The following is a 111,882-nucleotide window of genomic DNA, read 5'->3' as shown; positions in this document are numbered from 1 at the left end:
TGGCGCAGGTCGGCCAGGGTCAGCTGGCCGGGTTTCAGATGCAGGCTCATCGAAGGCTCCTTGTTCGGTTCGGCGGGCTCGGCAGCGCCGTCCGCCGGCGGCGTTTCATGGGATTGAAGGCGGCCGCGCCGCCCTGGAAACTCGTCTCAGGCCCCGTGCGCGGGACGTTCGAAGGCGCCGGGATCGGCCGGCAGGATCATTCGCGCCGGGGCCTGGCGCGTGGCCTTGCGCCGCGCCACCAGGTAGTAGAGGACCGCCGGCACCAGCAAGCCGATGATCCAGGAGATATCCACGCCGCCGAGGTGCTCGACCATCGGTCCGGTGTACAGCGTGGTCGCCAGGAACGGCATCTGCACCAGCACGCCGAGGGTATAGACGGCGATTCCCGGCAGGTTCCAGCGACCGTAGCGGCCGTCGGGGTCGGCCAGCGCGGGCACGTCATAGCGCTCGCGGGTGATGAAGTAGTAGTCGATCAGGTTCACCGCGCTCCACGGGGTGAAGAAGGTCAGCAGGAACAGGATGAAGGACTTGAACGCAGCGAGGAACGAGTGCTGGCCGAGCAGCGCGATGAGCGTCGAGGCGCCGACGATCGCGAGGACGAAGAACAGGCGTTGCACGCGGGTGATCTCCAGTTGGCCGCGTACGCTGCTGATGATGGTCGCGATGCACATGAAGCTTCCGTAGGAGTTCAGCGTGGAAATGGTCACCTTGCCGAAGGCGATGCTGAAGTAGAGCAGCGCGGCGACGGTCCCGCTGCTGCCCAGGCCGACGATGTAGGCCACCTCGCGGCCGGCGAACTGACCGTTGGCCAGGGCTGCGGAGAACACCCCGAGGACCATCGAGGCCTGGGCGCCGAGCACCGAGCCGAGGCCGACGGCGAGGAAGGTCTTCCACGACGAGGTGGACGCCGGCAGGTAGCGTGAATAGTCGGCCACGTAGGGGCCGAAGGCGATCTGCCAGGACGCCGCCAGGGACACCGCGAGGAGGAACGAGGCCCAGCTGAAGTGGCGGATGGCGAGCAGGTCGCCGATATCGCTGAGCAGCATCAGGCGGCTGAACAGGTAGACGAAGGCGATGATGCCAAGGACGCTGGCGATCCGCCCGATGATGTGGATGACGCGATAGCCGAGCACCGTCACCAGGACGATGAAGGCGGCGAAGATGAAGATCCCGGCGCTGTCGCTGAGCCCGGTGAGCTGACCGATGGCCTGGCCGGAAAGCACCGTGCCGGTGGCGGTGAAGCCCAGGTACATCAGGCACACCAGGGCGATCGGGATGCAGGCGCCGTAGACGCCGAACTGCACCCGGCTGGAAATCATCTGCGGCAGCCCCAGGCGCGGCCCCTGCGCGGCGTGCAGGGCCATCACCGCGCCGCCGAGGAGCTGGCCGATGAGCAGGCCGACCAGCGACCAGAACACGTCGCCGCCGAGGACCACGGCGAGGGCGCCGGTGACGATGGCGGTGATTTGTAGGTTAGCCCCCAGCCAGAGGGTGAACTGGCTGTAGAGGCGGCCGTGGCGCTCGTTCGCCGGGATGTAGTCGATCGAGCGCCGTTCGATCAGTGGCTTGCTGTCGCTGCCCTGGGTCATGCTGCTGTACTCCGCTGCGGCTCGCGCGCCGCCATTCTTGTTGTGGCCTGGTCGGGACAGTGGGCGACCGCCCCCACGCCCCGCCGGCGTGGAGGCGGTTTCCGAGGTCAGCGCTGGGCGGTGATCATCGGCAGGTTCAGGCCCTGCTCCTTCGCGCAATCGATGGCGACCTGGTAGCCGGCGTCGGCGTGCCGCATCACCCCGGTCCCCGGGTCGTTGGTCAGCACGCGGGCGATGCGTTCGGCGGCCTCGTCGCTACCGTCGCAGACGATCACCATCCCGGAGTGCTGGGAGAAGCCCATGCCCACGCCGCCGCCGTGGTGCAGCGAGACCCAGGTGGCGCCGCTGGCGGTATTCAGCAGGGCGTTCAGCAGCGGCCAGTCGGACACCGCGTCGGAGCCGTCCTGCATGGCCTCGGTCTCGCGGTTGGGGCTGGCCACCGAGCCGGAGTCGAGGTGGTCGCGGCCGATGACGATCGGCGCGGACAGCTCGCCGCTGCGCACCATCTCGTTGAAGGCCAGGCCGAGCTTGGCGCGCAGCCCCAGGCCAACCCAGCAGATGCGCGCCGGCAGGCCCTGGAAGCTGATGCGCTCGCGGGCCATGTCCAGCCAACGGTGCAGGTGGGCATCGTCGGGGATCAGTTGCTTGACCTTGGCGTCGGTCTTGTAGATGTCCTGCGGGTCGCCCGACAGCGCGGCCCAGCGGAACGGACCGATGCCGCGACAGAACAGCGGGCGGATGTAGGCCGGGACGAAGCCGGGGAAATCGAAGGCATTGGCCACCCCCTCTTCCTTGGCCATCTGGCGGATGTTGTTGCCATAGTCGAAGGTCGGCACGCCCTGCTGCTGGAACGCCAGCATGGCCCGCACGTGTACCGCCATGGACTGCTTGGCGGCCTTGACCACGGCGGCCGGGTCGGTCTGCGCGCGGTCGCGGTACTCTTCCCAGCTCCAGCCGGCCGGCAGGTAGCCGTTGAGCGGATCGTGGGCGCTGGTCTGGTCGGTGACCATGTCCGGGCGTACGCCGCGGTGAACCAGTTCCGGAAGGATCTCGGCGGCATTGCCCAGCAGGGCGATGGAGATGGCCTTGCCTTCGGCGGTGTAGCGCTGGATCCGCGCCAGGGCGTCGTCCAGGTCCTTGGCCTGCTCGTCGACGTAGCGACTGCGCAGGCGGAAGTCGATGCGGCTCTGCTGGCACTCGATGTTCAGCGAACAGGCGCCGGCCAGGGTCGCCGCCAGCGGCTGGGCGCCGCCCATGCCGCCAAGGCCGGCGGTAAGCACCCAGCGGCCCTTGAGGTTGCCGTCGTAATGCTGGCGGCCAGCCTCGACGAAGGTTTCGTAGGTGCCCTGGACGATGCCCTGGCTGCCGATGTAGATCCACGAACCGGCGGTCATCTGGCCGTACATCGCCAGGCCCTTGGCGTCCAGTTCGTTGAAGTGTTCCCAGGTCGCCCAGTGCGGCACCAGGTTGGAGTTGGCGATCAGCACCCGCGGCGCGTTGGCGTGGGTCTTGAACACGCCGACCGGCTTGCCGGACTGTACCAGCAGGGTCTCGTCGTCATTCAGTTGCTTGAGGGTCTCGACGATCCTGTCGTAGCACTCCCAGTTGCGCGCGGCGCGGCCGATGCCGCCGTAAACCACCAGTTCCCTGGGGTTCTCCGCGACCTCCGGGTCGAGGTTGTTCATCAGCATGCGCAGCGGCGCTTCGGTCAGCCAGCTCTTGGCGGTCAGCGTAGTGCCGCGCGGGGCGCGGATTTCGATATCGCGGAATTTGCTCGGGGTGGTCACGGCAGGCTCCTGGGCGTGGCGTTCAACGGGCGGCGCCCCGCGAGGGTGCGCCTGAATTCTGGGACGAAGCAGAGGTCGGGCTGGGTCTACCGAACACATCTATGCTTGTACATACAAGTATAAGCAAAGGAAGGGCCAATTCTGCCGCCACGCCCTCCGGCGATATCTCTACATCCCCGTGAATCTCATTCAACCCGTTGATTTTTCTGGAGTTAAGAATTAGAGAAGGCGGCCTCTCCCCCGGGGGAAGGAGCCTGCCGGAACGGCCCTGGATGCACGTGTTCGAAGCGTGCGCGCACCGGTTTGGGGCCTTCGGTAACACCGTTCAGCGCAATTGCGGGTAACCCCAGCCCTGCGCCTGACGCTCGTAGTCGAGGAGAATCCGGTAATGCTCCTCGCCGGCCGGGAGGAAGCTTTTCAGCGCCAGTGTCGCGGCCAGGTGCGGGCACTCGATCAGCGTCAGGTTCAGCGCTTCGAACAGCTCGCGGCGTTGCGCCGCACTCCAGTGCAGCGAGGTGATCAGCGGCAAGGCCGGGCTCGGCGCGCTGCGCCCGAGCACGCGCAGGCCGGCCAGGCGCTCCGGTGCGTGGCGTTGCAGGTAGCCGAAGGTCACTGCATCCACCGAGGTCAGCTCGACCTCACCCGCCGCCACCATCGCCAGACTGCGCAGGTGGCCGCCGCTGATGCGCACTTCGGCGAAGAACGCCGAGTCTCGCCCCAGCGGCGCCAGCGCATGGCGCAGCAGGTTCATGCCGCTGTTGGAGTCGTGGTCGTTGAGCGCCAGGCGGGTATTGCGGAAGTCGCCGAGGCGCTGGCGCGCCTGTCCTTCGGCGGCGACGAACAGACTGCAATGCTCGCCGGGAGCGCAATCGGGCAAGTCGTAGCTGGGCACCGCGAGCACCGCCACCTGGCCGCGCAACTGGGTCATCAGCGGATAGCCGCAGGTCTGCGCGAACAGCAGGTTAGGCTGTCGCCACTGCACCGCCAGATCGGCGGCGGCCGGCGCGTAACGGCGCACGCCCAGGCGCCGGCAGACCTCGCCGATGAAGGTTGCGCCGGCCTGCCTGACGCAGTCCGGCTCGACATACATGTCCAGCGCCGCCACCACCGGGGTATCGATCATGCTCTCGTCCGCCTGCCTTCAATGCTCGGGATGCACCGGCGCATCCACCGGCCGCCAACCGTGGCGCCGCCATAGACGACCATAGCCGGGCAGGTGGAAATCGCCACTGCGTCGCCGGTAGGCACGGCGGCTTGCGCTATACACGCGCGGCAGCAGGTACCAGGGCAGGCCCGGCAGATCGTGGTGGACCAGATGCAGGTTGTTGTTGAGGAACAGCAGCCGCCACGGCCACCCCGCCTCGACCAGCACGCTGCGCTGCGCCGGCTCGCGGGCCGGACGGTGCTCGTAGAAAGAGCGCAGCATGCTCAGGCCGAGGGCCGGATAGGCCACCGCCGGCAGGTACAACCAGGGCGGGATACCCGCCCAGCGCCAAAGCCCGGCCAGCAACCCGCCCAGCAGCACGGCATGCAGGCCCCACAGGCGCCAGGCGGCGCCCTCTCCCTGGCGCAACCGCGAACCCTCCAGGCGCGCCATCGCCGCCAGGGCCAGCAGCGGGCCGAGGGTAGCGCGACCGAGCAGGGTCTTGTCCAGGCAGAGCCAGCGCCGCCGCCAGGAGCCCAGGCGCGGCCACTCGGACAGACTGACGTAGCGACTCTCGGGGTCCAGCCCCGGGTAGGTCAGTTGCTCGTCGAGGTGGTGCCGCAAGTGGCTGTCACGGTACAGCGGATAGGGATACCAGACGGCCAGTGGCAGGTAGCCGAGCATGGCGTTGAACCTCGGCCAGCGGGTCGGGTGGCCATGGATCAGCTCATGCTGCAACGACATGTAGAGGGAGGCGAACGGCACCAGCCCCGCCAGCACCGGCCAGCCCCAATGCCGATACTGGCTGGCGAGCAGTGCCCAACCACCGTACAGGCAGGCGACCAGCAGCCAGGTCGGCCATTCGCTGCGCGCCTGGAAGGTATCCTGGAGCCGCCGCACCAGGGTGCGCTGACGCCCGCTCAGGTAGTGCGCCATGAAGGCTGGCGAGGTTTACTTCAGGGAGGTATCGAGGCGCGCGGCGACTTCGGCCGGCACCCAGTGGCTCCAGATTTCGCGATGCTGGCGAAGGAACTGCGCACGCACCTCGCCGACCTCGCGATGATTCTGCGCCATGTCGGCGAGCAGCTCGTTGAACAGCGGCAAGGGGATCTCGACCTTGCGGAACAGCTCGACCAACGCCGGCGCCTTGTCATGGAAATCGCGGGAAACGCCAATGGTGATCTTCGCCGGCAACGAGCGGGAACCGATGGGGTCGGGGTTCTTCGGATCGGACAGGGTGGCCCAGGCCTTCTCGCTGAACGGCGGCTCTTCCAGTTGCACCAGCTTGAAACGGCCCATCAACGGAGTCGGCGACCAATAGTAGAAAAGCACCGGCTCACCGCGCCGGAAGGCCGCACTGATCGCCGCATCCAGCGCCGGGCCGGTGCCGGTGCGGAAGTTCGTGTAGCTGTCCTGCAACCTGTAGGCCTTGAGCTTCTGGCTGTTGACGATCTCGCAGGTCCAACCGGTCGGGCAGTTGTAGAAACGCCCCTTGGCGGGCTCCTCGGGATCGCGGAACAGCGCCTTGTAGCGCGGCAGGTCGGCGACCGACCTCAACTCCGGCGCCTTCGCCTCGATGCCTCGTTGCGGGTCGCCCTTGACCAGGTACTCCGGCACCCACCAGCCCTCGGTGGCGCCCTTCACCGTCTCGCCGACGGAGAACACCTCGCCCGCCTCCTCCGCCGCGCGCCACACCGGGCTACGCCCAGCCCATTGCTCCCCGGTGACCTGGATATCGTTCTGGCGCAGGGCGTTTTCCATGGTCACGGTATTGCCCGGCAGCGCGTCGGTCTCGCAGCCGTAGCCTTTTTCCAGTACGTAGCGCAACAGGTCGGTGGTGAACATGCCGCTTTCCCAGTTCAGCCCGGCGAACACCACTTTGCCCGGGTACGGGCATTCCGCCGCGACGGCGGTCTGGCTGGCGAGGCTGGCGCCCAGGGCGAGGACGGCGAGGATCTGGCGAAGCGGGGGCATGCGGGTCTCCCGGTTGGAGTCGGACGGCATGCGGAACTATATAGGCATTAAAAATATTGGATTAATAACGTTTGATTCTTTTGATAGACAAAAGCGCCTACCCTTTCGGTGTAGACGCTTTTTCCTGGCGGCGCCGGCGAATCACAGCGAATCGAGTTCCACCGCACAGACCCACGCCGGCTCGTGTGCCGTCAGGCGCCAATGCTGCAAGCCCTGCAGTCCCTCGGCGCACAGGCAGTCGTGGGCAGCCAGTTGCCCGCGAGGTTGCCCTTGCAAGGAAATCGCTACCCCGCCCTGCTGGGCGAACAGCAGCAGCGTGCTCGCCGTGCCGTGCCAGTCCAGCTCGCCCTCGACCCGCAGCCATTGCAGGCGCGCGCGATGGCGCCGGGGCGCATAGATCAGGTTGAAGTCGCGGATAGCTCCATCGAGCAGGGTGCAGTGCACCTCGCTGTCGCCGGAAAAGGCGAAGGCCTGCCGCGCGCGTAGCGGCGCGGATTCCGCGCCATCCACCCGCAGGCGCATGCCGCCGCCCTCCAGCACGCTGATGATCCGCTGGTAACCGGCGAAGCGGGAGAAGCCGCCGGACTCGCCGACATCGGCGATCGACAGGCGCCAGCCGAAGCCGTCCAGGCCGTCGCCGCCGTCGCGGGCGATCTCCTCGGTGGAGCCGGCGCCGTTCTTCCACGGCATTCTCGGGTAGTCGACGGCGCGCAGGATGCGGAATTCGCTCATGAGCTGAAGCGTCCTTCCAGACGGTGGCGGGAACCCGGGTGCAGCAGCCGCGCGGCGGTCACCGCGACACGCCCGGACCAGGTGCGGCGGCGGATCAGCAGGCACGGCTCGCCGCGTTCGATCTGCAACAGCTTGCACTCGGCCGGCTCGGCGAGGATCGCCTCGACCACATGCTCGCCCTCGGTGAGCGGCGCCACCTGGGTCAGGTAGGCATAGGGCGTTTGCCGGGTGAAATCCTGCTTGAGGTAGTCCGGCGCCACCGCGGCGTTCACGTAGCGGTCCTCGATCTGCACCGGGATATCGTTCTCGTAGTGCACGATCAGCGAGTGGAACACCCGCTGGCCTTCGCGCACGTCCAGTGCCAGGGCGCGCTCGGGGCCGGCGACCTCCTCGCCGAGGGTGATCACCTGGCAACGATGGCGATGCCCGCGGGCCGCGATCTCGTCGGCGATATTGTGCACCTCGAACAGTGCCGACTGGCCCTTGGGCTCGGCGACGAAGGTACCGACCCCCTGCATGCGCACCAGCAGGCCGTCGCTGGTCAGTTCGCGCAGGGCGCGATTGATGGTCATGCGACTGAAGCCGAGCTGGCTGACCAGTTCGCTCTCGGAGGGCACCCGGTGGTGCGGCGGCCAGGCGCCCGACTGGATCTGGCTGACGATCATCTGCTTGACCCGCGCGTAGAGCGGCGCCGGTACCTCGCCGAGTTGCGAGGCCAGCGGGGAACGATCGGAAGAAGAGGACGTCACGGAGAGACTCCTTGTCGAGGCGTCGATGAAGTGAGTTTACGCACCGCTTAATCGTCTGTATATGTATATACAAATAAAACAGACTGCGTGTGAGCTGATTATGTCCGCAATTTTCGCTGAACGTGCGTTGCTGCCGGAAGGCTGGGCGCGAAATGTCCGTTTCGAGATTTCCGCGGACGGAGTCCTCACCGAGATTCGTCCCGACGCCAACGCCAACGGCGCCGAACGCCTCGGCGGCGCCGTGCTGCCGGGGATGCCCAACCTCCATTCGCACGCGTTCCAGCGCGCCATGGCCGGGCTCGCCGAAGTCGCCGGCAATCCCAACGACAGTTTCTGGACCTGGCGCGAGCTGATGTACCGGATGGTCGCTCGGCTGTCGCCGGAACAGATCGAGGTCATCGCCCGCCAGCTCTATATCGAGATGCTCAAGGCCGGCTACACGGCGGTGGCGGAATTCCACTACGTCCATCACGACCTCGACGGCCGCTCCTACGCCGACCCCGCCGAACTTTCCCTGCGCATCTCCCGCGCCGCCAGCGCCGCCGGCATCGGCCTGACCCTGCTTCCCGTGCTTTACAGCCACGCAGGCTTCGGCGGCCAGCCGGCCAGCGAGGGCCAGCGGCGCTTCATCAATGGCAGCGAGGCCTACCTGGAACTGCTCCAGCGCCTGCGCGCGCCGCTGGACGCGGCAGGCCACTCCTTGGGCCTGTGCTTCCACTCCCTGCGCGCGGTGACTCCGCAGCAGATCGCCACGGTCCTCGCCGCCGGCCACGACGACCTGCCGGTCCACATCCATATCGCCGAACAGCAGAAGGAAGTCGATGACTGCCTGGCCTGGAGCGGACGCCGGCCGTTGCAATGGCTGTACGAGAACGTCGCGGTCGACCAGCGCTGGTGCCTGGTCCATGCGACCCACGCCGACCCCGGCGAGGTGGCGGCGATGGCGCGTAGCGGCGCGGTGGCCGGCCTGTGCCTGAGCACCGAGGCCAACCTCGGCGACGGCATCTTCCCGGCGACGGACTTCCTCGCCCAGGGCGGGCGCCTGGGCATCGGCTCGGACAGCCACGTCTCGCTCAGCGTGGTCGAGGAACTCCGCTGGCTGGAATACGGCCAGCGCCTGCGCGACCGGAAACGCAACCGGCTGTACCGCGACGACCAGCCGATGATCGGCCGCACGCTCTACGACGCTGCGCTGGCTGGCGGCGCCCAGGCCCTTGGGCAGCCGATCGGTAGCCTCGCCGTGGGCCGCCGCGCCGACCTGCTGGTGCTCGACGGCAACGACCCCTACCTGGCCAGCGCCGAGGGCGACGCCCTGCTCAACCGCTGGCTGTTCGCCGGCGGCGACCGCCAGGTGCGCGACGTGATGGTGGCCGGCAGATGGGTGGTGCGCGACGGCCGGCATGCCGGGGAAGAACGCAGCGCACGGGCGTTCGTCCAGGTGCTGGGGGAACTGCTCGACTGACCCTGCGCAGCGGCGGACAACCGCGTTGCGCTTATCCGCCCCACTCGTTCGAGCCGTCGGGCGCTAAACGCCGATACTTCCCACGCCAGCTGCCAGGCGTGAACGGCGCTGGAAAGAAAAAACGCCCCGGCGGGGCGTTCCTTCACTGGCTCCGCTTCAACTGGCCGTCGGGTACCCGCCAGATCAGTTCGTCCACCGCGTAACCGCGGCTGCGCGCTTCTTCCAGCAGACGCTCGCGGGTCTGCTGCGAAACCTGCGGGGTACGCGACAGCAGCCACAGGTATTCACGGTTCGGATTGCCCACCAGCGCGGTGCGGTAGTCGTCGTCCACCGCCAGCACCCAATAGTCGCCGCGCGCCACGTTGGGGAAGAGATTGGCGAACCAGTTGTCGAAGCGCACCCACAACTTGTCGGTGCGTCCCGGCTGCTGGGCGACCGCCCGCCCCTCCACCTGCTCCCACTCGCCATCCAGGGTCAGGCAGCGATTGATCACCTGGATGCTCTGGTCTTCCTGCAAGCGGTAATGCGCTTCCGATTGCGCGCAGTTGCGCTGGAAGAACATCGGCAAGCGCGCCAGTTCATACCAGGTGCCCTGGTAGCGCTGGAGGTCGACCTGCTCGGTGGCCGGCGGATTCTTCGGCGAGCCCGCGCAACCGACCAGCAGCAAGCCCAGCCACAGGGTGCAGAGCACCCGGATCGGCAGACCGATCACTTGAGCCCCTGGCCGGAGAAGAGCAGCGCCTTGTCGGCCGCGTACTGCACGCTGATGAAAGCCTTCTCGTCGCCCCAGGTGCAGCTGGACATGCCCAGCGCGCCGGAACACTCGGTGGGCTTGCCGAGGATCGCCTCGACCTCGGCCTTGCTCATGCCGGCCTTGAGCTTGGAATAGTTTTCCTGGTTGATCTTGCTGCAGGCAGCCAGGACGACGCAGAAAGCGACCACGGCCAGGGTACGGAACGACGCCATGAGGAACTCCTTGTTCGGGGGAAGCGCTGCCCTACAGCTTGGCATACGCGGGGGAAATCCGAAGCCTTGGAGTCAGAAACGCGAACCGGGTTCCCTGAGGAACGCCGTCTCCTCCTCGCTGGAAGGGCGGCCGAGAATGGCGTTGCGATGGGGGAAGCGGCCGAAACGGGCGACTACCGCATGATGCCGCTCGGCATAGTCGTAGAAGTCATCGAAGGGCTGGCGCGCACTGCCGCCGACCTGATCGCGCAGGTCGCGGAAGCAGGCTACCGCCCGCTCCTGGCTGGGCAGGTCCTCGGCGTGCTCCAGGACCAGGTAGGCGAACACCCGGCGCACCGGCGGCAACTGGCGGTCGAAGCCTTTCTCCAGGCCCTCGCGCACCACCCGTTGCGCCCGGGCGTCGCCGGCGTAGGCGCGCGGCGTGTCGCGGTAGATCATCCGCGGCAACTGGTCGAGCAACAGGATCAACGCCAGCCAGCCATCGGCCTCGGCCGTCCACTCCTGCAAGCCGCCGTCCAGCGCCTGGTTCACCAGGTCGCCGAAACGGCCGCCGGCATCGGCGTCCTGGCAGACGTTCTTGCCGAACCACAGGCCGTTGCGCTGGGCAACCACCTCGGCGGCATCGCTGGAGGTGCCGAACCACCAGTCGAGCAGGGTCTCCCAGGGCGCGCTCATCGGCCTACTCCTCGTGGTAGCCGGTGATGCGCTCGACTTCCTGCTTCGAGCCGAGGAACACCGCGACACGCTGGTGCAGGTTCTCCGGCTTGATGTCGAGGATGCGCTGGGTGCCGTTGGTGGCGGCGCCGCCGGCCTGCTCGATGATGAACGACATCGGGTTGGCTTCGTACATCAGGCGCAGCTTGCCGGGCTTCTCCGGCTCGCGGGCGTCGCGCGGGTACATGAAGACGCCGCCGCGGGTCAGGATGCGGTGGACGTCGGCGACCATCGAGGCGATCCAGCGCATGTTGTAGTTCTTGCCCAGCGGACCTTCCTTGCCGGCCAGCAGTTCTTCCACGTAGCGTTTCACCGGCGCTTCCCAGTGGCGCTGGTTGGACATGTTGATGGCGAACTCGGCGGTGCTTTCCGGCACGCTGATGTTGTCGTGGGTGAGGACGAAGCTGCCCAGCTCGCGGTCCAGGGTGAAGCCCTTGACGCCGTTGCCGAGGGTCAGCATCAGCATGGTCTGCGGGCCGTAGATGGCGTAGCCGGCGGCGACCTGGGTGGTGCCCGGCTGGAGGAAGGCCTCCTCGCGCAGGGTATCGTTCTGGTTCAGGTACTCGCTGGGGCAGCGCAGCACCGAGAAGATGGTGCCGACCGAGACGTTGACGTCGATGTTGCTGGAGCCGTCCAGCGGGTCGAAGACCAGCAGGTAGGCGCCTTTCGGGTAGCGCCCCGGAATCTGGTAGGGGTGGTCCATCTCCTCGGAGGCCATGCCGGCCAGGTTGCCGGCCCATTCGTTGGCTTCCAGCAGGATCTCGTTGGACATCACGTCCAGCTTCTTCTGCACCTCGCCCTGCACGTTCTCGGTGCCCATGCTGCCGAGTACGCCGCCCAGCGCGCCCTTGGACACCGCATGGCTGATTTCCTTGCAGGCACGCGCCACGACCTCGATGAGGAAGCGCAGGTCGGCCGGGGTGTTGTGGCTGCGGGTCTGCTCGATCAGATAGCGGCTCAGGGTAACGCGGGACATGGATGGCTCCGGAGAGAGGAAAAAACCCGCGCAGTTTAACGCGGAATTGGCGGTCACGCTTGACTCCGCGCAACCGCCGGTTGGAGATCGGCGGCGGTGGCGCGGTTCATTTCCGCGGCGCGCAACCGATCGACGGTCGTCAGCCGCGTCCCATCTCGCCGTTCAGGCTGGCCTGGACGATTTCCACCCAGTAGCCGTCGGGATCGCTGATGAAGGCCACGTTCTTCATGCCTCGGTCCAGCGGCTTGACGAAGTTCACCCCGAGCGTCTCGAAACGCTCGCAGGCCGCCACCAGGTCGGGCACCGAGAAGCAGATGTGGCCGAACCCGCGCGGGTCCTGGTTGCCGTTGTGGTACTGGCTGTCGTCGCTCTCGCTGCCCCAGTTGTGGGTCAGCTCGAGGACCGACTGGCGTCCGAAGGTGTAGCGCTGGCGTTCGTCGAGCGCGTCGGGCACCTCTTCGCCACGGGTCATGGCGAGGAAATACAGGGAGAAGCGGCCTTCCTCGAAATCCAGGCGACGCAGCAGGCGCATGCCGAGCACCCGCGAGTAGAAGTCGAGCGAGCGCTTCGGATCCTTGACCCGCAGCATGGTGTGGTTGAACACGTATTCCTGGGTGATGGCGTCCGGCTCCATGCAGATGCCGGGCTGTACTTCGGTGTTGAAACTCATCGGGCGATTCCCTCGAACGAAACGGATCGGCAGTGTATGGCGGTCGACCGGGCAGCGAGTAACAGCGGGGTACTACTCTCTTGATGCCGGCGCGCGCCGATCGTTCCGTCGACGGGAAACGCGACCGGCGCCGCCCGGGCGCCGGCCACCGTTTCAGAAGTCCAGGCTCAGCGCCAGGCTGACGCTCTGCTGGGTATCGTCCTCGCCCTTGCGCCAGTTGTAGCCGCCGCGCAGCGACAGCTCCGGCGCCAGCTTCTGGCTGAAGCCGAGGGAGACGCGGTTGAGGTGGTCCTGCGGGGTGTAGCCTTCGAGGGTGAAGCGATTGCCCGGCAGGCTGTTGAGGGACATGGTCAGGTCCTGGGTGTCGTCCTCGTACTCACGCTCGTGGGCGTACTCGGCGAACAGCTGGGTATCGCTGCCGAACGCGTACTTGCCTTGCAGGCCGGCGCCCAGGCGCTTCGAGCTGCGCTTCTGGTCGTCGTAGTCGAGCGCGGTGGCGCTGGCGCCCTTCTCGGAATAGCCGTCGACCTCGACCCGCGCGTAGTCGGCGCTGACGAACGGCGACAGGTGCCAGGGACTGTCGGCCTGCTGGGCGATGTCGTAGCCCAGGCGCGCGCTGAACGCCCACAGGTGGCCGTTGGTGTCGCCTTTCTCGCTGCGCTCGCCGCCGCCCAGGGCGAACTTGCGCTTCAGGTCGTCGTAGTCGAGGTAGCCGCCGGTCAGCGCCGCGTCAGCCCACCAGCGGTTTTCCTGGTACTGCACGAAGGCGCTGGCCATGTAGCTGTTCATCCGGTAGTCGGAATCCTTGGCGCCGGCTTCCAGCTTCTGCCGGTAGAAGCCGGCGGCGACCCCGGCGCGCCAGGCCTCGTCGATGCGGTAGCTGCCGCCAAGGGTCAGGTTGTAGCCGTTGCCGTCGCCGCTGGCGGCGCTGTCCTGGGAGTCGAAGTCCAGGCGCTGGCCACCGCCGCCGACGAAGCCGCGCCACTGGCCGACGTTCTGCCAGTTCTCCCAGTCCGCCTGCCACTGGCTGCGCAGTTCGTCCTGGTAGGCACGCAGGGTGCCGTGGGCCATTTCCGGCAGCAGGGTCAGCTCCCAGGGCGCCGACAGCAGCGAATAGGTGTAGTCGGCGATCAGGCGCTGGCCGGTGATGGTCGGGTGCACGCTGTCGTTGAACAGCAATTTGCTCGGGTCGGGCGTGCTGCCGTTGATCCCGTAGGTCGGGTTCATGGTGCAGCCGTTGCCGCTGAAACAGGTGCCGATCAGGTTCTGGTCGGCGGCCAGGCCGAAGGAAGCCGGGTTGGCCATGCCTTCCTTGAGCAGCAGCGGGATGTTCAACGGAATGACGTTGGCGCCGGCCTGGCTCAACTGGGCGGTCAGCTCGGCGTTGAACGTGCCGCTGAGTTGGCTGGCGAAAGGCTGCAAGGGACCACCGAAGGTAGCCGGGGTCAGGCCCAGGTCGGGCAACAGCCAGACCACGATGTAGCGCGCGCCGGCCTGCTGCAGGGCCTGCACGCTATCCACCAGGCGACCGGCGGCCTGTTGTGCCTGGACGTCGTTGAGGATGCGCCCCTGGAGGAAGTCGTTGCCGCCGCCGGTGATGTAGTACAACGCGTTCGGATCGGCACCCAGGCCCTGGCGGGCACGGTCCACCAGGTAGCCATCGCGGCTGCGCAGGAGGGTATTGTCGCGCTCGATCAGCGAGCCGTTGGCCGCGGTGATCGAGTCGTAGATCTGATCGGTCCGGTAGCCGCCCACCGCCCAGTTGTTGCCGTCGGCGACGCCCTGCTGGGCGTTGACCGGCGAGGTCGAGGCAGCCAGGTCGCCCGGGGCGATGCCGAGCTGATTGCCGAGCAGCATGGGCGCGGTCGGTCCGAAGATCTCGCCGCTGCCGTTCTGGTAGGTCGGGCCGACCCGGTTGGTGAAACGCGAGGTGCTTCCGGCGGGGCCGGCAGGATCGGGGAACTGCCCGGCATCGCTGAGGCTGTCGCCGAACACCACCAGCGTCGAATAGGGCGAAGGAGCAGCCTGCGGGGCGGTGGACAGCGAAGCCAGCAGGCAGGCCGCTACCAGTGGCTTGAGCGCCATTCTGATCATTCTCTTACTCCGTGATTTGTTTTTATTGTTGGGCCGCCGCGTCGTCGGCATGCGCCCCGGGGCCCGTCGTAAAGCCTCCTCAGCCGAACAGCATAGCGCGGAACCGGCTCATGGCTTGTTCGGCGAGGAACGCAGCAGGCTCATTGCCATTATTACCAGCAGAGCGACCCCCAGCAGAAGTACCGCCCACAGGCCGATCTTCTTCCAGTCGCTACCCGGTGCCGGCGCCGCGGCCGCCATGGCCACCTCCAGCGGTTCGCCCAGGCTGGCGCTACCCAGGGTGGCGCGCTTGCTCTCGGTATAGCCGGGAATCAGTACGCCGAGCGGCAGCGCCGCCGACTGCGCGCCGGGCTTGCCGAACGCCAGCCGGTACGGCGGGCTGCCGCGCACCAGGAACACCAGTTCGCTGGCCGGCAGGCCGACACTCAGGGACGGGACCTCCGGGCCCAGGCCGGTACCTCGTTGGTCCACCTGCAGACGCAGCTCGCGCACCGCCCAGCCCGGCAGTTCCAGCTCGTTCTGCTGTACGTTGCGGCCGTCGATCGGCAGCCGGTAGAGGACCCCGCGTGCCAGGCTGCTCCAGGCGGCCTCCCGGCGCGGCGAAGCGTTCTCCGTACGATCACGGCCGGACAGTTCCACCGGGACGATGGTGTGGGTCAGCGCCTGCTCCAGGGACACCCGCACCCGCTGCAACGGCAACGCCAGCGGCAACTGCCAGCGGTACTCGCCGTCCCCCGCCTGGCGCCCGGCCAGCGGCTCGGACCAGATCATCGGCGCCGGCTCGGTGCTCCGCGTGCTGCCTTGCAGGCGGGCGCCATGAAGGTCTGCCGCGGTTGCCCCGGCCGGCCAGGCCAGACGCAGGTAGCGGGCCTGGCGGCCGGGAAGCTTGACCTCGCTGACGTCGATGCGTTCGCCGTTGAAGGTCAAGCGGGCGATCTGTCCGTCACCCCAGGCCTGCCAATGCTCGAGGTCGTCGCTGGCTTCCACGGAGAAGCGCTGGAAGCCCTCCTCCGGGCTGCTCCAGTCCAGCCGCAGGCGCTCCAGGGGAAACGTCACCGCGCTCGCGTCGATCAGCCAGCCGCGCAGGGTCTCGGCAGCCGGCCCGGCGTTGCCCGGCAGCACCTCGACTATGGTGCCGCTGGTGTTGCGCTGCACCCGCAGGTTCGGCTGCGTCGCGTCGGCGGCGGACGTGCCTCGCAACGGGAACAGCCGCACCTCGGCCTCATGCGGCGTGCTGGCCTGGCGTTCGCTGCCGGCCACCAGGGCGTAGGGCAAGGCCTCGCCCTCGGCATCGAAGACCCGCAGGTCGCGCAGGTCGGCATGGGCAGCCGACAACTGCACGCTCATCGGGATGCTCAGGCGATACCAGGGTCCTTCGCCCTGCAGCGACAGCGCCACCTGGCGGCTGAAACCTTCGGCAGACTCCTCCGCCGACAGCGGCAGGGACAGGCAGGCGCCCAGCAGGAGCAGGCCGGCGGTTCTGAACGAAAAGGAGCGCGTCATGGCTGCTCGGCCTCCGATGCGACCTCGGCGCGACGCGGAGGCAAGGGTGAGAAGTAGCCGACGACCAGCAACAGGACGCCGACCCCGATGAAGGAGATGATTCGCTCCAGGCTGCCGCTGTTGCCCAGCTCGACGAAGAACAGCTTGACCACCACGACGCCGACCAGCGCCGCGCCGACCATCCACAGGTCGCGCCGGCCGAGACGGGTACCGGCGATGGTCAGGCCCAGCGCGCAGAGCGTCCAGACCAGCGACAGCCCCGCCTGCACCAGCATCGACGCGGCCAGCGCCTCGGCCTGGAACGGCACGCCGGCCAGGTGGTGCGCGGCGCGGCACACCGCCAGGGTCAGCAGGGCGAACAGCGAGGCGCCGGCCAACGCCTGGCGCCCCAGGCGCGCGCTGGCATTGCCATCGACGAGCGAGGCCAGGCTGGCGTCGCTCCAGCGGTAGAGGGCGAACAGCACGATCAGCAGCCCCAGTTCCAGCGGGTTGGCCAGCGGCAGGTAAGGCAGCGGCTCGGCGGCGCCGTCGCTGAGCAGGTTGGCGCTCCAGAACCAGCCGAGCAGCAACAGCGCCACCGGCGCAGCGGCGAGCAGCCGATACTCCCGCGGGAAGTCGCGCAGCGGCCAGGGCAGGCTCCGCCCGCCAGCCACCAGCAGCAGGTAGGCGCTCGGGACCAGCGCCCAGCCCAGCCAACGCCAGGCGTTGTACTGTTCGGCGAGCAGGGCGAACAGGTAGCGCAGCTCCAGCGCCAGCACCCCGAGCAACAGCCAGCAACCGAGCACATGGGCGACGCTCAGGGCCTTCGCCGGCAGCAACGGGGCAAGGCGTCGCAGCGACAGCAGGTGCGTGGCGAACAGCAGCGGCCAGGCCAGCCAGCCGAATTCGCCGAACGGCTGGTAATCGAAACGCCAGGCACTGGCCAGGGCCAACAGCGCCGCCGGGACCAGCGCCAGGCACAGCAGGGCCAGTTCGCGCCAGCGCTCGCGCAGCGCCAGCAGCATCCACGACGCCACTGTCGCCGCGGCCACCAGCAGCAACGCATGCTCGCGCAGGCCATAAGGCACGAAGCGGACGGTTTCGCACAGCGCGGTCAGCGCCCACCAGCCGGCTCCCCAGAGCAGCAGCAAGTGCGACAGCTCGGGCAGGCCGAGGGTACCGATACCCAGCGTCCGCTCGCGCTCGCCGGCGCGGCGCAGCCGCCAGGCGCCGACCAGCGCCGCCAGGGCCAGCACTGCCGGCGTCCAGAACCCGGAATGGGCCAGGGGCCGCAGGCCTTCGCCGCTCAGCGAGCCGAACAGCGACGGCCCGGCGAGGAGGAACGCCAGGCCGCCCACTACCTGCAAGGCGAGGCCGAAGTAGAAGCTCAGGCGCTGGCGCAGCACCAGGCTCAGCCAGACGATCAGCAGCCCGCTGCCGGCCCATACCGCGCTGGCGCTGCGCCAAGGCAGGACGAACAGCACTGCCAGGTTGACGAACGCCAGACCGGCCAGCAGCACCAGGCTCAAGCCCATGAGCAGCCGACTGTCGTCCTTCACCAACGGGTCGCGCGCCGCCAGCAGCATGCCGCCGATCAGCGCCAGGCCGATCAGCGAGGCGGTCATCAAGCCACGCCAGCCCGAGTCGAATACCCCACCCTGGCCATCGCCGCCCTGCAAATGCAGGAGGAACAGCGCACCGCCCAGCAGTTGCACGGCGAAGGCGCAGAACAGGAAGGTACGCGAGCCCAGGCGCAAGCCGGCGAACAAGCTCGCCAGGCCGGCCACGGCCCAGGCGATGGCGGTGCCGTCGACGGCCAGGCAGAGCGGTGCGACCAGGTAGAGGAAGGCCAGGCCGGCGGCCGCCAGCAACGGCCGGCAGGCCGGCTCCCAGTCGGCCAGCGCTTTCGCCGGCGCGCGACGCAGCTGCCAGAAGCTGAACAGCGCCGCCGCACCGAGCATCAGCGCGCCCAGCGGCGAACCCTCCAGCAACGTCGTCTCACCCGGCCGCACGCCATTCAGATAGGCCAACGCCGCACCGCCCTGCAGCAGCAGAGCGAAGATCCGCGCCAGGCGGCGTTGCTGGTGCAGGCCGAGCCAGTAGATGCCGGCGCCCTCGACCGCCCAGGCGGCCGAGGTCCAGCGCGCGTCCAGGCCGAGCGGAATGGCCAGGGTGCCGAAGACCACCCCCAGCGCCAGGCAGATTTCCACCAGCAGGCTGGTGCGTCCGGCCGAAGCATGGCCGCGCAGCACCCGCGCCAGGACCATGTAGAAGAGCCCCAGGGCCAGGGCGCTGAAGGCCATGCCGAAGTCGATGTGGCCGATCACCGCGCATTGCAGGCCGAACCCCACCAGCGGCGGACCGAACAGCACGGTGGCGTCGATGTAGTCGGCCTGTCGCGCCGACCAGCGCAGCAGTTCACCGCGCTCGGCAGGCGCCTGCGCGGCCTCCAGCAGCTTGCGGCGGGCGAAGAGCAGGCCGATCCCGACGTACATCAGGAAGAACAGGGCCAGGAACGGCTCGGTGCTGGCGAACAGCTCCGGTGTATAGGAGCGCAGTCCCCAGGCGAAGCCGATGCCGAAGGTGCCGACGAAGCCGACCAGGTTGAGCGGCCGCCAGGCGCGGAACCAGGCGATGGCGAAGATGCCGGCGTTGAGCAGGGCGAAGTAGCTGAACAGCGCTACATGGTTGCCGCTGCCGGTGGAGGTCAGGATCGGCGCGGCGAAGCCGCCGAGCGCCGCCACCACCGCCAGGCCCATGGCGTTCTGCAGCACGGCGAGGATCGCCGAGCAGATCGTCACCACCACCAGCAGCGCCAGCGCCGCGCCGGGAGAGATCAGCGGATGCAGGCGCATGGCGGCGAAGATGGTCAGGTACAGCACCGCGATACCGGTGCCTTGCAGGATCAGGCCGTAGGCGGCGCGCCGCTCGCGCAGCCACCAGCCGACGCCGAGCAGCGCCATTGCTGCCAGCGCCACCCCGGCGTAACGGTACTCCACCGGCACCGCCACCCGTTCCGAGGCATAGCGCAGGAGGAAGGCCAGGCCGATGAACAGCAGCACCACGCCGATGCGCAATACCGTGTTGCCGCCGAATAGCCAGCCCTTGGCCGCGGCGAAGCCACGCTCGACCAGCGAGGGTTCGCGTGGAGGCGCTGGAGGGGCGGCACGGCGCGGCGCTGGCTGGGCGTCAGGCTGGAACGCCGGCTGACGCTCGATGGGCTGGACGGGCTCGGGGGGACGAGGCGGAGGCGGCGCAGCCTCGACGGCCGGCAGCTCGATGTCCCAGTCCAGCGGCGGGGCAACCTCGGCGGGAGGCGTGTCTGCGAGCGGCTGGTCGATGCCGGCGGCCGGCTCGGGAACGCTTTCGGGAACGTCCTGCGCCTGGCGCTCCACGCGCAGCAGGCGCTGGTGGATGACCTCGGTGCCGCGCTCGAAGCGTTCGGCGAATTCGCTCATCTGCTTGCGCAGGCGCTCGTTCTGTTGCGCCAGGTTCTGCAGCGAGACGGCCTGTCCCAGGGCCAGGCCGGAGAGGCCGCCGAGGAGTGCGCCGACCAGCGATTCCCCGGCGAAGCCGCCGAGGATCAGGCCCACCAGCATGAAAATCCATTGCATGCGTCGAATCCTTGATCAAGAGGTACCACGATCCACTGATACCTGCCCTGGCCATCCTGCCAGAGCGGAACCCGCGCCGGGAGTATACAGCCCGCATTCCCGAGATTCGACGCATTCCGACGCCCGCCCCGTGGCGAGCTACCTCTTCCTGGCGATGAACTGGACCACGCAGGCCGCGCCGGTGTGGAAACGGCCCTCGACCACCTCGCGCTCGATTTCCCGCGCCAGCAGCACTTCGCAATCCGGCAGCTCCGCCTCCAGCGCCGCGCGGCTCACCAGCATGTCGACGTCCGCCGGGCCGCCGGTGCCGCGGCCGAGCTGTTCCGGCCGATAGGCCTCCAGCAGGAAGAGACCGCCCGGTCGCAGCGAACGCTCCAGCAGGCGGTTGAGTCTGCCGCGCACGCGACTGGGCAGGTGCGCGAAGATCGACACCACCGCGCCGAACGCCGCTGCCGGCGGTTCGTAGTCCGCCAGGTCGACCACCAGGGTGTCGATCGACACGCCTTTCGCCTCGGCCAGCCGGCGCGCCTTGGCCAGGCCGACGGCGGAGCCGTCCACGCCAAGCACCTCCAGCCCCAGCGAAGCGAGGAACACCGCGTTGCGCCCCTCGCCCTCGGCGACGCTCAACACCGGCCCGGCCAGCCGCTGCGCATGTTCCTTCAGGAAAGCGTTGGGTTCGGTCCCGTAGACATACTCTTCGGCGGCATAGCGTTCGTCCCACATGAGGTTCACCTCGTCTGTATTTCGTCACGGCCCAGGTGCCGAAACGCTAGTCTTCCACTTCAAGTCGACTTGAGGTCAAGGGCATGCGGCAACTGGACATAGGCGAGGTCGCGCGACGATCCGGGGTACCGGCCTCGACCCTGCGCTACTACGAGGAAAAGGGACTGATCGCCTCCAGCGGCCGGCACGGCCTGCGCCGGCTGTTCGATGCAGGCGTGCTGGAGCGGCTGGCGCTGATCGGGCTGGGCCGCGCCGCCGGGTTGTCGCTGGACGAGATTGCCGGCATGGGCGCAGCCGACGGCGCGCTGCGGATCGACCGCGCGGCGCTGGCGGCCAAGGCCGACGAACTGGACCGGACGATCCGCCGCCTCGCCGCCATGCGCGACGGCCTGCGGCATGCCGCGGCCTGTCCGGCGCGCGAACACATGGACTGCCCGACGTTCCGCCGCCTGCTGCGGGCCGCTGCCGCGGGGGCCATCAAGCCACGCCGGAAAGCGCCCGGCGCATAGCAAAACGGCCGGCAGGCCGGGCACCCCTGCCCTGCCTGCCGGCCGCGAGGCACGCCGTTGCGGCGCGCCGGTAGGGCAAAGGTTTAGACCTTGCTGCGCTCGTAGCGCTTGCGGTCGTTCTCGTTGAGCATCTTCTTGCGCAGGCGGATCGACTTCGGCGTCACTTCCACCAGCTCGTCGTCGGCGATGAACTCCAGCGCCTGCTCGAGGGTGAAGCGGATCGGCGGAACCAGGGCGATGACTTCGTCCTTGCCGGAAGCGCGCATGTTGTCGAGCTTCTTGCCCTTGGTCGGGTTGATCACCAAGTCGTTGTCACGGCTGTTGATGCCGGCCAACTGGCCTTCGTAGATTTCGTCGCCCGGGCCGAGGAACAGCTTGCCGCGGCTCTGCAGGGTCTCCAGCGAGTAGGTCAGCGCGGTGCCGGTGGCCATGGAGACCAGTACGCCGTTCTGGCGGTTGCTGACTTCGCCGGCCTTGATCGGACCGTAGTGGCTGAAGGTCGAGGTCAGGATACCGGTGCCCGAGGTCAGGGTCAGGAAGTTGTTGCGGAAGCCGATCAGGCCGCGCGCCGGAATGGTGTACTCCAGGCGCACGCGGCCCTTGCCGTCGGGAATCATGTTGCTCAGGTCGCCCTTGCGCAGGCCCATCTGCTCCATCACCGAGCCCTGGTGCTGCTCCTCGATGTCGATGGTGACGTTCTCGTAGGGCTCCTGCTTCTCGCCGTCCTTCTCGATGATCACCACTTCCGGGCGGCCCACGGCCAGCTCGAAGCCTTCGCGGCGCATGGTCTCGATCAGTACCGACAGGTGCAGTTCGCCACGGCCGGAAACCTTGAACTTCTCCGGGCTGTCGCCCGGCTCGACGCGCAGCGCCACGTTATGCAGCAGTTCCTTCTCCAGGCGCTCCTTGATGTTGCGGCTGGTGACGAACTTGCCTTCGCGGCCGGCGAACGGCGAATCGTTGACCTGGAAGGTCATGCTCACGGTCGGCTGGTCGACGGTCAGCGGCGGCAGCGCCTCGACGTTCTGCGGGTCGCACAGGGTATCGGAGATGAACAGCTCCTCCATGCCGCTGACGCAGACGATGTCGCCGGCTTCCGCCTCGGCCACCTCGACGCGCTGCAGGCCGTGGTGGCCCATGATCTTCAGGATGCGGCCGTTGCGCTTGCTGCCGTCGTCGCTGATGGCCACCACCGGGGTGTTGGACTTGACCTTGCCGCGGGTGATGCGGCCGATACCGATCACGCCGAGGAAGCTGTTGTAGTCCAGCTGCGAGATCTGCATCTGGAACGGACCCTCGGTGTCCACCACCGGGGCCGGGACGTGGTCGATGATCGCCTGGAACAGCGCGTCCATGTTGTCGTCCATCTTCTCGTGGTCGAGGCCGGCGATGCCGTTCAGGGCGCTGGCGTAGACGATCGGGAAGTCGAGTTGCTCGTCGGTGGCGCCGAGGTTGTCGAACAGGTCGAAGATCTGGTCGATGACCCAGTCCGGACGCGCGCCCGGACGGTCGATCTTGTTCACCACCACGATCGGACGCAGGCCGGCCTTGAAGGCCTTCTGGGTCACGAAGCGGGTCTGCGGCATGGGGCCGTCCTGGGCGTCGACCACCAGCAGCACGGAGTCGACCATCGACATCACGCGCTCCACCTCGCCGCCGAAGTCGGCGTGACCGGGGGTGTCGACGATGTTGATGTTGTAGCCGTTCCACTTGATCGCGGTGTTCTTCGCCAGGATGGTGATGCCACGCTCTTTTTCCTGGTCGTTGGAGTCCATCACCCGCTCGCTTTCCGCTTCTTTGCGGTCGAGGGTGCCGGACAGCTTCAGCAGCTTGTCCACCAGGGTGGTCTTGCCATGGTCGACGTGGGCGATGATGGCGATGTTGCGCAGATTTTCGATCACAAGTCTTGTCTCGTTTAACGCCCGAAGCGCGGCTTCGCGGCGGTGGTGGGGTCGGACAGGGCGGCGCCCGACACGACAGGCTTCTTCAATTAAGGGGCGGGCAGCAGGCGGACGCTGCCCCGGTCCGGCCGGCACGCCGAAGGGCGGGCATCGGCCTAGGCGGCGGACGTGTCGGGAGGACGGTGGCGGATGCTGCCGCCGAACAAGCCCGGCTGCTTAAGCCGGACGATAAACACGCACATTGGTGTGCCCCTCGTTGAGCAGGTGATGGGCATGCAGGCGGCTCATCACCCCTTTGTCGCAATACAGGAGGTACTGGCGGTTGGCGTCCAGTTCCTTGAAGCGGCTGTTGATCGCGTAGAACGGCAGCGCCTGGACTTCGACGCCTTCCAGGGCCAGGGGTTCGTCTTCCTGGGCATCAGGATGGCGGATATCGATGACAATCTGACCGGGCAGCACCTCGCCGACCTCTTCCACCTGCAGGTCCTGGCCGAGTTCGTCGATCACCCGGTCGACGGTGCGCTGGGTGGCGCGCTCCAGGGCGCGCTCGAGCACCGCCATGTCGAATTTCGACTCTTCGTGTTCGACGCGGTAGGGCTTGGCCTGGGTGGTCGGGTTCACCGAGATCACCCCGCAGTATTCCGGCATGTGCCGGGCGAACTCGGCGGTGCCGATCTGCCGGGCGGTGTCGATGATGTCCTGCTTGTGGCTGACGATCAGCGGGCGCAGCACCAGGGTGTCGGTAACCCGGTCGATCACCGAGAGGTTCGGCAGGGTCTGGCTGGACACCTGGGAGATCGCCTCGCCGGTCACCAGCGCGTCCAGCTCCAGGCGCTCGGCCACGCGGCTGGCGGCGCGCAGCATCATGCGCTTGAGGGTCACGCCCATATAGCTGTCGTCGACCTTGGTGAGGATCTCGCCGACCACTTCCTCGAACGGCACGCTGACGAACAGCACGCGCTGCGAGCGGCCGTACTTCTCCCACAGGTAGTGGGCGACTTCCATCACCCCCAGTTCGTGGGCGCGCCCGCCGAGGTTGAAGAACACGAAGTGGCTGATCATCCCGCGGCGCATCATCTGGTAGGCCGCCACGGTCGAGTCGAAGCCGCCGGACATCAGCACCAGCACCTGCTCCAGCGCGCCCAGCGGATAGCCGCCCAGGCCCGGATGCTGGCGATGGATGACGAACAGGCGGTCGAGGCGGATTTCCATCCGCACCTCGACTTCCGGCTGCTTCAGGTCGATCCCGGCAGCCCCGCATTCGCGGCGCAGGCCGCTGCCGACGTAACGCTCCACCTCCATCGAGGTGAACGCGTGCTTGCCGGCGCGCTTGCAGCGCACGGCGAAGGTCTTGCCGGCCAACTGGTCGCCGAAATGCGCCTTGCACTTGGCGAGGATGTCGTCGAAATCGCCCAGCGGATACTCGTGGACCTCGAGGAAATGACCGATGCCCGGGGTGCAGGTCAGGCGCTCGATCATCTCGCGCCTGGCCTTGGCGTCGACCACGGCGGTCTCTACCTCCAGGTTGTCCCACTCGCCCTCGACCTTCAGCTCCGGGTCCAGGTCGCGCAGCACCGCGCGGATGTTCTTCGCCAACTGCCGGATGAAGCGCTTGCGCACCGGCCGGCTCTTGATGGTGATTTCCTGGAAGGTCTTGACGATGAGTTTCATGCGAGGGACGCGAACGCGCGGGGCGACGGAAAAAAAGGGGCGGAATTATATCTGAAATTGCTCACGTATTGAGCAGAAATATGCACAGTTATTTTTGCTGCACCAAAATGGAATGATGCACCAACATGGAGCACCATAACGGTGCACCCGAAGGCCGCCCAGCTACCCTGAAGAAGACCTGGCCCCGCCAAACATGGGGCCCTGCCCGATTCCGGGCACTGGCACGCAACTTGCTCACTTGTGAGGCAGGTTGCCCTGGCGGAGTATTCCGGCCGGCATCACCCGATACTGGGGCACAGAAAAAGCTCCCAGCTCTAATCCCTCCTGGAGGACAGCATGTCGTACAAGTCGCACCAACTGATCAAAGACCATGACGTGAAGTGGGTAGACCTGCGCTTCACCGATACCAAGGGCAAGCAGCAACACGTCACCATGCCGGCTCGCGACGCGCTGGACGATGAGTTCTTCGAAGCCGGCAAGATGTTCGACGGCTCCTCCATCGCCGGCTGGAAAGGCATCGAAGCCTCCGACATGATCCTGATGCCGGACGACAGCACCGCCGTCCTCGATCCGTTCACCGAAGAGCCGACCCTGATCCTGGTCTGCGACATCATCGAGCCGAGCACCATGCAAGGCTACGAGCGCGACCCGCGCAACATCGCCAAGCGCGCCGAGGAGTACCTGAAGTCCACCGGCATCGGCGACACCGTGTTCGTCGGCCCGGAACCGGAGTTCTTCATCTTCGACGAAGTGAAGTTCAAGTCCGACATCTCCGGCTCGATGTTCAAGATCTTCTCCGAGCAGGCTTCCTGGAACACCGACGCCGACATCGAGTCCGGCAACAAGGGCCATCGCCCGGGCGTGAAGGGCGGCTACTTCCCGGTACCGCCGGTCGACCACGACCATGAAATCCGCACCGCCATGTGCAACGCCCTGGAAGAAATGGGCCTGGTGGTCGAAGTCCACCACCACGAAGTGGCAACCGCCGGCCAGAACGAGATCGGCGTGAAGTTCAACACCCTGGTCGCCAAGGCCGACGAAGTGCAGACCCTGAAGTACTGCGTGCACAACGTCGCCGACGCCTACGGCAAGACCGTGACCTTCATGCCGAAGCCGCTGTACGGCGACAACGGCTCGGGCATGCACGTGCACATGTCGATCTCCAAGGACGGCAAGAACACCTTCGCCGGCGAAGGCTATGCCGGCCTGTCCGAGACCGCCCTGTACTTCATCGGCGGCATCATCAAGCACGGCAAGGCCCTGAACGGCTTCACCAACCCCTCGACCAACTCCTACAAGCGCCTGGTCCCGGGCTTCGAAGCTCCGGTGATGCTGGCCTACTCGGCGCGCAACCGTTCCGCCTCGATCCGTATCCCCTACGTATCCAGCCCGAAGGCCCGCCGTATCGAAGCGCGCTTCCCGGACCCGGCAGCCAACCCCTACCTGGCCTTCGCCGCGCTGCTGATGGCCGGCCTGGACGGCATCCAGAACAAGATCCACCCCGGCGATGCCGCCGACAAGAACCTGTACGACCTGCCGCCGGAAGAGGCGAAGGAAATCCCGCAGGTTTGCGGCAGCCTGAAAGAGGCGCTGGAAGAACTCGACAAGGGCCGCGCGTTCCTGACCAAGGGCGGCGTGTTCACCGACGAGTTCATCGATGCCTACATCGAGCTGAAGAGCGAAGAAGAGATCAAGGTGCGCACCTTCGTGCACCCGCTGGAATACGACCTGTACTACAGCGTCTGATCCAACGTTTCCTATAACAACGAGTCACCCTCTTGAGGCCTCCTTCGGGAGGCCTTTTTTATGGGCCGGCCCATGGAGAAAAGCAAAGTTCGCCGCGCCGTTCGGTTAGACTTGCCGCGCTCCCCGCCCCAAGGATAAGGACCGTCCATGCGTCACTCTCTCTGGCTCCTGCTCGCCGTCGTCCTCAGCCTGCCCGCCCAGGCCGGCACCGAATGCCGCGATATCCACGACCGCGACCTGCGGCGCATGTGCAACGCCCTGGAGCGCGGCGACAGCGGGGATTGCGGCGACATCGACAGCCGCGACCTGCGGCGTTACTGCGGCGCGCTGCTGGCGCCGGGACAGCGCTACGACTGCGACGACATCCGCGACGGCGACACGCGCCGCCAGTGCCGCGCCATCGTCCGCGGCGACCGCAAGCGCTGCGACGACATCGACAGCCGCGACATGCGCCGCCAGTGCCGGGCCGTGGTATCGCGTGCGCCGTGGCAGTGCGACGGCATCGACGACCGCGACATGCGCCGCATCTGTCGGGTCATCCTGTCGCGCTAGATGCCACCGTCCGCCGGCGTGCCCTGCTCGTCCGGTTCCGCGGATTTCGCCTTGGGCGCCCGGCTCAACTGTACGTTGAGACGCGGCATGGACAGTTCGAGGCCGGCCTGGTCGAGGCGCCGACGCAGGCGCAGGTTGAACGCCCGCTGGACCTCCCACTGCTTGATCGGCGCGGTCTTGAAGCGGAAGCGCAGGATCGCCTGGCCGTTGTCGAAACTCTCCACGCCCTGCAATTCCATCGGCGACCACAGGTTGCGGTAGACCGCCGGGTCGCTGCGCAGCTCCATCGCGACCTCGCGCACCAGCGCCACCGCGTCGTCGATCGGCATGCTCGCCGGCACCGGCCAGCGGAACATCGCGTAGCCGAACTGGCGCGAGTAGTTCTTGATGCTCTTGATCTCGCTGAACGGGATGGTATGCACCACGCCGTCCAGGTCGCGCAGGCGCACGGTACGGATGGTCAGGCCCTCGACCGTGCCAAGGTGGCCGCCGACGTCGACGTAGTCGTCGATCGACAGCGAGTCCTCGATGATGATGAACAGGCCGGTGATCAGGTCCGCCACCAGCGACTGCGCGCCGAAGCCGATGGCCAGGCCGATCACGCCGGCACCGGCCAGCAACGGGGTGACGTTCATGCCCATGTTGGCCAGGGCGACGATCAGGGCGATCACCGCGATGGTGGCGAACAGTACGTTGCGGATCAGCGGCAGCATGGTCAGCGCGCGGGTGTTCGGCCGGCTCTTGCCGCCCAGGCCGAGGCTGTGCTGGATCGCGGTATCGGTGAGGATCCAGATCAGCCAGGCGACCAGCAGGGTGGTGCCGAAGCTGACCACCTTCATGCTGATCTGCTCGCCCTCGCCTTCCGCATAGCGAATCAGCGACATGCCCCAGACGCGCAAGGCGACCTCGATGAAGAACAGCACCACGAAGATGTGCAGCAGGGTGTAGCCGAAGCTTTGCAACTGCTCGATGTACGGCGCGCTGCGGCGCGGGCCGGCGCCGACCCGACTGGAACGGCGGCGGATCAGCCCGATCACGGTCATCGCCACCACCGCCAGCACCGCGCAGACCAGCGCCCGGCGCAACGCCGAACTGCTGTCGCCGGCGGAAACGAAGGTGGCGAACAGGGAAATCCCCACCAGCACCAGCACCGGCACGAACCACAGCGAGCCGACCAGTTGCACCAGGTCGTGCAGGCTACGGCGCTTGAGGCGGCGCTCCAGCGGCTGGTTGCGGATCAGGTGGGCGATCGGCCGGCGGAAACGCATCACGAACAAGGCGGTGAACAGCGCGGCGCTGGCGTTGGCCAGGGTACTCAGGCAGATCGAGGTGTGCTCGCCGAGGCCGGCGATCAGCCGCGGATCGTGGGCGACCTCGCCCAGCGCGGCGAGGCTGCCGATCAGCCACAACGGGCGGAACGCCTGGCGCCGCAGGATATCCAGGGCGCGCTGGCGGTGCGGGCCGCTGAGCAGCGAGAGGGAAATCACGCACAGCGCGGAGAACAGCGTGCCGCAGACCAGCACATAGGCCATGACCATCGCCAGGGTCTTGCTCAGGGAGTCCGGCAGCACCACCGACAGGTACAGGGTAATGAGGAAGGCCACCAGCCAGGGGCCCAGCTTGCGCAGGGAGAACAGCAGCAGGTCGCGGGTCTTCGGATGCTGCGGCAACTCCGCCGACAGGCCGAAGCGCTCGCGCATACGCCGGCTGAGCCAGAGCAGCGCGCTGGCCAGGCAAGCCCAGAGGAGGATCACCACCGAAAAATCGAAGACCATCGCCGGCAGGTCGCGCCAGCTGGGAAAGCGCTCCTCGAGTTCGGCACGCGCCAGCTGGAACTGGTTGCCCCATAACGCGACCGGGCTGTTCGCGCCCTGGAACTGCTTTTCCAGGCTGGTCAGGGTATCGCCGATCAGCCCCAGCACCCCACCCTCGCTTTCCTTGCCTTTCTTGGTCACGTCGCGCAGCTGTTTCAGCTTTTTCAGCAGGTCGGCGCGCTGCCTGTCGTTCTCCAGGGTCTGGATGACCTGGTTCAGCGATTGTTCCAACTGCGCATCGCTGACCTTCTCGCCACCGGAGGAACTCCCCGCCAACGGGTTCGGCAGCGCCGCGGCGCCCGGCGGCGAGTAGAACAGGGCGGCGCAGAGGCACAGCAGCAGGGCCGCCAGGACGCGGGAGCGAAGGGTGAAGCGGGCGATGATCGGCACGAGAAAGGCAGTCCCCAAGGTGAGAAACCGAAACAGCCGCATCATACAAGCCGGACACCCGCCGTTTCGAACGGGGCCGCCGGCCGGCGGCGCAAGCACAGACACTCTGGCGCAACGAGGGTTCGCCCCGCCAGTGCCGGCTGAGACGAACGCAGCCGCGCGGCGGGGCACAGCGACCGCCAACGTGCCCCAGCGCACACCTTCGAATACCCGCATGCCGCACAATGCACGGCTTGCCAGCGCGCCGATGCGGTGCAACGCTTGGCAGGTTCACCCGGAGACCGTCCATGCGCCTGATCACCAGCTGCCTGCTCCTGGCCGCCGCCCTGCCGGCCATGGCGCAGATCTACCAATACACCGACGCCAACGGCAACAAGGTATTCACCAACCAGCCGCCAGACGGGGTGCAGGCGCAGACCGTCGAACTGCAGCCGACCAATACCGTAGGAATCGACACGCCGGAAAAGTCCTCCGCGGGCAATGCCCCGGCCGCCGATAGCGAGGCTGCCGCCTACCAGATCCTTGCCCTCAGCGACCTCCCCACGGAAGAGGCGCTGCGCGCCAACAACGGCACCTTCAACGTCAGCGTCAGCATCCGCCCGGCCCTGCACAGCGGCCACCAGTTGCAACTGGTGCTGGACGGCAAACCCTACGGCACGCCCAGCAGCGGCACCCGCTTCACCCTGCACGAGATCGACCGCGGCGACCACAGCCTCGCGGTACAGGTACTCAATGGCGAACGGGTGCTGCAATCCAGCCCGCCGGTGACCTTCACCGTGCAGCGCGTGCACCTCGGGAAGAAGCGATGATCCCGCGCGTTCTCGGCGCCCTCCTGTTGTGCCTGGCCTGCGCCGCGCAAGCGGGGGTCTACACCTACATCGACGCCGAGGGCAACCGCGTCTACACCGACCAGCCGCCCAGCGGGCGCAAGGCCCAACGCGTCGAACTGGCGCCGGGCAACAGCGTGGCGCCGCCGGGCATACGCTATCGTCCGCCCGCCGCGCCGCTGGAGGTGAAGCCGCCGGCCTACCAGCTACTGCGCATCCTCTTCCCCGAACCGGACGCAACCCTGCGCGCCAACAGCGGCGACGTCATCGTCACCGTCACCAGCGAGCCGGCGCTGCTGCCCGGCCATCGCTATCGTCTGCTGCTCGACGGCAAGCCTGCCGGAGCGCCGGGACGCAGCCCGGTGTTCCCGTTGAAGAACCTCGATCGCGGCACCCACCAGGTCGCAGTGGAAATCATCGATGGCGACGGCATGACCGTCGAAAGCACCCCGAGCCAGCCCTTCCACCTGCATCGAGTGAGCATCGCCGGGCAACCCCTGCCGGAGGTCGATACGCCGCTGGTCAGCGCGGTACAGCCGAGCGAGCGCTAGCCGAACTTCCCCTGCCCACTCCGCCGTGGGCGGGATTTTCCGGTTTTTTTCCCGACTCTCCTGGCGAAAACGCCGCCGGCCACGTCAACGCACCAGATTGGTGCGATTACCCGCACCACTTTCTATACTGTCCCCATTTCGGGTCACCGCTCGTCGCCGAAAACCTTCCCGGCGCACCTCTAGCCAGCGCCTCGGCAGAAAAAACGCGCCTTTTCGGCGCCTGGTTTGCTTTTTGCATTTTCCTGCCCAACCTTGGAACAGCTGCCCGCCATGCCGACCGATACCCTGCACCGACTGTTGCTCGACAACCTGACCACCGCGGTGATCCTACTCAACGGCGAACTGCGCCTGGAGTACATGAACCCGGCGGCGGAGATGCTCCTGGCCGTGAGCGGCCAGCGCAGCCACGGGCAATTCATCAGCGAGCTGTTCACCGAATCGCCGGAAGCCTTGAACTCGCTGCGCCAGGCGGTGGAGCAGGCGCATCCGTTCACCAAGCGCGAAGCGACCCTGACCTCTATCACCGGCGTCAGCATCACGGTCGACTATGCGGTGACGCCCATCCTCAACCGCAACGAGACGCTGCTGCTGCTCGAGGTCCATCCGCGCGACCGGCTGATGCGGATCACCCGCGAAGAAGCGCAGTTGTCCAAGCAGGAGACCACCAAGCTGCTGGTGCGCGGGCTCGCCCACGAGATCAAGAACCCGCTCGGCGGCATCCGCGGCGCAGCGCAACTGCTATCCCGCGAGTTGCCGGAAGAGTCGCTGAAGGACTACACCAACGTCATCATCGAAGAAGCCGACCGGTTGCGGAACCTGGTGGACCGCATGCTCGGCTCGAACAAACTGCCGAACCTGGCGCCGACCAACATCCATGAAGTGCTGGAGCGGGTCAGCAGCCTGGTGGAAGCGGAGAGCCAGGGCAGCATCACCCTGGTCCGCGACTACGACCCGAGCATCCCCGACCTGCTGCTCGACCGCGAGCAAATGATCCAGGCCGTGCTCAACATGGTACGCAACGCCATGCAGGCGATCGCCGGGCAGAACGACCTGCGCCTCGGTCGCATCACCCTGCGCAGCCGTACCCTGCGCCAGTTCACCATCGGCCACACGCGTCACCGCCTGGTGTGCAAGGTGGAGATCATCGACAACGGCCCGGGCATTCCGGCCGAGCTCCAGGAAACCATCTTCTACCCCATGGTCAGCGGCCGTCCGGACGGTACCGGACTCGGCCTGGCCATCGCCCAGAACATCATCAGCCAGCACCAGGGGCTGATTGAATGCGAGAGCCACCCCGGCCATACCGTGTTCAGTCTGTTCCTGCCCCTGGAACAAGGAGTGCATTGACCATGAGCCGATCAGAGACCGTCTGGATCGTCGACGACGACCGCTCCATCCGCTGGGTACTGGAAAAAGCCCTGCAACAGGAAGGCATGACCACGGTGAGCTTCGACAGCGCCGACAGCGTGATCGGCCGCCTCGGCCGGCAGCAGCCGGACGTGATCATCTCCGATATCCGCATGCCCGGCGCCAGCGGCCTCGACCTGCTGGCGCAGATCCGCGAACTGCATCCGCGCCTGCCGGTGATCATCATGACCGCGCATTCCGACCTCGACAGCGCGGTGGCCTCCTACCAGGGCGGCGCCTTCGAATACCTGCCCAAGCCGTTCGACGTCGACGAGGCGGTCTCCCTGGTCAAGCGCGCCAACCAGCACGCCCAGGAGCAGCAGGGCCTGGAGCTGCCGGCGAACCAGGCGCGCACGCCGGAGATCATCGGCGAGGCGCCGGCGATGCAGGAGGTATTCCGCGCCATCGGCCGCCTCAGCCATTCCAACATCACCGTGCTGATCAACGGCGAATCGGGTACCGGCAAGGAGCTGGTCGCCCATGCCCTGCATCGCCACAGCCCGCGCGCAGCCTCGCCATTCATCGCGCTGAACATGGCGGCGATCCCCAAGGACCTGATGGAATCCGAGCTGTTCGGCCATGAGAAGGGCGCCTTCACCGGAGCCGCCGCCCAGCGCCGCGGACGCTTCGAGCAAGCCGATGGCGGCACCCTGTTCCTCGACGAGATCGGCGACATGCCGGCCGACACCCAGACCCGCCTGCTGCGCGTCCTGGCCGACGGCGAGTTCTACCGGGTCGGCGGGCACACGCCGGTGAAGGTCGACGTGCGGATCATCGCCGCCACCCACCAGAACCTGGAAAGCCTGGTGCGCGACGGCAAGTTCCGCGAGGACCTGTTCCATCGCCTGAACGTGATCCGCATCCACATCCCACGGCTGGCCGACCGCCGCGAGGACATCCCGGCGCTGGCCCGGCACTTCCTCAGCCGCGCCGCCCAGGAGCTGGCGGTGGAACCCAAGCTGCTGAAGGCGGAAACCGAAGAGTACCTGAAGAACCTCGGCTGGCCGGGCAACGTCCGCCAACTGGAGAACACCTGCCGCTGGATCACCGTGATGGCCTCCGGCCGCGAGGTGCACATCGACGACCTGCCGCCGGAACTGCTGACCCAGCCGCAGGACAGCGCGCCGGCGGCGAACTGGGAACAGGCCCTGCGCCAGTGGGCCGACCAGGCGCTGGGCCGCGGCCAGTCGAACCTGCTGGACAGCGCCGTGCCGGCCTTCGAACGGATCATGATAGAAACCGCCCTCAAGCATACCGCCGGCCGCCGCCGCGATGCCGCCGTGCTGCTCGGCTGGGGCCGCAATACCCTGACCCGCAAGATCAAGGAGCTGGGGATGAACGTCGATGGAGCCGACGACGAAGGCGACGACTGAAGCGCCACTGCTCCCATGAGCGACCCAACGGGGCCTTCGGGCCCCGTTTTTCATGGTCCGTCGCGCGCCCCTGCCAAGCGAGACGCCGCCCCGGCCTCGGCAGAGCGCCCGCCCGATACCGTCGGTCAAACCGTGGCGTAGAGCGAATAACCGCATCGCGGTTATCCGCCGGTTGTGCAGGGCCGCGGCGGATAACGCCGCTGGCGTTATTCGCCCTACCGTCCGCAGCACAGCCCCAGCCTCGGCAGAGCGCCCGCCCAGTACCGTCGATCAAACCGTGGCGTAGGGCGAATAACCGCATCGCGGTTATCCGCCGGTTGTGCAGAGCCGCGGCGGATAACGCCGCTGGCGTTATTCGCCCTACCGTCCGCAGCACAGCTCCAGCCTCGGCAGAGCGCCCGCCCGGCACCGTCGATCAAACCATGGCGTAGGGCGGATAACCGCATCGCGGTTATCCGCCGGTTCGGCGGGGCAGCGGCCCTTGCCCGGATTTTGGGCAGCGTGCACCAGCAGGCGACAAATCGGCATCAATCGCTGGCGGAAAAGCCCGCTCCGTCATTTTTCCGCAATCGACTTCCCACAAACCCCTGGGATGCCGCCAAGCCCTTGATCCACGGGCTTCCAGAGGCATTCATCACCAGCTCGCCCACAGACTTATCCACAACCCTTCAGGAAAGCGAGCGCGCCGCCAGCGTCTCATGAGAATTGGCACAGCCCCTGCATTGGAGCAGATAACGAAGATTTCGGGGGCCTCGGTACAGGCAGGCTGGGGAATCCCCTCTTTTACACCCGGCGGCAGACGCAGCATCCGCGCGCAACCGCCACACCCGTTTCGGGGACCTCGGTACAGGCAGGCTGAGAACTCCCCTCTTTTATGCCCGGCGGCAGCGCAGCGATCCGCGCCTCCGCCCTCCCGTTTGGGGACCTCGGTACAGGCAGGCTGAGAATTCCCCCTTTTATTCCCGGCCGTCGCGCTCCTGCAGTTCGACGACCAGGCGCCAGCCCTCGCCGTCCTCCGACCACTGCCAGCGCCCCTGCAAGGGGCGGGTCGAGACCAGGCTCAACAGCAGCGCCTTTCCCTCCTCGCGGACGTGCCAGCGCAACGGCTGGCCCAGCCATCGCCCGTCTCCCTGCTGCGCCGCGCCCCGGGCGACGATGCGCAACGTCAGGGCACCCTCCACCCGTGCCGCCGTAACCGCAGCCTGGCGATCGAAGCGCAGGACCAGGCCCTGCTCGCTCTCCCCGACCGCCAGCAGTTGCGGCGCAGACGTCGGCAGCGAAGCGGGACCGAACAACCTGCCGAGCATCAGCCCGAACAACAACCCGGCAAGCACCAGCGCACCCCAGACTTTCCAGCGCTGGCGCCGCAGATCGTCGATGGCGGAGGTAGAATGCCGCCCGTTATCTGCTCCGGAGCCCTGCATGTTCCACGTCATCCTGTTTCAACCGGAGATTCCTCCGAATACCGGCAACATTATCAGGCTCTGCGCCAACGCCGGATGCAGTCTGCACCTGATCGAGCCGCTCGGTTTCGAACTGGACGACAAGCGCTTGCGCCGTGCCGGCCTCGACTACCACGAATACGCCAGCGTACGCCGCTACCCGGATCTGCAGAGCTGCCTCGAGGCCCTCGGCCAGCCACGCCTGTTCGCCTTCACCACCAAGGGGTCGCGGGCCTTCCACGAAGTGGCCTACCAGCGCGGCGATGCCTTCCTCTTCGGCCCGGAAAGCCGCGGACTGCCGGAGGACGTGCGCAACGCCCTGCCAACCGATCGGCGCCTGCGCCTGCCGATGCGCGAAGGCTGCCGTAGCCTGAACCTGTCCAACACGGTGGCGGTGACCGTCTACGAAGCCTGGCGCCAGCTCGGCTTCGCCATGGACTGAGCCGGCCGGCAGGCATGAAAAAGCCCGCGCAAGGCGGGCTTTTTCGCAAGCGCTGGGCTTACTGGACCGACGGCGTCGGGATTTCGCCGGAGGCCTGCATGCGGGCGATTTCCTGGGCGTAGAGAGCGTCGAAGTTCACCGGCGACAGCATCAGCGCCGGGAACGAACCGCGTACCACCAGGTTGTCCAGGGCTTCGCGAGCGTACGGGAAGAGGATGTTCGGGCAGAACGCGCCGAGGGTATGGCTCATGCTCGACGGATCGAGGTTCTTGATCAGGAAGATGCCGGCCTGCTGCACTTCGGCGATGAAGGCAGTGGTGTCCTCGCCGTTCTTCACGGTCACCGATACGGTCAGGACCACTTCGTAGAAGTCGCCGTCCAGCTGCTTCTGGCGGGTGTTCAGGTCCAGGCTGATGGACGGGTTCCATTCCTGGCGGAAGATTTCCGGGGACTTCGGCGACTCGAACGACAGGTCGCGCAGGTAGATGCGCTGCAGGGAGAACTGGGGTTGCTGCTCGTCGGCAGCGCCGTTGGTAGCTTGCTCGGTCATTTTCGGGCCTTCCCTTGGGTCAATTCATGAATGGTTTCAGGCAGACAGCAGCGCGTCCAGCTTGCCGGCGCGCTCCAGTGCATGAAGGTCGTCGCAGCCGCCGACATGGGTCTCGCCGATCCAGATCTGCGGCACGGTGGTCGATCCCGCCTTGCGTGCCAGCTCGGCGCGCAGTTCGGGCTTGCCGTCGCAGGCGATCTCCTGGAAGTCCACGCCCTTGCGTTGCAGCAGCTGCTTGGCGCGGATGCAGTACGGACACCAGGCGGTGGTGTAGATCACGACGGGCGGCATGTCACTTCACCAGCGGCAGGTTGTCGCCGCGCCAGCTGCCGATCCCGCCGGACAGCTTGGCGGCGTTGAAGCCGGCCTTCTTCAGGACGCCGCCCCAGGTACCGGAATGCTGGCCCATGGCGTCGACCAGGATGATGGTCTTGCCCTTGTACTTTTCCAGCTCGGTCATGCGGCTGTTCAGCTTGTCGGCCGGGATGTTCAGCGCGTCGACGATGTGCCCGCTGGCGAACTCCTTGGCCGGACGGATATCCAGGACCACCGCCTGGTCGGCATTGACCAGCGCGGTCAGCTCGCGGGTCGACAGGCTCTTGCCGCCCTTGCGCAGCTCGTGCAGCAACAGCAGGACCAGCAGGACCAGCAGCGCCGCGACCAGCAGGTAGTGGTTGGTGGCGAACTCGATCAGACGGGAAACGAATTGCATGGTGACGGATATCCAGGGCGTAAAAATGCCGGCCAGTATACAGACCGCGCCGGCCAGGGGGGAACCCGCCGGGCGGCGCCCCGCTCGGCTCCAGGAAATGGCGTCGCGGGAAACTTCACGGTTAGAATGCCGGTCCTTTTCTGTGAAGCTGGCCAGTTCCGGCCCGGGCACGGCTCGGGCAGGACAGAGGGAGCGAGGATAGCGGCATTCGGTTGCGGATCGGCGTCATCGGTTTAATCAATCAGCCTCTTCCTACGTCTTGAACGACAATGTTCCCACTAAATTTGGTCAGTTTCTGAACCCCGCGGAAATAGAGCCGGACATATGACTGCCACGCCCAAACCCCTGGTCCTGATCATCCTGGACGGCTTCGGCCACAGCGAAAGCCCTGACTACAACGCCATCTACGCCGCGAAGAAGCCGGTCTGGGATCGCCTCCTGGCAACCCAGCCGCACGGCCTGATCTCCGGCTCCGGCATGGACGTCGGCCTGCCCGACGGCCAGATGGGCAATTCCGAGGTCGGCCACATGAACCTCGGCGCAGGCCGCGTGGTGTACCAGGACTTCACCCGCGTCACCAAGGCCATCCGCGACGGCGAATTCTTCGAAAACCCGGTGATCGCCGGGGCGGTCGACAAGGCCGTCGCCGCCGACAAGGCGGTGCACATCCTCGGCCTGCTCTCTCCGGGCGGCGTACACAGCCATGAAGACCACCTGGTGGCGATGGCGCAGATGGCCGCCAGGCGCGGCGCCGGCAAGATCTACCTGCATGCCTTCCTGGATGGCCGCGATACCCCGCCGAAAAGCGCGCAACCGTCGCTGGAGCGTCTCGACGCCACCTTCGCCGGGCTCGGCAAGGGCCGCATCGCCTCGATCATCGGCCGCTATTTCGCGATGGACCGCGACAACCGCTGGGACCGCGTCCAGGCCGCCTATGAACTGATCGTCGACGGCAAGGCCGAGTTCACCGCCGACTCCTCGGTGGCAGCCCTCGAGGCCGCCTACGCCCGCGGCGAGAGCGACGAATTCGTCAAGGCCACCGCGGTGGTCCCGGCCGGCGCCGAAGCGGTGCGGGTCGAGGATGGCGACGCGGTGATCTTCATGAACTTCCGCGCCGACCGCGCCCGCGAACTGAGCCGCGCCTTCGTCGAGCCGGCGTTCAAGGAATTCCCCCGCGAGCAGGCCCCGCAGCTGGCAGGCTTCGTCATGCTGACCCAATACGCGGCGAGCATCCCGGCGCCCTGCGCCTTCCCGCCGGAGCCGCTGACCAACGTCCTCGGCGAATACCTGGCCAAGCATGGCAAGACCCAGCTGCGCATCGCCGAGACCGAGAAGTACGCCCACGTGACCTTCTTCTTCTCCGGCGGCCGCGAGGAACCCTACGAGGGCGAGGAGCGCATCCTGATCCCCTCGCCGAAGGTCGCCACCTACGACCTGCAACCCGAGATGAGCGCGCCGGAAGTCACCGACCGTATCGTCGAGGCCATCGAGCAACAACGCTACGACGTGATCGTGGTCAACTACGCCAACGGCGACATGGTCGGCCACACCGGCGTGTTCGAGGCCGCGGTCAAGGCCGTGGAATGCCTGGACACCTGTATGGGGCGCATCGTCGAGGCGCTGGACAAGGTCGGCGGCGAAGCCCTGATCACCGCCGACCACGGCAATGTCGAGCAGATGGAAGACGAGTCCACCGGCCAGGCGCACACCGCGCACACCTGCGAGCCGGTGCCGTTCGTCTACGTCGGCAAGCGCAAGCTGAGCATCCGCGAAGGCGGCGTGCTGGCCGACGTGGCGCCGACCATGCTGACCCTCATGGGGCTGGAGCAGCCGGCGGAAATGACCGGTCGCAGCATCGTCACCCTCGGCTGATCCGCGAACGACGAACTCCCGCGCAGGGTGGATAACCGCGTCGCGGTTATCCGCCGCTTCTGCAGGCCATCGACGGATAACGCCTGCGACGTTATCCGCCGTAGCGGGCCGGGCGCCGCGCCCCGTTTCCACGACGTCACCTTCCCCGCTTTAACGCTGCCGATCGGCCGACAGGCCTGGCCACGCAACCTCGAGACGTGTGCCGCGGTTTTCATTTTCCGCGTCTTCCCCCCTGCCTCCCGCTACGTCGCCGAGGCCCGTGCTAGCCTTGCCCGCGCTGTCTTTTCCATCTGCCCTACAAGGATTTCCGCCGATGTGGTTCCTCCTCGCCACCTCGCTCCTCGCCCTGTCCTTCCAGCGCCTGCTGGCTCTCGCCTTGCTGCTCGCGACCTGCTGCCTCGCCTTCTACGACGGAGTTCTCGCTCCGCCTGCGGTCGCCGCCCTGGCTGTACTGGGCGTCCTCGCCCTGTTGCGCCGGCGCCTGGCGGCACGCCGCGCCTGGGCCCTGGGCCTGGAGCCGCTGCTGGTCGCCGGCGCGGTGGGCCTGTTCCTGCACCTGCTACCCGGCTTCGCCAACCCCAGGGTCCTGGACAAGGCGGTGGTCGGCCCGCAGAGCCTGCCGTTCACCATGTACTTCAACTTCGACAAGGCACTGGTGCCGTTCCTGCTACTGGCCTGCCTGCCGAGCCTGTTCCGCGACGAAGCCCGCGCTCCCGGCCGCCCCTGGCACTGGCTGCTGCTCGTGGCGGCGGTGCCGGCGCTGCTTCTGCTGGCTGTCGGCGTCGGCCTGCTGCGGCCGGAACTCCACGCGCCGGCCTGGCTCTGGCAGTTCGTCCTGGCCAACCTGTTCTTCGTTTCCCTTGCCGAGGAAGCGCTGTTCCGCGGCTACCTGCAGCAACGCCTGGGCCAATGGCTGGGCCCCTGGCCCGCCCTGGCGCTGGCCTCGGCGCTGTTCGGCCTGGCGCACTTCGCCGGCGGCCCGCTGCTGATGCTGTTCGCCGGCCTCGCCGGGCTGATCTACGGGTTGGCCTGGCTGTGGAGCGGCCGCCTGTGGGTGGCGACGCTGTTCCACTTCGGGCTGAACCTGACGCATCTGCTGCTGTTCACCTACCCGCTCTACAGACCCGCCTGATGCCCGTGGCCTTCGTCGTCGACGACATCCGCCGCTGCCATCCGGCTGAAATACGTGGAAGCGCCCCACAGCGCGCGGTGCGGGGCGTTTTTTTTAACGGCGGCCACGGGCATACTAGGCCGGTCCAATTCCCAGGTGCCCGCCACCCCATGCTCCGCCTCCTTCCTCTCCTGCTATCCCTCGCCTGTCTCGCTCCGGCCTTCGCCGACGAGCGCGCCGACACCCAACGCCAGCTGGAACAGACGCAGAAGGACATCGGCGAGCTGAAGAAGCTGCTGGACGGCATCCAGCAGGAAAAGAGCGGCGTGCAGAAGCAGCTGAAGTCCACCGAGACCGAGATGGGCGACCTGGAAAAACAGATCAAGGCCCTGCAGGACGAGCTGGACAAGAGCGAAGCCGAGCTGAAACGGCTGGATGGGGAGAAAAAAAAACTCCAGGACGCGCGCATTGAGCAACAGCGCCTCCTCGCCATCCAGGCCCGCGCTGCCTACCAGAGCGGACGCGAGGAATACCTGAAGCTGCTGCTGAACCAGGAACACCCGGAAAAATTCAGCCGCACCCTCACCTACTACGACTACATCAACAAAGCCCGTCTCGAACAGCTCGCCAGCTTCAACGAGACCCTCCGCCAGTTGGCCAACGTCGAGCAGGACATCTCTGCGCAGAAAGCCGAACAACTGAGCAAGCAGGGCGAGCTGGACAGCCGCCGCGAGGCGCTGGCAGCGACCCGCAAGGAGCGCCAGCAAGCCCTGGCCAAGCTGAACAGCGACTACCGCGAACGCGACCAGAAGCTCAAGTCCCGCCAACAGGACCAGGCCGAGCTGGCCAAGGTGCTGCGGACCATCGAGGAAACCCTGGCCCGCCAGGCCCGCGAAGCCGCCGCCGCGGCGGAGCGCGAGCGCCAGCGCGCGCTGGCCGCCGAACGCGAGCGTGCGCGCCAGCAGCAGGCCTCCCCCGGACGAGTCACCAGCCCGCCGCGCGAACCTGCGCCGGGCCCGCTGGTCTCAAGCACTGGCGCGGTCTACGGCGGCGCGTTCGGCTCGGCCCGCGGCAAACTGCCGTGGCCGGTGAATGGCCGCGTCGTGGCGCGCTTCGGCAGCCAGCGCGGCGACGATCCGCGGGCGAAATGGGACGGCGTACTGATTTCGGCGAGCGCCGGCAGCACCGTCCGCGCGGTGCACGGCGGACGCGTGGTATTCGCCGACTGGTTGCGCGGAGCCGGCCTGTTGGTCATCCTCGACCACGGTGGCGGCTACCTCAGCCTTTATGGCCATAATCAAAGCCTGCTGAAAGACGCCGGCGACACCGTGAAGGCCGGAGACCCGATCGCCACCGTTGGAACCAGCGGCGGCCAGAGTAGCCCGGCCGTGTACTTCGCCATTCGCCATCAGGGCCGCCCGGCGGACCCTACTACCTGGTGCCGCGCGCAGGGATAGGCGCCGAACTCGTGATTAGGAGCTGAACATGCTGCATTGCTTCCGTCCCACCACCCTGGCGCTGGCCCTGCTGCTCGGCGCGGGCGCGGCCCAGGCTGCCGACGCCCCGGCCGACGCCGCGCCACTGGCCAACGGTAGCAGTGCCCCGCTGCCCCTCGACGAGCTGCGTACCTTCGCCGAGGTTCTCGACCGGGTGAAGGCCGCCTATGTCGAGCCAGTGGACGACAAGACCCTGCTGGAGAACGCCATCAAGGGCATGCTCAGCAACCTCGACCCGCACTCCGCCTACCTCGGCCCGGAGGACTTCGCCGAGCTGCAGGAAAGCACCAGCGGCGAGTTCGGCGGCCTGGGCATCGAGGTCGGCAGCGAAGACGGCTTCATCAAGGTGGTCTCGCCGATCGACGACACCCCCGCGGCCCGCGCCGGCATCCAGCCCGGCGACCTGATCGTGCAGATCGACGGCAAGCCGACCAAGGGCCAGTCGATGACCGAAGCGGTCGACAGCATGCGCGGCAAGGCCGGCTCCCCGATCACCCTGACCATCGTCCGCGATGGCGGCAGACCGTTCGACGTCGAACTCAAGCGCGCCATCATCAAGGTCAAGAGCGTCAAGAGCCAGGTCCTCGAACCCGGCTACGCCTACCTGCGCATCACCCAGTTCCAGGTCAACACCGGCGAGGAAGTGGTCAAGGCGCTGAACCAGCTGCGCAAGGACAACAAGGGCCGTCTCAAGGGCCTGGTCCTGGACCTGCGCAACAACCCCGGCGGCGTGCTGCAGTCCGCCGTCGAGGTAGCCGACGCCTTCCTCACCAAGGGCCTGATCGTCTACACCAAGGGCCGCATCGCCAACTCCGAGCTGCGCTTCAGCGCCGACCCGGCCGATCCCAGCGACAAGGTTCCACTGGTGGTGCTGATCAACGGTGGCAGCGCCTCGGCGGCGGAAATCGTCGCCGGTGCCCTGCAGGACCAGAAGCGCGCGATCCTGATGGGCACCGACAGCTTCGGCAAGGGCTCGGTGCAGACCGTGCTGCCGCTGAACAACGACCGCGCCCTGAAGCTCACCACCGCGCTCTACTACACCCCCAACGGGCGCTCCATCCAGGCCCAGGGCATCGTTCCGGACATCGAGGTCGGACGCGCCAAGGTGACCCAGGAGCGGAGCAGCTTCGAGGGCTTCAAGGAAGCCGACCTGCAGGGCCACCTGGCCAACGGCAACGGCGGCGCCGACCGCCCCACCGGCAAGCGTGCCGCGCCGAGCGAGCGCCCGCAGGATTCCGACTACCAGCTCAGCCAGGCCCTTAGCCTGCTGAAAGGCCTGAGCGTCACCCGCGGCAACTGATGTCGGCGTTCCGCGTTGCCCTGCTGGGCCTGTGCCTGCTGTTCAACCAGGCCCAGGCCCGCCAGGACCCCGTCCCCTACCAGCGCCCGCCGCTGCTGACCGTGGTCATCGATGACCTCGGGCAGAACCTGGCGCGCGACCGCCGGGTCCTCGACCTGCCCCCCGGCGTAACCCTGGCGATCATCCCGGAAACCCCGCATGCCGCCGAACTGGCCCGCGAGGCGCACCAGCGCGGGCGCACGGTGATCCTGCACATGCCGATGGACCCAGCCGGCGGTCCCTACGCCTGGCGGCCGGAGCTGACCCAGGAAGAGCGTGCGCGGCGGCTGGACGCGGCGCTGGCCAAGGTGCCGTTCGTGCAGGGCCTGAACAACCACGAGGGCAGCCGCATGACCGCGGTGCGCCCGGCGATGGCCTGGCTCGCCGAGGAACTCCAGCGTCGCGGCCTGTACCTGGTCGACAGCCGCACCAGCGCCGCCACCGTGGCCGCCAGCGAGGCGCAGCGGATCGGCCTGGCGAGCGTCTCGCGCGATGTGTTCCTCGACAACGAAGCCACACCGGAAGCGGTCTCCGCACAACTGCAGGCCGGCGTCGCCCTGGCCCGCAAGCAGGGTTCGGCGTTGCTCATCGGCCACCCGCACAAGGCCACCCTCGACGTGCTGGCGCGGGAGCTGCCGAAGCTGCGCGCCCAGGGCATCGAGCTGGTACCCCCGCAGATGCTCATCGGCGAGCGCGGCAACCGCAACGTCAACCCACGCCAGGCGCCGCACTGAAGCCGGGTTTACCGGCGTCGCGGCAGCGGTTAAGGTGACGCCCTCGTCATTCCTGCACGGACGCACCGATGGCCCGCCCTTCCCCTCCCATGCCCCTGCTCGCCGCCGCCCTGCTGGTCGCTGGCGCGATTCCCCTCGGTTTCATCTGGATCCTCACCAGCGCCAAGTTCGAGATAGGCGGCGCCAGCCCCGGCGAGAGCACCGTCGGCAAGGTCGAGAACATCGACCAGCGCGCCATGGAGCAATTCTGCACCGGCGTGCGGGCGACGCCCGCCGGCACCTGGCTGGTGGGCCGGCGCGAGGTCGGCCGCGACGAGCAGGCACTGCCCGAGGGCATCATCGACCTGGACCTGGTGGCGGCCGCCCGGCCCAGGGAAGAAGAGTCCGAACCCCACCTCTTCAACTTCCTCAACGGCATGCTGCTATCCGGCGGCGATCCGGAAACCACCTATGTCTCGCGCCTGGGCGCGGACGGCGTGTTCCACGAAGTGGCGCGGCTCGGCGAGACCGCCTGCCTGGAAGTCACGCCGGACGGTTCCAGCGTCTTCCTGCTCACCGGCCTGCGGCGCCCGGGCAAGGACAACGGTCAGCGCGAGCAGACAGTGGTGCTGCGCAGCGACGACCAGGGCAAGAGCTGGCGGCGGCTCGAGGAAGGCTTCATGGCCGAGGCGAATCGACTGGGCTGGGCTCTCGCACCGCGCTTCCACGGCAAGGACGAAGTCTGGGTCTGGGGTGATTTCGAATACGGCGGTGCCGATGGCGGCCGGGAACCCGGCCAGCCGAGCGGGCTGTTCTATTCGCCCGACCGCGGCGCCAGCGTCGAGTCGATCGCCACCTCCGCGCCGCTGCTGGTCGACCTCGCCTACGCCCGCGAGTTGGCGCCGAACGGCGTCAGCTGGGGCGACTACAACGGCAAGCACGGGCAGATCAAGGCACACGTCGCCCAACTGGACGCGGAGCGCGCCGCGATCTGGGTAAGCCAGACCTTCCGCTATGGCCCGCCCGAAGGGCGCTACCTGACCAGCTCGGTATTGGTCACCACCCAGGCCGAACTGCGCCGCGAGGGCGGACGCTGGCAGATGGGCGCGATCCGGCGCACCGACGGCGTGGCCGTCGAGCGCCTGGAACAGAACATGGACGGTCGGGTGATCGCAGTGCTCGACCACCCGGACGAATCGCGCTCGCTGATCGCCGAGCTCGATCGCGAAGCGCTCGAATGGAAGATCACCGGCAAGCTGCCCAGCCCGTTCTGGCCCCTGCCGTCCAGTTCCGGGCTGCGCGAGTTCTACATGGGCAGGAATGTGCTGCTGGCCAACACCATGAGCCACTACGAAGTGCCGCTGTGGCTGTATCCCGACGAAGAGCCGGCGAGCGTCTCCGCCAACGCGGTGTACTACTCGGACGACTGGGGATCATCCTGGCGCCGCCTGGACATCGCCGGCTACCTCGGCGTGCTCGGTTTCGACGAGGCGCACGACCGGGTGTTCTGGGCCCGCGGCAACTGGTACGACAGCCGCGACCTCGGCGTCCAGGCCTACGACCTGGACTGAGCGCCCCCTCGCCGCGCCGACGGAGGGGCGCCCGCCAGGTTCAGAGGTAGTTGGCGACGGCTTCGTCGACGAAGCCTTCCTGGCGCATCTGCTCCAGGGCCTTTTGCAGGCGCTCCACCACCTCGTCCGGAGTGTCCTTGTTCAACGCCAGGTAGAGCTTGGCCTCGTTGAAACGCAGCACCGTCTGCAGGCCGGACACGCCTTCCTGCTTGGCCAGGTAGCGACCGACCGGATCGGTGGTGGCCCACAGGTCGATCTGCCCGCCGGTAAGCTTCTTCACGTTTTCCTGGTCGCGCAGGGCGTTGATCACCGGGATGCCCTGGGCTTCCAGGTGCTGGCTGACCGCGTCGTTCTTGTAGGCGCCGAGCTTGTAGCGGGCGGCATCCTTGAGATTCTTCACGGCGATCTTGCTGCCGGCCGGCGCCAGCAACACCCAACTGGTGTCGGCCAGCGGGCCGACCCACTTGAACTGCGGCACCCGCTCGGGGGTGTAGGTCATGGAGAACAGCCCGTAGCCGGGCTTGTCCAGGGTCAACCGGTACAGGCGGTCCCAGGGGAAGCGCAGGCTCAGGGAATAGCCGATGCCGGCGCGCCTGAACATCTCCCGGACGATGTCGGCACTGATGCCGTCGATGCCATCGTCGCGGGCGAAGTTCTTGTCGTCCACCGCCATGTTGAAGGGCGGGAAGTTCTCGGTCAGCAGCACCACCTTGTAGTCGGCGGGCAATTCGGCACGGGCCGCGGAGGCCCCCAGCAATACCCCCAGGATCAGGGTCTGGATCAGGACTTTCAGCATGGTCACACCGCTCGCTTGGTTATCGTTATTGGCTAGCGGCATCCCTGCGTCAGGACGAAATACCTGGCTCGTCGGCCTTCCATGGCATTGCCGGCGGGGCCGGCAAAGGCGTTTCCCCGCCCGCCCCCCTGTTGGCCGGACGGAGCGAATCAGAGATAACTGTTGAGGATGTCCTCGACGAAGCCTTCCTTGCGCATGTCGTCCAGGGCTGCCTGGAGCTTCTGCACCACTTCGTCGGGAGTCTCGCGGTTGAGCGCCAGGTACAACTGGTCGCTGTTGAAGCGCAGCACCGTCTTCAGGCCGGTCACGCCTTCCTGCTTGGCCAGGTAGCGCCCGGCGGGATCGCCGCTGGCCCAGAGGTCGATCTGGCCCTTGACCAGCTTCTGCGCGTTTTCCTGGTCGCGTAGCGCCAGGTCGGCCTCGAAACCGTTCTTGCCGAGGAACTCGGCGATGGCATCGCCCTTGTAGGCGCCGATCCGGTATTTCTTCGCCTCGTCCAGGCTGCCCAGGGTGATCGGGCTGTCGCCCTTGGCCAGCAGCACCCAGTCGTCCGGGCCGATCGGACCGACCCACTTGAACTTGTCCTCGCGCTCGGCCAGGCGGGCGGTGACGAACACCCCGTAGCCGGGCTTCTCCAGCGCCAGCTTGTAGATGCGGTCCCAGGGGAAACGCAGGGTCAGGCTGTACTTGATGCCGGCGCGCTTGAACATCTCGCGGACGATATCCACGGCGATGCCGTCGATGTTGTCTTCCTGGGCGAAGTTCTTGCCGTTGATCGCCATGTTGTACGGCGGGAAGTTCTCCGTGAGCAGGACCATGCTGTAGTCGGGATCGGTTTCGGCGCGCGCGCCGCCGACCAGCAGCAGGGTTGCGAGCAGCGCGAAGAGCAGGCTTCTTTGCATTGTTGTCATCCTGTCAGGGGCCTGGAGCGAGGCAGAATAACCAGCGCCGCGCCGCCAGGCCAGCCTTTTGCCAGCATCGCCAGCGAAGCGTCAGTAGCGCTCGCGGATCTGCTTCAACAAGCCTTCGCTACGCAGCGCGTCGACCGCCGTTTGCAACTTCTGCACCAGCTCGTCCGGGGTGTCCTTGTTCAGCGCCAGGAACAGCTCGGCGGTATGGAAACGCTGGACCACCTTCACCTCCTTGAGGCCCTCGCGCTGGGCGACGTAGCGCCCGCTCGGATCGGCGGTGACCCAGAGATCGATCTGCCCGCTGGCCAGCTTGTCGACGTTCTCGTTGTCGCGCAGCGCCAGTTGCACCTGCAGGCCGCGGTCGACCAGGTGCTGGCTGATGGCGTCGTTCTTGTAGCCGCCGATGCGATAGCGCGCGGCGTCTTCCAGGCTGTTCAGGTGGATGCTGCTGTCGCCGCGGGCCATCAGTACCCAGTCGTTGACCGCCAGCGGGCCGACCCACTTGAACTTGTCCTCGCGCTCCGGCGTACGGGCGGTGGAAAACACGCCATAGCCGGGCTCGCTCAGCGCCTGCTGGTAGACCCGGTCCCAGGGGAAACGCAGGATCAGCTGGCACTCGATCTGCGCGCGCTCGCAGGCGGCGCGCACGGTATCGGTGCTGATGCCGCTGATGCCATCGTTCTTGGCGTAGTTGCCGCCGTTCACCGCCATGTTGAACGGCACCAGGTTCTCGGTCAGCAGGACCAGGGTTTCGGCGCGCGCCAGGGCGCTAGCGCATAGCAGGGCCAGGCTGCCGACGCAGCCGAGAGCCAGACGGAAGATGGACATGGAGGACTCCCTGTCGGTCGCAATGTTTGTCGTTATGGCAGGGCATCGGCGCTCTAGCGGCACCTGATGCGGGGGGCGTGACTGTACCTGAAAGAAAGCCGCGCGAGTGTCGACTCGCGCTCAGGAATGGCTAGCCGATCACCGGCCCTGTGCGCTGCGGCGCAACGTGCCTCAGCGCACCACGATACCGCGGCTGGCCAGGTAGGCCTTGGCTTCCGGCACGGTGTACTCGCCGAAGTGGAAGATGCTCGCCGCGAGCACCGCGTCGGCCTTGCCCTCGAGGATGCCGGCGGCCAGGTGCTCCAGGTTGCCGACGCCGCCGGAAGCGATCACCGGCACGTTCACCGCCTCGCTGATGGCGCGGGTCACGCCTAGGTCGTAACCGCTCTTCACGCCGTCCTGGTCCATGCTGGTCAGGAGAATCTCGCCAGCGCCCAGGTCTTCCATCTTCTTCGCCCAGAGCACGGCATCCAGCCCGGTGGGCTTGCGCCCGCCATGGGTGAAGATTTCCCAGCGCGGCGCCTCGCCCGGGGCGGAAACCTTCTTCGCGTCGATGGCGACCACGATGCACTGCGAGCCGAAGCGGTCGGCGGCCTCGCCGACGAACTCGGGGTTGAACACCGCGGCGGTGTTGATCGAGACCTTGTCCGCGCCGGCATTCAGCAGGTTGCGGATGTCCTGCACGCTGCGTACGCCGCCGCCCACGGTCAGCGGAATGAACACCTGGCTGGCCATGCGCTCGACGGTATGCAGGGTGGTGTCGCGCCCGTCGACGCTGGCGGTGATGTCGAGGAAGGTGATCTCGTCGGCACCTTGCTCATCGTAGCGGCGGGCGATCTCGACCGGGTCGCCGGCGTCGCGGATGTTCTCGAACTTGACGCCCTTGACCACTCGGCCATTGTCCACGTCGAGGCAGGGGATGATGCGTTTTGCCAGTGCCATGCGGTTCGCCTCAGGCCTTGAAGTTGTCGCACAGCGCCTGGGCTTCGGCCACGTCCAGGGTGCCTTCGTAGATCGCCCGGCCGGTGATGGCGCCGATGATCCCCGGGGTGCGGGCGTCCAGCAGCTTCTGGATGTCGCCGAGATTGTGGATGCCGCCGGAGGCGATCACCGGGATCCGCGTGGCATTGGCCAGCGCGGCGGTAGCCTCGACGTTGCAGCCCTGCATCATGCCGTCCTTGGAAATATCCGTGTAGACGATGGCGGACACCCCGTCGGCCTCGAAGCGACGGGCCAGGTCGATCACCTGGACTTCGCTGACCTCGGCCCAGCCGTCGGTGGCGACGAAACCGTCCTTGGCATCCAGGCCGACGATGACCTTGCCCGGGAAGGCGCGGCAGGCCTCGCCGACGAACTCAGGCTGCTTGACCGCCTTGGTGCCGATGATGACGTAGCTGACGCCGGCGCGAACGTAATGCTCGATGGTTTCCAGCGAGCGGATGCCGCCGCCGATCTGGATCGGCAGGTCCGGGTAGCGACGGGCGATGGCGGTGACCACCTCGCCGTTGACCGGCTTGCCTTCGAAAGCGCCGTTCAGGTCCACCAGGTGCAAGCGGCGGCAACCGCCATCGACCCATTTGGCGGCCATCGCCACCGGATCGTCGGAGAAGACCGTGGCGTCTTCCATCAGGCCCTGGCGCAGACGCACGCAGGCGCCGTCTTTCAAGTCGATCGCGGGAATGATCAGCATCGGTGAACCCTGTTCAAGTCTGTATTCGGTGGACAGGCGCGCGGAAACTCAACTCTTTTCCAGCGCCCAGACATCGCTCTCGATGCTTTCGAACCGTTCCTTCAGGTACGACTGCACGTCGAGGATGGCCTTGTTGTAGAAGTACGGGGCGAACTCGCGGGCGAAGAAATCGAGCAGTTCCTCGGCTTCGAAGGAACCCAGCTCCAGTTCGAAGCGGTCCTCCATGAAGCGCTTGATCGCCAGTACCGCGTCCTGGGTCTGCGCGGCGTCCAACTGGAGGATCGGCGTCTTGCTCTTCGCCCTGGCCATGGCCTACCAGCGCCCGTCCCAGGCCACGAAGTTCTGCAGCAGTTGCAGGCCGTGGGTATGGCTCTTTTCCGGGTGGAACTGCACGGCGAAACGCGAGCCTTCGGCCAGCGCGGCGGCGAAATCGACGCCGTAGTGCCCGTGCCCCACCACCTGGCGCGGGTTACCGGCCTCGATGTAATAGCTGTGCACGAAGTAGAAGCGCGCCTGGTCGGGAATCTCGTGCCACAACGGGTGCTCCACCGCCTGGCTCACCTGGTTCCAGCCCATGTGCGGCACCTTCAGGTGCTCGCCGGCTTCGTGCAGGTCCTTGCCGAAGAAGCGCACCTGGCCGGGGAACAGACCGATGCAGTCGACCCCGTCGTTCTCCTCGCTGCGCTCCAGCAATGCCTGCATGCCGACGCAGATGCCGAGGAACGGGCGGTCCTGGCTGACCTCGCGGACCAGGGCGTCGAAGCCCAGGCGGCGGATCTCGGCCATGCAGTCGCGGATCGCGCCGACCCCAGGGAACACCACCCGGTCGGCCTCGCGGATCACCGCCGCGTCGCTGCTCACCAGCACCCGGCCGGCACCGACGTGCTCGAGGGCCTTGGCCACCGAGTGCAGGTTGCCCATGCCGTAGTCGATCACGGCTACCGTCTGCATCACAGGCACCCTTTGGTCGACGGCATCTGCCCGGCCATCCGCTCGTCCAGCTCGATGGCCATGCGCAGCGCGCGGCCGAAGGCCTTGAACACGGTCTCGATCTGGTGGTGGGTGTTGTGCCCGCGCAGGTTGTCGATGTGCAGGGTCACCTGGGCGTGGTTGACGAAGCCCTGGAAGAATTCCATGAACAGGTCGACGTCGAAGCCGCCGACGCTGGCACGGGTAAAGGGAACGTGCATCTGCAGGCCGGGCCGCCCGGAGAAGTCGATGACCACCCGCGACAGCGCCTCATCGAGGGGCACGTAGGCGTGGCCGTAGCGGCGGATGCCCTTCTTGTCGCCGATGGCCTTGGCGAAGGCCTGGCCGAGGGTGATGCCGATGTCCTCGACGGTGTGGTGATCGTCGATATGCAGGTCGCCCTTGCACTCGATGTCCAGGTCGATCAGGCCGTGGCGGGCGATCTGGTCCATCATGTGGTCGAGGAAGGGAACTCCGGTATCGAACCGGGCCTTGCCGGTCCCATCCAGGTCGATGGAGACCTTGATCTGGGTCTCCAGGGTGTCGCGCGCGACGGATGCCTTGCGTTCGGCCATCACCAGCTCCACAGCTAACACTGCACGTAATTATAAGAGGGCCAGCATTATAGGCAGGCCCGGGCTGGCGCTGCCAGCCGCGACCGTCGGCGCGAATCGCCCCACGGGCGGCGGGCCAGGCCTTACACTGCGCTCCTTTCATCCCGCCGCGGAGAGCCGCATGCCCGTGATCGTCGAAACCCTCGCCCAACCCAGCGCCCAGGATCGCCTGGACCTGGCGAAGATCTACGCCGACGCGCCGGACTGGCTGTTCGCCCCGCATGCCGACGGCGCGGCGCTGGTCGCGGCCGGGCTGGCCGCCGGCGAGCTGATCGCCGGGCGCTTCAACGACCGCCTGCTGGGTGCCGCCCTGCTGCGGCGCGGCGACGACGCCTGGCAGCTGTCGCACCTTTGCGTGCGCGGCATCACCCGCGGCCGCGGGGTCGGCCGACGCCTCCTCGACGAGGCCCGGCGCCTGGCTGCCGAAGCCGGCAAGCCGCTGCGCCTGGTCGCCCCGGACGGGCACCTGGAATCCCGCGCCCTCGCCGCGCGCCACGGGCTGCCGCTGGACAGCCTCTGATATGCTCGGCGGCGGTCCCCGCCACGGAGCTTCGCCATGTCCTTTTCCTCCGCCGAACGCGCCGCCCTGCTTGCCCTCAAGGGAGTCGGCCCGACCGTGCTGCAACGCCTGGAACAGATGGGCCTGGACAGTTTCGTCCGGCTGCGCGACTGCGATGCCGCAAGCATCCTCGCCCAAGGCGCGGTCCTGACCGGCTCCAGTTGCTGGAAGAACAGCCCGCAGGCGCGGGCAGCGATCGTCAGCGTGCTGCAGCGCGCAGCCAGCGACGCATGAACGACGTCGACGTACTGGTAGTCGGCGCCGGCGCCCTCGGCCTGGCCTGCGCCGCGCGCCTGGCCGAAGCCGGCCACGGCGTACTGGTGGCGGAGCGCGAACGGCTGGTCGGTAGCCACACCTCCAGTCGCAATTCCGAAGTGATCCACGCCGGCCTCTACTACCCGCCCGGCTCGCTCAAGGCCGATCTCTGCCTGGAAGGCCGCGAACGCCTGTACGCCTGGTGCGCCCGCCACGGCGTCGGCCACCGGCGCATCGGCAAGCTGCTGGTGGCGGTGGAGGAAAACGAGCGCGAGAAGCTCCAGGCCCTGGCGGCCAACGCCCGCGCCTGCGGGGTCGACGACCTGATGCCGCTGGACGGCACCACGCTGCGCGCGCTGGAGCCCCAGGTCCGCGGGGTCGCCGCCCTGCTCTCGCCGAGCACGGGAATCATCGACAGCCACGCCTACCTGCAATCGCTGCAGGCCGTCGCCGAGCGCCACGGCGCACAACTGGCGCTGGACACCCGGGTCGACCGCCTGGAGCGCCACGCCGGCGGCTGGCGCGCCGAAGGACAGAGCGTCGGCGAAGCGTTCCGGTTGCGCGCGGGCTGGGTGGTCAATGCCGGCGGCCTGTTCGCCCAGGCGCTGGCGCAACGCACCGAAGGCCTCGATCCGCGCCTGGTGCCGGCGCTGCACCTGTGCCAGGGGCGCTATTTCTCCTACAGCGGCCGCTCGCCGTTCCGCCACCTGGTCTACCCGATGCCCGAGGCGCGCACCGCCGGGCTCGGCATCCACGCCACCCTCGACCTCGGCGGCCAGTTGCGCTTCGGTCCCGACGTGAATTACGTGGACAACCTCGACTACCGCGTCGACGAATCCCTCGGCCCCGCCTTCGCCCAGGCCATCTCGCGCTACTTCCCCGGCATCGATCCTCGGCGCCTGGCGGCCGGCTACGCCGGCATCCGGCCCAAGCTCGGCGGGCCGGGGGAACCCGCCGCCGACTTCATCATCCAAACCCCTGCCGAACACGGCCTGCCCGGCCTGGTCAACCTGTTCGGCATCGAGTCGCCCGGCCTCACCGCCAGCCTGGCGCTCGCCGAACGGGTCGCCCGAGCACTCTGAGACGAGGTTTCGCCGCGCGCAGGGTCGGCCTGGCAAAACGGCGTTGTTATACTCGCCCGCACATTCACCGCTGCCAGCACAAAGGATTCGTCCATGAAAGCATTCGGCAAGGTCCTGGGGCTGTTCTTCCTGGGACTCTTACTGCTCGTCGTGGCCCTGGGCTTCGCCCTGACCCACCTGTTCGATCCCAATGACTACAAGGACGAAATCCGCCAGATCGCCCGCGACAAGGCCAACCTGGAGCTGGACCTGAAGGGCGACATCGGCTGGAGCCTGTTCCCCTGGCTGGGCCTGGAGCTGCACGACACCAGCATCGCCAGTACCGCCACGCCGACCAAGCCGTTCGCCGACCTGCAGATGCTCGGCCTGTCGGTGCGGGTCCTGCCGCTGCTGCGCAAGGACGTGCAGATGAGCGCGATCCGCGTCGAAGGCCTGAGCCTGGACCTGGTCCGCGACAAGCAGGGCAAGGGCAACTGGGAAAACATCGGCAAGCCGGCCCAGCCCCAGGCCCCGTCCGCTCCTTCCGCCACCCCGCCGGCAGCGGACGGCAAGGGCGCCCAGGCGCAGGCACCGGAGCAGGCGCCGCAGAACGACAGCCCGCGCACCCCGATCAAGCTCGACATCGACAGCCTCAACGTCAACAACGCCCGCGTCACCTACACCGACGAAGCCAGCGGCAAGCAGTACAACGTCGAGGGCATCGAGCTGAGTACCGGCGCCATTCGCGAAGGCAGCAGCATTCCGCTGAAGCTCAACGCCTACCTCGGCACCAACCAGCCGGTGGTGCGGGTCAAGACCGAGCTGACCGGCAACCTGCGCTTCGACACCGCGCTCAGGCGCTACCAACTGGAAGACGCCAGGCTCTCCGGCGAGGCCTCGGGCGAGCCGCTGCAAGGCAAGACCGCCACCTTCTCCGCCCAGGGCCAGTTGCTGCTCGACCAGTCGGCGCAGATCGCCGAGTGGAACGGTCTGAAGCTGAGCGTCAACCAGTTGCGCGCCCTCGGCGAACTGAAGGCCCGCGAGCTGGACAAGGACGCCAAGTTCAGCGGCGGCCTGTCGATCGCGCCGATGAACCTGCGCGAGTTCCTCGCCGGCATCGGTGTGACCCTGCCGGCCATGGCCGATGCCAACACCCTCGGCAAGTTCGAGCTGAACACCCGCCTGGCCGGCAGCCGCAACAGCCTGAATCTCGAAGACCTCAAGCTGGGTCTGGACGACACCGCCTTCAGCGGCCGCTTCGGCATCGCCGATTTCGCCAGGCAATCGCTGCGCGCCCAGCTCAAGGGCGACAAGCTCGACCTCGACCGCTACCTGCCGGCCAAGGCCAAGCAAGCCCAGGATGCCGCCAGCGCCACGCGCAAGGCGGAAGTCGACGCCACCGTGGCCAGTGCCGCCCAGGGCAACACGCCGCTACCGGAAAAACCGACCAGGCAGGCCTGGAGCGACGCGCCGTTGCTGCCCATGGCGACCCTGCGCAAGCTCGACCTGGACGTGGCGCTGAACTTCGGTCGGCTGACCGTCGAGAAGCTGCCGATCGACGACGCCAGCCTGAAGCTGCGTGGCCAGGGCGGCGTGATCAGCCTCGACGACATGCGCGGCGGGCTGTACAACGGCCGCTTCAACGCCAAGGCCAACCTCGACGTACGCCAGGACAGCGCCGTGTTGACCGCCACCAAGCACATCGCCAACGTGCCGGTGGAGCGCCTGCTCGAGGCCCAGGGCAAGAAACCGCCGGTGAAGGGGCTGCTCGACCTCGACGCCGACATCCGCACCAGCGGCAACAGCGAGAAGTCCTGGATCGACCATCTCAACGGCAGCGCACGCTTCAGCCTGATCAACGGCGTGCTGCTCGACGCCAACCTGGAGCAACAGCTCTGCCAGGGCATCGCTACCCTCAACCGCAAGGCCCTTGCCGGTACCCACGGCGGCAAGGACACGCCTTTCCGCGAGCTCAAGGGCAGCCTGAACTTCACCAACGGCGTGGCCAGCAACCCTGACCTGAAGGTGGCCATTCCCGGCCTGGCGGTCAGCGGCCACGGCGATATCGACCTGCGCGTGCTGGGCATGGACTATCGCATCGGCGTGGAGATCCAGGGCGACAAGAGCGACATGCCGGACCCGGCCTGCCAGGTCAACCAGCGCTACGCCGGCATCGAATGGCCGCTGCTCTGCCGCGGCCCGCTGGAACTCGGCGCCAAGGCCTGCCGCCTGGACAAGGAAGGCCTGGGCAAGGTCGCCGCGAAACTGGCCGGCAATCGCCTCAACGAAAAACTCGAAGAGAAGCTCGGCGACAAGGTCAGTCCGGAGCTGAAAGACGCACTCAAAGGGCTGTTCAACCGCAAATGACACCTGAAGGCTTCAACGGCGCGGTCCTCGACTGGTACGACCGTCACGGTCGCAAGGACCTGCCCTGGCAGCAGGGCATCACCCCCTACCGGGTGTGGGTCTCGGAAATCATGCTGCAACAGACCCAGGTCAGCACCGTGCTCGGTTACTTCGACCGTTTCATGGCAGCGTTGCCCGACGTCGAGGCACTGGCCGCGGCGGCCGAGGACGAAGTCCTGCACCTATGGACCGGGCTCGGCTACTACAGCCGTGCGCGCAACCTGCACAAGACCGCGCAGATCGTGGTCGAGCGGCATGCCGGGGAGTTCCCCCGCGACGTCGAGCAGCTCGCCGAACTGCCCGGCATCGGCCGCTCCACCGCTGGAGCCATCGCCAGCCTGTCGATGGGCCTGCGCGCACCGATCCTCGACGGCAACGTCAAGCGCGTACTGGCGCGCTACCTGGCGCAGGACGGCTATCCCGGCGAACCGAAGGTGGCCAGGGCGCTGTGGGAAGCCGCCGAGCGCTTCACCCCGCACGCACGGGTCAACCACTACACCCAGGCGATGATGGACCTCGGCGCCACCCTCTGCACGCGCAGCAAGCCCAGTTGCCTGCTTTGCCCGCTGGTCTCCGGCTGCCGCGCGCACCTGCTCGGCCGCGAAGCCGATTATCCGCAGCCCAAGCCGCGCAAGGCGTTGCCGCAGAAGCGCACGCTGATGCCGATCCTGGCCAACCGCGACGGCGCCATACTGCTCTACCGGCGGCCTTCCAGCGGACTCTGGGGCGGGCTCTGGAGCCTCCCCGAACTGGACGACCTCGACGGCCTCGAACCGCTCGCCGCGCGCCATTCCCTGGCCCTCGGCGAGCGCCGCGAACTGAGCGGCCTGACCCATACCTTCAGTCATTTCCAGCTCGCCATCGAGCCCTGGCTGGTGGCGGTGGAAGGCGCTCCGCGCGCCGTGGCCGAGGGCGACTGGCTCTGGTATAACCTCGCCACCCCGCCGCGCCTGGGCCTCGCCGCTCCGGTGAAGAAGCTGCTCAAGCGCGCAGAACAGGAACTCGGACGCGGCACGGCCGCGTGAATGCCGGGCCCGCGGGCCCGGCGGCAACTGCAGGAGAACGACCATGAGCCGCACCGTGATGTGCCGCAAGTACCACGAAGAGCTGCCCGGCCTCGACCGCCCGCCGTATCCTGGCGCGAAGGGCGAGGACATCTATAACAACGTGTCGCGCAAGGCCTGGGACGAGTGGCAGAAGCACCAGACCATGCTGATCAACGAGCGTCGCCTGAACATGATGAACGCCGAGGACCGCAAGTTCCTCCAGCAGGAGATGGACAAGTTCCTCTCCGGCGAGGACTACGCCAAGGCCGACGGCTACGTGCCGCCATCCGCCTGACCCCCACCCCGCCCGACGGAGGCCGCCATGACCCCACCCCTCTCTGGCCTGCCTCCGATCCGCACCGCGCTGATCGGCTACGGCTTCGCCGGCAAGACCTTCCACGCCCCGCTGATCCGCGCGGTACCGGCGTTGTGCCTGGAGCGCGTGGTCTCGCGCGACCCCGGGCGGGTGCACGCCGACCTGCCCGAAGCCCGGGTCAGCGCCGATCCGGATGAGGCCATCGAGGCCGCCGACATCGACCTGGTGGTCATCGCCTCGCCCAATGCCACCCACGCCAGCCTCGCCGAACGGGCCTTGCGCGCCGGCAAGCACGTGGTGGTGGACAAGCCGTTCACCGTCACCCTGGCCGAAGCCCGGCGCCTCGCCGACCTCGCCCGCGAACGGCCTGGCCAGGTCCTCTCGGTGTTCCAGAACCGGCGCTTCGACAGCGACTTCCTCGCCGTGGAGGCCGCCCTGCAGGCCGGCAGCATCGGCCCGGTGCGCTACTTCGAGTCGGCCATCGAGCGCTTCCGTCCGCAGGTCCGCGACCGCTGGCGCGAACACGACCTGCCCGGCTCCGGGCTGTGGTTCGACCTCGGCCCGCACCTGCTCGACCAGGCACTGTGCCTGTTCGGCGTACCGCAGCGTGTGCACGGGCACCTGCGCCGGCTGCGCGAGGGTGCGCAGACCGACGACTGGTTCGAGGTCCTGCTCGACTATCCGCACTGCCAGGTGGCGCTACGCGCCAGCATGCTCGCCGCCAATCCGGCGCCACGCTTCAATGTGCACGGCGACCACGGCAGCCTGCTCAAGGCCGGCGCCGACATCCAGGAAGCGCAACTGCTGCAGGGACTGCACCCCGGTTCCGCCGGCTGGGGCCGCGATCCCGACCTGTTGCAGCACATCGACGGCCAGGGCCTGCGCCAGTCGCTGGTCACCCCGGCTGGCGACCAGAGCCGCTACTACCAGGCGCTGGCCGCCGCCATCCGCGGCCAGTCGCGCAACCCGGTGTCGGCGCAACAGGCCTGCGCGCTGATGGCCCTGCTGGAGTTGGCACGACGCTCCGCCGAGGAAGGCCGGAGCCTGCCGGTGGAGCTGCGCGACGAGGAACGCCAGGCCTGGAACTGAGGCCCGGCAGTCCGGCGGAAACCGCGAGGGGATCGTAAGGCGTTAAAAAACAAAAAAAATTTCTTCGCCGGTGTTGACACTGCCGCGCTAAACCCGTTTAATTGCGCCCCGTTGCCCAGGTAGCTCAGTTGGTAGAGCAGGGGATTGAAAATCCCCGTGTCGGCGGTTCGATTCCGTCCCTGGGCACCATGAATACGACGAAAAGGCTCACCTACGGGTGGGCCTTTTTGCTTTCCGCCGTTCGCCTAGACGTGCTGCCCGCCGTTGACGTGGATTTCCGCGCCATTCACGTAGGATGCGCCGCTGGTGCAGAGGAAGTAGATCAGCGAAGCGATCTCCTCCGGCCGGCCGAGGCGGTGCAGCGGGATGCTGCGCTCGACGATCTCCTCGGTGCCCGGCGACAGGATCGAGGTGTCGATCTCCCCCGGCGCGATGGCGTTCACCCGCACCCCATGCGGGCCGAAGTCGTGGGCCATCTCGCGGGTCAGCGCGGACAACGCCGCCTTGGAAGTGGCGTAGGCCACCCCGGCGAACGGATGCACCTTCGAGCCGGCGATGGAGGTCACGTTGATCACCGTTCCCTGCGCCGCCTTCAGCTCGGCGAACAGGCCGCGCGCCAGCAGCGCGGTGGAGAACAGGTTGACGTTGAACACCCGCAGCCAGGTGGCGTAGTCGGTTTCCAGCACACCGAGGCGCTCGCCGCCTTCGCCCTTGGGCGAGATGCCGGCATTGTCCACCAGCGCGTGGAGCCGGCCGTCGCCGAGCTTCTCGCGGATCAGTTCCAGGCTGGCCTCGACGCCGGGAATGTCCTCCAGGTCCAGGTGGATGTGGTTTTCCTCGCCGTCCGCCCAGGGACATTCGCTGGCCCAGCTCTGCCGCGACGCGGTGAACACCCGCCAACCCGCGGCATTGAAGTACTTCACCGTGGCATGCCCGATACCGCGGCTCGCCCCGGTCAGCAACAGGGTCTTTCTCTCCGCCATACGCCCTCCGTGAAGGCCTGCTGGAATGAACGCGACTCGCACAGCCTACAAGGAATGACGAATCGCCGCGGCGGATCTTTCGCCCATCCCGGCGAACGGCCGAGCGTGAGCCAGGCAGTGCCGATAGACTAGGCGGACCTTGTCCGGACCCCCAATCGATGCTGAAGAAAAGCTTCAACTCCCTGCTCGCCACCTGGCTCGCCGGCCTGCTGGTGATGCTGCCGCTGGTACTCACCCTAGCCTTGCTGGCCTGGGTGGTCAGCTTGCTGAACCGCTTCGTCGGGCCATCCAGCCTGATCGGTCGCGGCTTCGCCGCCATCGGCCAGCCGCTCGCCGGCGATTCGCCACTGGCCTACCTGCTCGGTACCGCGCTACTGCTGGTCGCCATCTACCTGCTTGGCCTCGGCGTACAGCTAGGCCTGAAGCGGCCGCTGGCCAACCTGTTCGACCTGACCCTGCGGCGCACCCCGCTGATCGGCAACCTGTACAACCTGGCCGACCGTTTCGTCGGCCTGCTGGATAAGAAGCAGGACGCCGACATCGCCGCGATGAGTCCGGTTTGGTGTTTCTTCGGCGGCGACGGCGCCGCCGTGCTGGCGCTGATGCCCAACCCCGAAGCGGTGGAACTGGACGGCCGCGCGCACTACGCGATCCTGGTGCCGACCGCGCCGATCCCGGTGGGCGGCGGCCTGCTCTACGTTCCGGTGGAATGGGTGAAACCGGCACAGATCGGCATGGACACCTTCACCAGCATCTATGTGTCGATGGGCATCACCCCACCACCGCCGCTGGCCGCCGCCAAGGTGCTGGCGGAGCCGCGCGGGGAGCAGCCGCCGGCGGTTCCATAGGCGGTCCCGCGTGCCCGGGAACGGGGCGCGCACCGACCTCCAGGCTCTGCTTCAGGTCAGGGTTCGCCAGGAGTTTTCTTCGAAAGCCGACAGTTTTGTTCCTACGCGACAGCGCACTGCAGCGATGCGACAAGATGCCGCCAACCCCGCTCCAGAGGCACGCCGCCTGCTTGGCTCCGGTTGAAGCGCTGTGCTAGCTTGCCTTCGCCAGGAAGGCCCTTCCAATCCGAATAACAAGAGGAAAATCCATGGCCGAGGCCACCCCCGCACTGGAAATCCGTAACCTGCACAAGCGCTACGGCGACCTCGAAGTGCTCAAGGGCATCTCCCTCACCGCCCGCGACGGCGACGTGATCTCCATCCTCGGATCGTCCGGCTCGGGCAAATCCACCTTCCTGCGCTGCATCAACCTGCTGGAGAACCCGCACCAGGGCCAGATCCTGGTCTCCGGCGAAGAGCTGCGCCTGAAGAAGAGCAAGAACGGCGACCTGGTCGCCGCCGACAGCCAGCAGATCAACCGGCTGCGCAGCGAACTCGGTTTCGTCTTCCAGAATTTCAACCTGTGGCCGCACATGAGCATCCTCGACAACGTGATCGAGGCGCCGCGTCGCGTACTGGGCAAGAGCAAGGCCGAAGCGATCGAGATCGCCGAGGGCCTGCTGGCCAAGGTCGGCATCGCCGACAAGCGCCACAGCTATCCCGCGCAACTTTCCGGCGGCCAGCAGCAGCGCGCGGCCATCGCCCGGACCCTGGCCATGCAACCCAAGGTGATCCTGTTCGACGAGCCCACCTCGGCGCTCGACCCGGAAATGGTACAGGAAGTGCTTAACGTGATCCGTGCGCTCGCCGAAGAGGGCCGGACCATGCTGCTGGTCACCCACGAAATGAGCTTCGCCCGCCAGGTTTCCAGCGAGGTGGTATTCCTCCACCAGGGCCTGGTAGAAGAGCAGGGAACGCCGCAACAGGTTTTCGAAAACCCCCAGTCGGCGCGCTGCAAACAGTTCATGTCCAGCCACCGCTAACGGAGCAACACCGCATGAAGAACTATAAGAAGATCCTGCTGGCCGCCGCTGCAACCCTGGCCTTCGCCCTCGACGCCAGCGCCGCCGACAAGCTGCGCATCGGCACCGAAGGCGCCTACCCACCCTTCAACGGCATCGATGCCAGCGGCCAGGCGGTCGGCTTCGACCTCGACATCGGCAAGGCGCTGTGCGCCAAGATGAAGACCGAGTGCGAGGTGGTGACCTCCGACTGGGACGGCATCATCCCGGCGTTGAATGCCAAGAAGTTCGACTTCATCGTCGCGTCCATGTCGATCACCGACGAGCGCAAGCAGGCGGTCGACTTCACCGATCCCTACTACACCAACAAGCTGCAGTTCGTCGCGCCGAAGAGCGTCGACTTCAAGACCGACAAGGACTCCCTGAAGGGCAAGGTGATCGGCGCCCAGCGCGCCACCATCGCCGGCACCTGGCTGGAAGACAACATGGCCGACGTGGTCACCATCAAGCTCTACGACACCCAGGAGAACGCCTACCTCGACCTCTCCTCGGGGCGCCTGGACGGCGTGCTGGCCGACAAGTTCGTGCAATACGACTGGCTGAAGAGCGACGCCGGCAAGGAGTTCGAGTTCAAGGGCGAACCGGTGTTCGACAACGACAAGATCGGCATCGCCGTGCGCAAGGGCGACCCGCTGCGCGAGAAGCTCAACGCCGCGCTGAAGGAAATCGTCGCCGACGGTACCTACAAGAAGATCAACGACAAGTACTTCCCCTTCAGCATCTATTGATGCCAAGCCAGGCCACCGCCGGGCGCGTCCCGGCGGTGGCCGCCTTCAGGCCTGACTTCTCATGATTCTCGACCTGCATGGGTTCGGCGACCAACTGCTCGCCGGTACCTGGATGACCCTCAAGCTGTCGCTGGCGGCGGTCTGCGTGGGGCTGTTGCTCGGCCTCCTCGGCGCCATCGCGAAGACTTCGAAGTACGCGGCCCTGCGCTTCCTCGGCGGCACCTACACCACCATCGTCCGCGGCGTGCCGGAAACGCTCTGGGTACTGATGATCTATTTCGGCACGGTGAGCGGCCTGAACGCCATCGGCGACCTTTTCGGCAAGCCGGACCTGGCGCTCTCGCCGTTCGCCGCCGGCACCCTGGCCCTCGGCCTGTGCTTCGGCGCCTACGCCACCGAGGTGTTCCGCGGCGCGCTGTTGTCCATTCCGCGCGGCCATCGCGAGGCTGGCCAGGCGCTCGGCCTGTCGCCCGGACGGATCTTCTGGCGCATCGTCCTGCCGCAGATCTGGCGGGTCGCCCTGCCCGGCCTCGGCAACCTGTACCTGATCCTGCTGAAGGACACCGCGCTGGTGTCGCTGATCACCCTCGACGAGATCATGCGCAAGGCGCAGGTCGCCTCCAACGCGACCAAGGAACCCTTCACCTTCTACATGACCGCGGCCGCCATCTACCTGAGCCTCACGGTCGTCATCATGGTCGCCCTGCACTTCCTCGAACGTCGCGCCGGCCGTGGTTTCGTGAGGAACGAGCTATGAGCGAGTGGGAGCTGATCCTCAAGTGGATGCCGAAGATGCTCCAGGGCGCGGCGCTGACCCTGGAGCTGCTGGCGATCGCGGTGGTCGCCGGGCTCGCCCTGGCCCTGCCGCTGGGCATCGCCCGCGCCTCGCGGCACTGGTACGTGCGCGCGGTGCCGTACGCCTACATCTTCTTCTTCCGCGGCACGCCGCTGCTGCTGCAACTGTTCATCGTCTACTACGGCCTGGCGCAGTTCGAGGAAGTGCGCAAGAGCGCTTTCTGGCCCTACCTGCGCGATCCGTACTGGTGCGCGCTGCTGACCATGACCCTGCACACCGCCGCCTATATCGCCGAGATCCTCCGCGGCGCGATCCACTCGGTGCCGGTCGGCGAGGTGGAGGCCGCCCGCGCCCTCGGCATGTCGCGGCGCCAGGCGCTCTGGCACATCATCCTGCCGCGCGCGGTGCGCATCGGCCTACCGGCCTACAGCAACGAAGTGATCCTGATGCTCAAGGCCAGCGCGGTGGTCTACACCGTGACCCTGTTCGACATCATGGGCATGGCCCGGACCATCATCGCCCGCACCTACGAATCGATGCTGTTCTTCTGCCTGGCCGGCGCGCTGTACCTGGTGATCACCATCGTGCTGACGCGGATCTTCCGCCTGATCGAACGCTGGTTGCGGGTCGACGCCACCCAGGGCCGCTGAGCGGGCGCTTTCCGATGCCTGCGGGGCGGCTATAATCGCCGCCCCGTTTTCCCGCTGCCGCTCGCATCGTGTCCGAAACCTTCCCGTTCCTCACTGGCGACGCCCTGTCGCAGCGCTTCCTCGCGCTGGACGCGTTCCTCCTCGAACACCAGCGGCTCTGGCGACCCCGCCCGTTCAACGAACCGACCCTGGCGTGGGAAGCCGAACACGCCGAGCTGGCGTCCTGGCTGCGCGGGCGCAGCCTCGAACAGGCCGACGCGGAGCACAACCAGCCCACCCGCCTGGCCGCGCCCGCGCCTTATCCACAGCTCGCCGCCCAGGCCGCGGCGCTGGGCGCGGTCGGCGAACTGCCATTGGCGGAACGCCCGCAGGCACCGAACCGCTTCAATGTCGACGTACCGGGACGCAAGTGGCAGCAGATCGGCCTGTTCGCCGGGCGCCTGCAGTTCGCCCGGCCGGTCGTCCACTGGCTCGACTGGTGCTCCGGCAAGGGCCATCTGGGCCGCCTGCTGGCCCATACGGGGCAACCGCTGACCTGCCTCGAACACGATCCCGCGCTGGTCGCCGACGGACAGCGCCTGAGCGACCGCCTGGGGCTCTCCGCCCACCACCTCCGCCAGGATGTGCTGGCCGCGGACTGCGCCGAGCGCCTGCTTCCCGGGCATACGCCAGTGGCCCTGCACGCTTGCGGCGAACTGCACCTGCGCCTGCTGCGCCTGGCCAGCCAGGCCGGCTGTCACCAACTGGCGGTGGCGCCATGCTGCTACAACCGCATTCCGGGGCCTTTCTACCAGCCACTCTCGCAAGCAGCAGGCCGATCGCTGCTCGCGCTATCGCTTGACGACCTGCGCCTGCCCCTGAGCGAGACCGTCACCGCCAGCCAACGGGTCCGTCGCCAGCGCGACCAGTCGATGGCCCGGCGCCTGGGTTTCGACCTGCTGCAGCGCGAGCTACGCGGAATCGACCAGTACCTCAGCGTGCCTTCCCTTCCGGTGGCCTGGCTGGAACGTCCATACGCCGACTACTGTCGCGAACTCGCCGCCCTCAAGGGACTTCCCGAACCGGCCGCGCGCGACTGGCAGGCGCTGGAAGCGGCCGGCTGGAAGCGCCTGGCGATGGTTCGCAACCTGGAACTGGTGCGCGCCCTGTTCCGCCGCCCGCTGGAACTCTGGCTGCTGCTGGACCGCTGCCTGTATCTGGTCGAACAGGGCTATAGCGTCCGCCTGGGCGAGTTCTGTCCGACCTCCCTGTCTCCGCGAAACCTGCTGATCCTTGCGGAGCGCAGCTGATACGGGTGTGCCGGATGGTTGCCCACACAGCCTGTGGATAAGTCTGGTGACAAGTTCTGGGAAACATCTGCCGAGGGGCCCGTATCCAGGGGCGGGCAATGCTGTTCAAAAAATGAACAAAAAAATAAAATCCATATAAAACAATATCTTGATAACAACCTAAATAACCGCAGCGACTCTTAGAGCGTTTTCTTCCTATCCCTTGCCCGCTTGTGCATAAGCCTGGCTTTCCGGTTAATCCGAAAGTGGACTTCAGCACCGACAATAGTTGCAAAACGGCATCGTATGACGTTCGAAGGAACGGATTGTTCTTTTATTGCAACGGTTGACCTCTTGTTAATCGCTGCCTAGGCAGTATTATTTTGAAACACTTTCCCTGCCTAGACAGCGATCCCCCATGGGCCACTACAGCGCTTCCGACTTTCCCTTCAAGGGCTCCATTGGCCAGCTCATCGGCGTCAGTGCTGCGACCAAGGACCGCATCCTCGAGAAGCACCTCGCCGCGCTGGACATAACCGCCGCCCAGTTCAAGGTGCTGATCTTCGTCGGTCTCAACCGTGCCAACAGTCCGGTCGAACTGTGTCGCGAGCTGTCGGTGGACAGCGGCTCGATGACTCGCATGCTGGCGCGCCTGGAGAAAAAAGGGCTGCTGCTGCGTGGTCGCTGTCCCGAAGACCGCCGTTGCCTGCGCCTGGATCTCAGCGAAGCGGGACGGAAGGTCCAGGAGCAGCTTCCGCTGATCGCCTCGGCGGCGATGAACGAGCTGGTCGCCTGCCTGAGCACGGAAGAATTGCAGACGCTGACCCATCTGCTGACCAAGGTTCTGCTACACGCCGGCTGCCCGCGGGCCAGCCTGCAGGAGTCCTGATCCATGCCGTTCCCTCCTCTCCATCCCTGGCCGCAGCGATTGGCGCTGGCCTCGGCGATACTGCTGGCCGCCGGCTGCGTCACTTCCGAAGGCCTGGAACCGAACGCCCGCCTGCAACCGGCAGGCGCCCTCCAGGCGGGCAGGAGCCTGGAAGGCGTAGCCCTTTCGCCAGCGGCCTGGCCGCGCCAGGACTGGTGGACCGGGCTCGGCGACCGGCAGCTCGACCAACTGATCGGCGAAGCCCTGCAAGGCACCCCCGACCTGCAGATCGCCGAGGCGCGTGCGCGCCAGGCGGCGGCAACGGCCCAGGCGCAAGATGCCGCGCGCCAGCCGACGCTGGACGCCAAGGCCAGCTACTCCGGCATCCGCGCGCCGACCAGCGTGGCCCCGGCACCACTCGGCGGCCGCTATTCGGCGATCAAGTACCTGTCGCTCGGCTTCAACTACGACTTCGACCTCTGGGGCGGCGAGCGCGCCGCCTGGGAAGCCGCCCTCGGCCAGGCCAATGCCGCGCGGATCGACAGCCAGGCCGCGCGCATCGGCCTCTCGGCGAGCATCGCCCGCGCCTACAGCGACCTCGCCCACGCCTTTACCGTGCGCGATCTCGCCGAGGAAGAACTGAAGCGCTCGCAGCGCATGACCGAGCTGAGCCAGAAGCGCATGAGCGCCGGACTCGACAGCAAGGTCCAGCTGCAACAGACGCAGACCCAGCTGGCCACCGCCCGCCAGCAGCTCAGCGCCGCCGAGCAGGACATCGCCAGCGCCCGCATCGCCCTCGCCGTACTGCTGGGCAAGGGGCCCGATCGCGGTCTCGAACTGCAGCGCCCGCAACCGCTGAACCCGGCCAGCCTGAGCCTGCCCTCGGTGCTCCCGGCGGAACTGCTCGGCCGCCGCGCCGACATCGTTGCCGCGCGCTGGCGGGTCGAGGCGGCGCGCCGCAACATCGACTCGGCGAAGACCGAGTTCTATCCCAACCTCAATCTCGGCGCGATGGCCGGCCTCGCCGCCCTGCACACCAGCGACGTGTTGCAGGCGCCGAGCCGCTTCTTCCAGGTGGCGCCGGCGATCTCCCTGCCGATCTTCGACGGTGGCCGCCGCCGCGCCAACCTGGCCGAACGCGACGCCGACTACGACCTGGCCGTCGGCCAGTACAACAAGACGCTGGTCCAGGCCCTCGGCGAGGTCAGCGACGACCTCGGCAAGTTGCGCTCCCTGGAGCAGCAGGTGATCGACCAGCGCCAGGCCCGCGATATCGCCAGGTCCAACTTCGACCTGGCCATGCGTCGCTACGGCGAAGGCGTCGGCAGCTACCTCGACGCCCTCAGCGTGCAACAGCAACTGCTGGTCGCCGAACGCCAGCTGGCCAGCCTGGAGAGCCAGCAGATCGATCTTTCCGTCCAGCTGGTCCAGGCCCTGGGCGGCGGTTTCCAACCCGATTCCCGCTCCGCTGCGCTCGCTACCGCAAAAGCGCCGGCAGAATGAACGAGGCACCCACCATGACTACCGCCAACAGCGAAACCCCCGCCGGCAACCCGAAGCGCAAGCGCTGGTTGCTGATCCTGCTCGCCGTGATCGTCCTCGCCACCCTGGCCAGCGTGGCCTGGGAGTTCTTCTACGGCCGCTGGCACGAGGACACCGACGACGCCTACATCAATGGCAACGTGGTGCAGATCACCCCGCAGATCGTCGGCACCGTGGTCAGCATCGGCGCCGACGACGGCGACCTGGTGCGCAAGGGCCAGGAACTGGTCAGGTTCGATCCCAGCGACGCCGACATCGCCCTCCAGCGCGCCGAGGCCAACCTGGCCCACACCGTGCGCCAGGTACGCGGGCTGTTCAGCAACGTCGACGGCTATCGCGCCGAGGTTGCCACCCGCAAGGTCGCGCTGGCCAAGGCCGAGGCCGACTACAAGCGGCGCAAGAACCTCGCCGACGACGGCGCCATTTCCCAGGAGGAACTGGCCCACGCCCGCGACGCCCTGGACAGCGCGAAAGCCTCGCTGACCAGCTCGGAACAGCAGTTGAACACCAATCGCGCGCTGGTCGACGACACCCAGATCACCTCCCATCCGGACGTCAAGGCCGCCGCCGCGCAACTGCGCCAGGCCTACCTGGACGACGCCCGTTCGACCATCGTCGCGCCGGTCACCGGCTACGTCGCCAAGCGCAGCGTCCAGGTCGGCCAGCGCGTGCAACCGGGCAATGCGCTGATGGCCGTGGTCCCTCTGGACCAGATCTGGATCGACGCCAACTTCAAGGAAACCCAGCTCAAGCACATGCGTATCGGCCAGCCGGTGGAGATCCGCTCCGACCTCTACGGCAGCGACGTGCGCTACAGCGGCACCGTCGACAGCCTCGGCGTGGGCACCGGCAGCGCGTTCTCCCTGCTGCCGGCGCAGAACGCCACCGGCAACTGGATCAAGATCGTCCAGCGGGTGCCGGTGCGCATCCATATCGATCCGCAAGAATTGCAGAAGCATCCGCTGCGCATCGGCCTGTCGATGGACGTCAAGGTCGACCTGCATGACCAGAGCGGCCCGGCCCTGGCCCAGCAACCACCGCGCGAAGCGCTGTTCTCCACCGATGTCTACCAGCAGCAACTGGCCTCGGCCGACAAGCTGATCGAACGCCTGATCGAAGCCAACCTCGCCGAAGACCACGGCAAGACCGCCCAGCGTTGAGCCTGCCAGCATGAGCGAAAGCAACAGCTTCTCCCCGCCCAGCCTGGTGATGGCGACCATCGGCCTGTCCCTGGCGACTTTCATGCAGGTGCTCGACACCACCATCGCCAACGTCGCCCTGCCGACCATCTCCGGCAACCTCGGGGTAAGTTCGGAACAGGGCACCTGGGTGATCACCTCGTTCGCCGTGAGCAACGCCATCGCCCTGCCGCTGACCGGCTGGCTGGCCCGGCGGGTCGGCGAGGTGCGCCTGTTCATCGCCGCCGCGCTGCTGTTCGTACTCGCCTCGTTCCTCTGCGGCATCGCCCAGTCGATGCCTTCTCTGGTCGGCTTCCGCGCCTTGCAGGGCTTCGTCGCCGGGCCGCTGTATCCGATCACCCAGACCCTGCTGATCTCCATCTACCCACCGGCGAAGCGCGGCATGGCCCTGGCCCTGCTGGCGATGGTCACGGTGGTGGCGCCGATCGCCGGGCCGATCCTCGGCGGCTGGATCACCGACGACTACAGCTGGCCGTGGATTTTCTTCATCAACGTGCCGGTCGGCCTGTTCGCCGCTTTCGTCGTCTACCAGCAACTGAAGGCACGCCCGGTGGTGATCAAGAAGGCGCCGATGGACTACGTCGGCCTGATCGCCCTGGTGATCGGCGTCGGCGCCCTGCAGATCGTCCTCGACAAGGGCAACGACCTGGACTGGTTCGAGTCGAACTTCATCGTCGGCGGCGCGCTGATCGCGGCGATCGCCCTGGCCTTCTTCATCATCTGGGAATTCACCGACCGCCATCCGATCGTCAACCTGCGCCTGTTCGCCCACCGCAACTTCGCCGCCGGCACCCTGGCGCTGGTGCTGGGCTATGCCGCGTTCTTCGGCATCAACCTGCTGCTCCCGCAATGGCTACAGACCCAGATGGGCTACACCGCCACCTGGGCCGGGCTGGCCGCCGCGCCAATCGGCATCCTCCCGGTGTTCCTCTCGCCGCTGGTCGGCCGCTACGCCAACCATTTCGACCTGCGCATGCTCGCCGGCCTGTCGTTCCTGGCGATGGCCATCACCTGCTTCATGCGCGCCAACTTCACCACCGAGGTCGACTACCAGCACATCGCCATCGTGCAGTTGATCATGGGGCTCGGCGTGGCGTTCTTCTTCATGCCGATCCTGAGCATCCTGCTCTCCGACCTGCCCCCCGACCAGATCGCCGACGGCTCCGGCCTGGCCACCTTCCTGCGCACCCTCGGCGGCAGCTTCGCCGCCTCGCTGACCACCTGGATCTGGAACCGCCGCGCCACCCAGCACCACGCCTACCTCAGCGAAAACATCAGCCTCTACGACCCGGCCACCCACGAAACCCTCGCCCAGCTCGGCGGCAACACCCAGGCGAACGCGGCGCTGCTCGACCGGATGGTGCAGAGCCAGGCCTACATGATGTCCACCATCGACTACTTCACCATGCTCGGCTGGCTGTTCCTCGCCCTGCTGGTGATCATCTGTCTGGCCCGCCCGCCGTTCGGCGCCAAGCCCGGCGCGGCCGCCTCCGGGCACTGAGGACGAACGGCATTCGGGCAGGAAAATCAGTGGTTTACTCCTGGCGGCGGCTGGCTATAATGTCGCCCTCTTCGCCGGTATAGCTCAGCTGGTAGAGCAACTGACTTGTAATCAGTAGGTCCCGGGTTCGACTCCTGGTGCCGGCACCATGAATCCCGAAAAGCCCCGCCTCGCGCGGGGCTTTTTGTTTTACCCTGCTTCCTTTTACCCAGTGATGGCACTTCGAATAGAATGCCGGGTCAGATGCACCTACCAGATCTGGGGTTGGCAGGATCGCCATTTTTCCCGTACTAATCGTCGTCTTCACGATCGATTGGTACACCTTGGCGGGACGTGTCGAAGCAGCCCTACGGACAACCACTGCTTGAACAAGGTATGACTCATGACGATTCTCGTGACCGGCAGCGCCGGCTTCATCGGCGCCAATTTCGTGCTCGACTGGCTGGCCCTGCATGACGAGCCGGTGGTCAGCCTCGACAAGCTCACCTACGCCGGCAACCGGCAGAACCTCGCCAGCCTCGACGGCGACGCCCGGCACACCTTCGTCGCCGGCGATATCGGCGATAGCCAGCTGGTAGCCCGCCTGCTCGCCGAGCACCAGCCGCGGGCGATCCTCAACTTCGCCGCGGAATCCCATGTGGACCGCTCGATCCACGGCCCCGAGGACTTCATCCAGACCAACATCGTCGGCACCTTCCGCCTGCTGGAAGAAGTGCGCGCCTACTGGGGCGCGCTGGAGCCGGAAGCGAAGGCGGCATTCCGCTTCCTCCACGTCTCCACCGACGAAGTCTATGGCTCGCTGGCACCGAGCGATCCGGCCTTCACCGAGAACAACCGCTACGAGCCGAACAGTCCCTACTCGGCGTCCAAGGCGGCCTCCGACCACCTGGTGCGGGCCTATCACCACACCTACGGGCTGCCGGTGCTGACCACCAACTGCTCGAACAACTACGGCCCGTACCACTTCCCGGAAAAGCTCATCCCACTGGTGATCCACAACGCCCTGGCCGGCAAGCCGCTGCCGATCTACGGCGACGGCCAGCAGATCCGCGACTGGCTCTACGTCAAGGACCATTGCAGCGCCATCCGCCGGGTCCTCGAAGCCGGGCAACTGGGCGAGACCTACAATGTCGGCGGCTGGAACGAAAAGGCCAACCTCGACGTGGTCGAGACCCTCTGCGCCATCCTCGACCAGGAGCAGCCGCGCGCCGACGGCCGCAGCTATCGCGAGCAGATCACCTTCGTCAAGGATCGTCCGGGCCATGATCGCCGCTACGCCATCGATGCCACGCGCCTGGAGCGCGAGCTGGGCTGGAAGCCGGCGGAAACCTTCGAGACCGGTATCCGCAAGACCGTGCGCTGGTACCTGGACAACCAGGACTGGGTGGCCAACGTAACCAGCGGTGCCTACCGCGAGTGGGTGGGTAAGCAGTACGCATGAACCGGATCCTTCTCCTCGGCGCCAACGGCCAGGTCGGCTGGGAGCTGCAACGCGCCCTGGCGCCGCTGGGCGAACTGCTGGTCTGTGACCGCCGGCGCGCCGATCTCGCCGACCCCGAAGGCCTGGCGCGACTGGTTCGCGCCGAGCGGCCGCAGTTCATCGTCAACGCCGGCGCCTACACCGCGGTGGACAAGGCCGAGAGCGATGCCGACAACGCCCGCCTGATCAATGCCCGCGCCGTCGCGGTACTGGCCGAGGAGGCCGCGGCCTGCGGCGCCTGGCTGGTGCATTACTCCACCGACTACGTGTTCGACGGCGCGGGCAGCGCGCCTTTCGCCGAGGACGCGCCGACCGGCCCGCTGAGCGTCTACGGGCAGACCAAGCTGGAAGGCGAGCAGGCCATCCGCGCCAGCGGCTGCCGCCACCTGATCTTCCGCACCAGCTGGGTCTACGCCGCGCGCGGCGGGAACTTCGCCAAGACCATGCTGCGCCTGGCCGGGCAACGCGACGAACTCAAGGTCGTGGCCGACCAGTTCGGCGCGCCGACCAGCGCCGAGCTGATCGCCGACGTCACCGCCCAGGCCCTGCAGCGTCTGCGCTGGGATGCCGAGCTGGCAGCACGAGCCAGCGGCACCTACCACCTGGTCGCCAGCGGCGAGACGTCCTGGCACCTCTATGCGCGCTTCGTCATCGAACAGGCGCTGGAGCGGGGCTGGGAGTTGCAGGCGACGCCGCAGCGGGTCCTGCCGATTGCCACCGAGGATTACCCGGTGCCGGCGAAGCGTCCGGCCAATTCGCGCCTCGACAACCGCAAGCTGCAACAGGTCTTCGGCCTGGTACTGCCCGACTGGCGCTACCATGCCGGACGCATGATCCAGGAACTGAGCGAACAGGGACCACTATGAAACGCAAGGGCATCATCCTCGCCGGAGGCTCGGGCACCCGCCTGCACCCGGCAACGCTGGCCATCTCCAAGCAGCTGCTGCCGGTGTACGACAAGCCGATGATCTACTACCCGCTCAGTACCCTGATGCTGGCGGGCATCCGCGAGATACTGATCATCTCGACCCCACAGGACACCCCACGCTTCCAGCAGTTGCTGGGCGACGGTTCGAACTGGGGCCTGGACCTGCAATATGCCGTGCAACCGTCGCCGGACGGCCTGGCCCAGGCCTTCCTGATCGGCGAGTCGTTCATCGGCGACGACCTCAGCGCGCTGGTCCTGGGCGACAACCTCTATTACGGCCACGACTTCCACGAGTTGCTCGGCAGCGCTTCGCAGCGCCAGACCGGCGCCAGTGTCTTCGCCTACCACGTGCTGGACCCGGAGCGCTACGGCGTGGTCGAGTTCGACCAGGGCGGCAAGGCCATCAGCCTGGAAGAGAAGCCACTGAAGCCGAAGTCGAACTACGCGGTCACCGGCCTGTATTTCTACGACCAGCAGGTGGTGGACATCGCCAGGGACCTGAAGCCTTCGCCGCGCGGCGAGCTGGAGATCACCGACGTCAACCGCGCCTATCTGGAGCGCGGCCAGCTCAGCGTGGAGATCATGGGCCGCGGCTACGCCTGGCTGGATACCGGCACCCACGATTCGCTGCTCGAGGCCGGCCAGTTCATCGCCACCCTGGAGAACCGCCAGGGACTCAAGGTGGCCTGCCCGGAAGAGATCGCCTACCGGCAGAAGTGGATCGACGCCGCGCAACTGGAAAAACTCGCCGCGCCGCTGGCCAAGAACGGCTACGGCCAATACCTCAAGCGCCTGCTGACCGAGACCGTGTACTGATGAAAGCGACCCGCCTGGCAATCCCCGACGTCATCCTCTTCGAACCCCGGGTGTTCGGCGACGATCGCGGATTCTTCTTCGAAAGCTACAACCAGCGCGCCTTCGAGGAGGCCTGCGGTCATCCGGTCAGCTTCGTCCAGGACAACCATTCGCGTTCCGCCCGTGGCGTCCTCCGCGGTCTGCACTACCAGATCCGGCAAGCCCAGGGAAAACTGGTGCGCGCCACCCTCGGCGAGGTATTCGACGTGGCCGTCGACCTGCGTCGCGGCTCGCCGACCTTCGGCCAGTGGGTAGGCGAACGCCTGAGCGCGGAGAACAAGCGCCAGATGTGGATTCCGGCCGGCTTCGCGCACGGTTTCGTGGTGCTCAGCGAATACGCCGAGTTCCTCTACAAGACCACCGACTTCTGGGCACCGGAACACGAACGCTGCATCGTCTGGAACGATCCCGAGCTGAAGATCGACTGGCCGCTGCAGGATGCCCCCCTGCTTTCGGAGAAGGACCGCCAGGGCAAGGCATTCGCCGACGCCGACTGCTTCCCCTGAACGGCAGGGAGCGACCGGCCTCGGCGCAAGGCGTGATAATTTAGGGCATCCCGTCCGGGATGCCCCGGATACTCGCAGCCACGGCAGGTTCGTTCGTCTTGAAAGCCTATTTCCATCGCTGGCGCTCGCTGGTCATCCTCGCCCTGCTTCTCGCGCCCTTGCTCTGGCCCCTGCAATATTTCGCCGAGCGCTACTACAGCGAGCAGTTGGCCGAGCAGAACCGCCAGACGCTCGACCTCTACGTCGCCAACCTGCTCGGTACGCTGCGCCGCTACGAAGAACTGCCGCAGATCCTCGGCGGCCTGCCGGTGCTGCGCCAGGCCCTGCAACAACCTGGCGACCCGTTGCTGCAGAAGATCGCCAACGAGGCGCTGGCCGACATCCGCCGACGCACCGGCGCCGACGTGATCTACCTGCTGCAACCGGACGGCACCACCCAGGTCGCCTCCAACTGGGCCCAGGCGGACAGTTTCGTCCACCGCAACTTCGCCTTCCGCCCCTATTATCGCGAGGCCATGCAGGGCCGCCTGGCGCGCTTCTTCGGCCTGGGCACCACCTCGATCAAGCGCGGCTACTACTTCGCCAGTGCGGTGAAGGAAGGCTCGCGGATCATCGGCGTGCTGGTGGTGAAGGTCGATCTCGAACACATCGAACGGCTCTGGGGCAATTCCCCGGAGCAACTGCTGGTGATAGACAACTACGGCGTGGTGATCCTCTCCTCGCGCGAGGATTGGCGCTTCCATGCCAGTCGGCCGCTGAGCGCGGCGGAGCGCGACGAGATCCACGCCAACATCCCCTACCCGGTGCAGGACCCGAAGCCCCTGCGCCTGCAACAGAGCGCCTGGCTCAGCCAGAGCCGGACGCTGCCGGAAACCGGCTGGACGGTAAGCATCTACGCCCCCCGCACCCTCATCGAACGGCCGGTGCGCAGCGTCCTGCTGATCGGCGGCGCGACCCTGCTCGCCCTGCTCCTGCTGCTTACCCTGCTGACCCTCAGCCGCCGTCACTACCTGGACCGCATCGCTCTCGAGGCCGAGGCCAAGCGCCAGTTGGAAGAGCGCGTACTGGAACGCACCCGCGAGCTGGAGAACGCCAACGCGCAGTTGCAGCAGGAAGTCCACGAACGCGAGCAGGCCCAGCGCGAGCTGATGCGCGCCCAGGACGAAGTGGTCCAGGCCGGCAAGCTCACGGCCCTCGGCACCATGTCGGCGAGCATCAGCCACGAACTCAACCAGCCGCTGGCGGCGATCCGCAGCTACGCCGACAACGCCCGGGTGCTGCTCGACCACCAGCGCACCGAGGACGCCCGCGGCAATCTCGAGCAGATCAGCGACCTCACCACCCGCATGGCCTCGATCATCGCCCACCTCAAGGCCTATGCCCGCGGTGCGCGCCGGGCGCCGGAGAACGTGCAGTTGCAGCCGGCGATCGAGGACGCCCTGTCGATGCTCGCCAGTCGGCGGCGGGCGATGAACGTCGAACTGCTGCGCGACGTGCCGGACGCCCCGCTGTGGGTCCAGGCCGGCGAGACCCGCTTGCGGCAGATCCTCGGCAACCTGCTCACCAATGCCCTCGACGCGCTCGCCGAGAAAGCTCCGCCGCGGCGCCTGTGGGTGATCGCCAGCCAGGACCAGCACGGCGTGATCCTGACCCTGCGCGACAACGGCCCGGGGTTTTCCGAGGACGCCCTGGCCCACGCCCACGAACCCTTCTTCACCACCAAGACCACCGCCAAAGGGCTCGGCCTCGGCCTGGCCATCTGCGATAACCTATTGCGCGCCCTCGGCGGCCGCCTGGAAATGGGCAACCATCTCGAAGGCGGCGCCGTGGTGCGCCTGCACTTGCTGCCGGGAGTTCCCGGCGTCGCCGCCATGCCCCAGGAGGAAACCCGCGCATGAGTCCCTTCGCGCCATTCGATGCCCAGACCCAGGTCCTGCTGATCGACGACGATCCGCACCTGCGCCAGGCCCTGCGCCAGACGCTCGACCTCGCCGGGCTCAAGGTCGCGACCCTGGACGACGCGCGCCAGCTGGATACCGCGCAGTGCAAGGACTGGCCCGGGGTGGTGGTCAGCGACATCCGCATGCCCGGCATCGATGGCATGGAACTGCTCCGCCAATTGCACGAACAGGACGCCGACCTGCCGGTGATCCTGATCACCGGCCACGGCGACGTGCCGCTGGCGGTCCAGGCCATGCGCGGCGGCGCCTACGACTTCCTGGAAAAGCCCTTTCCCAGCGACGCCCTGCTCGACAGCGTGCGCCGCGCCCTGGAGGTGCGCCGGCTGGTCCTGGAGAACCGCACCCTGCGCCTGGCCCTGGCCGAACGCCACGAACTGCATGGGCGCCTGATCGGACGCTCGGCCGGCATGCAGCGCCTGCGCGAGCAGGTCGGCTCGCTGGCGGCGATCCAGGCCGACGTGCTGGTCCTTGGCGAAACCGGCGCCGGCAAGGAGGTGGTCGCGCGGGCCCTGCATGACCTGTCGAGCCGACGCGACGGACCGTTCGTCGCGATCAACGCCGGCGCTCTCGCCGAATCGGTGGTGGAAAGCGAACTGTTCGGCCACGAGGCCGGCGCCTTCACCGGCGCGCAGAAGCGCCGCATCGGCAAGTTCGAGTACGCCAATGGCGGCACCCTGTTCCTCGACGAGATCGAGAGCATGAGCCTGGACGTGCAGGTCAAGCTGTTGCGCCTGCTGCAGGAACGGGTAGTCGAGCGGCTCGGCTCCAACCAGCTGATCCCGCTGGATATCCGCATCATCGCGGCAACCAAGGAAGACCTGCGCCAGGCCGCCGACCAGGGCCGCTTCCGCGCCGACCTCTATTACCGCCTCAACGTCGCCAGCTTGCGCATTCCACCGCTGCGCGAGCGCGGCGAGGACATCCCGCTGCTGTTCCGCCATTTCGCCGAAGCCGGCGCCATGCGCCATGGCCTGACGCCACGCGAACTGGACGCCGGCCAGTCGGCGCGGCTGCTGGCCTACGACTGGCCGGGCAACGTGCGCGAATTGCAGAACGCCGCCGAGCGCTTCGCCCTGGGCCTCGGCCTGAGCCTGGACGATGGAGTCCTGCCCGACGCCGCCGACGAGCCGCACAACCTCAGCGCCAAGGTCGAGGCCTTCGAACGCTCGCTGATCGCCGCCGAGCTGGAACGCCCGCACAATTCGCTGCGCAGCGTCGCCGAGGCCCTCGGTATCCCGCGCAAGACCCTGCACGACAAGCTGCGCAAGCACGGCCTGCCGTTCAACACGCCTGGCGAGAATCCGCCAGATGATGGCGAATGAATGGCGGAATACCGCCAGCCGTTCGCCATTCGCGCCCGCAGCATCTCCCCTGCACGCCCTTGCCCGACTGGCACAGGGCTTGCTCACTGCTTCCCGAGCGTTCCAACAAGCAGAAGACCAGGCGCTTTTCCGATTCACGCAGCATCTGCCGCTGCGCTGCCTAGACTTCCCTTGTTCGGCCACGCCGAGAGGACATCTGTCCTCTTCATAAAAGACAGACAAGAACAAAGAGGAAGTCTCATGCTCAAGCACACCGCGAAGGCGCTCGTCTGCGCACTTTCCCTGACCGTCGCCGGAATCGTCCAGGCGGCCGACCCGATCGTCATCAAGTTCTCCCACGTCGTCGCCGAGCACACGCCCAAGGGCCAGGGCGCGCTGCTGTTCAAGAAACTGGTGGAGGAACGCCTGCCGGGCAAGGTCAAGGTGGAGGTCTACCCGAACTCGTCGCTGTTCGGCGACGGCAAGGAAATGGAGGCCCTGCTGCTGGGCGACGTGCAGATCATCGCGCCGTCGCTGGCCAAGTTCGAGCAGTACACCAAGAAACTGCAGATCTTCGACCTGCCGTTCCTGTTCGACAACATCCAGGCGGTCGACCGCTTCCAGCAGAGCCCGCAGGGCAAGGAGCTGCTGACCTCGATGCAGGACAAGGGCATCACCGGCCTCGGCTACTGGCACAACGGGATGAAGCAACTGTCCGCCAACAAGCCCCTGCGCGAGCCGAAGGACGCCCGCGGCCTGAAGTTCCGCGTGCAGGCCTCCAAGGTGCTCGAGGAACAGTTCAAGGCGGTGCGCGCCAACCCGCGCAAGATGAGCTTCGCCGAGGTCTACCAGGGCCTGCAGACCGGCGTGGTCAACGGTACCGAGAACCCCTGGTCGAACATCTACTCGCAGAAGATGCACGAAGTGCAGAAGTACATCACCGAATCCGACCACGGCGTGCTGGACTACATGGTGATCACCAACACCAAGTTCTGGAACGGCCTGCCGGAAGACGTGCGCGGCGTTCTGGCCAAGACCATGGACGAGGTGACCGTGGAGGTGAACAAGCAGGCCGAGGCGCTCAACCAGGGCGACAAGCAGCGCATCGTCGAGGCCAAGACCAGCGAGATCATCGAACTCACTCCCGAACAGCGGGCCGAATGGCGCAAGGCCATGCAGCCGGTGTGGAAGAAGTTCGAAGGTGAGATCGGCGCCGACCTGATCAAGGCCGCCGAAGCCGCCAACCAGGCTCAATAAGAAGAAGAGGGAAAGCCCATGCACGCGCTCGCGCGCGTCTGGGCGCGCCTGGAGGAAGGCCTGATCGCCTTCCTCCTCGCCGCCATGACGCTGGTTACCTTCGTTTATGTGGTCCTCAATAACCTCTACACGCTGTTCTACGATCTCGCCGACCTCTGGGAGGGCGGTAACGAGACGCTGCTCGCCATAGGCGACGCCATCCTCAGCCTGGCCCAGGAGATGACCTGGAGCAACGCCCTGACCAAGGCCCTGTTCGCCTGGCTGATCTTCCTCGGCATCGCCTACGGCGTACGCACCGCCGGGCACCTCGGCGTGGACGTGCTGGTGAAGCTGGCTTCGCGGCCGGTACAGCGGGTCCTCGGCGTGATCGCCTGCCTGGCCTGCCTCGGCTACGCCGGCCTGCTCTGCGTGGCCAGCTACGACTGGGTGAAGACCCTGTTCATCGCCGGCATCGGCGCCGAGGACCTCGACCACTTCGGCATCCGCCAATGGCACATCGGCCTGATCGTGCCGGTCGGCTTCGCCCTGGTGTTCATCCGTTTCGCCGAGATCCTCGTGCGCATCCTGCGCAACCGTCAGACCGGCCTGGGCCTGGCCGACGAGGCCGCCGACGCGCTGAAGCTGACCGAGCACGAGGAGCCGAAAGCATGACCATCCTGTTCCTCTTCCTGCTGCTGTTCCTGCTGATGTTCATCGGCGTGCCGATCGCCGTCTCCCTGGGGCTCTCCGGTGCGCTGACGATCCTCCTGTTCAGCCCGGACTCGGTACGCTCCCTGGCGATCAAGCTGTTCGAGACCTCCGAGCACTACACCCTGCTGGCGATCCCGTTCTTCCTGCTCTCCGGCGCGTTCATGACCACCGGCGGGGTGGCGCGGCGCCTGATCGACTTCGCCAACGCCTGCGTCGGGCATATTCGCGGCGGCCTGGCGATCGCCGCGGTGCTCGCCTGCATGCTCTTCGCCGCGCTCTCCGGTTCCTCGCCGGCAACGGTGGCGGCGGTCGGCTCGATCGCCATCGCCGGCATGGTCCGTTCGGGCTACCCACAGGCGTTCGGCGCCGGGATCGTCTGCAACGCCGGCACCCTGGGCATCCTCATCCCACCGTCGATCGTCATGGTGGTCTATGCCGCGGCGACCGAAACCTCGGTCGGCAAGCTGTTCATAGCCGGCGTGGTCCCCGGACTATTGCTGGGCCTGATCCTGATGGTGGTGATCTACATCGTCGCCCGGGTCAAGAAGCTGCCGGCCATGCCGAGAGTCAGCCTTCGCGAATGGATCGCCAGCGCGCGCAAGGCGCTCTGGGGCCTGCTGCTGATGGTGATCATTCTCGGCGGCATCTATTCGGGCGCCTTCACCCCAACCGAGGCTGCCGCCGTCGCGGCCGTGTACTCGGCGTTCGTGGCGCTGTTCGTGTACAAGGACATGCGCCTGAAAGAGTGCCCGAAGGTGCTGCTGGAGTCCGGCAAGCTGACCATCATGCTGATGTTCATCATCGCCAACGCCATGCTCTTCGCCCATGTGCTGACCACCGAGCAGATTCCGCAGAGTATCGCCGCCTGGGTCACCGACCTCGGGCTGTCGCCGTGGATGTTCCTGCTGGTGGTGAACATCGTGCTGCTGATCGCCGGCAACTTCATGGAGCCCTCGGCGATCATCCTGATCCTGGCACCGATCTTCTTCCCCATCGCCATGGAGCTGGGTATCGATCCGATCCACCTCGGCATCATCATGGTGGTGAACATGGAGATCGGCCTGATCACCCCGCCGGTCGGCCTCAACCTGTTCGTCACCTCGGCGGTCACCGGCATGCCGCTGGGCGCGACCATCCGCGCGGCGCTGCCGTGGCTGATGATCCTGCTGGTGTTCCTGATCATCGTGACCTACATCCCGGCGGTATCCATGGCATTGCCGAACTGGCTGGGGATGAGCTGACGGAACGGTAACGACGGCGGAAAACCCCGCCCTGCGCTCGGGCCTTCGGCAAAAATCCGCTCATGCCGCAGGCCCGTGTCCCGCAGTTGACGGGGCGGGCCACCTGTCGATGGCTGGCACGCCGCTTGCTCAATCGCTCGCAGTGCCCCTGGCACCGGCTTTCGGTTCGCCCGGCGAACCGCGCCCTTCGGCCACGAACCGGATGGCGGCCCCTTCCCCCTGTGCCGACGTGCGCCAGCACGCGCGGCGGGTGGGCGGCGATCCCGTCCCCCCAGCGGTCTTCATACCCTGAAGTCCAAATGAAGAAGCCCGGCGAACGCCGGGCTTCTTCATTTCTGTCCTTGTGCTTTTTCGTTCTTTGATGAGAGCGGAAAATTATTTTTACTTATAAATAAAAAAGCACCTACACCGAAATACTGAAACACTTCTCTGGCAAACCGTGGCGGTTTTTCGGCGGACCGCCAACAAGCTGGCGAGCCCCCCTCCAAAAGTCAGAATACCGTCTCGCGAAATTCATTGATCGGCATCAACGATCCGGCTTGATCCGCGGCTTATAGCCCGATTTCGAGCAATTTCAAGCTTTCCCCGTAGCGGATGGCAAGACTTCCCCTATCACATGAAAAAACCGCCCTATTCCGGGCAGGTCTTAGATTCCTCTTCTATCTTTGGCACTCGCGACTTACAGGAATGCGTCATCTAATTACTTTGAGTAGGAAGCTATTGACGTGGATCAGCATTCAAAAATAGCCGCTGCCGCCTAATGGCTTCACTCTCAATTCCTATAGGGAGATTCCGAAAATGTCCCAAGAATCCAGCCAAAAACTCCGACTAGGAGCGCTAACGGCTCTGGTTGTCGGCTCGATGATCGGAGGGGGCATCTTCTCCCTTCCGCAAAACATGGCAGCCAGCGCCGACGTCGGCGCCGTCCTGATCGGATGGGCGATCACCGCCGTCGGCATGCTCACCCTCGCTTTCGTCTTCCAGACCCTAGCCAACCGCAAGCCCGAACTCGACGGCGGCGTGTACGCCTACGCCAAGGCCGGCTTCGGCGACTACATGGGTTTCTCCTCGGCCTGGGGCTACTGGATCAGCGCCTGGCTGGGCAACGTCGGCTACTTCGTCCTGTTGTTCAGCACCCTCGGCTACTTCTTCCCGATCTTCGGCAAGGGCGACACCGTCGCCGCGATCGTCTGCGCCTCGGTCCTGCTCTGGGCCCTGCATTTCCTGGTGCTGCGCGGGATCAAGGAGGCGGCGTTCATCAACACCGTCACCACCGTGGCCAAGATCGTCCCGCTGTTCCTGTTCATCCTGATCTGCCTGTTCGCCTTCAAGCTGGACATCTTCACCGCCGACATCTGGGGCAAGAGCAACCCGGACCTGGGCAGCGTGATGAACCAGGTGCGCAACATGATGCTGGTCACCGTCTGGGTGTTCATCGGCATCGAGGGCGCGAGCATCTTCTCCTCCCGCGCGGAAAAACGTTCCGACGTCGGCAAGGCCACCGTGATCGGCTTCATCACCGTCCTGCTCCTGCTGGTGCTGGTCAACGTGCTGTCCATGGGCGTGATGACCCAGCCGGAACTGGCCAAGCTGCAGAACCCGTCGATGGCGCTGGTACTCGAGCATGTGGTCGGCCACTGGGGCGCCGTGCTGATCAGCGTCGGCCTGCTGATCTCGCTGCTGGGCGCGCTGCTCTCCTGGGTACTGCTGTGCGCCGAGATCATGTTCGCCGCGGCCAAGGACCACACCATGCCGGAGTTCCTGCGCCGCGAGAACGCCAACCAGGTGCCGGCCAACGCCCTGTGGCTGACCAACATCTGCGTACAGGTGTTCCTGGTGGTGGTGTTCTTCACCTCGGGCGACCCGGACGGCATGGACCCGTACACCAAGATGCTGCTCCTGGCCACCTCGATGATCCTGATCCCGTACTTCTGGTCCGCCGCCTATGGCCTGCTGCTGACCCTGAAGGGCGAGACCTACGAGAACGATGCCCGCGAACGCAGCAAGGACCTGGTCATCGCCGGCATCGCCGTGGTCTACGCGGTCTGGCTGCTCTACGCCGGTGGCCTGAAGTACCTGCTGCTGTCCGCCCTGCTGTATGCGCCCGGCGCGATCCTCTTCGCCAAGGCCAAGCACGAGGTCGGCCAGCCGATCTTCACCGGAATCGAAAAACTGATCTTCGCCGCAGTCGTCATTGGCGCCCTGGTGGCTGCCTACGGCCTCTACGACGGTTTCCTCACCCTCTGATTACTCCACTGGAGACGTGAAATGAGCACGGAAAAAACCAAACTTGGCGTCCACTCCGAAGCCGGCAAACTGCGCAAAGTGATGGTCTGCTCGCCCGGACTCGCCCACCAGCGCCTGACCCCGAGCAACTGCGACGAGTTGCTGTTCGACGACGTGATCTGGGTGAACCAGGCCAAGCGCGACCACTTCGACTTCGTCACCAAGATGCGCGAGCGCGGCATCGACGTCCTCGAGATGCACAACCTGCTGACCGAGACCATCCAGAACCCGGAAGCGCTGAAGTGGATCCTCGATCGCAAGATCACCGCCGACAGCGTCGGCCTGGGCCTGACCAGCGAGCTGCGCTCCTGGCTGGAGAGCCTGGAGCCGCGCAAGCTGGCCGAGTACCTGATCGGCGGCGTCGCCGCTGACGACCTGCCCGCCAGCGAAGGCGCCAACATCCTCAAGATGTACCGCGAGTACCTGGGCCATTCCAGCTTCCTGCTGCCGCCGTTGCCGAACACCCAGTTCACCCGCGACACCACTTGCTGGATCTACGGCGGCGTGACCCTGAACCCGATGTACTGGCCGGCGCGACGACAGGAAACCCTGCTGACCACCGCCATCTACAAGTTCCACCCCGAGTTCGCCAACGCCGAATTCGAGATCTGGTACGGCGACCCGGACAAGGACCACGGCTCCTCGACCCTGGAAGGCGGCGACGTGATGCCGATCGGCAACGGCGTGGTCCTGATCGGCATGGGCGAGCGCTCCTCGCGCCAGGCCATCGGTCAGGTCGCCCAGTCGCTGTTCGCCAAGGGCGCCGCCGAGCGGGTGATCGTCGCCGGCCTGCCGAAGTCCCGCGCCGCGATGCACCTGGACACCGTGTTCAGCTTCTGCGACCGCGACCTGGTCACGGTCTTCCCGGAAGTGGTCAAGGAAATCGTGCCCTTCAGCCTGCGCCCCGATCCGAGCAGCCCCTACGGCATGAGCATCCGTCGCGAGGAGAAAACCTTCCTCGAAGTGGTCGCCGAATCCCTCGGCCTGAAGAAACTGCGCGTGGTCGAGACCGGCGGCAACAGCTTCGCCGCCGAGCGCGAGCAATGGGACGACGGTAACAACGTGGTCTGCCTGGAGCCGGGCGTGGTGGTCGGCTACGACCGCAACACCTACACCAACACCCTGCTGCGCAAGGCCGGCGTCGAGGTCATCACCATCAGCGCCAGCGAACTGGGTCGCGGTCGCGGCGGCGGCCACTGCATGACCTGCCCGATCGTCCGCGACCCGATCGACTACTGACAGACAACCCTCTCTCGAGCTGAACGGCGGCGTCCCCAGGAGGGGCGCCGCCCACCGACTTCCCACAAGGAGATCAATCATGGCTTTCAACATGCACAACCGTAACCTGCTCAGCCTGATGCACCACAGCACCCGCGAGCTGCGTTACCTGCTCGACCTGTCCCGCGACCTCAAGCGCGCCAAGTACACCGGCACCGAGCAGCAGCACCTGCAACGCAAGAACATCGCCCTGATCTTCGAGAAGACCTCCACCCGCACCCGCTGCGCCTTCGAGGTGGCCGCCTACGACCAGGGCGCCAACGTCACCTACATCGACCCGAACTCCTCGCAGATCGGCCACAAGGAGAGCATGAAGGACACCGCGCGGGTCCTCGGCCGGATGTACGACGCCATCGAGTACCGCGGCTTCAAGCAGGAAATCGTCGAGGAACTCGCGAAGTTCGCCGGCGTTCCGGTGTTCAACGGCCTGACCGACGAATACCACCCGACCCAGATGCTCGCCGACGTGCTGACCATGCGCGAGCACAGCGACAAGCCGCTGCACGACATCAGCTACGCCTACCTGGGCGACGCGCGCAACAACATGGGCAACTCCCTGCTGCTGATCGGCGCCAAGCTCGGCATGGACGTACGCATCGCCGCGCCGAAGGCGCTCTGGCCGCACGACGAGTTCGTCGCCCAGTGCAAGAAGTTCGCCGAGGAAAGCGGCGCCAAGCTGACCCTCACCGAGGATCCGAAGGAAGCCGTGAAGGGCGTGGACTTCGTCCACACCGACGTCTGGGTGTCGATGGGCGAGCCGGTGGAAGCCTGGGGCGAGCGGATCAAGGAACTGCTGCCCTACCAGGTCAACATGGAGATCATGAAGGCCACCGGCAACCCGCGGGCCAAGTTCATGCACTGCCTGCCGGCGTTCCACAACAGCGAGACCAAGGTCGGCAAGCAGATCGCCGAGCAGTATCCGAACCTGGCCAACGGCATCGAGGTGACCGAGGACGTCTTCGAGTCGCCCTACAACATCGCCTTCGAGCAGGCCGAGAACCGCATGCACACCATCAAGGCGATCCTCGTCTCGACCCTCGCCGACATCTGACCGCGCTCCTGCGCCCCGGCCCACGCGGCCGGGCGCAGCCGCCTTCCGGAGGTAACCGATATGCGTATCGTCGTCGCATTGGGCGGTAATGCCCTGCTACGCCGTGGCGAACCCATGACCGCGGACAACCAGCGGGAAAACGTGCGGATCGCCGCCGAACAGATCGCCAAGGTGGCGCCCGGCAACGAGCTGGTGATCGCCCACGGCAACGGCCCCCAGGTCGGCCTGCTGGCCCTCCAGGGGGCCGCCTACGACCAGGTCTCGCCCTACCCGCTGGATGTCCTCGGCGCGGAAACCGAGGGCATGATCGGCTATATGATCGAACAGGAGATGGGCAACCTGCTGCCGTTCGAAGTACCGTTCGCCACCATCCTCACCCAGGTCGAGGTGGACGGTAAGGATCCGGCGTTCCAGAACCCGACCAAGCCGATCGGCCCGGTCTACTCCAGGGAAGAAGCCGAGCGCCTGGCCGCCGAGAAGGGCTGGAGCATCGCCCCGGACGGCGACAAGTTCCGCCGCGTGGTGCCCAGCCCACGGCCGAAGCGGATCTTCGAGATCCGCCCGGTGAAGTGGCTGCTGGAGAAAGGCACCATCGTCATCTGCGCTGGCGGCGGCGGTATCCCGACCATGTACGACGAGGCCGGGAAGAAGCTCAGCGGTGTCGAGGCGGTGATCGACAAGGACCTCTGCTCCTCACTGCTGGCCCAGGAGTTGGTGGCCGACATCCTGATCATCGCCACCGACGTCGACGCGGCCTACGTCGACTGGGGCAAGCCGACCCAGAAGGCCATCGCCCAGGCCCACCCGGACGAACTGGAGCGCCTCGGCTTCGCCGCCGGCTCCATGGGACCGAAGGTCCAGGCCGCCATCGAGTTCGCCCGCGCCACCGGCAAGGACGCGGTGATCGGTTCGCTCGCGGACATCGTCGCGATCACCGAGGGCAAGGCGGGAACGCGAGTCAGCACGCGCAAGGCGGGCATCGAGTACCGCTGATACCCCCCCCAGGGCCGCTTCGCGGCCCTTCTTCATTCTCCTCTGCCGGCATCGGGCGAAGGGCGGATAGCGCCACGCGTCATCCGCCGCCTCCGCGGACGCCCCGGCGCCGCGCCTCTGCGCGCGGACTTTCAAGCAAGTCCCGCAACACTCGCCCACGCACCACCTCTGCCAACAGCCCGGCCATGGGCGTCAATCCCCCCACGGCAGACCGCCAGCACTTGTGGAAAGCCCACGCAACGCGGTATTCAGTAGGAAAATACGTGACTCGATAGTCATGATTCACGTCAGCATAGTCACCCTGATCATTTCAACGGCCACTGGCTCGTGCCCGGGTCCGTGAAGCTCGCCTCGCCGACGGGAAAGGCCGCCATCGCCGCCACGCGCTTCCCGCTCCGGACCAGGCAGCAGCCCGGCACGCGAACGACTATTCGAAGGAGTTTCTGAGTGATGTCTCGACTACCGGTCATTGTTGGTTTCGGTGGCTACAACGCAGCAGGCCGTAGTTCCTTCCACCACGGCTTCCGTCGCATGGTCATCGAATCGATGGACCCGCAGGCGCGCCAGGAAACCCTAGCCGGCCTGGCGGTCATGATGAAACTGGTCAAGGCCGAAGGCGGCCGCTACCTGGCCGAAGACGGCGCGCCGCTGTCCCCGGAGGACATCGAGCGGCGCTACGCCGAACGCATCTTCGCCTCTACCCTGGTGCGGCGCATCGAACCGCAGTACCTCGACCCGGATGCCGTCCACTGGCACAAGGTCCTCGAGCTGTCCCCTGCCGAAGGCCAGACGCTGACCTTCAAGGCCTCGCCCAAGCAACTGCCCGAGCCGCTGCCGGCCAACTGGTCGATCGCTCCCGCGGAGGACGGCGAGGTACTGGTGAGCATCCACGAGCGCTGCGAGTTCAAGGTCGACAGCTACCGTGCGCTGACGGTGAAGTCCGCTGGCCAGCTGCCCACCGGTTTCGAACCGGGCGAGCTGTACAACTCGCGCTTCCACCCGCGCGGCCTGCAGATGTCGGTGGTCGCCGCGACCGACGCGATCCGCTCCACCGGCATCGACTGGAAGACCATCGTCGACAACGTCCAGCCCGACGAGATCGCGGTGTTCTCCGGCAGCATCATGAGCCAGCTAGACGACAACGGTTTCGGCGGCCTGATGCAATCCCGCCTGAAGGGCCACCGGGTCTCGGCCAAGCAACTGCCGCTGGGCTTCAACAGCATGCCCACCGATTTCATCAATGCCTACGTGCTCGGCAGCGTCGGCATGACCGGCAGCATCACAGGCGCCTGCGCCACCTTCCTCTACAACCTGCAGAAGGGTATCGACGTCATCACCAGCGGCCAGGCCCGGGTGGTCATCGTCGGCAACAGCGAGGCGCCGATCCTGCCGGAGTGCATCGAGGGCTACAGCGCCATGGGCGCACTGGCCACCGAAGAAGGCCTGCGCCTGATCGAAGGCCGCGACGACGTGGACTTCCGCCGCGCCAGCCGGCCGTTCGGCGAGAACTGCGGCTTCACCCTGGCCGAGTCCAGCCAATACGTAGTGCTGATGGACGACGAACTGGCCCTGCGCCTGGGCGCGGATATCCACGGCGCGGTAACCGACGTGTTCATCAACGCCGACGGTTTCAAGAAGTCCATCTCCGCCCCCGGCCCGGGCAACTACCTGACGGTAGCCAAGGCGGTGGCCAGCGCGGTGCAGATCGTCGGCCTGGACACCGTGCGCCACGCCAGCTTCGTCCACGCCCACGGCTCCAGCACGCCGGCCAACCGGGTCACCGAATCGGAAATCCTCGACCGCGTGGCTAGCGCCTTCGGCATCGACGGCTGGCCGGTCACCGCGGTGAAGGCCTACGTCGGCCACTCCCTGGCCACCGCCAGCGCCGATCAACTGATTTCCGCCCTGGGCACGTTCAAGTACGGCATCCTCCCTGGGATCAAGACCATCGACAAGGTCGCCGACGACGTCCACCAGCAGCGCCTGAGCATCTCCAATCGCGACATGCGCCAGGACAAGCCGCTGGAGGTGTGCTTCATCAACTCCAAGGGCTTCGGCGGCAACAACGCCAGCGGCGTGGTGCTGTCGCCGCGAATCGCCGAGAAGATGCTGCGCAAGCGCCATGGCCAAGCGGCCTTCGCCGCCTACGTCGAGAAGCGCGAGCAGACCCGCGCCGCCGCCCGCGCCTATGACCAGCGCGCGCTGCAGGGCGACCTGGAGATCATCTACAACTTCGGCCAGGACCTGATCCACGAACACGCCATCGAGGTCAGCGCCGAACAGGTGACGGTGCCCGGCTTCAGCCAGCCGCTGGTATACAAGAAGGACGCGCGTTTCAGCGACATGCTCGACTGAGCGCCGCCACAACGGAAAAGGCCCGGCTAGACCGGGCCTTTTCGTTTCAGTGCAGCGCGCGCGCCAGTTGGATCAGTTCGCTGCGCCACTCGGCGAGCCTATCTGGATGCGCTGGATCAGGTGATGGCCAGTTCCAGCGTTTCACCGACAGCCGCTGGAAGTTCACGGGTACGATGCCGATCTGGACTTCCAGCGTCCCATGGATGAACAAACAGCGACGAGGTTCCTGGCGGAGCTGAAAAAGCACGGATCGGCCAATTTTGACATCAAGTTCCACGGTGAAGCTCCCATTGAGTTATCAGGCACTGGATATCCGTTCTGATAGCCCCTCGAAACACCTATTTATTGACAGGTGTTTTCTCATCGCTGGAGGAAAGCACATAGTAAAAAAATACGAACCCCAGCCATAGGGGAAGCATTGCCTCATAATCCCCACTGAAAAAAGAGCAGGCAAACCCTACCAGCCAAACCGCAAGAAGAATTCCACTCAACACCTGTGTGGTCTTACTGCGAAATATCAGTCCTCCAGAGGTACTACGCCAACCTAGAATCAGCAACGGCAGGAGCATAAAACAGACGGCAAAGGCGACCGCGCAAGAGACAAACCAGGAAACTACTATATTGTCCCTCCACGTTGGATACAGCATTCTATCCAGACTCAAAGAGGTTGCTAAAACTTCTGAAAGCACAATGGAAACTGGAGTCACCAAATAGAGAAAAACCAAAAGCACACGACTTCTCCTCACGACTACCGGCGATGGCAGGAAGAATATAGCGAGCGCCAAAATAAGCGCACAAATCGAATACCGCTCCAGATAGATCTTATCGGTAAGCTGCCGGAGCAACTCGTCTTGAAATTTCTCTTCAGCGGTCAGTCTTGAAGCATAGTCATTCATATTCTCAGGATAGATATCTGCCAACACCTCAGAGCTTTTCAAAACATCCATACTCAGCGAAGCTGAGAATAGATAAATCGATACGCTCGCCATCACAGCCGCAGCTAAAACACGAAAACGATAGATCGATGGATATGTTGGCATAGTGCCCTCCCGCAAACGCGAGAACTCTACGCTCTACATGCTCTCCCCGTGTGCGATTACGATGGAGTTTTCATGGAGCCCATGATCTTCCCCAGGCTTCGGAAAAAATCACACAGGAACGTACTCAGGCGCCACCCCTATCGGCACCAGCCGACAGCTCAACGAAAAGCCCCGCTCATACGGTCATGCCGTTCACCAAAGTGAATATTTGGTGAGCCACTGCCGAATCCCGCTGTCAGTCATCTGCTGCGGGCTATTTGCATGTTTTCTGTCAGCCCGAGCGGGCAAAACATCGTAATCTCCCATAGAGACCAGAAAACAGATCAGAAAAACGCCGCGCCCCAATTGGGGCGCGGCGTTTTTCTTAAGTAAACAGCATTAGGGTTCGACCAGCTCTTTCGTTTCAGTGCAGCGCGCGCGCCAGTTGGATCAGCTCGCTGCGCCACTCGGCAGCGCGCGGCAGGGCCAGGAAGGAGCCGTTGAGGTAGTCCTCGCGCGGCTCGTAGGTGAATGGCGCGCCATGCAGGTCGAGCACCTCGCCGCCGGCGCCTTCCAGCACACCCTGGGCGGCGGCCGTGTCCCATTGCGAGGTTGGCGTCAGGCGCGGATAGCAGTCGGCAGCGCCCTCGGCCAGCAGGCAGAACTTCAGCGAACTGCCGATGCTGGCTCGCCGCAGGTCGCCGAAGCGCTCGCTCAAGCCATCCAGCAGGCGCTCCTGGGCCGGGCTGCCATGGCGCTTGCTGGCCACCACGGTGAAGGCCTCCTCGGGCTCCAGACGCACACTGATCGGTTGCGCGCGGCCATCGGCCTCCTCGCGCCAGGCACCGAGACCGGCGCCACCGTAGTAGCAGCGGCCGCTCACCGGCACGCCGACCAGGCCGAACAGCACCCGGCCATCCTCGACCAGGGCCACGTTGACGGTGAACTCCTCGCTACCGGAGATGAACTCCTTGGTGCCGTCCAGCGGGTCCACCAGCCACCAACGCCGCCAGTGGCCGCGCTCGCTCAGCGGTATCTCGCAATCCTCTTCGGAAAGCACCGGAATGTCCGGCGCCAGCGCCCGCAATCCCGCCTCCAATATATGGTGCGCGGCCAGGTCGGCGGCAGTCACCGGCGATTCGTCGGCCTTCGAGCGCACCGCCACGTCGGCGCGCCAGTGCGGCAGGATCGCCTCGCCGGCGCGCCGCACCAGCGCCACCAATTCGCCCCAGGGCACCGGCCTCATGCCTGGTACTCGCCGCGCTGGGTGAGCAGGTCGCGCACCAGGTACAGCGCGGCCAGGGCGCGGCCTTCGCTGAACTGGGCGTGCTGGGCCAGGCTCGACAGTTCGCGCAGGCTGATGCGATCGACGCCCATCGGCTCCGGCTCGTCGCCCGGCAGGCGCTCCTCGTAGAGATCGCGCGCCAGCACCACCTGGATGCGCTGGCTCATGTAGCCCGGCGACAGCGACAGTTCGGTGATGTGCTCCAGTTGCCGGGCCCCGTAGCCCGCTTCCTCCTTGAGTTCGCGGTTGGCCGCCGCGAGGATGTCCTCGCCCGGCTCGACCAGGCCCTTGGGCAGCGACAACTGGTATTCGTCGACCCCGGCGCAATATTCCTCCACCAGCACCGCGTGCTCGGCATCGAGCATGGCCACCACCATCACCGCACCGTAGCCCTGGCCCTTGCCGACCAGACGCTCGTAGGTGCGCTCGACGCCATTGCTGAAGCGCAGTTGCAACTCCTCGACAGCGAACAGTCGGCTCTTCGCGACGATCTCGCTGGCGAGTACGGTGGGTTTCTGACGCATGTGGATAACTCCTTGGCGAAGCCGGCGGGTTATCATACCCCGGCTTTTCCGATTATCCCTGTCGGAGATTGATGGGAAGCGACAGATTTCCGCATCGATCGCGACGAACCGCGACAAGAGCCGCCATGCCCACCCTGCCCTGGTCCGCCATCGACACCGTGCTGCTCGACATGGACGGCACCCTGCTCGACCTGCACTTCGACAACCACTTCTGGCTGGAACACCTGCCCCAGCGCTATGCCGAACGCAACGGCCTGAGTCGCGCCGAAGCCGATGCCGTGCTCGAGCCGCTGTTCCGCGAACACGCCGGCCAGCTCAACTGGTACTGCCTGGATTTCTGGAGCCGGGAACTGGACCTGTCGATCCGCGAACTCAAGCACGAGGTGGCGCACCTGATCTCGCTGCGTCCGCACGCCGATACCTTCCTCGCCGCCCTGCGCCGGGCCGGCAAGCGCGTGGCGCTGATCACCAACGCGCACCGCGACTCGCTGTCGCTGAAGCTGGAACGGATCGAACTGTCGCCCTATTTCGACCGACTGATCAGCTCCCACGACTACGGCTACCCGAAGGAGGACGCGCGCTTCTGGAGCGCCCTGCAAGCCGATTTCGGCTTCGACCCGCAGCGCAGCCTGTTCATCGACGACAGCCTGCCGATCCTGCGCAGCGCCCGCGCCTATGGTGTCGCCCACCTGTTGGCGGTACGCCACCCGGACAGCCGTGGCCAGGTCCGGGACACCGAGGAGTTCGCCGCCCAAGAGGACTACCGGCGGCTGCTCGAAGGACTGCCGTAGCCGCGGAAACGAAAACCCCGCCACGCGGGCGGGGTTGGCGAAACGCCGGGATCACTCGGGAATGCGCAGGACCTGGCCGGGGTAGATCTTGTCCGGATGGCTGAGCATCGGCTTGTTGGCCTCGAAGATCTTCATGTAGGCGTTGGCATTGCCGTATTCGGCCTTGGCGATGGCGCTCAGGGTGTCGCCTTTCTTCACGGTGACGAAGCGCGCCTCCGGAGCGGCCTGGGCCACGGTGATCTTGTCTTCCACCGAGGAGACGCCGGCGACGTTGCCCAGCGCCAGCAGGATCTTCTCTTTCTCCTCCTGGCTGGCCACCTCGCCCGAGGCGATGACCTTGTCGCCTTCCACCGAAACCTGGATGTTCGGGTTGCCCAGGCCGACCTTGGCGACGTGCTCCTTCAGCGACTCGGCCGCCTGTGCCTCATGCCCCGTCAGCGTATCCCACAGCTTTTCACCGGCTTCCTTCACGAACGCGAAAATACCCATCTTTGGTTCTCCCTTTACGGTTACGGTTGCAAGCGGCCGGCGCAATCCCGATCCGCGACTAGCCAAGTCTAGACTGCAAAAACCGACGAAATATCCCTAGCCTCCTTCGCCACCCCATAACACTGCGCCCATTCGCGTTAAGATTCGGCGACACCCCCGCCACGGAAGCGCCGATGGACATCAAGCAACTGAAATTCCTCTGCGCCCTCGACGAAACCCGCCACTTCGGCCAGGCCGCCGCACGCTGCCACGTCACCCAGCCGACCCTGTCCATGCGCCTGCGCAGCCTGGAAGAAGAACTCGGCCTGGAACTGGTGCGACGCAGCCAGCGCTTCGAAGGCTTCACCGAGGCCGGCGAGCGCGTACTGGCCTGGGCACGCAGCCTGCTGGCGGCCCAGGAAGGGCTGTATGCGGAAGCCGCCGCCTGCCGCGGGCAACTGGTCGGGACCCTGCGCCTGGGCGTGGTGCCGCTGGCCAGCTTCGACCCGATGCGCCTGGTCCAGCACATGGCCGGGCGCCACCCGGAGTTGCGTTTCCAGCTCTATTCCCTGAGTTCGGAACAGGTACTCGAAGGCCTGGCGCGCAACCAGTTCGATCTCGGCGTCTCTTATCTGGACCGTCTGGACCGCAGCCATTTCGAGGGCATCGAACTGGCGGAGACCCGCATGGGCCTGCTCCATCATCCCAGCCATTTCCCGCTCGACGCCGCGCTGCTGAACTGGGATGCGCTGGCTGGCCTGCCGCTGGGCCTGCTCTCGGCGGGCATGCACTTCCGCCAATCCATCGACCACAACTTCCGCAGCCGCGGGCTGAGCCCCATCGCGCGCCTGGAAACCGACTCGGTGCAGCAACTGCTGCAGGCGGTGCAGCGTGGCTTGTGCTGCGCGATCATGCCGTTGGGCAGCGAAGTCGACGACGAGTTGCGCCTGGTCCCCATCGAGGACGCCCATACCCTGGCAGCGCTCGGCCTGATCATTCGCAGCGGACAGCCGCGCTCGGCGCTGGCCGAAGCCTGCTTCGAGGAGGCCCGGACCTGGCTGGCGCCCGCCGGCTTGATAGACCCTGTCGATCAGGGTATCGGCACAACCGATTAGACGCCGCTCCGCGACAGGCCTAGGCTGGCTCCACACCTAGAACGATAGGGCCCAGCCCATGCCTTGCCAGCCTGCATGCCCGGTATCCGCCGATACCTGGGCGCCTTCCGCCGTTCCCGACGTTTACCGCTACGCCGACCTGCACCTGCCGCAGCAGATCGGCCAGGCCTCCCTTGCCGCCGAGTGCGCCCTGGCGATCAGTTACAACGGACTGAACCAGGCGGTGATGATGGCCTCGCCCGAGGACATCGAGGATTTCGTCCGCGGCTTCAGCCTCAGCAGCGGCTTCGTGCAGACCATCGACGACATCTATGAAATCCGCGTCAGCGGCCAGGGCGAATCCCTCCACGCCGAGGTCGAGATCAGCAGCCGCGCATTCTGGAACCTCAAGCGCCAACGCCGGCAACTGGCCGGCACGTCAGGCTGCGGCCTGTGCGGCGTCGAAGCCCTGGAGCAGGCGCTGCCGCAACTGCCGGAGCGGTCGTCGCAGGCGCTGCCTCCCGCCGCCCATCTCGGCGCCCTGCGCCAGCGTATCGAGCAGGCCCAGCGACTGGCGCGCCATAGCGGCGCCCTGCATGCCGCGCTGTATTTCGACGGGCATGGCGAGCTGCGCCTGTGTCGCGAGGACATCGGCCGCCACAACGCCCTCGACAAGCTGATCGGCGCCCTGCATGGACAGGGACTGGATGCTGCGCAGGGCTTCGCCGTGGTCACCAGCCGCTGCAGCCTGGAGCTTATCCACAAGGCCGTACGCGCCGGGATCGGCACCCTGGTCAGCCTCTCCGCGCCAACCGCCCTGACCGTGCAATGGGCGCGCCGCCACCAGCTGAACCTGATCCACCAGCCCCATCACAGTGCCCCGCGGGTCTACAGCCCGGCGCCGGCCGCAACCGAGTGAGTCCGTCATGAGCCTGCAACCTCTCCAACCCCGCTACAAGCCCTACGCCGGTGCCGCCGCCGGCTGGGGCGCGCTGCGCAGCGTGGCGCACTTCTGGCTGGACAGCAAACAGCCGTTCAAGAACCTCCGCGCCCTGCTCAAGACCAACCAGAACGGCGGTTTCGACTGCCCCGGCTGCGCCTGGGGCGACTCGCCGGAAGACGGCCGGGTGAAGTTCTGCGAGAACGGCGCCAAGGCAGTCAACTGGGAAGCCACCAAGCGCCGCGTCGACACGGCGTTCTTCGCCCGTTACAGCGTCAGCGCCCTGCGCGAACAGAGCGACTACTGGCTGGAATACCAGGGCCGCCTCACCGGACCGATGCGCTACGACCCGCTCAGCGACCACTACCAGCCGATCACCTGGGACGCCGCCTTCGCCCTGGTCGCCGAGCACCTGCGCCGCCTGGATAGCCCCGACCAGGCGGAGTTCTATACCTCCGGGCGGGCCAGCAACGAGGCGGCCTACCTCTACCAGTTGTTCGTCCGCGCGTTCGGCACCAACAACTTCCCCGACTGCTCGAACATGTGCCACGAGGCCAGCGGCGTGGCACTGGGCCGCAGCGTCGGGGTCGGCAAGGGCAGCGTGACCTTCGACGACTTCGAACACGCCGACGCGATCTTCATCCTTGGGCAGAACCCCGGCACCAACCACCCGCGCATGCTCGAGCCGCTGCGCGAAGCAGTGAAGCGCGGCGCCCAGGTGGTCTGCTTCAACCCTCTCAAGGAGCGCGGCCTGGAGCGCTTCCAGCATCCGCAGAACGCGCTGGAAATGCTGACCAACGGGTCCTCGCCGCTGAACACCGCGTTCTTCCGTCCGGCACTGGGCGGCGACATGGCGGCGATCCGCGGGATCGCCAAGTTCCTCCTCGCCTGGGAGCGCGAAGCCCAGGCCGAGGGTGGCGAGCCGGTATTCGACCACGCCTTCATCGCCGAGCACACCGACGGCCTCGAGGCCTACCTGGCCGAACTGGATGCCACCCCCTGGGAACACCTGGAGCGCCAGTCCGGGCTGAGCCTGGCGGAAATCGAACAGGCTGCGCGGATGTACCGGCGGGCGAACAGGGTCATCGTCTGCTGGGCGATGGGCATCACCCAGCACCATCATTCGGTGGCGATCATCCAGGAAATCGTCAACCTGCAACTCCTGCGCGGCAACCTGGGCCGCCCGGGCGCCGGTCTCTGCCCGGTCCGCGGCCACAGCAACGTGCAGGGCGACCGCACCATGGGCATCAACGAGCGGCCGCCGGCGGCGCTGCTCGACGCACTGGAACGGCGCTTCGGCTTCGAAGTGCCACGCCACAACGGGCACAACGCCGTCGAGGCGATCGCCGCGATGCTCGCCGGCAAGTCGAAGGTCTTCATCGGCCTGGGCGGCAATTTCGCCCAGGCCACCCCGGACAGTCCGCGCACCCACGCCGCCCTGGCGTCATGCGAACTGACCGTGCACATCAGCACCAAGCTCAACCGCAGCCACCTGACCACCGGCCGCGACGCACTGATCCTGCCCTGCCTGGGGCGCACCGACATCGACCGCCAGGCCGAAGGCCCGCAGGCGGTCACGGTGGAAGACTCGTTCAGCATGATCCACGCGTCCTACGGACAACTGGAGCCGCTCTCGCAGCAGATGCGTTCGGAACCGGCGATCATCGCCGGCATCGCCAAGGCAACCCTGGGCAACCATCCGGTGGACTGGGACGCGCTGATCGCCAACTACGAGCGCATCCGCGAGCTGATCGCCGACACCATCCCCGGTTTCGCCGACTTCAACCGCCGCGTCCGGCATCCCGGCGGCTTCTACCTCGGCAACGCCGCCGGCGAACGGCGCTGGAACACCGCCAGCGGCAAGGCCAACTTCGTCGCCAACCCGCTGCCCCGCGACCTGTTGCCGGCACAGGTGCGCGACAGCGGCCTCGAACCCGACCTGATCCTGCAGACCCTGCGCTCCCATGACCAGTACAACACCACCATCTACGGCCTGGACGATCGCTATCGCGGAGTGAAGGGCCAGCGCGAAGTGGTATTCGCCAACGAGGCGGATATCCGCCGCCTGGGCTACCAGCCGGGCGACAAGGTCGACCTGGTCTCGCTGTGGAGCGATGGCATCGAACGCCGGGTACGCCGCTTCACCCTGCTCGCCTTCGACATCCCGGCCGGCCAGGCAGCCGCCTACTACCCGGAAACCAATCCCCTGGTGCCGCTGGAGAGCGTCGGCGTCGGCAGCCATACGCCGACTTCGAAGTTCATCGCGGTACGCCTGGAAAAGGCCACGGGCGACGGGCGCATTGTCTGAAGCCCACGAAAAACGCCGCCTCCTGTTGCAGGAGGCGGCGTCTTAAGGAAAAAGTCGATGAAAGGCCTTGAAGGCAGGCCGCTCGTCGGCGTTAGAATGGCCAGCATCCCGCCAGCAAAAATACCGATTTCGACCCTGAAATCGCGTTTCGCATTCGGTTTAAGACCGCCTCCGCCGAAGAAAGTTCCCCATAAAAAACAAGCACTTGGAATATTTCGAGTTTGTTCTACCAATCGTCGGCTGACGCTTGTCAGCGGTTTGGGCCAACCCCAGCATCGCAGCCGTCATCCCCACAGAGAGAAACTCTCTATGAAGTATTCCTCGATACTCCTGTTGTCCCTGAGTCTGGTCGGTGGTACCGCCTTCGCAGGCGACAACACCCGCGCGGCCATCGGCGGCGCCTTGGGCGGGGTGTTGGGTTCGGTCGTCGGCGATGCGGTCGGCGGCAGCACTGGCGCCGCGATCGGTAGCGGCATCGGTGGCGCTGCGGGCGGTGCAGTCGGCGCCGGACGCGGTAACAAGACCGAAGCGGCGATCGGCGGCGGCCTCGGTGCCGCAGGCGGCAACGTCATCGGCCGGCAGATCGGTGGCAGCACCGGTGGCCTGATCGGCGCGGCCCTCGGCGGCGCCGGCGGCGGCGCGCTGGGCAACCATTATGGCGACGGCAACCGCCGCTACGACGACGATGACGACTACCGCGACCGTCGCTACTACCGCCGCGCCGGCTATCGCGATGGCTATTACCGGCATGACAACGGCCATCACTATGGCCGGTACAAGAATTGGAAACGCCATAAGCATCATCGTCGCTACTACGACGACTGATTCCTCCGCTCCCCACGACGCAAAGGCCGGGCCTGATGGTCCGGCCTTTGTGCGAACGACCGTATTTCCCTCCTGATTCAACGATGAGGCACGCACGATGCGTAAATCTCTCCTGGTAATCGCGTTCGGCCTGCTGGGCGCACAAGCCGCGTTCGCCGGCGACTCCACCAAGACCGCCGTGGGCGGCGGCGTGGGCGGCGCCCTGGGCAACGTCGTGGGCAACGCCATCGGCGGTAGCACCGGTGCGGCCATAGGTGCCGGCCTGGGTGGCGCGGCCGGCGGCGCGATGACCGCCAAGGACGGGCGCAAGACCGAAGCAGCCCTGGGTGGCGGGCTCGGCGCGGCCGGCGGTTCGGTGATCGGCAACAAGCTGGGCGGCAGCACCGGCGCGACCATCGGTGCGGGCCTAGGGGGTGCTGCGGGTGGCGCGGTCGGTAACAACCTGGGCAAGGACAACGACAGCGGTCACCGCGGCAAGAAACACCGCAAGCACAAGCATCGTTGATCGGCATGCTTGCCGAAGCCGATGTGGAAAAGCCCCGCGACCGCGGGGCTTTTACTTTCTACCGTTCGTCAGCCTTTCGGTGCCGTCTTCAACTCGTCGCGAACGATCAGGACGCCACGCGGCGCCTCGATCCCGACCCGGGCCTGGTTGCCGATGATATCGGTGACCAGGATCCGGATGCCGCCTTCGCGCAATTGCCGAATCAGTTCCTCCGCCGGGTAGTCGGCCTTGAGGGACAGGGTGATGCCTTCGCCTTCTCGGCGGGAGAGTATCAGGAAACCCATGTTCCGCGTCCTTGCCAGTCATAGCAGGGGCAAACCGGCCCCTTTGGTGAATGAAATGGTGTGGAGGGATGGTCACAGAACATTGCTCCAGCGTCGAGACTGCAAACGTTCAATCAGAAATGTCCCATCCAGCGCTTCCTCATCGCCTCACGCCATGTCATGGATTGTCGCACCGGGCTCGCTTTGCTAGCGTGCCCGGCATCAATTCAATCGAGATTTCCAGATGCGCCCGTCGTTCGCCAGTTGGGGCCTGCTTGCCCTCCTGCTCCTGCAAGGCCCGCTGCTCCAGGCCCAGCCGCTGTCGCCGGCTCTCCAGCAACTGTTGAGCCTGAGCAGCCAGCGTTTGCAACTAGCCGATCAGGTAGCCCAGAGCAAGGCCCGGTCGGGCAAGGCGGTACAGGACAGCCCGCGGGAACAACAACAGTTGCAGATGCTCGCCGGACAAGCCGGGAGCCACGGGGTCGGCGCCGAGCAGGTGCGCCTGCTGTTCGCCGCGCAGATCGAGGCGAACAAGCTGGTCCAGTACCGCCTGCTCAGCCGGCCGCTACCGGACGCTGGCCAGGCGGTCGACCTGGAGCGCATCCGCAACCGCCTCAATCAGCTCAACCTGGAGCTGCTGCGCGGCTACGCCCCGGCGCTCGCCGAACTGCGCGTCGACGACTGCCGGCCGAGGCTCAACCAGGCGCTGCAACGGCAGGTACGCGACGATCGCCTGGACGAACTGCACGCCATCGCCCTGTCACGGGCGGCGGGCGATCTCTGTCACTGGGCCGCGCTCTGAAGCGCGGCCAGCGCATCGCGTAGTCCCTGCGGAATGGCCACCGGGCGGCTGCTTCGGCGCTCCACGAAGACATGCACGAAACGCCCGGCCGCGCAGGCCTCCCGCTGCCCTTCGAGGAACAAGGCCAGTTCGTACTGCACCGAGCTGTTGCCCAGGCGCGCCACCCGCAAGCCCATCTCGATCCGCTGGGGGAAGGCCACCGGCGCGAAATAGTCGCAGCTGGAACTGACCACCAGGCCGATCACTTCGCCGCCCTGGATATCCAGGCCGCCGCGCTCGATCAGGTAGGTATTCACCGCCGTGTCGAAGAACGCATAGTAGGTCACGTTGTTCACGTGTCCGTAGATATCGTTGTCGTGCCAGCGCGTGGTGATCGGCTGGAAATGAAGGTACTGCTCGCGCAGCGGTTGCGGGGCGGTCGCCATGCCCGGTCCTCGTAGAAGGGATTCAGTATGCCGCGCGATAGATCGCCAGGGCATCCGCCTCGCCGACCTCGCGCGGGTTGTTGACCAGCAGACGCTGCTGGAGCATCGCGTCGGCGGCCAGGCGCGGCAGCATCGCCTCGTCCACCCCGGCGTCGCGCAAGCGGCTCGGCAGGCCGTTGCGCGGACTGAGCTGGGCCAGTTCGTCGATCAGCTGCACGGTAAGCGCGTCGCGATCGCCCGGACGCAAGCGGTCGCCCAGCAGTAGCGGCGCCAGCTCGGCATAGAGTCCAGCGGCAGCGGGAGCGTTGAAACGAATCACCTCCGGTAGCACCAGCGCATTGCTCAGGCCGTGGGGAATGTGGAAATGCCCTCCCAGCGGATAGGCCAGGGCATGCACCGCCGCCACCGGCGCATTGGCGAAGGCCTGCCCGGCCAGGCAGGCGCCCAGCAGCATGGCCTGGCGCGCCTCGCGGTCGCCGCCGTCGCCTACCGCGCGTTCCAGGTTGGCCGCCAGCAGGCGCAACGCCTCCCGCGCCAGCAGGTCGGACAGCGGGTTCTTCTTCAGCTTGCTGGTATAGCTCTCGATCGCATGCACCATCGCGTCGATACCGGTCGCCGCGGTGACCGCCGGCGGCAGGCCGAGGGTCAGGTCGGCATCGAGTAGCGCCAGATCGGGCAGCAGGTAGGGCGAGACCACACCCATCTTGGTGGTCTCGCCGGTGGTGACGATGGCGATCGGCGTCACCTCGGAGCCGGTCCCGGCGGTGGTCGGCACCTGGATCAGCGGCAGGCGCGGCCCGCGTGCGTTGCCGACCCCGAAGACCTCGCCGAGCCCCTGCCCTACCTCTGGGTGGGCAAGCAGCGCGACCAGCTTGGCCACGTCCATGGAACTGCCACCGCCGAAACCGACCACCAGCTCGGCAGCCATGGCCCGCGCCCGCCCGAGCGCGGCCTCGACCACCGATTCAGGCGGATCGGCGAGCACCTGGTCGTACACCTCGACGGCCAGGCCCAGACGCGGGAAGCCGGGCAGGATCGCATCCAGCAAGCCGAGCCGGGTGATCCCCGGGTCGGTCACGATCAACACGCGGCGCGCCCTTCGCTCGCGGCAGCGTTCCGCCAGGCGGATGGCGGAGCCGGCCTCGCAGAGGATCTGCGCGGTAGTGGCGAAACTGAAAGCTTGCATATCGGTCTCCCTGGGCGAGACGCCCGTCAGAACGAGAAATGCTCCTCGGGCAGGGCCATCAGGCAGTCGGCGCCGCCGAGCAAGGCTTCGCGGTGCATGCTCGCCCGCGGCAGGATGCGCCGCAGGTAGAAATCGGCGCTGCGCAGCTTGGCCCGATAGAAATCGCCCTCGCCGGAGCCGCCGTCCAGCGCTTCCTGGGCTCGTGCCGCGGCTTGCAACCAGAGGGCCGCGAGCAATACGTAGGCGCTGTACTGGAGGAAGTCCACGGAAGTGGCGCCGATCTCCTGGGGATCGCGGGCGCAGGCCTCGAGTACCTGGCCGGTGAGCTGCCGCCACTCCTCCAGGCGTTGCAGCACCGGCTCGACCAGCGGCGCCAGCGCAGCACGCCCTTGCAGCGCCTCGCTGGCCGCCGCCAGTTCGCCTTGCAGCGCCAGCAGTTCGCCGCCCTGGTCGCCGAGCAGCTTGCGGCGGACCAGATCGAGCGCCTGGATGCCATTGGTGCCTTCGTAGATCTGGGTGATGCGACTGTCGCGCATCAATTGCTCCATGCCCCATTCGCGGATGAAGCCGTGACCGCCATAGACCTGTACGCCGAGGCTGGCGACTTCCTGGCCGACATCGGTAAGGAAGGCCTTGACGATGGGGATCAGCAGCGCTGCACGGCGCGTCGCCGCGCGCCGGCCGTCGGCATCCGGATGGCCGTGTTCCAGGTCGAGCTGGCGTGCACAGCAGGCCGCCAGCATGCGGCAGCCTTCGACCAGGGTCTTCTGGGTCAGCAGCATGCGCCGTACGTCGGGGTGCACGATGATCGGGTCGGCGGCCTTGTCCGGTGCCTGCGGGCCGACCAGGGCGCGCGACTGCAGGCGCTCGCGGGCGTAGCCGAGGGCGCCCTGGAAGGCCCGTTCGGCGATACCCAGGCCCTGCAGGCCGACCTGGAAGCGCGCATCGTTCATCATCGTGAACATGCAGGCCAGGCCCTGGTTCGCCTGGCCCAGCAGCCAGCCCCTGGCGCCGTCGAAGTTCATCACGCAGGTGGAAGCGCCCTTGATCCCCATCTTGTGCTCGATGGCGCCGCACCCCAGGCTATTGCGCTCGCCCAGGGAGCCATCGGGATTGGCGACGAACTTCGGCACCAGGAACAGACTGATGCCCTTCACCCCGGCCGGCGCGTCCGCCAGGCGCGCCAGCACCAGGTGGACGATGTTCTCGGTGAGGTCCTGCTCGCCACCGCTGATGAAGATCTTGCTGCCGCTGATCGCGTAGCTGCCGTCGGCCTGCGCCTCGGCGCGGGTGCGCAGGAGAGCGAGGTCGGTGCCGGCCTGGGGTTCGGTCAGGCACATGGTGCCGGCCCATTCACCGCTCACCAGCTTGGCCAGGTAGTCGCGCCGCAACGCCTCGTCGCCATGCTTGTAAAGCGCCAGCACGGCGCCCTCGGTCAGCCCCGAATAGACGCGGAAGGACAGGCTGGCGGCCATCAGCATCTCGTGGAAGCACGCGGAGACCATCTGCGGGAAGCCCTGGCCGCCGTACTCGGTGGGTCCGGTCATGCTCGCCCAGCCGTTCTCGCTGTACTGCCGGTAGGCTTCGCGAAAGCCGGTGGGGGTGGTCACCACGCCATCCTTCAGCTTCGCGCCTTCCTCGTCGCTGTTGCGATTGAGCGGCGCCACCACCTGGCCGGTGTAGCGCGCACCTTCCTCGAGCACGCCGTCGATCAGTTCGCGATCGATGCCGTTGCCCAGCAGTTCGCAATGCGCGCCGACATCGAACAGTTCATGGAGAACGAAGCGCATGTCGCGCAAGGGGGCCTGGTAATCCATCTCAGCGCGCCTCCTGCAGGTCGGCGAAGGCTCCGCCCTCGGCGGCCAGGCGCTCGACCAGGGACGCCGGCTTCCAGCGCGCGCCGTGGCGCTGTTCGAGGAAACGCAGGCGTTGCAGCAGCTCGGCCACGCCGAGGCGATCGGCCCAGGCCATGGGACCGCCCTCCGCGGCGGGGAAGCCGTAGCCGTTCAGGTAGACAGTGTCGATGTCGGCGCTACGGGCGGCGATACCCTCGTCGAGGATCTTCGCGCCCTCGTTGACCAGCGCCAGCAGGCAACGCTCGAGGATTTCCTCGTCGGCGAAATCGCGCCGCGGGTAGCCCAGCGTCTCGGCGACCCGGAGCACCAGGGCATCCACCTCGGTATCGTGCTCCGCCTGGCGGCTGCCCGGCGCGTAGCGGTAGTAACCGGCACCGCTCTTCTGGCCGAAGCGGCCCAGCTCGCAAAGGCGGTTGTCTACCTGCACGGCCGGCTGGTCCTGGCCGACCCCGGCCAACTCGCGGGCGCGCCACTCCAGGTCGATACCGACCACGTCGTACATGCGGAACGGCCCCATGGCGAAACCGAACGCCTGGAGAGCCCGGTCCACCTGGTACGGCAGGGCGCCTTCCAGCAGCATCAGGCGGGCCTCGGTGGCGTAGGGTTCGAGCATGCGGTTGCCGATGAAGCCGTGGCAGTTGCCGGCCACCACGCTGACCTTGCCCATCCGCTCGCCCAGCGCCAGGGCCGCCTCCAGCACCGCCGGCGCGGTCTGCGCGCCGCGCACGATCTCCAGCAGCCGCATGATGTGCGCCGGGCTGAAGAAGTGCAGGCCGAGCACCTGACCCGGACGCGCGGTGACCGCGGCGATGGCGTCGATGTCCAGGTAGGAGGTATTGCTGGCCAGCACCGCGGAGGGCTTCAGCGCCGCGTCCAGCTCGCGGAAGATCGATTGCTTGAGTTCCAGGTTCTCGTAGACCGCCTCGATCACCAGGTCCGCCTCGCGCATCGCGGCGGGGTGCTGGACCGGCGTGATGCGGGCGCGGCGCGCGGCCGCTTCCTCTTCGCCGATGCGCCCCTGGCGCACGTTGTGCGCGTAGGTGTCGGCGACGGCGCCGAGCGCCTGGTTGAGCATCTGCGGGTTGCTGTCCAGCCACTGCACGTCGAGACCGGCGTTGGCCAGGCACATGACGATACCGCGACCCATGGTGCCGGCGCCGATCACCGCGGCCTGGCGGAAGGAAAAGTTCTGGCTCATGGTCTTGTCCTCGTTGTAGCGAGCGCAGAAGGAACGGCGGACGAAACCTGGGGCAGTCCGACCGCACAAAAAGCGACCACTACCTTAGGGGAAGGTCGTACTATTTTTGAAATTTAGTCTTGTGATAGCTGGAATTCAGGCAATGAATATCCAAACCTTCGACCTCAACCTGCTACGCGTCCTCGACGCCCTGCTGCGCGAACGCAACGTCTCGCGCGCGGCGGAGCGCCTGGCGCTGAGCCAGCCGGCAGTGAGCAATGCGCTGAATCGCCTGCGCGAGCTGCTCGACGACCCGCTGCTGGTCCGCGCCGGTCGTGCGATGCAGCCGACGCCCCGGGCACTGGCGCTGGAAGCGCCGATTCGCGCGGCGCTGCGGCAGATCGAACAGAGCCTGGCCGACGGCGAGGGCTTCGATCCGGGGCGCAGCCGGCAGCGCTTCACCGTAGCGGTGACCGACTACGTCGAACTGATCTGCATGCCCGCCCTGATGCGCCGCCTGAGCGAGCGGGCGCCGGGAATCTCCATCGCCATCCAGCACCTGACCCCGACCTTGCCGGCCGAGGCGCTGGACAAAGGCGAACTGGACCTGGTGCTAGGCCGCTTCGAAAACGTCCCGGCGCGCTTCCAGCGCCGCCATTGGGCCAGCGAGACCCTGCAACTGGTCGCCCGACGTCAGCACCCGCTGCTGGCGCAGGCTCCCGACCTGGCCACCTTTCTGGAGCTACAGCACCTGTGGGTGCATGGCGGGCAGACCAAGGGGATGGTCGACCAATGGCTGGGCAGCCAGGGGCTCAAGCGGCAAGTGGCCTACACCACACCGAACTACCTGCAGGCAGCGCACATCGCCGCGTACAGCGACCTGGTCGGCGTCCTGCCGCGACAACTGGCGCACTACTTCGAACGATTGCTGCCCCTGCAATCGTTCGACCTGCCGTTCGACCTGGGCCCCTTCCACCTGGAACTGGTGTTCCTGGCCCAGCGCGAACGCGACATCGCCCTGCAATGGCTGGTCGAACAGATCCGCCAGGTCGGGGCCGCCGGACCGGACTAGGGGAATCCGGGCAGTCAGAAGCGGTCGCGAATGACCAGTTCTTCCCGCGGCAGCTTGCCGCTGCGCGGCCCGGGTTCCACGGCCTTTTTTCCGACCGCGACCATCAGGCCGATCACATGGTTGTCCGGCAGGTTGATCAGCCGGGCCACGGCATCGAAGTCGAAACCATCCATCGGACACGAATCCAGGCCCTGGCCGCGGGCGACCAGCATCAGGGTCTGCGCCAGCAGGCCGCAGCTGCGCATGGCTTCGTCGCGCTGTACCTGGGGCTTGCCGCGGTAGTAGGTGTCGATGGCGCCTGCCATGAACGCCTGTACCGCCTCGGGAGCACCGTCCCAGACCCGCTGCGCGTTGCGCTCCCAACTGTCGAGCTGGGCGCACACCACCACCAGCATCGCCGCGTCGGTGACCTGCGCCTGGTCCCAGGCCACTTCACGCAACTGCGCGCGCAATTGCGGATCGCTGACCTCGACCAGCCGCACGTGTTGCAGGTTGAAGGCGGAAGGCGCATGCAGCGCCAGGTCCAGGAGATGGTCCTTCTCTTCGCGAGTCAGGCTGAAGGATGAGTCGTAGCCCTTGATGGCACGGCGACTACGAACGGCGTCTTCGATATGCATGGGGGAAATCCACTGCGAGGGAACAAAGGGGCGCCCACTCTAGGGCATTGGCGAGAAGATAAACCAGACTTCAATAAATCCGACGCAGCCCCACAGCAGCTACTTACAGAATCAGGACTAGGACTATTCCTAGGAAGGAATTTTCTTTAGGAATTGTCCTATATTCCACTCCAATGCCAGCGCCTGGGAGAGGGCCCCTCCCGGGACGCACGAACGCAGAAAAATAAGGATGAACTCACGTAGGAGTAAGCTCATGAACAGGATGGGCCAACTGGCTTTGTTCGGTCTTCTTGTAGGAACTTCCAGCAACCTGTTCGCCGCCCCCGGCAGCATCAGCGGCGTCATCCGCTTCACCGGCGCCATCGTCGAGCCGCCGTGCTCGATGAATGCCTCCAGACAAGGCGAGGCCAAGGGCAGCTTCCACCTCAGTGGCTGTCCCATGCAGGCGCGCACCGCGGAAGTCAGCATCCGCTCGATGAAGACCGGCGAGGTGCAACACCTGCAACCCAGCGACCTGGTCCTCGGGGAAAGGGATTTCTCGGCGCGCTATGAGCTGGCCGGAAGCGGTCGTCGCTCCGGCAACTACCTGATCACCGTCACCTACCCCTGACGTCCGGACATGAAAAAACCGCCCGAAGGCGGTTTTTTCATGGTGCCGAAACGTGGCTTACAGCTGCGGGCCGGCGGCCTTGATCGCGTCGGAAACCTCGAATTTCTTGAAGTTTTCGATGAACTGCTTGGCCAAGCCCTTCGCCGCCTCGTCGTAGGCAGCCTTGTCGGCCCAGGTATTGCGCGGGTTGAGCAGATTGGTCTCGACGCCCGGAACGACCTTCGGCACGTCCAGGTTGATGATGTCCAGGTGCTCGGTTTCCGCGCCGATCAGCGCGCCGCTCTGGATCGCCGCGATCACGCCACGGGTGGTCGGGATGTTGAAGCGCTTGCCGACGCCGTAGCCACCGCCGGTCCAGCCGGTGTTGACCAGGTAGACCTTGGAGCCGAAGGCCTTGATACGCTTGATCAGCAGCTCGGCGTAGACACCGGCCGGACGCGGGAAGAAGGGAGCGCCGAAGCAGGTGGAGAAGGTCGACTTGATGCCGCCGCCGGAACCCATCTCGGTGGAGCCGACCAGCGCGGTGTAGCCGGACAGGAAGTGGTAGGCCGCCTGCTCGTTGTTCAGGATCGATACCGGCGGCAGTACGCCGGTCAGGTCGCAGGTCAGGAAGATCACCGCGTTGGGCTCACCGCCGAGGTTCTTCTCCGAACGCTTCTCGACGTGCTCCAGCGGGTAGGCGGCGCGGCTGTTCTGGGTCAGGCTGTCGTCGGCGTAGTCGGGCACACGCTCTTCGTCGAGAACCACGTTCTCCAGCACGGCGCCGAACTTGATGGCTTTCCAGATGACCGGCTCGTTCTTCTCGGACAGGTCGATGCACTTGGCATAGCAACCGCCTTCGACGTTGAACACCACGCCCTCGCCCCAGCCGTGCTCGTCGTCACCGATCAGGTAACGGCTTTCATCGGCGGACAGGGTGGTCTTGCCGGTGCCGGACAGGCCGAAGAACAGGGTCACATCGCCCGCTTCGCCGATGTTGGCAGCGCAGTGCATCGGCAGCACGTCGCGCTCGGGCAGCAGGAAGTTCTGCACCGAGAACATGGCTTTCTTCATCTCGCCGGCATAGCGCATGCCTGCGATCAGCACTTTCTTCTGGGCGAAATTGAGGATCACGCAACCGTCGGAGTTGGTGCCGTCGCGCTCGGGCACGCATTCGAAGTTGGCGACATTGAGGACCTGCCACTCGTCCTTGCCGGCCGGGTTGTACTGCTCCGGCTCGATGAACAGGCAACGGCCGAACAGATTCTGCCAGGCGGTAGCGGTGGTCATCTTCACCGGCAGGTAGTAAGCCTCGGCGGAACCTACATGAACATGGGAAACGAAATGGTCCTGGGCGTTGTTGAACGCTTCCACGCGGGCCCACAGCGCATCGAACTTGTCGGCCGGGAACGGACGGTTGATGTTGCCCCAGGCGATCGCGTCCTTGGTGCTCGGCTCTTCGACGATGAAACGGTCGACCGGCGAACGGCCGGTACGATGGCCGGTGCGTACGACCAGCGAGCCGTTGGCGGCCAGTTCGCCCTCACCGCGGCGAATGGCTTCTTCTACCAGTTGGGCGGCGCTGATATCGGTGTACACGGCGTTGTTGGCTTGCGTCATGTGGTTCCCCGTCGGCCAGAGGCCGAGTCCTCCAAACTTCGTAGCGCTTCAAAAAACTCACTACAGGAAAAAAGTGGCGGGATTATGCCAGAAAAGCCCGCTGGATGAAAAATCGTCAGTGGCGGGTCTCGGAAGGCCCCTGGCTGCCAGCGCCAGCGAACAACTGGGCGACGTCGGAGGCGTCGAACAGGTAGCGCTGGTTGCAGAACTGGCAGTCGATGGTGATCGAGCCTTCTTCCTCCTCGAGCAGCCGCTCGCAGTCGGCCTGCCCGAGACTGACCAGGGCGTTGGCCGAACGTTCCCGCGAGCAACTGCAATGGAAGACCAGCGGTTGCGGCTCGAACAGGCGCACGGTTTCCTCGTGGTAGAGGCGGTGCAGGACGGTCTCGTTGTCCAGCGCCAGCAGCTCTTCGGCGGTCAGCGTGTCGGCCAGGGTGGTCAGGTGCTGCCAACTGGCCTCGCGGGCCTCGGGGTCCTTCAGGCGGTCGGCGGGAAGCTGCTGCAGCAGCAGGCCGCGGGCGCGGCGGCCGTTGGCGTTGAGCCAGAAACGGGTCGGCAGCTGTTCCGAGCTGGCGAAGTAGTTGGACAGGCATTCCGCCAGGTTCACCCCCTCCAGGGCGACGATCCCCTGGTAGCGCTGGCCCTTGACCGGGTCCACGGTGAGGGTCAGCACGCCTTCGGGCATCAGTTCCTGCATGCCGGCGTCGGCGCCGATGGATTCCGCCGAATAGCGGGCCAGGCCACGCACCTGGCGGTCGCTGGAACACTCCACCATCAACAGCGGCACCGCGCCGCTGGAACGCGCCTGCAATACCAGCAGGCCGTCGAACTTGAGCGTGCCGCAGAGCAGCGAGGCCGCCGCGAGCATCTCCCCGAGCAGTTGCGCGACCGGTTCCGGATAGGGATGTTTGGCCAGCACTTCGCTGTAGCTACGCTCGAGATCGACCATCTCGCCGCGCACGTCGGTATCGTCGAAAAGGAAACGCTGGCTCTGATCTGAATGGGACATGCGGGACACAACGCTACGAATGAGGGAATGACAAGTGAGTGACAAAGGCCTATAAAAGCGCGCTTCGTGACAGTCGTACGCCGACCCGGCGCCGATAGGGGGAAACGATTTTATGGATAATGCCTCTCCGTTCCAAGCGGCCTGGCAATGGCGCAAGTTCGCCACCTGTCATCTTCTGGCGCTCCTGCTGCTGATCCTGTGGCTCTGGGGCCCCACCCGCGAGCTGATGAACGGCTTCGACTTCTGGCTCTTCGACAAGCTCAACGGCTCCCTCGCCCTCAACGAAACCTGGCTGAAACTCTGGGGCCTGCTCAGTACCCGACCGTTCGACGCGGTGGTCGGGGTGATCCTGCTCTGCCTGCTGATTCGCGGCGACTGGCTGCTGCCGGCGAACCAGGTACGGCGACTGACCTTCGGCTTCATCGTGACCCTGCTGATCCTGGTGGTGATCCGCGTGCTCTACGCCAAGATCGCCCACCACCTGCACTGGCAGCACGCCAGCCTGTCGATGCTGATGGACAAGGCCATCCACCTCAGCGACCACTTCCCGGACTGGGAACGCGTGTGGGAAATCAAGGACCGCTCCAAGCGCAGCTTCCCCGGCGACCACGCCTCGGTGCTGCTGGTCTGGGCGCTGTTCATGTCGCTGTTCGCCCGCCGCGCCGGGCAGTTCCTGCTGATCTGGACCCTGGCCGTGCTGTTCATGCTGCCGCGCCTGGTAGCCGGCGCGCACTGGGGCCAGGACGACTACATCGGCGGCCTGCAGATGGCCCTGCTGGCCCTCGCCTGGGGCTGCTACACACCGCTGGCGGCGAAGGCCAGCGGCTGGCTGGTGCAGGTGACCGAACCGCTGTTCCGCCTGCTGGCGAAATTGCCGCTGATCGGCCGCCTCGGCGTGGTCCGCGACTCGGCCTGAGGCCATCCCGGTCTCCCCTGCGGGAGACCGGCGCTTCTCAGTCCTGGCCGCCGCGCAACTGGTGGATCTGCCGCCGCTGCTTCTTGCTCGGCCGCCCCTCTGTCTGTACGCCCAGCGCCCCGGCCTTGCGCATGGCCGCCGCGCGCTCGCGGCTTTCCACGCTGTCCGCGGTTTCCTCGTAGAGAGCCTGGGCCTCCGGCGCACCACGACGGACTACGGAAAGCGCGCGAATGGTCACGGTTCGCTCGTCGAAGCCCGTACGAATGGTCAATTCCTCCCCTACCCTGGGTTCCTTGCTCGGCTTGCACCGCTCGCCACGGCAATGCACCTTGCCACCCTCTATCGCGGCCTTGGCCAGCGCCCGGGTCTTGAAGAAGCGCGCCGCCCAGAGCCACTTGTCCAGGCGCACCTTGTCGTCGTCTTTCTCGCTCACTGGCATTTCCCGTATCCGTTCCGCCGTTGTCTCGCGACTGTCATCGACAGCCGCTAGGTTCGTCTTCGGCATCCTCGGGCAGCCGTCTGGCGGCCGCCCATAGCCCTGCTAGAATGCCGGCAAAACGCCTGGAATGCCTACCCGTGAAGACATTCGACCAGCTTTCCGTCATCGGTCTGCGCGAGTGGATCGCCTTTCCCGAACTGGGCATGGTCGGGCTGCGCGCGAAGATCGACACCGGCGCCAGCACCTCCAGCCTGCATGCCTCGGACATCGTTCCCTTCGAGCGCGACGGCGAGAAGTGGGTGCGCTTCACCGCCCACCTCGGCACGCTGGTGCAGCGCCGGCACCGTTGCGAAGCGCCGATGGTCGCGCGCAAGACCATTCGCAGTTCCAACGGCCAGGCCCAGACCCGCTACGTGATCCGCACCACCCTGGCGCTGGGCGATCGCATGTGGCCGGTAGAGTTCACCCTGGCCTGCCGCAAGTCCATGCGCTATCGCGTGCTGCTCGGCTCCAAGGCGCTGATCGCCGGGCAATTGGTGGTCAACCCGGCCCTGGCCTACGTCCAGGATCGTCCCGAGTCGCCGGCCGCCCTGCCCGCGGCGACGGGCATCAACCTGCTCGACGGGAGTCCGGTTTGAGCCATTCGCCGGCAGCACCTGTCCAACCTCCATCCATTCCCGAAACGGCCGGTCCGATGCCTGCCGCGACGACAACCCACAGCCTCGCCGCCGCTGCCCGCCAGCCGGTCCAACCCATCCACAGGTGCTGAATGAAAATCGCCGTGCTGTCGCGCAATCCCCGGCTCTACTCGACCCGTCGCCTGGTGGAGGCCGGGCGGGAGCGCGGCCATGAAATGGTGGTCATCGATACGCTGCGCGCCTACATGAACATCGCCAGCCACAAGCCGCAGATCCACTACCGGGGACAACCGCTGGAGGGCTTCGACGCGGTGATCCCGCGCATCGGCGCCTCGGTGACCTTCTACGGCTGCGCGGTATTGCGCCAGTTCGAGATGATGGGCGTGTTCCCGCTCAACGAGTCGGTCGCCATCGCTCGCTCGCGGGACAAGCTGCGCTCGCTGCAACTGCTGTCGCGCAAGGGTATCGGCCTGCCGGTGACCGGCTTCGCCCACTCCCCGGACGATGTCCCGGACCTGATCGAGATGGTCGGTGGCGCACCGCTGGTGATCAAGCTGCTGGAGGGCACCCAGGGCATCGGCGTGGTCCTCTGCGAAACCGAGAAGGCCGCCGAATCGGTGCTCGAGGCTTTCATGGGGCTCAAGCACAACATCATGGTCCAGGAGTACATAAAGGAAGCCGGCGGCGCCGACATCCGCTGCTTCGTGGTCGGCGACAAGGTGATCGCCTCGATGAAGCGCCAGGCAGCGCCCGGCGAGTTCCGCTCCAACCTGCACCGCGGCGGCAGCGCCAGCCTGATCAAGATCACCCCGGAAGAACGCATGACCGCCATCCGCGCCGCCCGCGTGATGGGCCTGAACGTCGCCGGGGTGGACATCCTGCGCTCCAACCATGGTCCGCTGGTAATGGAGGTGAACTCCTCGCCGGGCCTGGAAGGTATCGAATCCACCACCGGCAAGGACATCGCCGGGATCATCATCCAGTACCTGGAAAAGAACGGCGGCCCCCACCTGGCCAGGACGAAGGGAAAGGGGTGAGCCGGACCAGACAACACATGCGTTGTCCCGGCGCATCGGACGCACCGCGTTACGCCGGCGATCCCGGCCTCGACAGAAGGTCCATGCCACGCTTGAATGAAGCACCGCCGCAACCGATGCCGGAAACCCCGCCGAACCCCGGGCTCTTCCGGCACTCGAATCCTTTCCTGACGCTTCACGGAATCGCCGCATGACCCCTCGTCCCTCCTCCGACCAGACCTGGCAGCCCATCGACGGCCGGGTGGCGCTGATCGCGCCAGCCTCGGCCATCGCCACCGACGTGCTGGAGGCGACCCTGCGGCAACTGGAAGTGCACGGCGTGGACTACCATCTCGGCCGCCACGTCGAAGCCCGCTACCGCTACCTCGCCGGGACGGTCGAGCAGCGCCTGGAAGACCTGCACAACGCCTTCGACATGCCGGACATCACCGCGGTCTGGTGCCTGCGCGGCGGCTACGGCTGCGGCCAGTTGCTGCCGGGCCTGGACTGGGGGCGCCTGCAGACGGCCTCGCCGCGGCCACTGATCGGTTTCTCCGACATCTCGGTGTTGCTCAGCACTTTCCACCGCCACGGCCTGCCTGCGATCCACGGCCCGGTGGCCACCGGACTCGGTCTGTCGCCGCTGAGCGCCCCCCGCGAGCAGCAGGAGCGGCTAGCCTCGCTGGCCTCGGTCAGCCGCTTGCTGGCCGGAGTCGACCATGAACTCCCGGTGCAGCACCTCGGCGGACACAAGCAACGCGTCGAAGGCGCGCTGATCGGCGGCAACCTCACCGCCCTGGCCTGCATGGCCGGCACCCTCGGCGGCCTGCACGCCCCGGCGGGGTCGATTCTGGTCCTGGAGGACGTCGGCGAACCCTACTACCGCCTGGAGCGCAGCCTCTGGCAATTGCTCGAAAGCATCGATGCGCGCCAGCTCGGCGCGATCTGCCTGGGCTCGTTCACCGATTGCCCGCGCAAGGAAGTCGCCCACAGCCTGGAGCGGATCTTCGGCGAATACGCCGCCGCCATCGAGGTGCCGCTCTACCACCACCTGCCCAGCGGGCATGGTGCGCAGAACCGGGCCTGGCCTTACGGGAAGACCGCGGTGCTCGAGGGAAACCGGTTGCGCTGGTAGGGACGGGGCGCGCCCCTCTCCGTAAGCGCGAGAGGGGGCGGGAAGTGCCGCTGGAACGGCGCAAACCCGTCGGGTATCAGGCCGCGCCGCGCGGCAGCAGCAACCCCAGCGGCAGGCAGACCCGCGCCTCCAGGCCGCCGCCAGCGCGGTTGCGCAGTTCGACGCTGCCGCCGTGCTGGGCGGCGATGCGCTTGACGATCGCCAGGCCGAGGCCGGTGCCCTTGCCGCCACGCGCCTTGTCACCGCGGATGAAGGGATTGAAGATGCTGTCCACTTCCGCGGGATCGATGCCCTGGCCGCGATCGAGCACGCTCAGCACCACGTAGGGCGCCGCGCTTTCGCCGGCCACGTAGCTGGCCACCTCCACCGAGCCGCCACCGTGGTTCAGGGCATTGTCGATCAGGTTGCCCAGCAGACGCTTCATCGACACCCGCCGCAACGGCATCGCCGGTACCGGCTGCAAGGCCATGCGCACCTGCTCGCGAGTCTGGTTGAACGGTGCCACCACCTCGCGCACCAGATCGGTCAGGTC

General features: G+C 66.6%; 107 protein-coding genes and 2 tRNA genes (2 of these 109 running past the window's edge). 61 read left to right on the top strand and 48 right to left on the bottom strand.

Features of this window, described 5'->3' with window-relative positions:
* The 8 genes from hutH to hutC form a co-directional block, all read right to left on the bottom strand.
* Window positions 1-50, bottom strand: the beginning of a protein-coding gene (hutH, locus tag AC4OR5_RS09065) for a histidine ammonia-lyase (RefSeq protein WP_058161047.1). 1,480 nt of this gene lie to the left of the window's left edge; only the first 50 of its 1,530 coding nucleotides appear in the window; the start codon lies at window positions 48-50; its stop codon lies off the left edge, out of view.
* A 96-nt stretch (window positions 51-146) separates the two neighbouring features.
* Window positions 147-1,589 (bottom strand): purine-cytosine permease family protein, encoded by a 1,443-nt coding sequence (locus tag AC4OR5_RS09060; RefSeq protein ID WP_058152660.1) that lies wholly within the window; start codon window positions 1,587-1,589, stop codon window positions 147-149.
* A 107-nt stretch (window positions 1,590-1,696) separates the two neighbouring features.
* Window positions 1,697-3,376: a urocanate hydratase gene (hutU, locus tag AC4OR5_RS09055; protein WP_031693160.1), complete on the bottom strand. Its 1,680-nt coding sequence runs from the start codon at window positions 3,374-3,376 to the stop codon at window positions 1,697-1,699.
* Between the two features lie 325 nt (window positions 3,377-3,701).
* Window positions 3,702-4,499 (bottom strand): phosphate/phosphite/phosphonate ABC transporter substrate-binding protein, encoded by a 798-nt coding sequence (locus tag AC4OR5_RS09050; protein WP_009314428.1) that lies wholly within the window; start codon window positions 4,497-4,499, stop codon window positions 3,702-3,704.
* Between the two features lie 18 nt (window positions 4,500-4,517).
* The gene (locus AC4OR5_RS09045) at window positions 4,518-5,456 is read right to left on the bottom strand and encodes a fatty acid desaturase (protein WP_023107319.1); all 939 of its coding nucleotides are present in this window, start codon (window positions 5,454-5,456) and stop codon (window positions 4,518-4,520) included.
* A gap of 15 nt (window positions 5,457-5,471) precedes the next feature.
* Complete coding sequence (locus AC4OR5_RS09040; RefSeq protein ID WP_003101766.1) at window positions 5,472-6,494, bottom strand: ABC transporter substrate-binding protein; 1,023 nt, start codon at window positions 6,492-6,494, stop codon at window positions 5,472-5,474.
* A 141-nt stretch (window positions 6,495-6,635) separates the two neighbouring features.
* Window positions 6,636-7,226 carry a HutD/Ves family protein gene (locus AC4OR5_RS09035; protein WP_003095969.1) on the bottom strand — a complete coding sequence of 197 codons (591 nt, stop codon included), beginning with the start codon at window positions 7,224-7,226 and terminating at the stop codon, window positions 6,636-6,638.
* Window positions 7,223-7,975, bottom strand: a complete 753-nt coding sequence (gene hutC / locus AC4OR5_RS09030) for a histidine utilization transcriptional repressor HutC (protein ID WP_003095970.1) — start codon at window positions 7,973-7,975, stop codon at window positions 7,223-7,225. Before hutC ends, AC4OR5_RS09035 begins: the two co-directional genes overlap by 4 nt.
* A gap of 100 nt (window positions 7,976-8,075) precedes the next feature.
* Between hutC and AC4OR5_RS09025 the strand changes: the two genes are divergently transcribed.
* Window positions 8,076-9,437: a formimidoylglutamate deiminase gene (locus AC4OR5_RS09025; protein WP_058161046.1), complete on the top strand. Its 1,362-nt coding sequence runs from the start codon at window positions 8,076-8,078 to the stop codon at window positions 9,435-9,437.
* A gap of 142 nt (window positions 9,438-9,579) precedes the next feature.
* On the opposite strand, the gene AC4OR5_RS09020 is transcribed toward AC4OR5_RS09025, so the two are convergent.
* From AC4OR5_RS09020 to AC4OR5_RS08980, 9 genes are all read right to left on the bottom strand, one after another.
* Window positions 9,580-10,149 (bottom strand): lipocalin family protein, encoded by a 570-nt coding sequence (locus AC4OR5_RS09020; protein WP_003110174.1) that lies wholly within the window; start codon window positions 10,147-10,149, stop codon window positions 9,580-9,582.
* Window positions 10,146-10,403 carry an outer membrane protein assembly factor BamE domain-containing protein gene (gene bamE, locus AC4OR5_RS09015; RefSeq protein ID WP_003095983.1) on the bottom strand — a complete coding sequence of 86 codons (258 nt, stop codon included), beginning with the start codon at window positions 10,401-10,403 and terminating at the stop codon, window positions 10,146-10,148. The genes AC4OR5_RS09020 and bamE overlap by 4 nt, the downstream gene beginning before the upstream one ends.
* Before the next feature lie 72 nt (window positions 10,404-10,475).
* Complete coding sequence (locus AC4OR5_RS09010; RefSeq protein WP_003095987.1) at window positions 10,476-11,078, bottom strand: DUF924 family protein; 603 nt, start codon at window positions 11,076-11,078, stop codon at window positions 10,476-10,478.
* A 4-nt stretch (window positions 11,079-11,082) separates the two neighbouring features.
* Window positions 11,083-12,093 (bottom strand): class 1 fructose-bisphosphatase, encoded by a 1,011-nt coding sequence (locus AC4OR5_RS09005; protein ID WP_023107321.1) that lies wholly within the window; start codon window positions 12,091-12,093, stop codon window positions 11,083-11,085.
* 139 nt (window positions 12,094-12,232) lie between these two features.
* Window positions 12,233-12,763: a lactoylglutathione lyase gene (gene gloA, locus AC4OR5_RS09000; protein WP_003141835.1), complete on the bottom strand. Its 531-nt coding sequence runs from the start codon at window positions 12,761-12,763 to the stop codon at window positions 12,233-12,235.
* 153 nt (window positions 12,764-12,916) lie between these two features.
* Window positions 12,917-14,857, bottom strand: a complete 1,941-nt coding sequence (gene estA / locus AC4OR5_RS08995; RefSeq protein WP_057384694.1) for an esterase EstA — start codon at window positions 14,855-14,857, stop codon at window positions 12,917-12,919.
* A gap of 108 nt (window positions 14,858-14,965) precedes the next feature.
* Entirely contained in the window at window positions 14,966-16,360 is a 1,395-nt protein-coding gene (locus AC4OR5_RS08990) for a DUF3999 domain-containing protein (protein WP_058161045.1), read from the bottom strand.
* Complete coding sequence (locus tag AC4OR5_RS08985; protein WP_058161044.1) at window positions 16,357-19,953, bottom strand: DUF2339 domain-containing protein; 3,597 nt, start codon at window positions 19,951-19,953, stop codon at window positions 16,357-16,359. The genes AC4OR5_RS08990 and AC4OR5_RS08985 overlap by 4 nt, the downstream gene beginning before the upstream one ends.
* A gap of 138 nt (window positions 19,954-20,091) precedes the next feature.
* Complete coding sequence (locus AC4OR5_RS08980) at window positions 20,092-20,676, bottom strand: SAM-dependent methyltransferase (RefSeq protein WP_003096006.1); 585 nt, start codon at window positions 20,674-20,676, stop codon at window positions 20,092-20,094.
* Window positions 20,677-20,759: 83 nt separating this feature from the next.
* Between AC4OR5_RS08980 and AC4OR5_RS08975 the strand changes: the two genes are divergently transcribed.
* Complete coding sequence (locus AC4OR5_RS08975; RefSeq protein ID WP_003114472.1) at window positions 20,760-21,185, top strand: helix-turn-helix domain-containing protein; 426 nt, start codon at window positions 20,760-20,762, stop codon at window positions 21,183-21,185.
* A gap of 83 nt (window positions 21,186-21,268) precedes the next feature.
* On the opposite strand, the gene typA is transcribed toward AC4OR5_RS08975, so the two are convergent.
* Entirely contained in the window at window positions 21,269-23,086 is a 1,818-nt protein-coding gene (gene typA, locus AC4OR5_RS08970) for a translational GTPase TypA (RefSeq protein WP_003096009.1), read from the bottom strand.
* Between the two features lie 216 nt (window positions 23,087-23,302).
* Window positions 23,303-24,757, bottom strand: a complete 1,455-nt coding sequence (gene thiI / locus AC4OR5_RS08965) for a tRNA uracil 4-sulfurtransferase ThiI (protein ID WP_003096011.1) — start codon at window positions 24,755-24,757, stop codon at window positions 23,303-23,305.
* Between the two features lie 336 nt (window positions 24,758-25,093).
* Between thiI and glnA the strand changes: the two genes are divergently transcribed.
* Complete coding sequence (glnA, locus tag AC4OR5_RS08960; RefSeq protein ID WP_003096016.1) at window positions 25,094-26,503, top strand: glutamate--ammonia ligase; 1,410 nt, start codon at window positions 25,094-25,096, stop codon at window positions 26,501-26,503.
* A gap of 147 nt (window positions 26,504-26,650) precedes the next feature.
* Complete coding sequence (locus AC4OR5_RS08955) at window positions 26,651-27,055, top strand: hypothetical protein (RefSeq protein WP_023107326.1); 405 nt, start codon at window positions 26,651-26,653, stop codon at window positions 27,053-27,055.
* Here AC4OR5_RS08955 and AC4OR5_RS08950 read toward each other — a convergent pair.
* Window positions 27,052-29,259, bottom strand: coding sequence for a mechanosensitive ion channel family protein (locus tag AC4OR5_RS08950; protein ID WP_003111156.1), 2,208 nt, complete (start codon window positions 29,257-29,259; stop codon window positions 27,052-27,054). The two genes, AC4OR5_RS08955 and AC4OR5_RS08950, sit on opposite strands and share 4 nt — an antisense overlap.
* A gap of 287 nt (window positions 29,260-29,546) precedes the next feature.
* On the opposite strand from AC4OR5_RS08950, the gene AC4OR5_RS08945 reads away from it, so the two are divergent.
* The 4 genes from AC4OR5_RS08945 (at window position 29,547) to ntrC (ending at window position 33,417) form a co-directional block, all read left to right on the top strand.
* A complete protein-coding gene (locus tag AC4OR5_RS08945) occupies window positions 29,547-30,068 on the top strand; it encodes a DUF4124 domain-containing protein (RefSeq protein WP_034025660.1) in 522 nt (173 codons plus the stop codon).
* On the top strand, window positions 30,065-30,637 hold the full coding sequence (locus AC4OR5_RS08940) for a DUF4124 domain-containing protein (RefSeq protein WP_058161043.1): 573 nt from the start codon (window positions 30,065-30,067) through the stop codon (window positions 30,635-30,637). Before AC4OR5_RS08945 ends, AC4OR5_RS08940 begins: the two co-directional genes overlap by 4 nt.
* Before the next feature lie 270 nt (window positions 30,638-30,907).
* On the top strand, window positions 30,908-31,984 hold the full coding sequence (gene ntrB, locus AC4OR5_RS08935; RefSeq protein ID WP_003096033.1) for a two-component system sensor histidine kinase NtrB: 1,077 nt from the start codon (window positions 30,908-30,910) through the stop codon (window positions 31,982-31,984).
* Between the two features lie 2 nt (window positions 31,985-31,986).
* The gene (gene ntrC / locus AC4OR5_RS08930; protein WP_003104661.1) at window positions 31,987-33,417 is read left to right on the top strand and encodes a two-component system response regulator NtrC; all 1,431 of its coding nucleotides are present in this window, start codon (window positions 31,987-31,989) and stop codon (window positions 33,415-33,417) included.
* Window positions 33,418-34,373: 956 nt separating this feature from the next.
* On the opposite strand, the gene AC4OR5_RS08925 is transcribed toward ntrC, so the two are convergent.
* The gene (locus AC4OR5_RS08925) at window positions 34,374-34,841 is read right to left on the bottom strand and encodes a hypothetical protein (RefSeq protein ID WP_058161042.1); all 468 of its coding nucleotides are present in this window, start codon (window positions 34,839-34,841) and stop codon (window positions 34,374-34,376) included.
* On the opposite strand from AC4OR5_RS08925, the gene trmL reads away from it, so the two are divergent.
* Window positions 34,840-35,301 carry a tRNA (uridine(34)/cytosine(34)/5-carboxymethylaminomethyluridine(34)-2'-O)-methyltransferase TrmL gene (trmL, locus tag AC4OR5_RS08920; protein WP_003096047.1) on the top strand — a complete coding sequence of 154 codons (462 nt, stop codon included), beginning with the start codon at window positions 34,840-34,842 and terminating at the stop codon, window positions 35,299-35,301. The genes AC4OR5_RS08925 and trmL overlap by 2 nt on opposite strands.
* Before the next feature lie 58 nt (window positions 35,302-35,359).
* Here the strand turns inward: trmL and secB are convergent, their stop codons facing one another.
* The 3 genes from secB to AC4OR5_RS08905 are packed head-to-tail and all read right to left on the bottom strand — an operon-like array spanning window position 35,360 to window position 36,563.
* A complete protein-coding gene (gene secB / locus AC4OR5_RS08915) occupies window positions 35,360-35,851 on the bottom strand; it encodes a protein-export chaperone SecB (protein ID WP_003096050.1) in 492 nt (163 codons plus the stop codon).
* 36 nt (window positions 35,852-35,887) lie between these two features.
* Window positions 35,888-36,142: a glutaredoxin 3 gene (gene grxC, locus AC4OR5_RS08910; RefSeq protein WP_003096057.1), complete on the bottom strand. Its 255-nt coding sequence runs from the start codon at window positions 36,140-36,142 to the stop codon at window positions 35,888-35,890.
* A gap of 1 nt (window position 36,143) precedes the next feature.
* Window positions 36,144-36,563, bottom strand: a complete 420-nt coding sequence (locus AC4OR5_RS08905; protein ID WP_003096058.1) for a rhodanese-like domain-containing protein — start codon at window positions 36,561-36,563, stop codon at window positions 36,144-36,146.
* Window positions 36,564-36,887: 324 nt separating this feature from the next.
* On the opposite strand from AC4OR5_RS08905, the gene gpmI reads away from it, so the two are divergent.
* The 6 genes from gpmI (at window position 36,888) to AC4OR5_RS08875 (ending at window position 44,665) form a co-directional block, all read left to right on the top strand.
* Window positions 36,888-38,435 carry a 2,3-bisphosphoglycerate-independent phosphoglycerate mutase gene (gene gpmI / locus AC4OR5_RS08900; protein ID WP_003111154.1) on the top strand — a complete coding sequence of 516 codons (1,548 nt, stop codon included), beginning with the start codon at window positions 36,888-36,890 and terminating at the stop codon, window positions 38,433-38,435.
* A 313-nt stretch (window positions 38,436-38,748) separates the two neighbouring features.
* Window positions 38,749-39,567 carry a CPBP family intramembrane glutamic endopeptidase gene (locus AC4OR5_RS08895; protein WP_058161041.1) on the top strand — a complete coding sequence of 273 codons (819 nt, stop codon included), beginning with the start codon at window positions 38,749-38,751 and terminating at the stop codon, window positions 39,565-39,567.
* A 149-nt stretch (window positions 39,568-39,716) separates the two neighbouring features.
* Window positions 39,717-41,003, top strand: a complete 1,287-nt coding sequence (locus AC4OR5_RS08890) for a murein hydrolase activator EnvC family protein (RefSeq protein ID WP_023876105.1) — start codon at window positions 39,717-39,719, stop codon at window positions 41,001-41,003.
* Between the two features lie 28 nt (window positions 41,004-41,031).
* Complete coding sequence (cptA, locus tag AC4OR5_RS08885; protein WP_003096067.1) at window positions 41,032-42,342, top strand: proteolytic complex protein CptA; 1,311 nt, start codon at window positions 41,032-41,034, stop codon at window positions 42,340-42,342.
* A complete protein-coding gene (locus AC4OR5_RS08880) occupies window positions 42,342-43,115 on the top strand; it encodes a divergent polysaccharide deacetylase family protein (RefSeq protein WP_003096069.1) in 774 nt (257 codons plus the stop codon). The genes cptA and AC4OR5_RS08880 overlap by 1 nt, the downstream gene beginning before the upstream one ends.
* A 68-nt stretch (window positions 43,116-43,183) precedes the next feature.
* Window positions 43,184-44,665 carry a hypothetical protein gene (locus AC4OR5_RS08875; protein WP_058161040.1) on the top strand — a complete coding sequence of 494 codons (1,482 nt, stop codon included), beginning with the start codon at window positions 43,184-43,186 and terminating at the stop codon, window positions 44,663-44,665.
* A gap of 40 nt (window positions 44,666-44,705) precedes the next feature.
* Here AC4OR5_RS08875 and AC4OR5_RS08870 read toward each other — a convergent pair whose 3' ends face one another.
* The 8 genes from AC4OR5_RS08870 to hisB form a co-directional block, all read right to left on the bottom strand.
* On the bottom strand, window positions 44,706-45,461 hold the full coding sequence (locus AC4OR5_RS08870; RefSeq protein WP_003096075.1) for a substrate-binding periplasmic protein: 756 nt from the start codon (window positions 45,459-45,461) through the stop codon (window positions 44,706-44,708).
* 149 nt (window positions 45,462-45,610) lie between these two features.
* Window positions 45,611-46,363, bottom strand: a complete 753-nt coding sequence (locus tag AC4OR5_RS08865; protein ID WP_034025670.1) for a substrate-binding periplasmic protein — start codon at window positions 46,361-46,363, stop codon at window positions 45,611-45,613.
* 90 nt (window positions 46,364-46,453) lie between these two features.
* Entirely contained in the window at window positions 46,454-47,200 is a 747-nt protein-coding gene (locus tag AC4OR5_RS08860) for a substrate-binding periplasmic protein (RefSeq protein ID WP_003111636.1), read from the bottom strand.
* A gap of 171 nt (window positions 47,201-47,371) precedes the next feature.
* Entirely contained in the window at window positions 47,372-48,142 is a 771-nt protein-coding gene (gene hisF, locus AC4OR5_RS08855) for an imidazole glycerol phosphate synthase subunit HisF (RefSeq protein ID WP_003106334.1), read from the bottom strand.
* Window positions 48,143-48,152: 10 nt separating this feature from the next.
* On the bottom strand, window positions 48,153-48,890 hold the full coding sequence (gene hisA, locus AC4OR5_RS08850; RefSeq protein ID WP_003106336.1) for a 1-(5-phosphoribosyl)-5-[(5-phosphoribosylamino)methylideneamino]imidazole-4-carboxamide isomerase: 738 nt from the start codon (window positions 48,888-48,890) through the stop codon (window positions 48,153-48,155).
* 48 nt (window positions 48,891-48,938) lie between these two features.
* A complete protein-coding gene (locus tag AC4OR5_RS08845; protein WP_003096084.1) occupies window positions 48,939-49,199 on the bottom strand; it encodes a DUF2164 domain-containing protein in 261 nt (86 codons plus the stop codon).
* 3 nt (window positions 49,200-49,202) lie between these two features.
* Complete coding sequence (hisH, locus tag AC4OR5_RS08840; protein ID WP_003096087.1) at window positions 49,203-49,841, bottom strand: imidazole glycerol phosphate synthase subunit HisH; 639 nt, start codon at window positions 49,839-49,841, stop codon at window positions 49,203-49,205.
* Complete coding sequence (gene hisB, locus AC4OR5_RS08835; RefSeq protein WP_003096088.1) at window positions 49,841-50,434, bottom strand: imidazoleglycerol-phosphate dehydratase HisB; 594 nt, start codon at window positions 50,432-50,434, stop codon at window positions 49,841-49,843. Before hisB ends, hisH begins: the two co-directional genes overlap by 1 nt.
* Before the next feature lie 160 nt (window positions 50,435-50,594).
* On the opposite strand from hisB, the gene AC4OR5_RS08830 reads away from it, so the two are divergent.
* The 8 genes from AC4OR5_RS08830 to AC4OR5_RS08795 all read left to right on the top strand — a co-directional run bounded on the left by AC4OR5_RS08830 (window position 50,595) and on the right by AC4OR5_RS08795 (window position 57,394).
* On the top strand, window positions 50,595-50,993 hold the full coding sequence (locus AC4OR5_RS08830; RefSeq protein ID WP_058161039.1) for an acetyl-CoA sensor PanZ family protein: 399 nt from the start codon (window positions 50,595-50,597) through the stop codon (window positions 50,991-50,993).
* A gap of 36 nt (window positions 50,994-51,029) precedes the next feature.
* Window positions 51,030-51,266 carry a hypothetical protein gene (locus AC4OR5_RS08825; protein ID WP_058161038.1) on the top strand — a complete coding sequence of 79 codons (237 nt, stop codon included), beginning with the start codon at window positions 51,030-51,032 and terminating at the stop codon, window positions 51,264-51,266.
* A complete protein-coding gene (locus AC4OR5_RS08820) occupies window positions 51,263-52,369 on the top strand; it encodes an NAD(P)/FAD-dependent oxidoreductase (RefSeq protein WP_023876106.1) in 1,107 nt (368 codons plus the stop codon). The genes AC4OR5_RS08825 and AC4OR5_RS08820 overlap by 4 nt, the downstream gene beginning before the upstream one ends.
* A 93-nt stretch (window positions 52,370-52,462) precedes the next feature.
* A complete protein-coding gene (locus tag AC4OR5_RS08815; RefSeq protein WP_003096096.1) occupies window positions 52,463-54,715 on the top strand; it encodes an AsmA family protein in 2,253 nt (750 codons plus the stop codon).
* A complete protein-coding gene (gene mutY, locus AC4OR5_RS08810) occupies window positions 54,712-55,779 on the top strand; it encodes an A/G-specific adenine glycosylase (protein ID WP_003110600.1) in 1,068 nt (355 codons plus the stop codon). Before AC4OR5_RS08815 ends, mutY begins: the two co-directional genes overlap by 4 nt.
* A 43-nt stretch (window positions 55,780-55,822) precedes the next feature.
* The gene (locus AC4OR5_RS08805) at window positions 55,823-56,095 is read left to right on the top strand and encodes an oxidative damage protection protein (RefSeq protein ID WP_003096100.1); all 273 of its coding nucleotides are present in this window, start codon (window positions 55,823-55,825) and stop codon (window positions 56,093-56,095) included.
* A 27-nt stretch (window positions 56,096-56,122) separates the two neighbouring features.
* The gene (locus AC4OR5_RS08800) at window positions 56,123-57,205 is read left to right on the top strand and encodes an oxidoreductase (RefSeq protein ID WP_058161037.1); all 1,083 of its coding nucleotides are present in this window, start codon (window positions 56,123-56,125) and stop codon (window positions 57,203-57,205) included.
* A 113-nt stretch (window positions 57,206-57,318) separates the two neighbouring features.
* Window positions 57,319-57,394: transfer RNA gene (locus AC4OR5_RS08795), tRNA-Phe, on the top strand.
* A 56-nt stretch (window positions 57,395-57,450) separates the two neighbouring features.
* Here AC4OR5_RS08795 and AC4OR5_RS08790 read toward each other — a convergent pair.
* A complete protein-coding gene (locus tag AC4OR5_RS08790; RefSeq protein WP_003096148.1) occupies window positions 57,451-58,188 on the bottom strand; it encodes an SDR family NAD(P)-dependent oxidoreductase in 738 nt (245 codons plus the stop codon).
* A gap of 158 nt (window positions 58,189-58,346) precedes the next feature.
* On the opposite strand from AC4OR5_RS08790, the gene AC4OR5_RS08785 reads away from it, so the two are divergent.
* The 25 genes from AC4OR5_RS08785 to fabY all read left to right on the top strand — a co-directional run bounded on the left by AC4OR5_RS08785 (window position 58,347) and on the right by fabY (window position 86,831).
* Entirely contained in the window at window positions 58,347-59,036 is a 690-nt protein-coding gene (locus tag AC4OR5_RS08785) for a DUF502 domain-containing protein (protein ID WP_031693169.1), read from the top strand.
* A 248-nt stretch (window positions 59,037-59,284) separates the two neighbouring features.
* A complete protein-coding gene (locus AC4OR5_RS08780) occupies window positions 59,285-60,058 on the top strand; it encodes an ABC transporter ATP-binding protein (RefSeq protein ID WP_003096153.1) in 774 nt (257 codons plus the stop codon).
* A 14-nt stretch (window positions 60,059-60,072) separates the two neighbouring features.
* Window positions 60,073-60,825, top strand: a complete 753-nt coding sequence (locus AC4OR5_RS08775; RefSeq protein WP_003096156.1) for an ABC transporter substrate-binding protein — start codon at window positions 60,073-60,075, stop codon at window positions 60,823-60,825.
* Window positions 60,826-60,886: 61 nt separating this feature from the next.
* Window positions 60,887-61,582 (top strand): ABC transporter permease, encoded by a 696-nt coding sequence (locus AC4OR5_RS08770; protein WP_023107354.1) that lies wholly within the window; start codon window positions 60,887-60,889, stop codon window positions 61,580-61,582.
* Window positions 61,579-62,271, top strand: coding sequence for an ABC transporter permease (locus AC4OR5_RS08765; protein ID WP_003096163.1), 693 nt, complete (start codon window positions 61,579-61,581; stop codon window positions 62,269-62,271). The genes AC4OR5_RS08770 and AC4OR5_RS08765 overlap by 4 nt, the downstream gene beginning before the upstream one ends.
* 68 nt (window positions 62,272-62,339) lie before the next feature.
* The gene (locus AC4OR5_RS08760) at window positions 62,340-63,560 is read left to right on the top strand and encodes a methyltransferase (protein ID WP_058161036.1); all 1,221 of its coding nucleotides are present in this window, start codon (window positions 62,340-62,342) and stop codon (window positions 63,558-63,560) included.
* A 397-nt stretch (window positions 63,561-63,957) separates the two neighbouring features.
* Window positions 63,958-64,428, top strand: coding sequence for a MarR family winged helix-turn-helix transcriptional regulator (locus AC4OR5_RS08755; protein WP_003110596.1), 471 nt, complete (start codon window positions 63,958-63,960; stop codon window positions 64,426-64,428).
* A gap of 3 nt (window positions 64,429-64,431) precedes the next feature.
* Entirely contained in the window at window positions 64,432-65,910 is a 1,479-nt protein-coding gene (locus AC4OR5_RS08750; RefSeq protein ID WP_058161035.1) for an efflux transporter outer membrane subunit, read from the top strand.
* A gap of 14 nt (window positions 65,911-65,924) precedes the next feature.
* Entirely contained in the window at window positions 65,925-67,109 is a 1,185-nt protein-coding gene (locus AC4OR5_RS08745; RefSeq protein WP_003110594.1) for an HlyD family secretion protein, read from the top strand.
* 10 nt (window positions 67,110-67,119) lie between these two features.
* Window positions 67,120-68,649, top strand: coding sequence for a DHA2 family efflux MFS transporter permease subunit (locus AC4OR5_RS08740; RefSeq protein ID WP_058161034.1), 1,530 nt, complete (start codon window positions 67,120-67,122; stop codon window positions 68,647-68,649).
* 73 nt (window positions 68,650-68,722) lie between these two features.
* Window positions 68,723-68,798 (top strand) — tRNA-Thr (locus AC4OR5_RS08735).
* A 233-nt stretch (window positions 68,799-69,031) separates the two neighbouring features.
* A complete protein-coding gene (gene rfbB, locus AC4OR5_RS08730) occupies window positions 69,032-70,090 on the top strand; it encodes a dTDP-glucose 4,6-dehydratase (protein WP_003096179.1) in 1,059 nt (352 codons plus the stop codon).
* On the top strand, window positions 70,087-70,995 hold the full coding sequence (rfbD, locus tag AC4OR5_RS08725) for a dTDP-4-dehydrorhamnose reductase (RefSeq protein ID WP_003146507.1): 909 nt from the start codon (window positions 70,087-70,089) through the stop codon (window positions 70,993-70,995). Before rfbB ends, rfbD begins: the two co-directional genes overlap by 4 nt.
* Window positions 70,992-71,873, top strand: coding sequence for a glucose-1-phosphate thymidylyltransferase RfbA (rfbA, locus tag AC4OR5_RS08720; RefSeq protein WP_023084667.1), 882 nt, complete (start codon window positions 70,992-70,994; stop codon window positions 71,871-71,873). The genes rfbD and rfbA overlap by 4 nt, the downstream gene beginning before the upstream one ends.
* The gene (gene rfbC, locus AC4OR5_RS08715) at window positions 71,873-72,418 is read left to right on the top strand and encodes a dTDP-4-dehydrorhamnose 3,5-epimerase (RefSeq protein WP_003096184.1); all 546 of its coding nucleotides are present in this window, start codon (window positions 71,873-71,875) and stop codon (window positions 72,416-72,418) included. The genes rfbA and rfbC overlap by 1 nt, the downstream gene beginning before the upstream one ends.
* A 59-nt stretch (window positions 72,419-72,477) precedes the next feature.
* The gene (gene dctB, locus AC4OR5_RS08710; protein ID WP_003141891.1) at window positions 72,478-74,316 is read left to right on the top strand and encodes a two-component system sensor histidine kinase DctB; all 1,839 of its coding nucleotides are present in this window, start codon (window positions 72,478-72,480) and stop codon (window positions 74,314-74,316) included.
* Window positions 74,313-75,701 carry a two-component system response regulator DctD gene (dctD, locus tag AC4OR5_RS08705; protein ID WP_003096187.1) on the top strand — a complete coding sequence of 463 codons (1,389 nt, stop codon included), beginning with the start codon at window positions 74,313-74,315 and terminating at the stop codon, window positions 75,699-75,701. The genes dctB and dctD overlap by 4 nt, the downstream gene beginning before the upstream one ends.
* A 240-nt stretch (window positions 75,702-75,941) precedes the next feature.
* The gene (dctP, locus tag AC4OR5_RS08700) at window positions 75,942-76,937 is read left to right on the top strand and encodes a C4-dicarboxylate TRAP substrate-binding protein DctP (RefSeq protein WP_003105525.1); all 996 of its coding nucleotides are present in this window, start codon (window positions 75,942-75,944) and stop codon (window positions 76,935-76,937) included.
* A gap of 18 nt (window positions 76,938-76,955) precedes the next feature.
* On the top strand, window positions 76,956-77,588 hold the full coding sequence (gene dctQ / locus AC4OR5_RS08695; protein WP_003096191.1) for a C4-dicarboxylate TRAP transporter small permease protein DctQ: 633 nt from the start codon (window positions 76,956-76,958) through the stop codon (window positions 77,586-77,588).
* Window positions 77,585-78,868: a C4-dicarboxylate TRAP transporter large permease protein DctM gene (gene dctM / locus AC4OR5_RS08690; protein ID WP_058161033.1), complete on the top strand. Its 1,284-nt coding sequence runs from the start codon at window positions 77,585-77,587 to the stop codon at window positions 78,866-78,868. Before dctQ ends, dctM begins: the two co-directional genes overlap by 4 nt.
* Window positions 78,869-79,666: 798 nt before the next feature.
* A complete protein-coding gene (gene arcD / locus AC4OR5_RS08685; RefSeq protein WP_003141893.1) occupies window positions 79,667-81,115 on the top strand; it encodes an arginine-ornithine antiporter in 1,449 nt (482 codons plus the stop codon).
* Between the two features lie 21 nt (window positions 81,116-81,136).
* Complete coding sequence (gene arcA / locus AC4OR5_RS08680; RefSeq protein ID WP_003096196.1) at window positions 81,137-82,393, top strand: arginine deiminase; 1,257 nt, start codon at window positions 81,137-81,139, stop codon at window positions 82,391-82,393.
* Between the two features lie 79 nt (window positions 82,394-82,472).
* Window positions 82,473-83,483, top strand: coding sequence for an ornithine carbamoyltransferase (locus tag AC4OR5_RS08675; protein ID WP_003096197.1), 1,011 nt, complete (start codon window positions 82,473-82,475; stop codon window positions 83,481-83,483).
* A gap of 60 nt (window positions 83,484-83,543) precedes the next feature.
* Window positions 83,544-84,476, top strand: a complete 933-nt coding sequence (gene arcC, locus AC4OR5_RS08670; RefSeq protein ID WP_003096199.1) for a carbamate kinase — start codon at window positions 83,544-83,546, stop codon at window positions 84,474-84,476.
* A 450-nt stretch (window positions 84,477-84,926) separates the two neighbouring features.
* Window positions 84,927-86,831 carry a beta-ketoacyl-ACP synthase FabY gene (gene fabY / locus AC4OR5_RS08665; protein WP_058161032.1) on the top strand — a complete coding sequence of 635 codons (1,905 nt, stop codon included), beginning with the start codon at window positions 84,927-84,929 and terminating at the stop codon, window positions 86,829-86,831.
* Window positions 86,832-86,877: 46 nt separating this feature from the next.
* On the opposite strand, the gene AC4OR5_RS08660 is transcribed toward fabY, so the two are convergent.
* The 4 genes from AC4OR5_RS08660 to nudE form a co-directional block, all read right to left on the bottom strand.
* Complete coding sequence (locus tag AC4OR5_RS08660; RefSeq protein WP_123809160.1) at window positions 86,878-87,108, bottom strand: hypothetical protein; 231 nt, start codon at window positions 87,106-87,108, stop codon at window positions 86,878-86,880.
* Between the two features lie 61 nt (window positions 87,109-87,169).
* Complete coding sequence (locus tag AC4OR5_RS08655; protein ID WP_071536225.1) at window positions 87,170-87,871, bottom strand: hypothetical protein; 702 nt, start codon at window positions 87,869-87,871, stop codon at window positions 87,170-87,172.
* Between the two features lie 403 nt (window positions 87,872-88,274).
* The gene (cysQ, locus tag AC4OR5_RS08650) at window positions 88,275-89,096 is read right to left on the bottom strand and encodes a 3'(2'),5'-bisphosphate nucleotidase CysQ (protein WP_003100038.1); all 822 of its coding nucleotides are present in this window, start codon (window positions 89,094-89,096) and stop codon (window positions 88,275-88,277) included.
* On the bottom strand, window positions 89,093-89,659 hold the full coding sequence (nudE, locus tag AC4OR5_RS08645; RefSeq protein WP_003096206.1) for an ADP compounds hydrolase NudE: 567 nt from the start codon (window positions 89,657-89,659) through the stop codon (window positions 89,093-89,095). Before nudE ends, cysQ begins: the two co-directional genes overlap by 4 nt.
* A gap of 125 nt (window positions 89,660-89,784) precedes the next feature.
* Between nudE and yrfG the strand changes: the two genes are divergently transcribed.
* Window positions 89,785-90,450, top strand: a complete 666-nt coding sequence (yrfG, locus tag AC4OR5_RS08640) for a GMP/IMP nucleotidase (RefSeq protein ID WP_023107365.1) — start codon at window positions 89,785-89,787, stop codon at window positions 90,448-90,450.
* Window positions 90,451-90,501: 51 nt separating this feature from the next.
* Here yrfG and lysM read toward each other — a convergent pair whose 3' ends face one another.
* A complete protein-coding gene (gene lysM / locus AC4OR5_RS08635) occupies window positions 90,502-90,939 on the bottom strand; it encodes a peptidoglycan-binding protein LysM (RefSeq protein ID WP_003096210.1) in 438 nt (145 codons plus the stop codon).
* A gap of 173 nt (window positions 90,940-91,112) precedes the next feature.
* Between lysM and AC4OR5_RS08630 the strand changes: the two genes are divergently transcribed.
* From AC4OR5_RS08630 to AC4OR5_RS08610, 5 genes are all read left to right on the top strand, one after another.
* Window positions 91,113-92,033 carry a LysR family transcriptional regulator gene (locus tag AC4OR5_RS08630; protein WP_003096212.1) on the top strand — a complete coding sequence of 307 codons (921 nt, stop codon included), beginning with the start codon at window positions 91,113-91,115 and terminating at the stop codon, window positions 92,031-92,033.
* 58 nt (window positions 92,034-92,091) lie between these two features.
* Window positions 92,092-92,931 (top strand): formate dehydrogenase accessory sulfurtransferase FdhD, encoded by an 840-nt coding sequence (gene fdhD, locus AC4OR5_RS08625; protein ID WP_015503808.1) that lies wholly within the window; start codon window positions 92,092-92,094, stop codon window positions 92,929-92,931.
* A gap of 7 nt (window positions 92,932-92,938) precedes the next feature.
* Complete coding sequence (locus AC4OR5_RS08620; protein WP_058161031.1) at window positions 92,939-95,260, top strand: FdhF/YdeP family oxidoreductase; 2,322 nt, start codon at window positions 92,939-92,941, stop codon at window positions 95,258-95,260.
* Between the two features lie 309 nt (window positions 95,261-95,569).
* Complete coding sequence (locus tag AC4OR5_RS08615) at window positions 95,570-96,085, top strand: YMGG-like glycine zipper-containing protein (RefSeq protein WP_058161030.1); 516 nt, start codon at window positions 95,570-95,572, stop codon at window positions 96,083-96,085.
* Between the two features lie 97 nt (window positions 96,086-96,182).
* The gene (locus AC4OR5_RS08610; protein WP_003096219.1) at window positions 96,183-96,590 is read left to right on the top strand and encodes a glycine zipper domain-containing protein; all 408 of its coding nucleotides are present in this window, start codon (window positions 96,183-96,185) and stop codon (window positions 96,588-96,590) included.
* 68 nt (window positions 96,591-96,658) lie between these two features.
* Here the strand turns inward: AC4OR5_RS08610 and AC4OR5_RS08605 are convergent, their stop codons facing one another.
* Entirely contained in the window at window positions 96,659-96,874 is a 216-nt protein-coding gene (locus AC4OR5_RS08605) for a carbon storage regulator (protein ID WP_003096222.1), read from the bottom strand.
* A gap of 223 nt (window positions 96,875-97,097) precedes the next feature.
* Here AC4OR5_RS08605 and AC4OR5_RS08600 point away from each other — a divergent pair, with 223 nt between their 5' ends.
* Complete coding sequence (locus AC4OR5_RS08600; RefSeq protein WP_023098216.1) at window positions 97,098-97,655, top strand: chorismate mutase; 558 nt, start codon at window positions 97,098-97,100, stop codon at window positions 97,653-97,655.
* Here the strand turns inward: AC4OR5_RS08600 and AC4OR5_RS08595 are convergent.
* The 4 genes from AC4OR5_RS08595 to AC4OR5_RS08580 are packed head-to-tail and all read right to left on the bottom strand — an operon-like array spanning window position 97,637 to window position 102,320.
* Window positions 97,637-98,080: an acyl-CoA thioesterase gene (locus AC4OR5_RS08595; protein ID WP_058161029.1), complete on the bottom strand. Its 444-nt coding sequence runs from the start codon at window positions 98,078-98,080 to the stop codon at window positions 97,637-97,639. The two genes, AC4OR5_RS08600 and AC4OR5_RS08595, sit on opposite strands and share 19 nt — an antisense overlap.
* Window positions 98,081-98,102: 22 nt before the next feature.
* Window positions 98,103-99,266, bottom strand: coding sequence for an iron-containing alcohol dehydrogenase (locus tag AC4OR5_RS08590; protein ID WP_058161028.1), 1,164 nt, complete (start codon window positions 99,264-99,266; stop codon window positions 98,103-98,105).
* Window positions 99,267-99,292: 26 nt separating this feature from the next.
* Window positions 99,293-101,083, bottom strand: a complete 1,791-nt coding sequence (locus AC4OR5_RS08585; RefSeq protein WP_003141910.1) for an acyl-CoA dehydrogenase C-terminal domain-containing protein — start codon at window positions 101,081-101,083, stop codon at window positions 99,293-99,295.
* Window position 101,084: 1 nt separating this feature from the next.
* Window positions 101,085-102,320 (bottom strand): 3-hydroxyacyl-CoA dehydrogenase, encoded by a 1,236-nt coding sequence (locus AC4OR5_RS08580; protein WP_058161027.1) that lies wholly within the window; start codon window positions 102,318-102,320, stop codon window positions 101,085-101,087.
* A gap of 142 nt (window positions 102,321-102,462) precedes the next feature.
* Between AC4OR5_RS08580 and AC4OR5_RS08575 the strand changes: the two genes are divergently transcribed.
* A complete protein-coding gene (locus AC4OR5_RS08575; RefSeq protein WP_058161026.1) occupies window positions 102,463-103,371 on the top strand; it encodes a LysR family transcriptional regulator in 909 nt (302 codons plus the stop codon).
* A 14-nt stretch (window positions 103,372-103,385) separates the two neighbouring features.
* On the opposite strand, the gene AC4OR5_RS08570 is transcribed toward AC4OR5_RS08575, so the two are convergent.
* A complete protein-coding gene (locus tag AC4OR5_RS08570) occupies window positions 103,386-103,988 on the bottom strand; it encodes a nitroreductase family protein (RefSeq protein WP_058161025.1) in 603 nt (200 codons plus the stop codon).
* A 253-nt stretch (window positions 103,989-104,241) separates the two neighbouring features.
* On the opposite strand from AC4OR5_RS08570, the gene AC4OR5_RS08565 reads away from it, so the two are divergent.
* On the top strand, window positions 104,242-104,598 hold the full coding sequence (locus tag AC4OR5_RS08565) for a type 1 fimbrial protein (protein ID WP_017001318.1): 357 nt from the start codon (window positions 104,242-104,244) through the stop codon (window positions 104,596-104,598).
* 57 nt (window positions 104,599-104,655) lie between these two features.
* Here the strand turns inward: AC4OR5_RS08565 and AC4OR5_RS08560 are convergent, their stop codons facing one another.
* A complete protein-coding gene (locus tag AC4OR5_RS08560) occupies window positions 104,656-106,197 on the bottom strand; it encodes a phosphoenolpyruvate carboxykinase (protein ID WP_003123676.1) in 1,542 nt (513 codons plus the stop codon).
* 115 nt (window positions 106,198-106,312) lie between these two features.
* Window positions 106,313-107,206, bottom strand: coding sequence for an Hsp33 family molecular chaperone HslO (hslO, locus tag AC4OR5_RS08555; protein ID WP_003109983.1), 894 nt, complete (start codon window positions 107,204-107,206; stop codon window positions 106,313-106,315).
* A 112-nt stretch (window positions 107,207-107,318) separates the two neighbouring features.
* Here hslO and AC4OR5_RS08550 point away from each other — a divergent pair, with 112 nt between their 5' ends.
* Window positions 107,319-108,122 (top strand): phosphatase PAP2 family protein, encoded by an 804-nt coding sequence (locus AC4OR5_RS08550; RefSeq protein ID WP_003109984.1) that lies wholly within the window; start codon window positions 107,319-107,321, stop codon window positions 108,120-108,122.
* A gap of 37 nt (window positions 108,123-108,159) precedes the next feature.
* Here the strand turns inward: AC4OR5_RS08550 and AC4OR5_RS08545 are convergent, their stop codons facing one another.
* Window positions 108,160-108,555, bottom strand: a complete 396-nt coding sequence (locus tag AC4OR5_RS08545; protein ID WP_003136003.1) for an RNA-binding S4 domain-containing protein — start codon at window positions 108,553-108,555, stop codon at window positions 108,160-108,162.
* 143 nt (window positions 108,556-108,698) lie between these two features.
* On the opposite strand from AC4OR5_RS08545, the gene rimB reads away from it, so the two are divergent.
* From rimB to AC4OR5_RS08530, 3 genes are all read left to right on the top strand, one after another.
* A complete protein-coding gene (gene rimB, locus AC4OR5_RS08540; protein ID WP_003109986.1) occupies window positions 108,699-109,199 on the top strand; it encodes a retropepsin-like aspartic endopeptidase RimB in 501 nt (166 codons plus the stop codon).
* 131 nt (window positions 109,200-109,330) lie between these two features.
* On the top strand, window positions 109,331-110,236 hold the full coding sequence (gene rimK / locus AC4OR5_RS08535; RefSeq protein ID WP_003096254.1) for a 30S ribosomal protein S6--L-glutamate ligase: 906 nt from the start codon (window positions 109,331-109,333) through the stop codon (window positions 110,234-110,236).
* 190 nt (window positions 110,237-110,426) lie between these two features.
* Entirely contained in the window at window positions 110,427-111,350 is a 924-nt protein-coding gene (locus AC4OR5_RS08530) for an LD-carboxypeptidase (protein WP_023436481.1), read from the top strand.
* Window positions 111,351-111,426: 76 nt separating this feature from the next.
* Here the strand turns inward: AC4OR5_RS08530 and amgS are convergent, their stop codons facing one another.
* Window positions 111,427-111,882: the final stretch of a two-component system sensor histidine kinase AmgS gene (gene amgS / locus AC4OR5_RS08525; RefSeq protein ID WP_058161024.1), read on the bottom strand. The gene runs 864 nt beyond the window's last position; the window shows 456 of its 1,320 coding nt (coding positions 865-1,320); its start codon lies beyond the right edge, outside the window — the gene reads right to left on this strand; its stop codon occupies window positions 111,427-111,429.

This window comes from Pseudomonas sp. YA1 (assembly GCF_058680555.1).
This window is presented reverse-complemented; position numbering and strand designations above follow the sequence as displayed.

Coding starts and splice junctions, on each gene's coding strand:
- AC4OR5_RS09060 (WP_058152660.1), bottom strand. CDS start 1,589: ATGACCCAGGGCAGCGACAGCAAGCCACTGATCGAACGGCGCTCGATC.
- AC4OR5_RS09050 (WP_009314428.1), bottom strand. CDS start 4,499: ATGATCGATACCCCGGTGGTGGCGGCGCTGGACATGTATGTCGAGCCG.
- AC4OR5_RS09045 (WP_023107319.1), bottom strand. CDS start 5,456: ATGGCGCACTACCTGAGCGGGCGTCAGCGCACCCTGGTGCGGCGGCTC.
- AC4OR5_RS09040 (WP_003101766.1), bottom strand. CDS start 6,494: ATGCCCCCGCTTCGCCAGATCCTCGCCGTCCTCGCCCTGGGCGCCAGC.
- AC4OR5_RS09035 (WP_003095969.1), bottom strand. CDS start 7,226: ATGAGCGAATTCCGCATCCTGCGCGCCGTCGACTACCCGAGAATGCCG.
- AC4OR5_RS09025 (WP_058161046.1), top strand. CDS start 8,076: ATGTCCGCAATTTTCGCTGAACGTGCGTTGCTGCCGGAAGGCTGGGCG.
- bamE (WP_003095983.1), bottom strand. CDS start 10,403: ATGGCGTCGTTCCGTACCCTGGCCGTGGTCGCTTTCTGCGTCGTCCTG.
- AC4OR5_RS09010 (WP_003095987.1), bottom strand. CDS start 11,078: ATGAGCGCGCCCTGGGAGACCCTGCTCGACTGGTGGTTCGGCACCTCC.
- AC4OR5_RS09005 (WP_023107321.1), bottom strand. CDS start 12,093: ATGTCCCGCGTTACCCTGAGCCGCTATCTGATCGAGCAGACCCGCAGC.
- gloA (WP_003141835.1), bottom strand. CDS start 12,763: ATGAGTTTCAACACCGAAGTACAGCCCGGCATCTGCATGGAGCCGGAC.
- estA (WP_057384694.1), bottom strand. CDS start 14,857: ATGATCAGAATGGCGCTCAAGCCACTGGTAGCGGCCTGCCTGCTGGCT.
- AC4OR5_RS08990 (WP_058161045.1), bottom strand. CDS start 16,360: ATGACGCGCTCCTTTTCGTTCAGAACCGCCGGCCTGCTCCTGCTGGGC.
- AC4OR5_RS08985 (WP_058161044.1), bottom strand. CDS start 19,953: ATGCAATGGATTTTCATGCTGGTGGGCCTGATCCTCGGCGGCTTCGCC.
- AC4OR5_RS08980 (WP_003096006.1), bottom strand. CDS start 20,676: ATGTGGGACGAACGCTATGCCGCCGAAGAGTATGTCTACGGGACCGAA.
- AC4OR5_RS08975 (WP_003114472.1), top strand. CDS start 20,760: ATGCGGCAACTGGACATAGGCGAGGTCGCGCGACGATCCGGGGTACCG.
- thiI (WP_003096011.1), bottom strand. CDS start 24,757: ATGAAACTCATCGTCAAGACCTTCCAGGAAATCACCATCAAGAGCCGG.
- glnA (WP_003096016.1), top strand. CDS start 25,094: ATGTCGTACAAGTCGCACCAACTGATCAAAGACCATGACGTGAAGTGG.
- AC4OR5_RS08955 (WP_023107326.1), top strand. CDS start 26,651: ATGCGTCACTCTCTCTGGCTCCTGCTCGCCGTCGTCCTCAGCCTGCCC.
- AC4OR5_RS08945 (WP_034025660.1), top strand. CDS start 29,547: ATGCGCCTGATCACCAGCTGCCTGCTCCTGGCCGCCGCCCTGCCGGCC.
- AC4OR5_RS08940 (WP_058161043.1), top strand. CDS start 30,065: ATGATCCCGCGCGTTCTCGGCGCCCTCCTGTTGTGCCTGGCCTGCGCC.
- ntrB (WP_003096033.1), top strand. CDS start 30,908: ATGCCGACCGATACCCTGCACCGACTGTTGCTCGACAACCTGACCACC.
- ntrC (WP_003104661.1), top strand. CDS start 31,987: ATGAGCCGATCAGAGACCGTCTGGATCGTCGACGACGACCGCTCCATC.
- trmL (WP_003096047.1), top strand. CDS start 34,840: ATGTTCCACGTCATCCTGTTTCAACCGGAGATTCCTCCGAATACCGGC.
- AC4OR5_RS08925 (WP_058161042.1), bottom strand. CDS start 34,841: ATGCAGGGCTCCGGAGCAGATAACGGGCGGCATTCTACCTCCGCCATC.
- secB (WP_003096050.1), bottom strand. CDS start 35,851: ATGACCGAGCAAGCTACCAACGGCGCTGCCGACGAGCAGCAACCCCAG.
- grxC (WP_003096057.1), bottom strand. CDS start 36,142: ATGCCGCCCGTCGTGATCTACACCACCGCCTGGTGTCCGTACTGCATC.
- AC4OR5_RS08905 (WP_003096058.1), bottom strand. CDS start 36,563: ATGCAATTCGTTTCCCGTCTGATCGAGTTCGCCACCAACCACTACCTG.
- gpmI (WP_003111154.1), top strand. CDS start 36,888: ATGACTGCCACGCCCAAACCCCTGGTCCTGATCATCCTGGACGGCTTC.
- AC4OR5_RS08895 (WP_058161041.1), top strand. CDS start 38,749: ATGTGGTTCCTCCTCGCCACCTCGCTCCTCGCCCTGTCCTTCCAGCGC.
- AC4OR5_RS08890 (WP_023876105.1), top strand. CDS start 39,717: ATGCTCCGCCTCCTTCCTCTCCTGCTATCCCTCGCCTGTCTCGCTCCG.
- cptA (WP_003096067.1), top strand. CDS start 41,032: ATGCTGCATTGCTTCCGTCCCACCACCCTGGCGCTGGCCCTGCTGCTC.
- AC4OR5_RS08880 (WP_003096069.1), top strand. CDS start 42,342: ATGTCGGCGTTCCGCGTTGCCCTGCTGGGCCTGTGCCTGCTGTTCAAC.
- AC4OR5_RS08875 (WP_058161040.1), top strand. CDS start 43,184: ATGGCCCGCCCTTCCCCTCCCATGCCCCTGCTCGCCGCCGCCCTGCTG.
- AC4OR5_RS08870 (WP_003096075.1), bottom strand. CDS start 45,461: ATGCTGAAAGTCCTGATCCAGACCCTGATCCTGGGGGTATTGCTGGGG.
- AC4OR5_RS08865 (WP_034025670.1), bottom strand. CDS start 46,363: ATGCAAAGAAGCCTGCTCTTCGCGCTGCTCGCAACCCTGCTGCTGGTC.
- AC4OR5_RS08860 (WP_003111636.1), bottom strand. CDS start 47,200: ATGTCCATCTTCCGTCTGGCTCTCGGCTGCGTCGGCAGCCTGGCCCTG.
- hisF (WP_003106334.1), bottom strand. CDS start 48,142: ATGGCACTGGCAAAACGCATCATCCCCTGCCTCGACGTGGACAATGGC.
- hisA (WP_003106336.1), bottom strand. CDS start 48,890: ATGCTGATCATTCCCGCGATCGACTTGAAAGACGGCGCCTGCGTGCGT.
- AC4OR5_RS08845 (WP_003096084.1), bottom strand. CDS start 49,199: ATGGCCAGGGCGAAGAGCAAGACGCCGATCCTCCAGTTGGACGCCGCG.
- hisH (WP_003096087.1), bottom strand. CDS start 49,841: ATGCAGACGGTAGCCGTGATCGACTACGGCATGGGCAACCTGCACTCG.
- hisB (WP_003096088.1), bottom strand. CDS start 50,434: ATGGCCGAACGCAAGGCATCCGTCGCGCGCGACACCCTGGAGACCCAG.
- AC4OR5_RS08830 (WP_058161039.1), top strand. CDS start 50,595: ATGCCCGTGATCGTCGAAACCCTCGCCCAACCCAGCGCCCAGGATCGC.
- AC4OR5_RS08825 (WP_058161038.1), top strand. CDS start 51,030: ATGTCCTTTTCCTCCGCCGAACGCGCCGCCCTGCTTGCCCTCAAGGGA.
- AC4OR5_RS08820 (WP_023876106.1), top strand. CDS start 51,263: ATGAACGACGTCGACGTACTGGTAGTCGGCGCCGGCGCCCTCGGCCTG.
- AC4OR5_RS08815 (WP_003096096.1), top strand. CDS start 52,463: ATGAAAGCATTCGGCAAGGTCCTGGGGCTGTTCTTCCTGGGACTCTTA.
- mutY (WP_003110600.1), top strand. CDS start 54,712: ATGACACCTGAAGGCTTCAACGGCGCGGTCCTCGACTGGTACGACCGT.
- AC4OR5_RS08805 (WP_003096100.1), top strand. CDS start 55,823: ATGAGCCGCACCGTGATGTGCCGCAAGTACCACGAAGAGCTGCCCGGC.
- AC4OR5_RS08800 (WP_058161037.1), top strand. CDS start 56,123: ATGACCCCACCCCTCTCTGGCCTGCCTCCGATCCGCACCGCGCTGATC.
- AC4OR5_RS08790 (WP_003096148.1), bottom strand. CDS start 58,188: ATGGCGGAGAGAAAGACCCTGTTGCTGACCGGGGCGAGCCGCGGTATC.
- AC4OR5_RS08785 (WP_031693169.1), top strand. CDS start 58,347: ATGCTGAAGAAAAGCTTCAACTCCCTGCTCGCCACCTGGCTCGCCGGC.
- AC4OR5_RS08780 (WP_003096153.1), top strand. CDS start 59,285: ATGGCCGAGGCCACCCCCGCACTGGAAATCCGTAACCTGCACAAGCGC.
- AC4OR5_RS08775 (WP_003096156.1), top strand. CDS start 60,073: ATGAAGAACTATAAGAAGATCCTGCTGGCCGCCGCTGCAACCCTGGCC.
- AC4OR5_RS08770 (WP_023107354.1), top strand. CDS start 60,887: ATGATTCTCGACCTGCATGGGTTCGGCGACCAACTGCTCGCCGGTACC.
- AC4OR5_RS08765 (WP_003096163.1), top strand. CDS start 61,579: ATGAGCGAGTGGGAGCTGATCCTCAAGTGGATGCCGAAGATGCTCCAG.
- AC4OR5_RS08755 (WP_003110596.1), top strand. CDS start 63,958: ATGGGCCACTACAGCGCTTCCGACTTTCCCTTCAAGGGCTCCATTGGC.
- AC4OR5_RS08750 (WP_058161035.1), top strand. CDS start 64,432: ATGCCGTTCCCTCCTCTCCATCCCTGGCCGCAGCGATTGGCGCTGGCC.
- AC4OR5_RS08745 (WP_003110594.1), top strand. CDS start 65,925: ATGACTACCGCCAACAGCGAAACCCCCGCCGGCAACCCGAAGCGCAAG.
- AC4OR5_RS08740 (WP_058161034.1), top strand. CDS start 67,120: ATGAGCGAAAGCAACAGCTTCTCCCCGCCCAGCCTGGTGATGGCGACC.
- rfbB (WP_003096179.1), top strand. CDS start 69,032: ATGACGATTCTCGTGACCGGCAGCGCCGGCTTCATCGGCGCCAATTTC.
- rfbD (WP_003146507.1), top strand. CDS start 70,087: ATGAACCGGATCCTTCTCCTCGGCGCCAACGGCCAGGTCGGCTGGGAG.
- rfbA (WP_023084667.1), top strand. CDS start 70,992: ATGAAACGCAAGGGCATCATCCTCGCCGGAGGCTCGGGCACCCGCCTG.
- rfbC (WP_003096184.1), top strand. CDS start 71,873: ATGAAAGCGACCCGCCTGGCAATCCCCGACGTCATCCTCTTCGAACCC.
- dctB (WP_003141891.1), top strand. CDS start 72,478: ATGCCCCGGATACTCGCAGCCACGGCAGGTTCGTTCGTCTTGAAAGCC.
- dctD (WP_003096187.1), top strand. CDS start 74,313: ATGAGTCCCTTCGCGCCATTCGATGCCCAGACCCAGGTCCTGCTGATC.
- dctP (WP_003105525.1), top strand. CDS start 75,942: ATGCTCAAGCACACCGCGAAGGCGCTCGTCTGCGCACTTTCCCTGACC.
- dctQ (WP_003096191.1), top strand. CDS start 76,956: ATGCACGCGCTCGCGCGCGTCTGGGCGCGCCTGGAGGAAGGCCTGATC.
- dctM (WP_058161033.1), top strand. CDS start 77,585: ATGACCATCCTGTTCCTCTTCCTGCTGCTGTTCCTGCTGATGTTCATC.
- arcD (WP_003141893.1), top strand. CDS start 79,667: ATGTCCCAAGAATCCAGCCAAAAACTCCGACTAGGAGCGCTAACGGCT.
- arcA (WP_003096196.1), top strand. CDS start 81,137: ATGAGCACGGAAAAAACCAAACTTGGCGTCCACTCCGAAGCCGGCAAA.
- AC4OR5_RS08675 (WP_003096197.1), top strand. CDS start 82,473: ATGGCTTTCAACATGCACAACCGTAACCTGCTCAGCCTGATGCACCAC.
- arcC (WP_003096199.1), top strand. CDS start 83,544: ATGCGTATCGTCGTCGCATTGGGCGGTAATGCCCTGCTACGCCGTGGC.
- fabY (WP_058161032.1), top strand. CDS start 84,927: ATGTCTCGACTACCGGTCATTGTTGGTTTCGGTGGCTACAACGCAGCA.
- AC4OR5_RS08655 (WP_071536225.1), bottom strand. CDS start 87,871: ATGCCAACATATCCATCGATCTATCGTTTTCGTGTTTTAGCTGCGGCT.
- cysQ (WP_003100038.1), bottom strand. CDS start 89,096: ATGAGGCCGGTGCCCTGGGGCGAATTGGTGGCGCTGGTGCGGCGCGCC.
- nudE (WP_003096206.1), bottom strand. CDS start 89,659: ATGCGTCAGAAACCCACCGTACTCGCCAGCGAGATCGTCGCGAAGAGC.
- yrfG (WP_023107365.1), top strand. CDS start 89,785: ATGCCCACCCTGCCCTGGTCCGCCATCGACACCGTGCTGCTCGACATG.
- lysM (WP_003096210.1), bottom strand. CDS start 90,939: ATGGGTATTTTCGCGTTCGTGAAGGAAGCCGGTGAAAAGCTGTGGGAT.
- AC4OR5_RS08630 (WP_003096212.1), top strand. CDS start 91,113: ATGGACATCAAGCAACTGAAATTCCTCTGCGCCCTCGACGAAACCCGC.
- fdhD (WP_015503808.1), top strand. CDS start 92,092: ATGCCTTGCCAGCCTGCATGCCCGGTATCCGCCGATACCTGGGCGCCT.
- AC4OR5_RS08620 (WP_058161031.1), top strand. CDS start 92,939: ATGAGCCTGCAACCTCTCCAACCCCGCTACAAGCCCTACGCCGGTGCC.
- AC4OR5_RS08615 (WP_058161030.1), top strand. CDS start 95,570: ATGAAGTATTCCTCGATACTCCTGTTGTCCCTGAGTCTGGTCGGTGGT.
- AC4OR5_RS08610 (WP_003096219.1), top strand. CDS start 96,183: ATGCGTAAATCTCTCCTGGTAATCGCGTTCGGCCTGCTGGGCGCACAA.
- AC4OR5_RS08605 (WP_003096222.1), bottom strand. CDS start 96,874: ATGGGTTTCCTGATACTCTCCCGCCGAGAAGGCGAAGGCATCACCCTG.
- AC4OR5_RS08600 (WP_023098216.1), top strand. CDS start 97,098: ATGCGCCCGTCGTTCGCCAGTTGGGGCCTGCTTGCCCTCCTGCTCCTG.
- AC4OR5_RS08595 (WP_058161029.1), bottom strand. CDS start 98,080: ATGGCGACCGCCCCGCAACCGCTGCGCGAGCAGTACCTTCATTTCCAG.
- AC4OR5_RS08590 (WP_058161028.1), bottom strand. CDS start 99,266: ATGCAAGCTTTCAGTTTCGCCACTACCGCGCAGATCCTCTGCGAGGCC.
- AC4OR5_RS08585 (WP_003141910.1), bottom strand. CDS start 101,083: ATGGATTACCAGGCCCCCTTGCGCGACATGCGCTTCGTTCTCCATGAA.
- AC4OR5_RS08580 (WP_058161027.1), bottom strand. CDS start 102,320: ATGAGCCAGAACTTTTCCTTCCGCCAGGCCGCGGTGATCGGCGCCGGC.
- AC4OR5_RS08575 (WP_058161026.1), top strand. CDS start 102,463: ATGAATATCCAAACCTTCGACCTCAACCTGCTACGCGTCCTCGACGCC.
- AC4OR5_RS08570 (WP_058161025.1), bottom strand. CDS start 103,988: ATGCATATCGAAGACGCCGTTCGTAGTCGCCGTGCCATCAAGGGCTAC.
- AC4OR5_RS08565 (WP_017001318.1), top strand. CDS start 104,242: ATGAACAGGATGGGCCAACTGGCTTTGTTCGGTCTTCTTGTAGGAACT.
- AC4OR5_RS08560 (WP_003123676.1), bottom strand. CDS start 106,197: ATGACGCAAGCCAACAACGCCGTGTACACCGATATCAGCGCCGCCCAA.
- hslO (WP_003109983.1), bottom strand. CDS start 107,206: ATGTCCCATTCAGATCAGAGCCAGCGTTTCCTTTTCGACGATACCGAC.
- AC4OR5_RS08550 (WP_003109984.1), top strand. CDS start 107,319: ATGGATAATGCCTCTCCGTTCCAAGCGGCCTGGCAATGGCGCAAGTTC.
- rimK (WP_003096254.1), top strand. CDS start 109,331: ATGAAAATCGCCGTGCTGTCGCGCAATCCCCGGCTCTACTCGACCCGT.
- AC4OR5_RS08530 (WP_023436481.1), top strand. CDS start 110,427: ATGACCCCTCGTCCCTCCTCCGACCAGACCTGGCAGCCCATCGACGGC.